Origin of the sequence: Nostoc sp. (assembly GCF_036917195.1) — a bacterium.
Taxonomy (GTDB): Bacteria; Cyanobacteriota; Cyanobacteriia; order Cyanobacteriales; family Nostocaceae; genus Nostoc.
Genome location: NZ_JBALDG010000022.1, coordinates 1 through 115,343, shown reverse-complemented (window position 1 = coordinate 115,343; position 115,343 = coordinate 1). Strand labels below are relative to the sequence as shown.

Below are 115,343 nucleotides of genomic sequence, written 5' to 3'. Positions count from 1 at the left end.
TTTTACATAAAGTATATTTAAATCTTCATCACGATATTGTAAAAAGTTCTCTAATTCAAGCTGAAAGGAAGATTTGAGCAACTGATTATTAGTTGGCTTCGATGCAATTTCCTGCTTCGAGAGATATTTGTAAATTGATGGTTGTTGCTTAGAAGAATTATTTATAGAAGATTGTAACTGTTCCAGATAGCACCCTAAACCACCACCATACAGTAATTGTTCTATCCCAAATGAAATTTTCCCAGTCTTCAACTTAATCATCTGGGTTGGCAGAAAGCCAGCCAAAAAAAGGTGATACTCAGATTGTGCTTCACTCACATCTTCTTGAATCAAAATGCAAACTACAACTGCATTTTTTTCAACCTCTTCAGAACTAATTGACCATCTAACTCTGTCAATCCGACCATGACGAGATTTAACCTCGATACCAATAGATGGGTCAGAAGTCAAGGTAAAATCTATATTCCCATCGCCGCCGAATCGCTTTTCATAATCGACTTCGGTAATAAAATCAGCTAAACGTTCTTTGACAACTTCCTCACCCAACTTCCCTTTGAGATAACTAATAAAAACGTCACGAACTGGCGAAACACGCTTATATTTTTCAGCCATCAGCCAGCAAAATTCCCGTAGTGCCTTTAATCTCTCTCCAGAGATTATAGTTAATTCACTATATTGACCTTCTGTTTCACAATGAAGCAGACAACCAGATGTTAACCTTTTAACAAAATCAGACTGTAGCGATCGCAGTAGTGTAATCCAGTCCATTTATGTTTCTGCGAATCTTTTGATGAGATTATTCTATTAAAATATCCATTCGGCGTAAACCTTTTAATTAGCTTGGGTGATATTCCTTCAAAAACTGTTATCTAATTCTTAAAGTGCGTCCATGTCTGATTATGCCATTTTGACTGCTAGGGAGGGGTGTAAGAGTGCGATCGCTGGGAATAATACATGAAATATTAATTATCTAACCACCAATCGCGCAAATGACCCAAGATAAAAACCCCAACCCAAACCTCATCCCCGACTCCAGTCCCCCCTCTCGAAGAGCGGGGAGAGGGTTAGGGGGTGGGGTTCCGGGATACCCTTGGCAAACCCCACACGAACTTTGGAAAAAACTTAAGCCATTGGCGCGACAAATGCGGCGTGAACCAACTCCAGCAGAAAAGTTACTTTGGCAGAAGTTGAGAAACAAGCAACTTTTGGGTTTCAAGTTCCGCCGTCAGCAAACAATTGACCGTTTTATCGTCGATTTTTACTGTAATGAAGCGCGGTTGGTGGTGGAAGTAGATGGCGAAATTCATGACTACACCCAACAGGAAGATGCGATACGTCAAGAATTTTTGGAGAGTTTGGGGTTGCAGGTTGTGCGATTTAGAAATGAGGATGTTCTGGAGAGGATGGAGGGGGTGTTGCAGGATATTGCTACTTGGTTGCAGAGATAGAACCCCACCCCCAACCCCCTCCCCGCAAGCGAGGAGGGGGCTAATTATGTGGTTTTTGGTGGTGTGTGCGATCGCTTTGCGTCATAATTTGACGATTATTTCACAGGATAGTGATTTTGACAGTATCTTCAGTTTACTGCCAAGGCATCTGCCACACTTTAACTGTTTTGTCATAACCTGTATTTGTAGAATCAGTTACAGTCTGCCGATTTTTCACGATCACATCAGGAATGCCAACAAGTAGTGAATTCTCATCAGTGGTTTCATACATCCGCACTTCTACAGCAACTCGATATTTAGGATGCAGTTGGGGAGATAAAAACCTGGCAATTTCACTAATTAGCAAGTGATGTAATCCTGGAAATAATTCAGGATGTTCTAAATAGGGGTTCATTCCTGGAAATGGATAAGCCATAACAAATATCTCAAAACCAAAATTTTAAAAGTAATTCTCATAGCCCCCTCTCGAAGAGTGGGATGGGGTTCTAAGAACAACTCGTAAGGGCTGCACCACATTGATCTTGTTTTGTCAACCAACCTTTAACACCTTGATATTCTACCTGCGCTTTATCTCCCTGACAACCTAACAATTTGACAACTATATTAGCAGGAATTCTTCCCACTTTTTGGCTTTGTTGACTGGTACTAACATATAAATCCACACCATTAGTACCATAGCCCCGCGTTGTTAAGCCTAATTTTGGCACAAATACCCATCCAGTTCCTTGAAAACCATCACTAGCATTAGTAATCTGTACCCAATCTCCAGCAGCATTAATAACCTGAACTGTTTCGTTGATGGGTATTTGCCCTAGAATTGTGTTATATGTACTTGCACCACTCCGCACATTTAAACCTTGTGGATCTGTATCGGTGACATAGGCAAGAATATCGCACTTTTGAGAATTAGTTGATTTTGCTAAACTTATTTGATGAGCTATACCTGTATTGAGCATTACAGTAATACAACTGAATGCCAATCCTATCACTAATTTTGATGCTGGATTTTTTAGTTTTTTTGTCATAATTTATACAATTTTTTGGTATTACTATTTAAAAATGAGTCTTATTTGTATCTTATAACTTACTTAAATAAATTAGGGTTAACTTTGTCACGTAGTTCCCTAAAAGAGATTTTATTACTGTAATAACACTTATAATTTTACAAAATTTAGTACTGCGATGTCTACGACGGGCTACGCCTACGCAGGTGGATGCAACAGAACGATATGATTGAGTATTAAGATGTCAGTATATGGTGTAGTTAACGCCAACAGTAAGTTAAAGTTTTGAAAGAGTTTTATTAAGTTATATGAATATCAAGAAACAGCCCATATCAGATGGCATAGGTCAAGAGATTATTAATCTCGATAATGTCAGTATTTTAGAATTAGACAAACAAGAAATTATTAGCCTGTTTAAATCTAATGGAATTTTACTTTTTAGAGGGTTTGATGTTGATACTGGCATTTTTAAGGAATTTACCAATCTCTTGAGTATCGATTTTATAAATTATGCTGGCGGTGCATTCAGTAGAAGGATAATTAATGGAGATCAGACTCTCTTAAGCGTAAATGATTTTAAGTCTGAAATTAAGTTGCACGGAGAAATGTATTATCAGCAAAATATCCCACTTATGCTATGGTTTTTCTGTGCTAATCCACCATTAGAAGATGGTGAAACTACGGTATGTGATGGCAGACAATTTTTTAATGAAATTAGTAGTTCAACCAAAGAGTTATTCAGCAAAAATAAGTTAAAATTCACTGTTCGGATATCTAAAGAAGACTGGCAGAAAAAATATCAAACCAATAACTTGAATACACTAGAAGAGATGTGTCAGAAGAATAATACACATCTGACAGTAAATGATGATCAATCAATTATACTTGAATACATTTCTTCAGCCATTATTCCCAGCAGATGTGGAAAGTATCAAGTATTTATTAATAGTCTATTGCCCACAAAGCAGTTAAGCCCAAAAATACTTAAGTTTGAGGATGATTCAGAAATTCCTGAAGAGGTTGTCTCTGAACTTAATGAAATTGCTGAAAAAATAACCACGGAAATTTCGTGGCAAAAAGGTGATATTTTAATGATTGATAATACAAGAATACTTCATGGTAGAAGAGGCTTCGCTGATGATCAAAGAGATATTTATATTAGGCTATGTTCTCCAGCTTTTTCATTCTGATATTTTATTACTTTTGGGTAAGTTTGACTGATAAAAATCAGTTAAGTTGATAGCCAGGAGAGATTTTTACCAGTTTCTGTGTAACACGTTACCTCATATCATAGCCAAACAAATTCGGGTCTACTTCTCCTAACTGTAATTCTGCCAAACCATACTCCGCCCATCGCCTCTCTACCATCGCCGCCACATCTGGGTCAGATTCCAAAGGTGCGCCCCATTCATGGTCTATTTCCGGCGGAATCTTTGTAGTCGCATCAATTCCCATGCGTCCACCTAAGCCAATCTTTTCACTGGCAAAATCCAACGTATCAAAAGGTGTATTCGGCAGAATAAATACATCCCGCACTGGGTCAACTTTGGAACTAATTGCCCACACCACTTGACGCGGATCGCGAATATTTATGTCTTTATCCACGACAATTACAAATTTGGTGTAAGTAAATTGTGGCAAAGCACTCCAAAACGCTAAAGCTGCCCGTCGCGCTTGTCCCGGATATGCTTTATCTATGGAAATAATCGCCGCTTTGTAACTCAAAGCTTCCATTGGTAGAAAGAAATCGACAATTTCTGATACTTGTTGCCGCAGAATGGGAGTATAAATGCGATTTAGTGCGATCGCCATCATCGCTTCTTCTTTAGGTGGACGACCGCTAAATGTTGTTAAATAAATCGGATTTTTCCGGTGCGTCATACACTCAAAACGTATCAACGGCGAATCTTCCACGCCGCCGTAATAACCCATATGGTCGCCAAAAGGCCCATCTGGCAAAACTTCCCCTGGTGTAATCGTTCCTTCCAAGACAAATTCAGAATCTGCGGGAACTTCCAAATCTACGGTTTTACATTTTGCCAACTGCACACCCGAACCACCGTACAGTCCTGCAAACAACCATTCTGATAAATCTACAGGAATAGGTGTAGCAGCTGCCATGATAATTAGAGGATCTACACCAAGTGCGATCGCAACTTCTAATTTCTTCCCACGTTCGGCCGCTTTTCGCAAATGCCTCGCCCCACCCCGCACCGATAACCAGTGAACCGTCATCGTAGTCTGAGATTGTAGTTGCAAGCGATACACACCTACATTTGGTGTACCCGTCTCACAATCTTTGGTAATTACTAATCCCAGCGTGATAATCTTGCCAGCATCACCAATATAAGGACGTATCAAGGGCAACTTATGTAAATCTAAATCATTACCTTGAAGCACAACTTGCTGACAAGCAGGGAAAAAGTCCCGTCCTGGTTTCGCTTTCACCACGTCAAACAGTACTTTCCCAAAATCTATTGCTTGGGAAATCTTCTTCGGCGGTTTTGGCTGTTGCAGCATACTTAGTTTTTTCCCCAGAGTTTCCAACTCCTCTGGATGCTGCATATTCATCGCCCAGCAAATCCTTTCCACAGTTCCCATCAAATTCACTGCTACCGGGAAGGAAGCGCCTTTGACGTTTTCAAACAACAACCCTGGGCCACCTTTTTGTAGCATTCGGTTGGAAATCTCAGCAATTTCTAAATCTGGGTCAACTAAAGCTGAAATTCGCCGTAATTGTCCCTTCTCTTCCAAAATTTTAATGAATCCCCGCAAGTCTCTCGCCATTGTTATAATAAAGCTGATTATTTAAGAAGTGTGAAGCGCTTTCTTATATTATGAGACATTGGGCATTGGGAAGAGATAAGGAAGAAACTTATTCAATAATTCTCTCTTGTCCCCCTTGTCCCCTCATCTTCCCATTTGGGAAATTGTTGATTTTAATTGGAAATTAACCTATTTAGTAACTTTTCTTAACCGTGTTTTCCAAAGTATTTAGTTATTGTATCTAGGGATACGCAATTATTTTTACAAATAAGCGTTAACCTGATCAAACATGGCCAGAATATACTATACCTTCCTGGCAGGCGGGCTTGTTATATGTCCCCTGCTGGGTTTATTTGTTACAAGTTTGATCTGTATTTTGCTTTTAAATTTTTCTGAATTTTTGTGAGTTTGCGTTGGCGTAGCCTAACTGTAGGGGCGTACAGTTGTACACCCTTACCAATGTATATGTAACAGGTATTTTGTAAAATGGTATAAGGAATAGTTTTCTAAGTTGAGCAATTAATTTGATGATTTTTCAAGATTATTAATAAAAAATATTTGATAAATAATAAATTTTTTAACATCATTAAAGAAAAAATTATACGCCTAAAATGTGTGATATTTTCAAGTAATAATGTTGACTTTACCAGTGTCAATATCGTAACAAGCACCAACAATTTTTAGTTTATCTTCACGGAGCAATTTTGCTAAAATCGTTGAGCTTTCCTGCAATTTTTCAGTCTGATATTGAATATTAGCTATAACCGCATTTTGCATATTATCACCCGTTCTTAACTTTACTCTTTCTACAGATGGTTTGATGCCCTCAATAATCAAACCAATTCTACCAGGAAGTGGTTCGTTTTTGATTGCTTCTGCTACTGCGCCGCATCTTTTATGACCCAAAACCACAATCAACTGCGAACCCAATACTGCTGTAGAGTATTCCAGACTACCTATAACCGTGTCACTGACGACATTACCAGCAACTCGCACCACAAATAAATCTCCAAGCCCTTGATCGAAGACGATTTCTGCTGGTACTCTGGAATCTGCACAGCCCAATATGGCGGCAAAGGGATACTGAGCTTTAGCAACTAATCGCAGATGTTCTAATGATTGATCGGGGTATTTACGTTTTTGATGGATAAATCTTTGATTACCATCAAGCAAGCGTCTGATAGCTTCATTAGGACTGATTAGATTAGGGTTAACTGGATGAATCTCAGCAACAGCAGTTTGCTCTGTATTCCAAAAACTATCACTAAAAGCAGTAACCGCAATACCTACCACACTTGCGAATTTTAAGAAATCACGTCGCCCTACAAATCCATTAATTCGACTCATCAATCTACCTGACAACAAAGCTGTTCTCAGGAAGATATCAGACTCAAGCAAGATGTAAGAGTACCCTTTTACACGATTTAAGAGTCATTTAATCTTCACCTTGCATCGGAAGTTAGAACTTATACACTATACAGATTGACTATTATGTGTATCAAGTAAATTCGATATCATCTGTCAAATTTAAAGCTAGAGTTAGCCATAACCCAATACGGCTCAGTTAAGGCTTGATCCTTCCGTAACCCTCCTTAAATTAGAGCAAGCCTTTTTAAAGGGAGCCACTACGGTCTTCTCCCAAAGCGAGAGGCTACGCCAACGCGGAGCGTCTTGTAGAGAAGATGGTTTCCCTCTTGAGCAAGTGGCGTGGATTGGGGGATCTTCCTGGGCAAAGTATCACTAACCTAAAATATTGAGTCATAACTAAGATAGTTTTCCAACACATTATCTTCTGGTTACGAAAGAGTATAATTCGTGTCAAAAGCCAAAACGAGCTATTGTTTGTATTTCCTATATTTTTTGGGAATACTTAACATAGTACTGGCTATAGATATGACTTTTTTAAACAAAATAAACTGGAACTTTCTACGTAAAAATTCTCAAAATAGCTCTGGGATAGATCCGTCTGCCCCAAGCCTTCAACCTGTAGTGCAGAAAAAACCTGCAACACCATCAACCCCCAAAAACCTTGCGGAATTAGAGCATGAAATGGAGTTAGAGAGGCGGGTTCTCAAAACATCCCCTCAGCAACTGCATCGCAAAGCCAAGCGGGGTATAGGTATTAGACTTATTTGGATAGCAATACTTATAGGCATTCCCGTTGGTGTAATTTGGGTGGCGAACCAGCCTTACCCGGTAATTCGCCGTCCGGTGATGCTCCATGCGCCTTTTTTGTTGCTACCCAGCTACATCAGCATGGATAATCACTATCGGCAGGCGTTGGTATCAGTCGAGCAAGCTGAACAATTGATTGAAAAAGCTACCAGTCCTGCTGATTTGGCTTTGGGAGAACAGAAGCTACAAGAAACACAAAAACATCTAGATCAGTTGCCAACTTCCTTTGTCAATGATTGGTCAGAATACAGATATTGGTGGTACGACTCGCGCTTTAGCATCTATGGTTTTAATGCATTTCGGAGTAAAGTTGGGCAGCTAGAAGCTAAGGTTTTTCAGGAAAAGAATGCTCAGTCCTTGTTTACCGATAATATGCAGACCCTCTTAAATGCAAAACAGCAATATGAACGGGCTGCAACACCAACTGATAAACAGACTGCAACAGCTGCTTGGCAGACGGCGCTTAATCAATTAGAGCAGATTCCTGGTCAAACCCTAGCAGGAAAAACTGTACAAAATCAACTAGATACTTATAAGCATGAGTTTCAGGAAGTTGTTGGATTGGCAGCTGGGAACGATCGCATCAGTGCCTTAATCACCGCAGCCCGGCAGTTTTCCTGGCAAGCTGCCAAAGCTGGTCAAAATCCGCCGCACACCGTAACTGAATGGCAACAGATAGAAAATTTGTGGATAGAGGCAATTGAGCGGCTTAAAGAGATTCCTTCAAAAGACGTGGCGGGTTATACCGAAGCACAAAAGTTATTAGCAATTTATCAGGCTAATTTAGGTCAAGTTAAAATCAGGCGGCAAGCTGAGGCGGATGCTGTGGAGGCAATGGAATTAGCGCAACGAGAAATCGGAAGGTTGCTGGCTTCAATTCCTGCTGATGCTCATGATGTGGAGCGCAATCAGGTGTTGAGCCAATTGCAGAGTATTATTAATCAATTAAGAAAAGTCCAAAATGGCACAACAACCTATCTAAAAGCTCAAGAGTTACTACTGTCGGCAAATAATAAACTAAGGCAGCTTGAGGCTCAATAAATGGTGGCGATCGCTTTGGTATGATCCGATTGCCTAACTATGTGTTTTCTGTTTGATTTCTAGCCAGTTGTGGTGAAGCGGTGACGTTCGCTCTGCTTGTTTACTGCATCCACCCTAAAAGGGTAGTTCACAGAGCGCAAAAGTCAACAACTGGCCATTGGGTGGGATTTTTGAGACGGGAATCGATCCCTTGTAGAACTTTCTCAATGTCCCAGTAACCCTGCTGATATCTCAATTAAAACTGCAATAGAAAAATTTTGGATGCCAAATTGCCAAAAGCACTCAATCAATTTTGATTAGGGGAAACATAGGCGTTTTTATCCCATGCAAAAACGCCCAAGGTTTCCTCTGGCGCAGCTTTGCAGGAGTTGTTGTGACTCAGCAGTACATCAAAAAGTGATGCAGAGCTTTATCAGGACTTACGCATTGAAAACCTGAAACCTCGTTCGCGTAGCGTGCGCGAAGCGCACTCCTCCCTAACCCATGCCACTTGATGCCAGTCCGCTTAAGTCAAAACACCCGCCCACGCGATCGTCCACTTGAGGAAACCCCTCTGAGTAAGTGGCTCCCGTTAAAAACGGGGGATTTTAAAAGCCAACTTTTTAAGGGGGTTAGGGAATCTCTTTTGCATAAGTCCTATTTATATATAGGAAGCTCACTATGCATTCCTATTTAATTGGGGTTTTGGCAGATCCCGTAATTTACGTTCTGGTCACTTTTTCCTGAATGAATGTCCTGTTTTACCTTTTTACTCGCTGTAGATGTGATTAGAAACGCAAGGATTATTGGGGAGAATTCTTTGAGCATCGAAAACGACGGTCGCGGCAGTGGCAGGAATAATTATAGCTTTTGCATTAACCCAAGTATGCTAGTTATGCTGCCAAGCGATCACTTCAGGTCACTTAAGTAATAAAATCCCCTCCAGTCAGAAAATTAGGAGGGGCATATATTAAATGAAATAATTACTGTCTATGCTATCACTGATGATCTCTTGTTCGCGTAGCGTCTCGTTGGCGTAGCCTCTCGTAGAGAAGAGAAGGCGATGCCTACAGCGGGCTATTCGGCGTCGCTGATCATGAAGATTGTCTTATCGAGATGAGCGATGCAGAAATTATTACAACGGCTCTTTGTGCTGCAATGTTCTTTGATAGTAACCATGATAAGGCTTGCTGCTATCTGAAAGACTACAATTTTAGCCTTCATACGTGAGATAAATCACAATTTCCTCACAGATTACACGGTATATCAATGCTAATTAATAATTCATTACTGGAGTGTTTGATTGAGTTTGATTTGCAGTTGTGCGTAGCGCAACCGGATATCTCGTTGCGTGCGATACCGATAGCGTACCCCTACGGGGAAGCAAGCTACGCGCAGCGTCTCCAAGAGTTGCTCTCTTCGAGTCTTCTCCCTTGGCGTTAGCCTCTCCTTTTGGGAGAAGGGGAGACGCTTTAGCGCAACGAGCGTCACAGCCCGCACTTCTCTAAGAGACGCTCTTGCTAGCAAGATCCCCGTAGGGGTACGGTATGGTTCGACTACTTCGGCTCCTTTACCTCGGCTTACCTCGATTTCGCTACTTCGACGCCGCTCAGTACAAGTCGGTACAAGTCGCTCGGCACAAGTCGGCTTCGGTTCCATCGATCCCAGGCGTGATGCTCAAGGCAAGCCGCTCAGTGACCACCGCAGGCATCGCATTCGACTCCAGGTACTTTGCACCCTAGAGTCCGATAACTAGCAACTTAGGTTATTAGTTGATTGTGATTTAATTGAAGCATAGCAACCTGTCTACCCACTCTCCTAACTGACATTTCTCACTAATTGACCCAGACACTTCAACACACTCAAAACCGTATATAATTCATTCCCCGGATTGAAGATGTAGAACAAGCGAGACAATACATATTTTGGTGTTTCTTGTTTAATCAATTTAACAAAAATAAAACTACTGCCATTGGAGATTAGTCCGTATACTGGTTTATCTGAGTTAGAGACTGCCAGCATATAAGCTAGCAGTTGTGGTTTGCCCACCTCCACGGAAAAAGCTGCTTGTTTAGACTCTATAACTACTACTACTAGCTGTTCAAACAAAACTAAGATATCAATCTGCCCTTTGACTCTTACGCCTTCATCTTCAGCCGAAACTTCTACAGATTTTTCAGATTTGACATGAAATGGGGATAGATAAAAGTCTGCTAAATCCAACAAGGGAGACAACATCACCATCTTGACAGTGTTTTCCAGCAGGGGAGGGTATTTGAGCAAATTGGCATAACTTGCCTTAACTCGGTTGAGCTGTTGTTTTTGGGAGTTGGTAATTTCTGGTAAGTTATCTTGCCACTCTCTAAAAAATTGCTCATCCTCAACTAATTTGAGTCCAAAGCTGGTCTCTAAGTCAAGTAGGGTAATTTCTTTAGCCTGTATTGTTTGAACCATAATCCAGAAATATTTTTGGTAATTGTATAGTGAAAGTAAATGTGAAGAGTGGGTTTATGGTTGCAAATATTTGGCTTTTATAGTCTTCACTGTTTTATCTTGCCCTTTCAGGCTTTTATTAATGATTCTTTGATAGTAAATAGACCCGCACTTTCGGGGCACAGAAAAAGCTCATTGGTGTCAATATGCTTTTTGGTTCCCCATAGCTGACAACTATTTAATCTCTCTTACCTGCTCCCAGATATAGCTCACCCACTTTCGGGTCATTCAACAGTTCTTGACCAAAACCGGAGATCGCATCGCGTCCCGACTCCAGTACATAGCCACGATTAGCCATTTCTAAAGCCTTACGGGCATTTTGTTCCACTAATACGATCGCAGTACCCGCCTGATTAATTTGTTTAATCTGCTCAAAGACTTGTGTCACCAACATAGGAGATAAAGCAGCAGATGGTTCATCCAAAATCAGCAAACTAGGTTCCAACATCAAAGCTTTGCCCATCGCTAGCATCTGGCGTTCTCCTCCAGAGAGAGTACCAGCGCGTTGACGACGGCGATCGCTCAGTCTGGGGAACATGGTAAATATTTTATCTTTGATTGGTTTCAGGGAAACGTTAAGCACAAAAGCACCCATTTCCAAGTTCTCTTCAACACTGAGAGACGGGAAGACATTGGCGATTTGCGGTACGTAGCACATTCCTCGTTGGACGATTTGATTGGACTTTAGCCCCACGATGTTTTCACCTTTAAAGGTAATTGTGCCTGTGTGGGGGATTAAAAGCCCAAAAATTGCTTTTGCTAAAGTAGATTTACCCGCACCATTGGGGCCAATCACTGTTACCAATTCCCCTGGTGCAACCCGGAAATTTACACCTTGCAGGATATCTACATCTTTGATGTATCCAGCGTGGACATTTTGAACATCTAGTAAATAGTCATTTGTCATTGGTCATTCGTCATTGGTCATTTGTCAACAGTCAAGTCAAGCATAACTATTGACTGTTGACTATGGACTATTAAGGGGTTTTTTGCAACTCCGGTCGTTCTTCTGGAAGAATCGCCCCTTCTACAGGGCAAACTTGGAGACAGATGCCACAGTCGATGCAAGTGGCAAAGTCAATCCAGTACCAATCTGTTCCCTTGGCATTTTTGCCTGGGCCATCATGAATGCAAGCTACTGGACAGGCATCTACGCAGTCAGCAACGCCTTCACAGACTTGTGTAACAATTGTGTGCGGCATGTTCTCGATTCCCTCTTTTCTGTATCGGCTATTTCTAGCCTAGCAGGGGAGTGGGGACTGGAGATTGGAGATACCGCTGTCAAGGTGAGTCTGGATGAGACTGCAATTTTTATTCATTACTAGCTCAGAACTCGGAATTTTCAAATTTACCCTTAGTTGTAACAAAATCAAGATTTTTGGCGTAAGGGATTTCCAACAAATAAATTATCCAATCTTGTCGGGTAGGCAGCGTTTGACTGAGCGCTCACGCCGAAGTCTTGCCCGCCTTTGGCTACGGCCTCTCGTGTCACCCACCCCACAAGAAGTAGTTGAGTATTTTTTTAATTGGAAGTCCCTAAGTACAGCATTTCATTAATTTGTAACGAATTAAATTTGGCAATACCTTGCAATGTTAATGCGTCCCTCTGCAATGCCAATGCATCCCAATACAATGTTAATGCGTCCCTCTGCAATGCCAATGCATCCCAATACAATGTTAATGCGTCCCCTTGCAATGCCAATGCATCCCGATACAATGTTAATGGGTTCCCCTGCAATACCAATGCATCCTTCTGTATTAAAAACGCTACCTTTTTATGCAAAACTGTACTAAGCAAGCTGTCTTGGCTATCGCCGTTAGATTCTAAGGAAATTCAGGCAAAATTATCTGAGTCGCATAGCTGGGGAGTGAGGAGTGAGGGAGGCAGGGGGAGATGAGGGGGACGAGGGAGAATTATTGAACAAGTTTCTTCCTTGTCTCCCTTGTCTCTTCCCAATGCCCCCCCATGCCCAATGCTTAACTCACTTAACGCAATGATTCAATTTTTGGTGAACCATCAGCTTTAATCCAAGCAATTTGGGCTATGCTGCGATCGCGTGCATATTGGCGAATAGCGTCTGCATCCCTTCCCCCCAAATCAATTTCTACCCGCACCAAATCAGTAGAATCTCTGAGTTTTTGGGCGTGGGCAAAGGCGGCGGCGTTAGCACTCGGCGTCTCTGGTGCTACCAACCAGTTACTAGCTGGCGTTGCCTGTGGTAATTGCTGAGTAAACAACAGAACTTGGTATAATTCTTCGATATTGAGTCCAAAACCAATTCCGGGAATGTTTTCTCCTTGGGGATGATATAACCCCAAAAGCTGGTCATAGCGACCACCGCGCCCTAAAACTCTGGCTTGCGATTCGGTATTGTTGACAACCTCAAAGACGATACCAGTGTAGTAGTCTATAGTCTGGATGAGGCTAAGGTCAAGGGTTAACGGAAATTTTTTCTCTGATTCCAGTAATTCTACTAAGGATTTGAGGTTATTTACTGCCTCTCGCTGTTCTTCATCTAGATCCAAACTACTAACTTTTTGTAACACGTCTGCACTAGAGCCACGTAGATCCAGGATGATTCGGGCGCGATCACGTAGTTTGTCACTTAGGGGTAAATTATCTATAGTAATGCGGTCGAGATGAGCGATCGCACTGCGAACTTGATCTTGTAGATTATCAGGAAAGGCACTCAAGAGCGATCGGGTAATTCCTGCCTCACCTAAAATTAAATGCCATTCCTGCAAACCCAGTGCTGCCAAAGAATCTGCTACTAATAGTAGTACTTCTGCATTTGCCAGCAATCCGCCAGCACCTAACAACTCCACCCCAGCTTGATAAAACTCCTGTTGGCGATTGTGTCTACTTTCCCAAGTGCGGCGAAACACATTGCCGTTGTAGTACAACCGTTGCGGATAACGCAGACTTGTCATCCGAGTGACAACAGTCCGAGCAATGGATGCTGTTAATTCTGGACGCAGCCCTAATTCATCATCTTCGCCATTTTGTTGTAGTTGAATCACCATCTGACGCTGGATTGCTTCCCCCGCCATCAGAGTATCCATGCGCTCTAAAGTCGAGGTGATAATCCTGTGATATCCCCAACGGTGAAACACCTGCTGTAACCGCTCTTCAATCCAGCGTTTTTTCTCCACATCCAAGGGCAATAAATCCCTGGCTCCCGCTGCTGGTTGATACACCATTATTTTTTCTTCCCACCAAACAAACCACCGAATAAACCGCCACTACCAGATTTATCTGGTTGCTTATCTCTATTATTGGGGGATGAAGTCACCTTATGATCACTAGGTTGTTGTCCTAAAGCCTTATCTATTTTAGGTTTCCATTGCAGAGCTATTTCGTCATTGGGGTCTAATTTTAGAGCATTGTCAAAGTGGATTTTTGCCATTTTTAGCTGATTTTGCCTCAAATACACCATTGCAATTAAGCTATGGCAGCGACTATTTTTAGGTTCTAGCTTTAGGGCATCCTGTAACTCTACTTTGGCTTGGGCAAATTGGTTTTTGTCAATTAAAGATTGAGCGCGACGAACATACTGTTCTACAATCGAGTCTTCTTTTGCTGGCGCTGGTGGTGTGTTTTTTGGTGTATTTGGCTCAGACGTTCCTGATTGGACTTTGGGTTGAGCAGATGGTGGCGGCGGTGCCGATGCTTTGCTCCCACTCCGCATTAAATAGACTAAATTCAACTCACTAACTTGGGCAATGACTTGCAGCGCTTGCTCTAAAGAATCATATTGGGTTTGGGCTAGTTTAGCGATCGCACTTTTATAGAAATGATCGATATTGGCGGTATCAGCTAACTGTCTCCCCAAGTCAGTGTTTAGAATTACCGAAGTAGACTCTTGTACCAGACGCTTGCCAATTTGCGACAAAATTAGAATATATTCAGCGCGAGTGCGATCGCCAGAAAGTTTTTCGTAAGCTGGGTTAACTAACTTCGATAACAATTCGTTTCCTAGCTGTTTTTGTGCATCATTTTCAGTAAAACTACTATCCGGGTGTAAGCGGCGGGCAATTTTGAGATAGCGTTTGCGAATCTCTTTGACATCCGCATCAACTGGAACGCATAATACTGCGTGATGATCTATGAAATCATATTTAAATAATCCACAATCTATTTTGAAAGACATATACAGGTTTTGCACCAAAGGAGCAGTTAGATTCTTTTTAGTTTACCCAAAGTCGGGGGGAAAGCCCCCATCTGCTACACCCATGCTGACAGTGGTGGAACTTGTAAAAGTTCGCTACTAAGAGAGTCGTGAATATAACTATTTGTTGCAATAATTCTACCTGACTCAATTTTGACGGGAGTACCATCGTAGGCGGTGACTTTGCCCCCGGCTTCTTGTACCAAAATTATCCCGGCGGCAATATCCCAAGGAGAAAGTCCCCGTTCCCAGTAACCATCGACACGTCCACAGGCAACATACGCCAAATCTAGTGATGCAGAACCACTACGTCTGACTCCTTGGGTAAGATGGGTGAGGTGACTAAATTCTGCGTAGTTGTTATCAGAGGTTTCGCGGCGATCATAGGCAAATCCAGTTACCAGAAGGCTCTTACTCAGTTTCGAGGTTGCCGAAACCTTGATGGGATGACGGTTACGCGTTGCTCCCAAGCCAGCAGCAGCACAGAATACCTCATTGTGAAAGGGGTCATAAATTACACCAACTTGCGGAACACCATTAATTAACAGCCCGATGGAAACGGCAAAAAATGGGTATTGATGAGCATAGTTGGTTGTGCCATCTAGAGGATCTATTGCCCAAAGGTATTCATTCTCTTGATTACCTAATTTCCCTGATTCTTCCGCGAGGATAGAATGTTGGGGAAAGTGGCGACGCAAAATTTCTAAAATCAACTCTTCTGAGGCTTTATCAGCAGCAGTGACTAAATCACCAGGGCGTCCTTTTTCAACAATTGCGTCTTCTAACTTACCCAAGTAACCTTGCAAAATGGCACCAGCAGCTAAGGCCGCTTCTGTAGCAATATCTAGAAAAATTTGTAGATTTGTCATTTGTCATTTGTCATTGGGTTTAATAGTCTCCTTTGTGCCCTCGTGCCCACTCTTTAAAGATTTTGGCGGCGAAACTCGGCAGGAGTAAGGCGCATGGGTTTTTCAGGGTTCCAGATTCCTTGGCCCATAAGTCTAGCCCATTGTTGGGCACGTTCTAAACGCTGATCATATTTGTGGTTAGGCGATCGCCCAATAAACATTGCATTCCCTTGTTTCACTAATTCTTCATTTAACAACACCTTATTTTTCCACACATAAGCTAGAGTTCGCCCGATTTTGTCTTTCGCTTCTAAATCAAACTCCAAGGTTACCGATTGTTCTGCACCACCAATTAGATTTTCTAACTGTTCTTTTGCTTCTTCCCCCCAAGGTCGCTGTCGCAAATCTGGTGCATCAATACCAACTAACCGCACTTGGGAAATCAAATTTGGTTGTTCAGCCATGCCTAACACTTCCAAACTTTGCCCACTAACTACCCGCGCTACTTTCACCTCAGCCTGATTGTTTGGCAGCTGGTTTTTACCTTGACAACTCACCAAAAGCAATAAGCAAGCCAAAATGGCTATTTTTCCCACCCAGTTACCAAAGCGCATAGGCATCAGAACTTCTCCTCTGGTCGCAGGTCTTGCTAGTTGGTTGAGTAGGGGTACGGTGATTTTAAATTGTTTATTCCTCATCTAAGGGTAAACCCGCTTTAACTCTCCCCCTAGCAAAATAGCGTCCAAACTGGAGTTCGTAGACTTCATCTTCGTCTTGTGTCTCCACCTCCAAGTCAGAACGGGGGTAACTCACACACAACAAGGCATAACCTTGCCGACGTAAATTTGGCGACAATCCGATCGCTTCTGGTTGGTAAATTTCTCCTGACAATACCCTCACCGCACAAGTGGTGCAAGCCCCGTTGCGGCAGGAAAACGGCAGTTCCACCCCTTGTTTTTCGGCAGTGTGCAGGATGTAGCGGTCTTCTGGCACTTGTAGGGTGTATGTTTTGCCAGTGGCGCGATCGCGAACTCTAATTGTGTATGTACGGGACATCTGGATTTGCGTTTTGGGATTGGGACTTTCAGATTCAACCTAAAAATATCTTTCTTTATCTTTGCATTTTCTGGGATTCTATAGTAGAATCGTAACTTGTGGCACCTGGAGAGGTGGCCGAGCGGTTTAAGGCGCAGACCTGGAAAGTCTGTTTAGGGAAACTTAACGAGGGTTCGAATCCCTCCCTCTCCGTTCTCAAACCTAGTATAAATATATAGATTTGAACAGATTTGAACTAGACTTTTACAAATCGTCGGGTTCAGTAATAGCACGATATTGCTAAATATATTCTTAAAATTGCTTTGGAAGGGCGATTAAGTGTTAAATCTGACTGCTAAATTCAAACAATTTAGCGTGAAGTAACATTTGTTTATTTTTAACTCATAATCGAGGCATTTTGTAAAGTCGCCAAACTCCTACTTCACTATGGTGACAGCCTGATGAACAGATCAGGTAAATTAAGATAAGTAAAGAAAACGTTTTGAACTAAATGGCAGATATAAGCTTACAAGAAATTTCTACTCAGTTAGAAAGTCCGAATTTGCGCGATCGCATGGTAGCCCTTGCCAATCTGCGTCATGTTCCCGCTGAGGATGCAGTCCCTTTGATTAAAAAGGTACTAGATGACGAATCTTTGCAACTGCGCTCAATGGCAATATTTGCTCTGGGAATCAAGCCGACGCCAGAATGTTATTCAATTTTGGTAAGAATTCTCGAAAATGACCCAGATTATGGTATACGCGCTGATGCCGCTGGTGCCTTAGGATATTTGGGTGATGCCAGAGCCTTTGAGGTGCTTTCACGGGCGTTTTATGAAGATACTGATTGGCTAGTACGCTTTAGTGCAGCCGTTTCTCTAGGTAACATTAAAGACCCTCGGGCCCATCAGGTTCTTCTTCAGGCATTGGATAGCAAAGAAGTCGTGTTGCAACAAGCTGCAATTTCTGCACTGGGAGAAATTAAAGATATTGAGTCTGTTGATAATATCCTGCGCTTCGCCCAATCAGATGATTGGCTAGTAAGGCAGCGTTTGGCAGAAGCCTTGGGAAATCTTCCCACTCCCAAGAGTGTCTCAGCTTTAAAATACCTGGAAAAAGACAATCATTTCAACGTTGCTGAGGCAGCCAGAATTGGCCTCAAGAAGCTTGAGGAAATAGACAATCAAGCTTAATATTAAAGCCTCCTGCTACCTTTTAATAATAATTAAGTGGGAATTTTAGCATTTTGATGCAGGGTAATTTCATTCATGAATATTGAAGAATTTTTTCAGTTAAGCGCTGGTAAATGGTTTTCTCATCGGACTAGTCAACATTTGGCTTTTAACCAATCTGAAAATAGCAAGTCAGACATCATTATTGAGACGCTGGCAGTAGATCATCCAGAAGTGATCAAACTATGTCAACAGGACAAAATTAATCCTAGTTCTGCCTCTTGTGCGATCAAAATTACCTGGAATGGCACAATGGAAAAGGATCAAGCAAAACACAGTGGTTCAACTGTGTTAGTTTCGATACCTGATACAGATAATCCGGGCCAAGGTAAGTTACTGCGGGAAATACTTGATGCTGATAAAAGCCCAGTAGCTGGAGACTATAAATTTGACAGTGATGGTGCCTTGATCCTAACTACAGAAGATGAAACCATGTGGTTAGAGGAGCGCGTGTGGTTTGCTAGTCCCAATTTGCGAATGCGGGTAAATGTCCTCAAGAGTTTTGGTGGATTTAGTATCACTTCTTTCACTTCTGAGATTCGCATGGGTGGCTTTCCACCAGCTGCAAACGCTGACAAAGCGGCTAATTCAGTATCAAGTTAGTTGTAATACGATATTAATCCCCTTTTCCCTAGCTACGGTGTACACATAAGTTATCTGATTACCCAAAAGTCCTTTTCTATAAGATTAAGGTAAATAAAACCTCACCCTGTCCTAACTGACATCTCTCTTTGAACTGACGGAGAGGGACATGTTTTGCCTAGCACAACCGGGGTGAGGTTTGATTGGGCTATTTGATAAACCATAAATTGCTAATGAGACTTGTGTGTACCTAGTGTCGCGTTTTATAGAATTAATAAAAGCCTGAAACGACCTATTTGTGAAATGCATACCATGACTAATTTGTACAGTGCATAAGCCCTAGTATTGAGCAATGGGGCAGGGGATATATTTGTTATTTACCCTCTGCTGACAAAACTGCAAAAAGCACTTTTAAAAGAGAGCTATTATTTAATATTGGATATAATTTTAATCACCAAATATCAAACTGTGGTTAGTACCATAGTTTGGAAAAAATTCAGATATATTTCTCTTTTTGGGTTCATCCTTTTTAAATATGCAAAAAGCTAGCGATCGCCTGCGGTAGTGGCAAGACAATTATAATCAACAAAGCCATTGCCAGTAATCCCCAAATATCACGTCCATTATCCAATTCAGTAACATCATTCAGTGCAGGTTCATCAATTAACGGCATAAATAATAAGATAATCGCCCACAGCAATAATTCTTCCCGAACTAAAGAAAGTAATAGCAATAGCAGGCGAGCAATTTGACCAATTAGGATCGCAGTTCGTTGGCCAAACATCGCATGGACAATGTGACCTCCATCTAATTGTCCCACAGGCATTAAATTTAAGGCTGTGACAATTAGTCCCAGAAGACCAGCTACTGCAACTGGATGCAGGTCAAGAGCGGATTTTTCTGTTAACTGACTACCCAAGGCTAACTTCGAGAGTAGCGCTAGTAAGATGGAATACTTGGGATTAAGGGCATCAAAATTAAAAAGTTGGGTTTTTTCATTCAGGGAAACCACGTCAGAATGAGCCAAGCCCCATATTAGTAATGGTAAAGTCGCGACAAAGCCTGCAATTGGGCCAGCGATACTAATGTCAAATAAAGCTTTGCGGTTGGGAATGGGACTACGCATCTGGATAAATGCACCAAAAGTTCCCAAGAAGTAAGGCATGGGAATAAAGTAAGGCAACGTCGAGCGAATCTTGTAGAATTTAGCTGTCAAATAATGCCCAAGTTCGTGAACACCCAAAATAGTCATTAACGCTAAAGCATAGGGTAATCCTTTGAATAGGACATCTGGGTTAAATAGAACTTTGAACAAAGAGCTAATTTCCCATAGAGGCGGAAGAGAAACACCAGCATTTTTGATTCCCACCAAGGTAGTAGTTAGGAAAGTAGCTACTAGTAGTAAAAGTGCTAATCCTGGTCGAGTTAACCGTTCCTGGTCGCGTCGTGGTGTATTTCTTTCTTTAGCAGCTTGAGTGTTGGGAACCAGCACAAAGAAAGGTTTGCCATTGACACCTTCTTGAAAAATCAGCAGGAAGCGATCGCCAAATTGTGCTTCAATATTAGTTTTAATCTGCTGGTAGGCGTTGCTGGCTTGAGTTCGCAACTGACCCCGGCAAATCACCGCTTGTGGTCGATACTCAATATTTTGAACGTAGTATACAGACCAAGGAAAACAATTTCGCAGTTGGGTTTCTTCCTTTAGCTCAATAGGACGCACTAGTGGTTCTGCGGTAGGTTGAATAGTCGGCTGTGATTCTGAGGCTTGGGCTTGGGTTTGGGTTTGTGTATCTCTTGGCACTCCACGCCCCCATTGAAACAACATCCAGTACAACAATGTGCAGACAAATAACGACGAGATGATCAGCGCCGGTGGCGGAGATTGTTTCGCCCCATACACCAGCGTCCATCCACTCAACAGAAATGCTGGTGTCATTAAAACCAGCCACAACAACCATACTGGCGTCCGGGTGATGTGAGCGACACTGTGCTGCACCATTAAATAAGTAGCTAGCCCTAGTAAGAGGATAAACAGAAACCAAAATGCCATGTTATCTTCAGTAATTTTGATAAAACGCCCCACCAGTAGCTTCAGCACCATAGCATTAACTACAAGGCAGACCTCAAATCCCAATTTTATTTACGAACGGTTAACAGTGTTAGTACACTGTAGCGTCAGTTTGCCTACCTTTAACAAGGGTTTGCCTCAAATCTAGTTAATCTGAGATGGTAGCTGAATTTACGTTGTGCTGTACTAGTTAAACGCTTAAGTTTCAATTCTTGAGAATTTCCACACTGTAAGCAGATTGTCTACAACTCCTCAGTTTCGGCTCTTTTATCATGTGCCCTTCACCTCAAGTGCCAAGTCATACAACTAAGCCACCACGGCCTGTGTTCCCTGACAAAGTTCCTAGCGGAAGTTCTCTACAATCGGACTTCGCACAGGAGAGTATTTTTGCTTTTGCACCCAATCGGGACACATTAGGGGGAACGTCTTATTTTATTGTAAGAAATGAAGGCAATATCCTCATAGACTGTCCTGCTTTAGATCAAACAAATCAAGATTTTTTGCGATCGCATGGAGGCATACGTTGGTTATTTCTCACCCATCGAGGTGCTATTGGCAAGACGGCTGAAATTCAGCAAACCTTTGGCTGCGAAGTCCTGATTCAAGAACAAGAAGCCTATTTATTACCAGGCTTAACCGTAACTACCTTTAGGCAGGAATTTACTCTTGATGCAGTAGTCAAAGTTATTTGGACACCAGGTCATTCTCCCGGCTCATCTTGCCTATACTACAGTGAGCTTGGAGGTATATTGTTTTCAGGGCGTCATTTAGTTCCTAATCAGAAGGGTGAACCAGTACCATTACGGACAGCAAAAACCTTTCATTGGCCCCGACAAATTAACAGTCTTCGGTTATTATTAGAAGATTTTACACCAGAAACTCTCAGGTACATTTGTCCCGGAGCTAATACAGGCTTTCTCAGAGGCAAGCGTGTCATCAATCAAGCTTATCAACACCTCGCCTCTCTAGATTTACCAGATTTGCTGCGGATACAGCCCTTAATTTAACATTTATCTAGCTTAAAGACTCGTTAACGGAGTTCAAAGACTCGTTCACGGAGTTCAAAGACTCGTTAACGAGTATCAAAGACTCGTTCACGGAGTTCAAAGACTCGTTCACGAGTATCAAAGACTGATTAACGGAGTTCAAAGACTCGTTAACGGAGTTCAAAGACTCGTTCACGAGTATCAAAGACTCGTTCACGGAGTTCAAAGACTCGTTCACGAGTATCAAAGACTCGTTCACGAGTATCAAAGACTCGTTCACGGAGTTCAAAGACTTATCCTAAGTTCTCAATCCCCAATGCAAATTTTCCAACGTTTGTTAACTTATAGGACTTATACCAATTCTTTGTGAAACTGGACAAAATCAGGCTTGGTAAGACTTGGGCAAAATCCCCTTGTTCTATGCAACCTCATACATAATTGGTTAGGACTAGTACCGCAAAGCCGAAGTCACGTATTCAAAAGTCAAAAGTCAAAATGAATACAGCGTAAGCGTTTCGTTGATTTGGAATGGGTGACTTATTTATGCTGTGCTGTACTAGCCCTTTCAAGGTGAGTAAAAATTTTGGTCAAAAAATTTCTCTTTAATCTCTTTACTCTGTATTTCGTGTAATTTTGTATTTGAATAAATTACTTTTAAGGTGCACTAAATACAGAGATATTAGAGAAAGAAAATAGATTTTAGGAGTCACCTTGAAAAGATAATTCTATAGAGGAATGCAATATTAGCTATAGGTTTTTAAACTATGACGGTTGTTGATACTGGTGTAAAATTAAAGTTAAAAAAGATGTTCTCTGGGGAATTCTAACCTTAGTCCAGGGAATTCTCGTAAAAATTTATGAGCGCAAAACTTGATGGAAGTATAAGGATCGCTGGTTACCAAATCAGAGAGCTACTTTATTCAAGTTCTCGCACTCAAGTGTATCGGGCAGTACGAGAATGCGATCGCCAATTAGTCATCATCAAGCTCTTAAAACGAGAATACCCCAGTTTTAGCGAATTAGTACAGTTTAGTAACCAATATGCGATCGCCAAAAACCTAGATATTCCTAGCATCATTAAACCCTACAGCTTGGAACTCTATCAAAACGGCTACGCCCTAGTCATGGAAGACTTTGGTGGCATTTCCTTACGGGAATTTAGCCAAGGACGATCACTGACTTTAAAGCAATTCCTCCCCATTGCGCTGCAACTGATAGACACTTTACACCAGTTACATCAACAGCACGTCATTCACAAAGACATCAAGCCAGCCCACATCCTGATTCATCCTGATACCAGAGAAATTAAGCTGATTGACTTCAGTATTGCCTCACTTTTACCACGAGAAACCCAAGAGATCCAAAGTCCCAACGGACTGGAGGGAACACTGGCGTATTTGTCGCCAGAGCAAACTGGACGGATGAACCGGAGCATTGACTACCGCAGCGACTTCTATTCATTAGGTGTGACTTTCTTTGAACTACTGAGTGGACAACTGCCCTTTGAGTCCCACGAGCCGATGGAGTTAGTGCATTGCCATATCGCCAAACAGCCTGACTCTATCTGTAATCTCAACTCCGAAATACCCTTGATGCTGGGAGAGATCATCTGCAAGTTGATGGCGAAGAACGCCGAAGACCGCTACCAGAGTGCGCTGGGACTAAAATATGACTTAGTGACCTGTTTAAAACAATGGTGGAAAACAGGCAAACATACTTGGTTTGATTTAGGACAGCACGATAATAGCGATCGCTTTCTAATCAGAGAAAAACTCTACGGACGGGAACCGGAAGTAGAAACCTTGCTGGAGGTATTTGGGCGGGTTGCCAATGGTGCATCAGAATTGATGCTGGTAGCAGGTTTCTCCGGCATTGGCAAAACTGCCGTGGTAAATGAAGTGCATAAGCCCATCGTCCGGTGGAATGGATACTTCATTAAAGGGAAATATGACCAGTTCAATCGCAACATTCCCCTGTCTGCCTTTGTGCAAGCTTTCCGCGACTTGATGGTACAGTTGCTAAGTCAAAGTGATGCTCAACTGGAGCAGTGGCGAAACAAGATTCTGTCTGCAATGTCTGAGAGTGGACAGGTGATGATTGAAGTGATTCCAGAATTAGAACAGATTATTGGCAAGCAACCGCCCGCACCAGAATTATTAGGTAATGCTGCACAGAACCGCTTCAATTTGCTGTTTGTCAAGTTTATTCAGGTATTCACCACAAGAGAGCATCCGTTAGTGTTGTTCCTCGACGATTTACAGTGGGCAGATTCAGCATCCCTGAATTTGATCAGGCTGTTGATGGATGAAACCTTGAGGGGTTATCTGTTAATTATTGGCGCATACCGTGATAACGAAGTATTTGCGGCTCATCCGTTGATGCTTACCCTGGAAGAGATTGAGAAGGGAGCCACAGTCAGCACCATTACATTAGCTCCTTTGAGTCAGACTGATGTGAATGGTTTGATTGCCGATACATTGAGTTGTTCAACAGAAGTTGCCCTGCCGTTAACTGGATTAGTTTATCAAAAAGCCAAAGGGAATCCCTTTTTTACAACCCAGTTTCTCAAGGTATTACATGAGGAAGGAGGAATTACCTTTGATTGGCATACAGGTTTGTGGCAATTTGATCTGGCACTTGTGCCCAGAGGTGCAGCGACGAGTCAAGAGACATCGCTTGCCCTAACGGATAATGTCGTAGAGTTCATGGCAATTCAACTGCAAAAGTTGCCCACCCAAACGCAAGCGATACTTAAACTGGCAGCCTGTATTGGCAATCAGTTTGATTTAGCAACGCTGGCGATCGTTTATCAGAAGTCGCAGACAGAAACCGCTTCGGACTTGTGGAAAGCATTGCAAGAAGGATTTATCATTCCAACCAATCAGGTTTACAAGTTTTATCAAACCGAGTCATCAGTTCCCATCCAAACATCAGTACAGAAGGTTGACACCTGTGTTTACAAATTCTTGCACGATCGCGTCCAGCAAGCGGCATACTCCCTGATTACCACCGAAGAAAAACAACCCGTTCACCTAAAGATTGGACAGTTACTTCTGAGTAACACCCCTGAAAGCAACCGGGAAGAACGCATTTTTGAAATCGTCAGTCAACTCAACATTGCGGCTGAATTGCTCCAATCCGCAGAACGTCTAACGCTCGCCCAGTTCAACCTGATGGCAAGCCGCAAGGCAAAAGCAGCGATCGCCTATACTGCCGCCTGCAAATATGCCCAGATGGGTATTGGGTTACTCACTCAAAATAGTTGGCAGCATCAGTATGAGTTGACCCTAGCACTCCATCAAGTCGCCACAGAAGCCGCCTATCTGGGCGGTGACTTAGAGCAGATGGCAGGCTTCGCTAGCCTTGTCCTAAACCACGCCAAAACTCCATTAGATCAAATCAGCATTTATGAGGTGAAGATTGAGGCATTAACTGCTCAGGGTCAGTTTGCCCAAGCGATCGCCGCAGCACTTGCCATCTTAAAGCAATTGGGAATAGAACTGCCCGCAGCGCCTACCCAGGACGACGTGGCGAATGCCTTTAGTAACGTCTCAGATGTGATTGGAGAGCGGTTACCTGCCGAGTTACTCAACCTCAGCGAAGCAATGGATGCGAACATCCTGGCGGCGGCTCGAATTTTGACATCGGTAGCACCCTCTGCTTATGTGTATCAGCCACTGCTGTATTTACTGGTGATTTTAAAAAAGGTTTATCTGTCCGTCGTGTATGGCAATGAATCAACCTCGACCTTTAGCTATGCCTCTTATGCGATATTGATGTGTGGTGTGTTGGGAAACGTTGAATTAGGTTATGAATTTGGTCAGTTAGCCCTCGACTTGCTATCACGTTATCAAAATTCAGAATTGAAGGGGAAAACTTTATTAATAGTCTGTGTGTACACAAAGCATTGCAAAATGCACCTGCGTGAAACATTACACCCTTTACAGATTGCCTATTATAGTTGTTTAGACGTGGGCGATCTGGCTTTCGCGGGTTACTCTGCGTATAACTACGGTTTTTACTCCTATTTTACAGGGCAGAACTTAAGGCAACTAGAGTCGGAAATTGTCGAATACTGTGAAGCGCTCAAGTATCTCAAGCAAAATCTAACTCTGACCTATTCCCAGTTGATTCGACAAATTCTGCTGAATTTAATGGGGGATGCGGATGACGTTGTGGTGTTGAGCGGTGCAGCCTACGATGAACAGCATCAACTTCCATTACATCAAGCAACGGGCGATCGCACCGGATTAGCATTGCTGTGGATTAACAAACTGGTTGTGTCCTATCTGTTTTCAGAGTTTGAACAAGCCGTAGAACAGGCTGGGCAGGCAAGACAGTATTTGGATGCTATCCTTGCTTTTTTATATGTACCCATCTTTCATTTCTATGAGTCTTTAGCCCAACTAGCATGGTTTGGGCAACTCTCAGCCCCAGAACAGCAGCAGATAAAGGAATGCATCGCTGCTAACCAAGAAAAACTCAACTACTGGGCAGCCCATGCACCGATGAATTTTCAACACAAATTTGATTTGGTGGAAGCCGAGCGGTATCGGGTCTTAGGCAATCGGGCAGAAGCAATAAACTATTATGATCGCGCCATCAAAGGAGCCAAAGAACAAGGCTACATCCAAGAAGAAGCACTTGCCAATGAACTAGCCGCCAAATTTTACTTCAACTGGGGCAAAGAACGGATTGCTCAAGACTATATGACCCAAGCCTACTATGGCTATGCTCGCTGGGGTGCTAAAGCCAAAGTCGCCGACCTAGAAAAACGCTATCCCCAATTACTCGCCCCCATCCTCCAGCAAACCCGTTCTCCCCTCTCAACCAACGAAACTATCTTTACATTAAAAAGTGTCACCTCTACCAGTTCTGCCACTTCTAGTAGTAGCAGCGCCTCTGTTGCTTTGGATTTAGCTACCATTCTCAAAGTTTCCCAAACCCTTTCTGGCGAAATCGAACTCGAAAAACTGCTCTCAGTATTGCTGCATATTGTCATTGAAAATGCGGGAGCTGATAAGTGTGTGTTCATGCTTTTGGAGTCAGGTCGTTTACTGATTCAGGCGTCAGCACAGCTTTCCTTTCTACAGAACAAGGGAATTACCCACATCAATTTTTACCCAATGTTGCTCAATCCAGAGCCTGTTGAAGACTCTGTTGATCTGCCAGTTAGCTTAATTAATACTGTCAAACGCAGCTTACAACCAGCAGTGATTATTGATGCCACGGTGCATCCACAATTAATCAATGACCCCTACATTCAGCAACAGCAGCCCAAGAGTGTCTTGTGTAGCCCGATTTTGCATCAAGGTAAGTTGCTGGGCATGTTGTACTTAGAAAATAATTTAGCAACTGGAGCATTTACCAGCGATCGCGTCGAACTGCTCAACTTACTTTGCGCTCAAGTCGCAATTTCTTTAGAAAACACCTGACTGTATACCTAAGAACAGGAAAAATCCCAGTCATTACAAGCATCACTAGCACAATTAAAACAGGCTGAAGCATCTCTAGCCAAAAAACAAGAGTTTTTGTCTGCACTCCAATCAGGTAGGTGTGATTCAAAGTCAAGTTTTTCCAGGATTGTGGTTAGATCAATCTGCCTTGCTGGCGGGTGATATGCAACAGGTGTTAAGCGTATTGCAAGCAAGGGTGAATTCTGTCGAACACCAAGCCTTTGTGCAGCAGTTAGCTTAGGGAGTTCAATCGGATGGATAATTATCAAAGGCTGAAAAGAAAGGCTGGATAGTACCTTGATGACCTTAGGACTTACGCACTGTACAAATTAACCATAATATGCAAGACGATATTCGGTTGTTTTAGGCGCTTCGTATAACCCTGATTTACTCGCATATTTGCGACCCATAAGTGCTTAATATGACTGAAACACCCAAATTTCGTGTAGTACTTATGTACGATGCGTAAGTTCTAGACCTTAAAAAAATGGACAACCTGACAGCAGAAACCCATAATTTGGCGTATCTTCATACATAATTGGCATTAGGTATGTCTCTAGCCTGCTCAACGAAAGTTACCAACTTTACAAGAAGCATTTTGAAATTGCAGTAGGGGTGAAATTGCTAGGCTCTGTACTCGCTGATCAATACCATCTCCCTGAATAATCACCTGGGAACGTGACTGAATTAATTCCCGTATCTGCGGACAACGTAGAACAGGAGTCAGTTCTGTTAAGGCAAAGACAAATTCTGTGTTTAATTTATCTAACGATGGTCGCAATGTCTGGTTTAAGTCTGGCACGTTAGGAAAAGATTTAATGCCTTGCTTTTGCCAGTTTTGAAAATCAACTCTTTGGATGAGTTTTCCTGCTTCTATTTGTGCTTGAAAAAATGCTGCAACTGTATCGGGTTCTAAATTATGGGTTGTTGCTTGTTGTCTAACCTTTAATAGTAACTCTTGTTCGCGCTTTAGATCCTCAATAGGACGTTTGTGATTCCATTTCCACCGGGCTACATCATGTGCAATTAGCAATCGCTGCTGGATCAATTTTAGTAATTTATCTACAGGTACTTGTTGATCTGCGAGCGTAATAGCTTGAGGATTTGCTAATTGTACTGACCCAGAGTTTTGAGCAGCGAAATATAATTTTAAGTTGGCAGCAATTACTGTACTACTGAAAAAAAGCTCAAAGAAAATTATGATAAAAAACAACAGTCGATGCTTTCTGAAAAAACTAAAATTCATGTCAAAAAGTTTGTACACCCTGCTACCTAGCAGTAATTTACAGTAATTCAATAGTAATACAGTGTTTTCAATCTCAGACAAAATATCTCATAGTTACTGAGAAAAAGCAAGTTCAGCACAAAAAGCTGTTGCATGTACTGGGAAGACTCTGGTTTTGAGGGTGATTTTTCAGAATGGGTAGAGGAGAAGTTAACAAGTGAAGGGTAAAATTCTTGATGGGAGGAGCAAAGCGATCGCAGAAATAAAATATTTTCAAGGTAATTTCCTAAGTAACTCCTAATTCCTAACTCCTAACTTTTTACGCTTCCCAATTATAACTAGGAATAAGGCAACCTCCTAAGGGACTTCCAAAAATTAAATTACTCAATTCCTATAACCCAATACGACTATCCGATTTCTTCTCCCCCTGCTTCCCCTGCTTACCAAAACGATTGATTATTTTTTATTTGGAAATCCCTAAGTAACTCCTAACTCCTAACTTTTTATGCCTTTTTGGCCATCACCGAGTTTTTAACCAAAAGTTCCACCGCTGCTTGATATTGCAAATCCTCTGGGGTGCCAATCTGTTCGCGGTTAATTGGGTCTTGAAAAATCACTTTATCTGGCTTAATACCTAGTTTATTAATATCCCGGTGTTGAGGAGTTTCGTACTTAGCAATTGTGACTGCCAAGCCTGAGCCATCTGACAATTCAAATAAGGATTGAATTAGTCCCTTGCCAAAGGTGGTTTCACCTACCAACTGAGCACGACCGTTATCTTGCAGTGCGCCGGCGAGAATCTCACTAGCACTGGCACTTCCTTGATTTACCAAAATAACGAGAGGAGCGTTTGTCAGGGCTGATCCAGACGCTTCAAAACTACCTTGAATCCCTTGTCGGTTAACAGTGTAGACAATAGTGCCAGAGTCTAACCACAGACGAGCGATTTCAATTCCTGATTGCAATAGTCCCCCAGGATTATTTCGCAAATCGAGAATGTAGGCAGCAGCGCCTTTTTTTTCTAGACTAGAAATAGCGTGTGCCAATTCCGTTGAGGCGTTGGCATTGAATTGAGTGAGGCGAAGGTAGCCAATGGGTGTACCCTCAGTGGAAACACGCAATTCGGAAACCACAGGGTTAAGAGCAATGCGATCGCGTGTTAGCCTAATTTCTGTTTCTGCCTCTCCATCCCGTTCGATCAGGAGAGTGACAAGGCTGCCACTCGGCCCACGCATCTTAGTTGCTGCTTCATCAAGGGTGAGATTTTCTGTGGAGGTGCCTTCAATTTTGAGAATGCGATCGTGTGGTCTAATCCCCGCTTTATCTGCTGGTGAACCTGCTATAGGAGCCACTACTTCTAACTTCCCAGTCTTAGCATTTAGGGCAATTTGTAATCCTACCCCAGTCAGTTCCCCAGAAGTATTGACCTGTAAGCTGCGGTACTGTTTTGGATCTAAAAAGCGGGTAAAAGGATCATCGAGGCTCTGGAGCATCCTCCCAATTGCCGCATAACTGGCATTTGAGTCTGACAGCGGCTTCTCTAGAGCCTTTTGCCGGACTGCCGCCCAGTTTTGATGATTAAACGTCTCATCTAGATAAGTGCGATTAACAATTCGCCAAACTTCGGAAACCAGCTTTTGTTCCGTCGTCAAAGCCATCACTGGCTGGGTGAGCGTAGCAAACGCCAGCCAAAACGCCATTAACAATGAAAATCCAACCCGAAAAACTTGTTTGTTCATGAACCCCATTATCAATTCCACCTCAACCCAAATTGCCTAGAAATGCTCACTTGCCCTGTTGTTGATGAAATCTATCTCTCGATTATGTTACTTTTTTTATAGAAGTGGTGCATTTCTCTCATCAAGTTGTTCACTCAACTGATGCGTTGTATTCACTCACCAAAGGATAAAATCTACTTTGTGTCCACCTTTTTCTGTGCAGGGGCGTAAAGAGATCGCAATATATTCCTTCTTTACAGAGTGTAAAGTTTCTGAAGACTCTTAGCACGCTGAAAGCTGACAAGCAAACAAAAAAACTCTCCTTTACTAAAATCCCAAAATTGCTAATTGGGAGAGAAGTCTGAGCGGCGGCTTCTGAGAAGTCCGTAGACAATTCTGCTGCTACCCTACTCCTCGGTAACGACAACTCCAGCAAAGACGCTATCGCCAATGGGGAACAGGAAAGCCTAAAGGCGAATCCGCAGGATGCCGAGGCTTGGGTCTATCGGAACTTTGGTCGCCGATTTAGAACTTCGGGATTTATCAACCGCAACCGATTCTTAGGGACTTGAGATTGTATGGCCAATGTTTACGACTGGTTTGAGGAACGCCTGGAAATTCAGGCACTCGCCGAAGACGTCACTAGCAAGTACGTCCCTCCCCACGTCAATATCTTTTACTGCTTTGGTGGAATTACCTTGGTTTGCTTTCTCATCCAGTTTGCCACTGGATTTGCCATGACGTTCTACTACAGGCCAACAGTTGCTGAAGCTTTTTCTTCAGTAGAGTACATCATGAATGAAGTGAACTTCGGTTGGCTAATTCGCTCCATCCATCGCTGGTCTGCCAGCATGATGGTATTGATGATGATTTTGCACACCTTCCGGGTTTACCTAACAGGTGGTTTCAAAAAGCCCCGCGAATTGACCTGGATAAGTGGCGTCATCCTGGCCGTGATTACAGTTTCCTTTGGAGTAACAGGCTACTCCTTACCTTGGGACCAAATTGGCTACTGGGCTGTGAAAATCGTTAGCGGCGTACCAGAAGCAATTCCTGTGGTTGGCGTTCTGATCTCCGACCTGCTGCGCGGCGGTTCGAGTGTTGGTCAAGCAACACTAACTCGTTACTACAGCGCTCACACCTTTGTGCTGCCTTGGTTGATTGCAGTCTTCATGCTGTTTCACTTCTTGATGATCCGCAAGCAAGGCATTTCCGGTCCTTTGTAATCTCAGCTATTAGCGAAAGGCAACATTTATCAGTTTTCAGATTAAGTTGTTTGTTCTAAACTTATGAAACATAAGAAATTAATTGCACATAAGTTCCAAAAACAAACATTTGTATCTGAAGCCTAAAGCTGTAGAAACCCTCCAGGCGGCTGACCGGAGATAGACAAACAGAAACGCTGTTTACCGCCTGTTAGGGTTGCCTAGTAGCTGATAGCTTTCACAAATGCTTTAATTTAACTTAAGCAGGAGAGCACATTTTAAAATGTCAACACAAAAAAAACCTGACCTGAGCGATCCTCAGTTAAGAGCCAAACTCGCTAGAGGCATGGGTCACAACTACTATGGTGAACCCGCTTGGCCTAATGACCTACTTTACGTCTTTCCAATCGTGATCATGGGTTCGTTCGCTGCAATCGTGGCTCTAGCTGTGCTAGATCCTGCCATGAACGGTGAACCAGCAAATCCTTTCGCCACACCATTGGAAATTTTGCCAGAGTGGTACTTGTACCCAGTCTTCCAAATTTTGCGATCGCTTCCTAACAAACTTTTAGGAGTGTTAGCAATGGGTTCGGTACCAGTGGGGCTAATCCTCGTTCCCTTTATTGAGAACGTCAATAAGTTCCAAAACCCTTTCCGCCGTCCAGTTGCAACCACAGTATTCCTCTTTGGTACCCTTGTCACCCTGTGGCTGGGTATTGGTGCTGCCTTGCCATTGGATAAATCTTTGACCTTGGGACTATTCTAAATTAGTCACCACAAAGTGCTTTGACGCCTGTGAGTTTCAAGAGCATATGCAGATGTGCTTTTGAAATAAATTTACAGGCGTTAATTTTAACAATAAACAATTCATCAGCCCAACCTCAACTCTTGGGGAGGCTGCGCCAACGAGTCATCACCCAAGCGGAACCACTGCTTTGCTTATATCACTAAAGTTGTAGCAAGTAGTGTGGGGGATAGCGCAGCCTCTTCGAGTCTTTCAGCGTCAACCGTACCCCTACGGGGATCTTGCTACGCTTAGTGAAGGACTCCTGAATAAACGGTGAAACACCACGCCAAATTGAAAATTTGGTGCAAAAGAATTTAGTGGCGGTTCTAAATTCTTCACGAAAAGATTCCTGAGTTCTGGATTCTTTTTTAAGAGTCCAACTTGCATTTGGGATTTTCAGTTTTGGATTGAAAAGCTATGCCAAAATCTCAAATCACCAAAAGTCACCAAATACAAACATTTTTCACTTACTTAACGTAAGTTGCTAGTTATAATCCTGGAAGCGCCAAAATAGTTAATGTTTTGTATTTTGGTACACAGAATATCTATATCTCAATTGAGATTTTCCTATATCAGAGAAATTTTGCGCTATTGGCAAAATTTAATAACTAGCAACTTGGGTTTACTTGTACTTAAGTCACAGTTAATGCTTAGTATAGTGCAGCAAGACCATCTGACGGTTAAGAGCGAACTAAGTCTCCTAAACCAGGTGCAAGAATGGTTCGAGCAATTTTGTCTGCAACATTTGTCTCAACTTGGCTGGTCAAAAACCCAACTTGATCGCCTCAATTTAGCATTAGCAGAAGGCTTTACCAACGCTGTTCGTCACGCTCATCATGCTTTACCCCCGGAAACAACGATTGAGATTAAGGTTTATCTGTGGATTGACCGATTAGAGATTAGAATTTGGGATTATGGAAAACCTTTCAATCCTGATGCGATCGCAGAGCCAGCCCCAGGGACTCTGCAAGTAGGCGGATATGGATGGTTTCTCCTGCGGCGGTTGGCTGACCGTGTTGTATACGAACGTGGTGCAGATGGTAGAAATTGCCTCCTGATCGTCAAATACTCTGTAGAAGTACAAAAGTAAAAGTGAAGCAGTCAAGGCTAAAGAAAGGTAGAATACTTCCGATGCCAATTTTTGGTTTTGGGGAAGGAGTACCAGGATCGGGCGCGTTAATCAACCTACCATCTCAATTGACAAGACTTGGGGCAAAATCCCTTGTTCAAGGTAGGCAAACTGACGCCGACCTGTATTAGTCAACTCTTGGAAATGCTGCGCGTAGCTTGATTATACTTAGGAGTAAGACAAACAGAACTTCTCCTCTGGTCATCGTTGTGCGTAGAAATATCTACGTAGAGGTACGGAGATTTTGCCCAAAGTTGAGCCACTCACTTCAAAACAAAAGCATCAGCAGAAGGAGTCTCTGCTCAAATATATGGTTATTTGATTGATAAAGGTGTACTTCTTTTTCAATAATATGTGATGTAAATTAGGGTAATATGTTTTTTACGTGAAATTGCTTAGTGATTATAATTTTTTTGTAAAGCCTCAAAGAATATTGTTGTATAAAAAGAATTAATGAATACAGTAAAGATAGCATTCGAGTTACACTAGCTCTCTTGTTAAGATTTGTCAGCAGTGTTGAGAGTCTTAATTTTTGTTCTCTAACAAGTGCAATTTAGTGCTTCATAGAGGGAGATAGGGGACATATGACTAAGACTGCCCTAATTACAGGAATAACTGGTCAAGATGGCTACTATCTCAGCCATTTGCTCCTCAACCGAGGTTACCGAGTTGTAGGATTAGTACCCCCGCATCGACAACCTAATTTGACAAAACTGGGAATACTGGCAAATCAGGTAGAAATTTTTACGGTTGACTTGAGAGATAATGCGGCGCTGTTGACCGCAGTTGAACAGCTGCGTCCCCAAGAAATTTACAATTTGGCGGCTCCCAGTTTTGTACCCGACTCTTGGAACGACCCGTTGGCAACCCTGGATCTGATAACTAGTACGGCTACCAGGCTTTTGGAAGCAGTACGACAGGTTGGTTGTCTACCAGGTTTTATCAAGCCAGCAGTTCGGAAATGTTTGGCGATGTATTTAGTTCGCCTCAAGATGAGGAAACTCCTTTTCGTCCTAAAAATCCTTATGCCGCGGCCAAGATGCACGCCCACTGGACGATGGTGCATCATAGACAGCGCTATGGACTATTTGCTTGTAGTGGAATTTTATATAACCATGAGTCCCCTCTACGGCCACCTCAGTTTGTCACCCGCAAAGTTTCTTTGGCAGTTGCATCGATTAAATTGGGTTTAATTGACACTTTAGAAATGGGTAATCTAGATGCCAAACGCGATTGGGGATTTGCGGTAGATTACGTAAAAATAATGTGGCTAATGTTGCAAATTGACCAACCAGAAGAATATGTGATTGGTACTGGTAAACTACACAGTGTTAGAGATTTAGTTGCCACAGCCTTTGAGTCTGTCGGATTGGATTGGACACATTATGTAGTCCAAAATACTAGTTTATTGCGAAAAGACGAGCATTTTAACTTAGTAGCTAATTGCAGTAAAGCTAAAAGAAACCTTGGCTGGGAACCCCAAATGAGCTTTGAAGAACTTTTAGAAAAAATGGTAAAAACAGATTTAGAGCGGTTACAAAGCGGTATGATCGCGCCCTTCCCGCGAGTGTAAATAATCTAACATGCGTATCACTACAGTGACAGAAAACCTAAAGTCAGGTGATAAAGTTAACAAAAAGACTAACCATGTCTTTGTGTTTTTAGAAATTTTTGCCCACGAAGGTGGTATTCAATCATATATAAAAGATATTTTTCGCGCCTATCTGAGATTTAGCCAAGTCTACAAGGCAGAAGTCTTTTTGCTGCGAGATAGTCCTGATAGCTTAAATCCGTTTGAAGACGAGAACTTAAAATTTCATTACTTTAAAAATCAGTCTCCTTATTTGGGGAGACTGCAAATGGCAGCAGCTTTACTTAAGTGTCTGTTGCAAAGCCGACCGCAGCAAGTTTTCTGCGGTCATATTAACTTAGCAGTATTAGTACAAACTCTTTGCCAGCCCTTGGGGATTCCTTACACCGTACTAACTTACGGCAAAGAAGTCTGGGAACCGCTGAAAAATCAAGAACGTCACGCCCTGATATCAGCAAATAGAATTTGGACAATTAGTCGCTACAGCCGCGATCGCGCTTGTCTTGCTAATGCTCTAAACCCCAAAATCGTAGAGATGATGCCTTGTGCAATTGATGGGGATAAATTTACTCCTGGTTGCAAGCAGCCAGAATTAGTCCAGAAGTATGGCTTAACTGGTGCTAAGGTATTAATGACAGTCGCGCGGTTATGGTCAGGGGATATTTACAAAGGTGTAGATGTAACGATTCGGGCATTACCACAAATCGCTCAGGTTTTCCCAAAAGTGAAATATTTGGTAATTGGTCGCGGTGATGACCAACCGCGATTAGCTAAACTTGCAAAAAATTTAGGTGTGAGCGATCGCGTCGTGTTTGCTGGTTTCGTTGCTACAGAAGAATTAATGGAACATTACCGCCTTGCTGATGCCTACATTATGCCTTCGCAAGAAGGCTTTGGCATTGTTTATCTGGAGGCAATGGCTTGTGGAGTTCCTGTATTATCCGGTGACGACGATGGCTCCGCTGACCCCTTACAAGATGGTAAACTGGGATGGCGAGTACCACACCGCAGTCCTGATGCTGTAGTAGCGGCTTGTATAGAAATGCTTCAAGGGGATGACCAGCGCTGTGATCGAGAGTGGCTGCGAGAACAAGCGATCGCTCTGTTTGGTATAAATGCCTTCCAACAGCACTTGCAAAAAATACTTCTATCCTCAGTAATAAATCCATTTAAGTCCAAATGACTCATGACTAAAATCGCTATCCTAGAGGGAGGGAAAATAAAACTAAGCTGAAAATAATGGATGAACAATGGCTAAAAGCTTCAATAAAATACTCGTTAAAATAAGATAAAGGTAGGGTGGGCTACACCCGAATTTACGCTTGTGGACAAGAAGGAGCTAACTCCCTTGGTTGAAACAAGAAGCAGACCCTCTAAAGTTTTCTTTAGTTGAATGACTAGCTCTAAAAAAGTTTGGTCAAGTTTTGTATAGCAGGACGACATTTAAAAAATGAGCTTTAAGTCATTTCAATTGAATCTTTTAAATCTCCGCCCTTGGCTCACCCTACTGGCAGTTATTTGGTTGCTGGCATCAGTGGGCTTGGGTTGGTTGGTTAATTCGTTACTAATTATTTTCGGGTTGCTGTTGTTGGCACCCACTGTGGCTTTTTTTGGCTTTCGTTGGTGGCTGCAACGCAACTTGGTTGCTGACCAGTGTCCCGTCTGTGGATATGAATTTACAGGTTTAAATAACAGTCAGTTGCAATGTCCTAACTGTGGAGAGTCGCTGTTAGTACAAAATAGTCATTTCCAGCGCTTCGCACCAGAAGGCACAATTGATGTCACTGCTGTCGAAGTTCCAGCCCAATCACTGGAAGATTAGTCAAGGGTTGTTGCTCACTGGTCAAATGACTATTTATTTTGTTTGTTGCGAGATCGAGAGGGTGTAGCTATACTGTTGCTTGGATAATTCGCCCACATACAGCGAGTATTTTCCTGCCTGCCAGTAACCCGAAACTTCTGACTTGCCTCCAGAGTAGCTATCTGCCATTACACAAAAGCGCCCCCCAGGCCCGTTGAGCAACAGCGTTGGCTTGCCTTGACTCTCTACTGTTAATCGCAAATAAGGTAGTGACTCTGTAACCTGGATCACTTGACTAGGTTCAGTAGTAATATTGCCACAATTACTTTTGACTGTTCCCCCAGACTTTCCCTTCAAAATCAGTGGATCTGATTGGAGATTTCGATTAATTTGGATTGTTGGTGTCTGTGCCAAATTAGCTTCAGTGAAAACTAAACTCATCGCCAAAGCTGTGGGAACAATATTTGTAAGTAGCCTAAGCGTTTTCATTTTAATTAATGCTCCAGATTTTTTCTAGAGCAATGTTATATAGTCTGATTTAATAGACGACAGCAATCCGTCTTGGTTCCAAAAGCTGTCGTATAAAGCAATACCATTCATTTAAGGATTGTTTGTGAAGATTGATGGGTGTAGAGACCATCAATCGTGCAAATTATCTATGTTCCGTGGCGCTTTTGCACCAAAAGATTTCACCGGACATTTCGCACTTCAATCCGTAACACGTTAATCTTCCATAAATCATCATAATTTTTACCCGTCAGAAAGGCATTGCACACACAGACATTAGCTAAAATCACTAAGACAAGCACCAAAAATAGAATTTGATTGGTTTGCTGTCGAATAAGTGATTTAGCTGAGGTAGAAAAAATTGATGAATCCTCAAAGAGAAGAAGACTTGCAGCGTCGCCTCGATAAGCTAGAGGCAGAGATTAATTCTTCGCCTAAAGTGGTTCCCCAACCACAAGAACAAAAACAGATACGTCAGTCTGTTTTTGCCAACTTGAACTTGCAACTGGAGCGATTTCAGATTTGGTTCAACAGCTTATCTGGGGCGAAAAAGCTGGTAGTTTCGGGTGTGACGGTGCTAGTAGGTTTGGCGATGCTGCAAGCAGTGTTTAAACTAGTTGCATCTGTAATTAGTCTGGCATTTTTGGCAATGTTAGTGTATGTTGGATACAAATTTTTTGCGTCTAGTAGCTTTCAAGGTAAGCAATAATTGATGTTGATATGCATTTACTTTGCACTCTGGCTAGAGTTATGAGAGTCAGGAGCCAGAATACAAAAGGCTTCTGACTTATGACTCCTAAATTCTATTTCAATATGCTTTTGTTTTTGCTGATTAGCTTAGTCTATTTTAATTGTGCCGATCGCGGCGTAGAAATAATGTCAAAGGGAATTATGCGATGACGACACCAATTGTCAACAGAAGTAATCAATCTGGTCAGTCAAAAAAACCGGAAAGAGCCAATTCGCTGTTACTAGCAAGTAGGCGTTTTGCTGCTTGGGCGGCTGAAATCACACTAGTAGTTACCAGTGGGTTGATTCCCTTCGGCATTGGTGTCTATGCCAATTCTAGAAGCGATTTTAATCGAGTGCCACTTAACCCCATACTGGTAGTCACCGAAAGAGCGATCGCTAGACCCCTGGCTCTGCCTATGAGCTATGGCATCCGTAACGTAGCATGGCCGACTAATATTTTGTGGACAATCGCCCTGTTAGCGCCTGTAACTCTCTCGTGGTGGCAATTGTATTTACTGGCTAAGACTGGTAGCACAATTCCTAAACGTTGGTTAAAAGTACGGGTTGTCAACGAGCAAGGCAAGCCACCCGGATTGGGGGCAGTTGTAATTAGAGAAGGAGTTGGGCGTTGGACTGTACCCATTTCTATCGCCTATCTGCTGTGGCGCTACAGCTTTGCTTTTCCTAATTTAGGATTATTCACATTTTTGTCTTTGTTAATGATTGTGGGTGAAGGGATCGGCTTACCATCGCGCCGGGGGCGTCGCGCACTACATGATCAACTTGCAGGCACTTATACAATAGATGCGGCTCGCCCCTTGCCATCCTCACTCTTAGCTAACAACAGACAAGCTCAGTCTGCTGGCAGTAATGATCAAGCAGAAGAATGGCAGGAGGGAAATGAAGAATTAGCAGTAGCCCAAACCAACCAGTCACCTAATCTATGGCGGCAGATACAGCAAAATCCTAATCTGACTTTGTTTGGGGTAGGGCTTACAAGCATGACTGCTGTGTTGGCAACTTTAATCGGCACTCAAGTCTATATCCAAATTCAACAATCCCAGCGAGCAACTAAGCAAATCAACAGCCAACAGTTCCTCGAACTCGTCAAACAATTAAGTCCCAACTCTGGGGCGACTAACGAGCAACGCCAAAGTGCAATTCTGGCTATGGGTGGTCTTAATGACCCACAGTCCATTAAATTTCTGGCGGATCTCTTAGTTAGCGAAACCAACCCCAGCCTGCTGGATACGATTCAACAAGCTTTGACAACTGTCGGGCCCAAAGCCATCCCAGAACTAAAAAATAAGAATCTGTTTTTGGTGGGGAAACTGGAGTCTGTGGGTAGTACTGCAAGCCAAGAGCGGGAATTGCGGCAAGGGCGGCTACAAAGAAACCAGCGGACGATCAATAAGATTCTCTCTGTTTACAGCGGTAAAATCGAGGGCGTTGACCTTAGTAGCACCCAATTAGGTCAAAGCGGTACTCCGGGAAGTTCCTTCTTCAACTTGGTATTAGACAATGTTGATTTATCAGGAGTTAAGTTAAAATCTGCAAATCTTAACCAAGCCAGTTTGAAGGGTAGCCGCTTCCGGAGTGCGGGTGAGGATGGACGCTGGGATACCTACGACGATGTGATGGCTGATTTAAGCCAAGCTCAGTTGCAGCAAGCCAATCTTACTGATGCTAACCTCAGTCGCGTCTTGATGAACCGGATCGATTTGAGCCGCGCCACTCTCAACAGAGCCAACTTATCCAACGCGCGTCTATTTGACGCTAAACTCAACAGCACCCAACTAGTAGGAGCCGATCTGCGAAACGCAGTTTTGGAAAAAGCCAGCTTGACTGGAGCAGATTTAGGCGACGCTAAATTGAACGAAGCCAATCTGTACGCTGCGCGTTTAGGTCGCGTTACTGCCATTGGAACACAATTATCCTTTGCCAACTTAACTAACACTGATTGGCAAGGGGCAGATTTATCAGGAGCCTATTTAGATCGTGCTAATCTCAGTAATGCTAACCTGAGCGCCACACGTCTGGCTGGTGCTGTTTTACGCTCTGCCCAGATGGAAAACGTCAACTTGCAAAATGCCGATCTGAGTCTTGCAGATTTACGAGGGGCAAATGTGGCAGGAGCAGATTTTAAGGGGGCAATTCTCGCCCCTAGCAAACAAGATCCAGCAGATCAATTTGTCCAAACTCCAGATTTAGGCTCAGTATCTGCCGTAGTCCAAGGCGTTGATTTTTCTCAAGCCAAAAATTTAGATGCTAAGCAATTAGCGTACATTTGTACTCAAGGAGGTATTCATCCCCGTTGCCCGTAGAATGGAGGGGGGCAGGGGAGCAGAGGGGCAGCACTTCGGCTACGCTCAGTGACCGGGGAGCAGGGGAGGATGAGGGAGAAGAAGAGTTATTCCCAATGCCCAATGCCCAATAACAAAATGGTGTGAGGAGTTCGGTTATGAAGTATATTCCATATTTGGTTTCAGTTTTAGGGGCTGGCTTGGTCTTGAGTCTGGCGAGTACTAAACCAGCACAAGCTCAGGTAGCCTATGGCAGTTATATCGGTATAGGCCCCAGTATTGGTTTTACTGATGGTATCCAATTCGGGGGGGTTATAGCGGGACGCTACAAGCTTTTGGAAGCGCCAATTTCACTCCGTGCCCAAGTGTTAATTGGTAATAATACGGCAGTTGTACCAACGGTTTCTTACGATTTCCCCCTTAACTGGCAGGCTGATGCCTACCTGGGTGCTGGATTAGTATTGGCTGGTGGTGGTGGTTCTTCTCCTGTGGGGGACAAAATTAGCTTTGCTTTACAACCGGGCATTGATTATATGATCCCAAATAGCAATACTGTCCTTTTTGGCAACGCCATCATTGCTTTTGATGCCTACCGTGACAGCGGTGGTACAGCGATCGCCGTACAAGGTGGTGTTGGTTTGAGATTTTAATGGGCAGATGAAAACCCTAGAGCGATCGCTATCCCTAAAAAGCGTTAAACTTCATTGCAAATTCAGAAGTTAGCCCAAACAACGTGATAATTTTTGGTGATGAAGAGAGACAGCACAGGATTAACACAGGAGAATACAGTGGCAATGGAATCAAATTTATTAACGGATGCGGGCGCAGATGAAGTGAATCAAGATTTCAGTGAATATGTCGCCAACCTGCAACTTCATATGACTCTGCAAGCTCGCAATCTTGTTCCAACCCTGAAGCAAACACTGGTAGATAGTCGCCAGCAATTACTCCATCAAACCCAAGCCCACTTTGAAAAGCTAGTTTCTCGACAAGGGCTGTAAATACATACAAATTTTAATCAAAATTCAAATAAAATAAAGGCAGATGTTGTTGGGTCAATGCCAATGGTGTTCTCACAAGGTCTGCTTTTTCTGATTTTTTTAAGTATTGAGTTACTAAAATCACCCTTTTGGCGCAATAGTAAGGGGCAGAAACTAGTTAATATTATTGCAGCAGTTCCTTTGAAGAGCAGTTAGTAGGCTGAATGGCGGCTCGAATTAAAATGACTTCATTACTTCCCCGAAACCTCAGCGTTATTATCCGACCAGTCCAATACCGGGATCTGGACGGGATTGAGCGCATAACTCAAGAGTCATTCGCAGCCCATACTCCCCAAAAAGGAGGTTTTGCTATAAGCCAGATGCAAAGGCTGCGTCGCTGGTATGGATTACTCAAATTTTTGAGTTGGTTTCCTAACCCGCTACAGTATCGCCTCTGTGCCTATGTAGCAGAGCAAGGGCGGATGCTTGTAGGAATGATTCAAGTGTCACCGTTTAACCGGACACACAGCACTTGGCGCATTGATCAAGTCTTGTTGGAGCGTGGTGTCGATAAACAAGGAATTGGTTCGCAACTTTTGCGTCATTGCTTTGAATCGATTTTGGAAGCTCGCACTTGGCTACTGGAAGTTAACATCAACGATATTGAGGCGCTAGCACTATATCGACAAAATGGATTCCAGCGTCTGGCAGAAATGACGTACTGGGAAATTAGGCCAGAATTATTGGTTGAATTGGCACAAGCAGAGCCAGATTTGCCCAATCTCTTGCCAGTGAGTAATGCTGATGCCCAGTTGCTGTATCAGCTTGATACGGCATCTATGCCACCTCTGGTACGTCAGGTTTTTGACCGCAATACCCGCGATTTTAAAACCAGTTTGTTTGGTGCTTTAACTGATGCAGTCAAGCAATGGCTGACCAAAATAGAAGTAGTAAGTGGTTACGTATTTGAACCCCAACGCAAAGCTGCGATCGGCTATTTTCAGGTGCAACTTGACCGTAAGGGTGAAGTTCCCCACGTGGCAACGCTGACGGTTCATCCTGCTTACACCTGGCTGTATCCAGAGTTACTATCTCAACTGGCTCGGATTGCTCAAGATTTTCCCCAGCAAGGGTTACAATTAGCTTCTTCAGACTATCAGGCAGAGCGAGAAGAGTATTTGGAACGAATTGGAGCAAAACGCATAGAACACACATTAGTTATGTCTCGCTCTGTGTGGCACAAGCTACGGGAGTCTAAATTTGTCTCCTTAGAAGGAATTCAGTGGACTGATATGCTGCAAGGTTTACAACCGACCCGTAAACCGATACCAGGCGGGATGTCATGGATACAACCAGGAAAGCTGCCATCGTCAGAGAAACCACTGCCAAGCAAGTCAGAAACGATTAACTTTTCGGTAAAAAACCCTAGCATGGAAGCATCGCCGATTCCTGAATCAGTAGATGCACAGCAGGAGAATTAGTGTGATATCCCAAGAGCAACCAAAACCGTTTATTTCAGCGTTGGGACTAGATTTCGGTCGCAAGCGGATTGGAGTAGCAGGGTGCGATCGCACGGGTTTAATTGCCACGGGGATCACCACAATTGATCGTACATCTTTTGAGCAAGATGTTGAGAAAATCCGACAAATAGTTAATGAACGTGAGGTGCAAATCCTAGTTATGGGCTTACCTTATTCAATGGATGGCTCAATAGGATTTCAGGCACGTCAAGTTCAGAAATTTACTACAAGACTTGCTAAAGCACTAAAACTGCCTGTGGAATATGTGGATGAGCGATTAACTTCATTTCAAGCAGAGCAACTGCTGATAGCTGAGAACCGCTCCCCATCACGCCATAAAGGTTTGATTGACCGCAAGGCAGCCGCTTTGATTTTACAACAATGGCTAGATGTTAAGCGTGCTAGTTCCCGCAGTACAGTGGCGGCTATTGAGTATTGATACCTTTTAACATGATATTCTGAAAACGATTAGCCAGCAGTTGTATCTACGTATAAAGCTATTTGATTGACATATTATATGTCATTAAATAGTTAAGCGATTTCCAAACTTGCTGGTATTTATTAAATTTCTACATTTCGGCTATGTTTTCCTCTCCATTCCCTGAAGAAAATGATAACGCTCATGCGGGTTCCATCACTTTAACCGATGACAAAGGGCGATCGCTCGAATGTTACATAGAGCATTCCCTGGAGGTAGATGGACAAGAATACGTTTTGCTTCTTCCTGTAGACTCACCTGTAGAAATTTTTTCTTGGGAAGGTGACGGTGAGGAAGAAGAAGCGGTTCTGGTAGAAGATGACACCACCATTGATCAAATTTTTGCTAATGCCCAAGCTGTACTATCTGAGCAGAACCTGATACTGAAGAACACAGCCTACGCTTTGACAGTTGCAGGTGATTTACCGCCAGTTGAAGAATCAGAACTCTTCACCTTAGAAATCGAAGACGAAGATGCAGATTTAGAGCCAGAGCAATTACAGCTACTCGCTAGCTTCTATGATGAAGATCAGGAGTATGCAATTTATACACCCCTTGATCCACTGTTGTTTTTTGCACGGATAGCAAAAACAGGTGAACCTGAATTACTTTCTCCAGAGGAGTTTCGCCAAGTGCAACCTTTGTTAGAGGAACATCTTTTTAATGAAGTGGAATAAGATAAAAATTCAAAATGTTACATTTTCATTTTGAATTTTTTACTTGAGAATTTTCATTGTGCTCAAAATCTACTTAAACCTTTTGTTATGTCTCATTAAATGTGGAAGTAATGAAACATTGACACTAAATTGGGATAGTTTGTATTATTTAAGATTTTGAAAAAGCATTTTGGTAAGGATTTTCAATCTAAAATTCAAGTTGCGCTGGAAGCGCACCTTTGGTGCGACCCAAAATCCAAAATTGGTATGAGGTGCTGAAAATGGCTTATAGCGACTTTACATTAAGTAAATTTAAAAAGTCATTTAGCATCTGTATTGATGAAGAAACTGATTTATCTGCCGACATAGAACCTTTACAACGAAGCGAGAAACTCACAAATTCCTTAGAAGAAACTACAGAACTCGCTTTAGCGATTAATACTGAAAAAGCGCGTTCAGAAATGAGTATCACTCCGATATTGTTGGAGCTAAGACGCAAGGCTAATTATCCAATTAGTTTATTTTCAGGAACAGATTTTTATGTAGATGTAGAAAAAGGTCTGAATGGCTATTGTGACTTTATCATTAGTCGTTCTCAAGAGCAACTAACAATTAATGTGCTTGTGGTAATTATTATTGAAGCAAAAAATGAAAATATTAAAGGTGGATTAGGTGAATGTGCGGCTGGAATGTTGGCAGCACAATTGTTTAATCAACAAGAAGGAAATGAAATCAGAAAAATTTATGGTGCGGTAACAACAGGGGATATTTGGAAGTTTTTAAAGTTAGAAGAAAACGATATATTTATTGATTTGAGTAATTATTACATTAAAGAGATAGATAAGATTTTAGGGATTTTATCTCAAAGTGTTCAGGGAGATATTCCAGGATGGAGTTCGATTAACTAAACTATATTGGGTTATGCTCATTTGTCTGAGCTATCTACATTTGACTGTTGACTATGATCTGGAACAATCTTTTACAGCCTGACTTGATTTTAGAGGGTTCAGTGTTGAACCTAACACCAGATATTATCCAAAAATACGGTCTGAAGGGGCTGGTATTGGATGTAGATGAAACCTTAGTACCCTTTAAAGTAGGGGTGGCTTCGCCAGAACTACAACGCTGGGTAGAGCAAATTCGTGCCTGTACTGCATTGTGCTTGGTGAGTAACAACCTCAGTGAAGCGCGAATTGGTGGAATTGCGCGATCGCTCAACCTACCTTACTACTTAGGTGCAGCCAAGCCTTCCCGACGCAAAATTAGGTCAGCACTTAGGGCAATGGATCTACCAGTGCATCAAGTGGGGATGGTAGGCGATCGCTTATTTACCGATGTTTTAGCAGGTAATCGCTTGGGGATGTTTACCATTCTAGTGGAACCGATTGTTCATGCCGATGCGGCTCTCCGCTCTCATCCCGTCCGCAACTTTGAAGTTTGGATATCTGAAATTCTGGGAGCCTCTATTACTCCCAAGAAAACCAAGATTCACAAAAGTTGAGAAATCGTCAGGAAAGTAAATCTAAAGAAATGATTAAGGAATCTTACTGGAACCAAAAAATCGGGGATCATAAGTATTAATAACATGGGGTCAGCCAAAAAAGACTCTAAATCATACTAAGTAAATATACACTCGTAAAGCGTCAGCCTTCACTATAGAAGGATTGGCGCTTTACAATTTTGGATTTTAGATTGAATCTAAAATAGACTTCTCTGTAGGTGGATTTAAAGCCTAAAAGGCTGTTTCCATAGGCTTTAGTTTGTTCGCGTAGCGTGTGACTTAGGGTAAGTCTAAAAAAACTTATGCAAGATGTCTAATCTAAAATCTAAAATCTAAAATCTGAAATCTGAAATCTGAAATTGTAAAGATGTCACTAACAATTGTTGTCAAAATCGGCACTTCTAGCCTAACTCAACCAGAAACAGGACAATTAGCACTTTCTACCATCGCCACCTTAGCAGAGACACTTTGTCATTTAAGACGACAGGGACATCAAGTAATTTTGGTTTCTTCTGGTGCTGTGGGGGTGGGATGTGCGCGGTTGGGCTTAACCGAACGTCCCAAGGCGATCGCTCTAAAACAGGCTGTAGCAGCAGTTGGACAAGGCAGGTTAATCCGGGTATACGATGATTTATTTACTACTTTACAACAGCCAATTGCTCAAGTATTACTGACTCGTACTGACTTGGTACAGCGCAGCCGCTATCTCAATGTATACAATACTTTTAAGGAATTACTGGGACTGGGAGTGATTCCTATAGTCAATGAAAATGATACCGTAGCAATAGAGGAACTAAAATTTGGCGACAATGACACCCTTTCGGCATTGGTTGCCAGCCTAGTAAAAGCAGATTGGCTATTTTTGCTCACCGATGTCGATAGGCTGTACTCAGCCGATCCGCGTTCCGTGCCAGATGCTCAACCGATCGCTTTAGTTAGTAGCATTAAAGAATTGGCTCAATTACAGATACAAACAAGTTCCCAAGGTTCTCAGTGGGGTACTGGCGGTATGGTGACAAAAATTTCGGCTGCAAGGATTGCCATTGCTGCTGGAGTGCGGACTGTAATTACCCAAGGGCGATTTCCCCGAAATATAGAAAAAATTATCCAAGGTGAACTTATTGGGACGCATTTTGAACCGCAACCTGAACCAACTTCTGCGCGTAAACGTTGGATAGCTTACGGTCTTGTACCTGCGGGTAAATTGTATTTAGATGAAGGTGCGATCGCGGCGATTTCTCTAGCGGGAAAATCGTTATTAGCAGCTGGAATTAAGGCAGTAGAAGGAAAGTTTGACGCACAAGACGCCGTGCAATTGTGTGACACTAACGGTAACGAAATTGGTAGAGGACTTGTGAATTACAACAGCAATGAACTGCAAAAGATTTGTGGACATCATTCACGGGAAATTTCGACAATTTTAGGTTATGCCGGTGTAGAAACTGTGATTCACCGGGATAATTTGGTTTTGACTTAAGATGTAAATAAGATAAATTTCGTGACTACTAACTGGGAGAGGAAAAAATATTATGACTCAAACGTTAGAAAATGCTATTAACTTACCAGAAGAACAACGCTTCTTCCGACATGGGTTAAGTTGGGAACAGTTCAAAGCGATTCAAGCCAGCTTTGAAAATGTAGCAGGGGTACGATTGTTTTATTGTGATGGAATCTTAGAAATTGTGAGTATTGGTAAGCCTCATGAGGCGATTAAGTGTTTAATTGCTGCACTGCTGATTACTTATTTTGAAGTCAAGGGTATTGAATTTTTCCCCAGTGGGAGTTTTAGCCAGATTATTTCCAAGATAGTAGAATATCAAGCTGACTTATCTTATTGCTTTGGAACGGACAAACCTATACCAGACTTGTGCATTGAAGTAGTGATTACTAGCGGTAGTCCCATAAAGTTACAGAAGTACAAATTAATGCAAGTCCCAGAAGTTTGGTTTTGGGAAGATGGCACATTTGAGGTTTATCGGTTACGAAAACAAGAATATGAGAAAGTTGTTAAAAGTGAGTTACTAGCAGAATTAGATTTATCCTTGCTCAATCGTTGTCTTTTGTTATCCTCTCCCTTAGAAGCAATTAGAGAATTTCGCCAGGGTATTCAGCAGTAATAGTCAGGTAAAACGATTAGTGATTTTTCAATTTCACAACATTCTTAACTAGTTTTTCACAGACGAGCTTGTTTCGTGAAGACTCCATAAACTGTTCTGACCGTGCGGTAATATAAGTATGTTTAGAATTTAATTTTGCTAATCAATACACATCCGCATCTGCCAACTATATGGATCTGAGTAATATACCGAAACCTATTTGGTACGCTCTTACTGGATTTCTCTTGTTGACTATAGGCTATGGGGCCGCAACTCACGTTCCAGGGCTGAATGGCTCAAATAAAGAAAGCGCTGAAAATAAACCTTCTACAGTATTAGACTCAAGCAGTGTAAAAGTTAGCGTTTTTGATGAAGCGACTCAAGTTCCTATAGTTGGAGCAAAAGTAATAATGGAATCTGAAGGTGGGTCTGATACAGATACAACTGATAATTTAGGCGCTTTCCGAGTTCAAATACCAACTACAGACTACGTTAAAGTTCGCATATATAAAAATTATTGTGAGCCTTATAAGCAAGACTTAAATTTGAAAAGTAACCCTGATAGACCTAAACCTATTTTCTTGAAATGCTCAGTGCCTCAAAAGAAATTTACGCCTAATAGTTAACTTTTTCAGCATCCTTAAATGTTATCACTGCGCCAGCATTTTCAGCGGATTAAAGAAATAGTTGACTGGAGTTGGACACTAGCCATATTATGTATGGTCGGTTATATAACTCTGGGACAACTCGCTCAATTATACTGGGCTATGGTGGTGTTTGGAGGATTAGCCGGTAGCTTTGGTCTATTTTATGAATTTTCTTGTGAAAAACTAGCAGATATAAATGCTATTGAGGATACATACAAACTTCAAAAGGTAATTGCGACCTCAGCTTTGGCTCAAGATTTACTTGGGAAATTCGCTCACAGAAACCCTAAGATTAAAAATCAGTTTCCTGCTTTTGATCAACTAAGATATCAAGTCAGCAAGGTCAGAGCTACCTCTGCCGCTAAATTCAAACAACGGGTTAATCAACAAACTAAGACACCTTTTCAAAGCTCAACTCAGCCGCAGTCTCAAAAACCAGTAAAACCAACTCCCCCATACGCGCCGCCGAAAAGGGAAGCACAACCTCCTATAAAAAAGGCAACTTAACCACCCTATCAAAAACCAGCACAACCAACTTCCTCATACGCGCCGCCGAAAAGGGAAGCACAACCTCCTATAAAAAAGGCAACTCAGCGAAAGATTACTCTAGAAGAGTATGGGAGAATTTTAAATCAAAGCGATTATGAATATGTCAAAGCTCATCCGAGAAACGGTCATTGGGTCAGGGGATATTACAGACGGAAACGAAAAAGGTAATTCGTTGCTCCAAATTGCTTACTATGTGTCTTATTTACAAAAGCTTGATCTAATAGCTTTTAATTAAAGAATCTAATAATTAACTTAAAAAACACAGAAAAGCGATCGCCTTTCAAGCCATCCCCGTTTCTGCTAAAGCCACAGCCCCCCACAAAGGCGCATCATCACCTAGTACCGCCGGCACAATTTCAAAATTAACTTCTGGCAAAGCTGTCTCCCGCGCCACTTGACGCATCACCTGCCAGAAATCCTCCCCCGCCTTGGTTACACCGCCTCCCAACACAAAGCGCTGTGGATTCATCAAATTCGCTACATTACCAATACCCACACCTAGCGCCCAAGCAGCCTTGTGCAAAACTTCCCTAGCCAAATCATCCCCAGCCGCCGCAGCTTCACTTACCAATTGCCCTGTCAATAACGTTAAATTATCCCCCACCAAACCCCTCAAAACTTCTCCATCTCTGAGTCCTTTGCGCCTCTGCGGTACCCTCCGGGAAACCGCTGGTGCGTCTACGTTCTCCAAAATTTCCCTAGCATTTTGCGCCATATAAGGCCCAGAAGCCAAACGTTCCACACATCCCCGCTTCCCACATAAACAAACTGGCCCAGTAGGATCTACAACCATGTGTCCAATTTCACCAGCCATCCCACCAGCACCCCGCCAAGGTTTACCGTTGAATATCCAACCACCACCCACGCCAGTGCTGACAGTGATGTAAAACAAACTATCGTATCCCTGTCCCGCACCAAAACGATGTTCTCCCAAAGCAGCAACGTTAGCATCGTTGTCTACACCAACAGGAACACCAAACTCATCCTCCAACAACCCTTTGAGGGGAATGTTTTCCCATCCAGCGACATGATGAGATAGTCGCACCGTCCCCGTGGAAGCGTCAACTGGCCCACCAAAGCTGACACCGATCGCAGCAGGTTTTGTGTCTTGCAGCAAAGAGTAAATGAGCGATCGCATAATTTCCAAGTCAGTACTAGCATTTGCATTCGCTGGCGAGAGACGACGTTCATAACGCAACCACTTTCTAGAACCGATATTTACCAATGCTGCCGCCAGCTTAGTTCCGCCAAAATCGAGAGCTAAAATTAATGTCATAGTTTTTTATACCTCTTTTGAATTATTACAATAGGTGGTTTCTTTCTCAAGAAAGATGTTTGCAAGCAAAATAAATTCAACACTAAAGAAAACAGCATAATAATTTAGCAACTTATGACTCCCAATCAACCCAATCCACTTATAGATTTCTCTCACGCCAAAGAACCTCCTCGCTCTCTTGATATAGATAAAGCTCAAGAGGCAAATATCATTGAACCAGACGAAGTTAGTGGACAGAGTAAGCAAAACCCCACTCCTGATGATTTGAATCGCCAAGATGAAGATCCAAGAATCGGCGGTAGTCAAATAATTAGTGGCAATATTTCAGCTGGATAAATAATTATCATCACTAAATTACTCACCACTTTGTGAGTTAACTACTCCATCAATAAACTGTTGTAATCGTTTATAATGCGAACCTTTCCAATAAATGCGATCGCAGTCTTGACAACGCTGGAATTGATCAATCTGCGATCGGACATTTTCTGGCACTTGGTTAATGATCGATTGCTTATCTACAGATTCTAATAACCCATTGCAACGTAAACACCGTTTAAATGGTGAGATTAATTTAAACAAGTCAAAGCGTTGCAGTACTTCTAAGATTTGTTGTTCAGGGTTAGTGTTTCTAACGTAATACCCATGCGTTACTAAACTACGCATCAATAGACCTTTATCACGAGTCAAGAGAATCCGCCCTTGGCTGGAGGATATTTGGGCTAATTTTTCATCCTCATAGTCATTGCGGTATAAAGTATCAAAGCCTAAAAGTCGTAGAGATGTCGCTAGTTTACCTAAATGAATATCTAAAACAAAATGGATAATACTGAGCGGTTTTGGTAGAACCGAAACGCTTGGTATAATAACATCCCTAGCTGAAATTGGATAAACATTAATCGTATCTCCATCCGAAACTATGTAAGAAAAATTTACATATTCACCATTAACATTTATAAAATCAACTTCTGGATGAGGGACACCCAAAGACTCAATCATGTCCTTAATTGAGGCTTTCTCCTCAAAAAAATGGGAGATTCTCACTTGCTTGTGATGCCGTGGTAAAAAATGATTCAATTCTGCATGAAAATAGAAATATGCGATCGCCATAGCCACAGATATTTGGATTAGTAGGGTAGCACAGGTGTGTACCCCTACTGGCAACAATTTGTCACAATTGCTAAACTTTATCTATTGTATTGAAAGAATCAATGCTTACTCAAGTGAGCTATCTCCAGGATAAAATCCCTGTTAACCTTGATTTAACCAACCTTCTAGAGGTGACAAAGTATAAAGAAATTATAAAGATTTTCAAATACTTGCATTTATTATTGAGTTCAGTTACAGTCAAAGCAGATGGATATAATCAAACCCTGACATGAGCTTCAGGAAGTTAGATTAGGTAAAAGGGTAAATAACAGGTTTGTTAATGTTGATGTCAGTGACGCTGCTAATAATTAGTCACTAGTTTTGAACATTAACTTATCGGGCATGAAGTACGGGGTACTAAAGCATTTACCCCTAACTTAATAGTTTTTATTTTTTCTCAGGCAATTGATAATTATTAGCAATATGAATATATGGATAAATGCATTAAAAGCAGATAGTAGGGAAAAAGTTTTAAAGCAGTATTGGACTACCGAAGCATCGTGTTTTTGTCATGTGTTATCGCATCTATCTTTAGGAATATATTTTTTAGAAGAACAATATAAAATTATATCTTTATGTGTAAAAAGAGTTAGTGTAACTAGCTATGTAGATAATTTCAGCAAAACTTCAGATAACTATATTGCTATAGGAATATTTTTGATTGTAATATCAGCTACATCGATATTATAAGCGAGTTTATTGCCTATTACTCTCCAAGCAATTGCACAAAATTGAACATATTTGATTTTGGGAAAGAAACTAAGATCAGAAAAGCCGAGTTTCAACAAGTGAAAATTTATAAAATACCAAATAGCAATAAAACTACATACAAAATTAACACCGCTCATACGGAAAAATCTATCTTGACGCTGTTTATCTCTATTATGGATAATTTATTAACCGGAAAAACCTTGATCAATAATGATGTTATTAAGTGGCTACCTAGTTTGAAATGGGAAATGAATATTGTTCTTTTTTATCTTCTTTAGCCAAGGGTATTGTAGCTAAGAACACAATTGTATTTTGTAATACCTTTTGTCCATAAAATATGCTAATGAGTACAGCGAGATGAATACTTTTTTTTGTTCTGACGATTCACAGCAAGCGGGAGAAGATGTTATTGGTAGCGCCACCAATTATCAAACTTATATTTTAGTTGAATGTCCTTTACCTTGGACATCAGAAGCCTTTAATTCCAAATGGGTGCCTGAGAATTTGAGGATTTTGGTAAAGGAAGTGAAGCGTGCTAAACTACCGATTAGATTCCTCTTAATTGCTAATGATGTATCACACAAAGTAAACCACACTACGCTTTTGATTTATCAAAAAGAAGAGGGGCTAAGTAATGGATACCATAAGCAAGATTTTAAGCTAGCAAATATTGAGCAAGTAGCAGCAGTTGTTCAAAAATGGTTATGGGGTATCAGTTCTAATTCTGAGGTAGAGACCAGTGCAACTAAAGATATTTTAGTGTGTACCCACGGTAGCCATGATAAGTGCTGTGCCAGATATGGCGCACCCTTTTATTTCAATGTTACAGGGAGTAATGCTGATTTGTGCTTAGACAATGTGCGAGTTTGGAAATCATCGCACTTTGGTGGACATCGGTTTGCACCAACAATCATAGACTTGCCAGAAGGAAGATACTATGGTCGTATCGAGCAAGATTCATTTAGATCAATTTTGACTCGGACTGGCGATATTCAATGCTTAAATAAAGTCTATCGAGGCTGGGGAATTCTGCCTGCTGCACTTCAGATTTTGGAAAGAGAACTAATCCTTTGCAATGGATGGGATTGGTTTAACTACAAAGTTGCAGGCAAAATTTTGGAGCAAAGTTTAGACAATAATACTATTTTGGGTGAGCTAAGTTTTGAACAACCTTCTGGTTCTCTCTACACTTATCAGGCTAAACTTGTAAAAGATGAAACTAAGACTCAACAACTGAAAAGTTCATGCAATGCTACACAAGAGTTGGTCGTCACTAAATATGCTGTAGCTAGTCTTTGGCTTAGTTCTAGTAAGGTGATGAGTTATAGTGCATAAAAAGCTAGGGGTATGCATCTACCTAATTTGTAATTTGTAATTCGTAATGACGCTCTCTATGAGACGCTGCGTGTAGCTTACTTCCCCGTAGGGGTAGGCAGACTCGCTAACGTAATTAAGAAAGTCAGTCAGATTTCATCTGGGTTTCCAGGCTTGTATCTGTAGTCTGATTTTGGAAAATTAGTATAACTCCTCACTTAAAACCCAAATTCCAAATCCAAAATCAAGATTGAGCCATATTTAGCACTTTTCGTAATAGTACTTGGTCTTCTAATTTGGCTTTTAAACGACCATTTTCGATATCTCGAATCCAGCTTTGGCTTTTACCTGTAAGCTTTGCCAACTCCCTCTGGGAGAGATTGAGACTTTTTCGCGCCTGCAAAATCTGTTCACCCAGCAAATCGCTTGTAGTTTTGGGCTTCCTTTTGACTTTAGCAGTTCTTGTTTTCTTTTTTTCTGATTCTGAGATTTGCTGTTCCCACTCTGGTGGGAGTTCAAAAGCCAAAATCCGCGCATTCATTAGCAGATTCCACTTCCCACGGGGACCTGTGTCTGTGAGGCGAGTCTCAGCACCACCGTCATTAGTCCAAAATTCTAATGCTTCATCTGGATCTTCAGGAAGATCAACTAACTTTGCCCACAAAGGTTGAATTTCTGGTGGGTAAGTTACTGGGTCGAAAAGTGGTTTCATTCCATAATGATTGAGAATTTCCAAATCGCTTTCAAAAGTTCGCAGTAGACGTTTGCGTTCTTCCCGTTGTCTGGATGCAAGGGCGACTTTTTCTTCACCGTAAGCAATACGCAACAAGGTAGGAATAGTAATGCGTTGTTCTTTGCCCATTTTGGTTTTAAACAGCAACCACAGCATTAGTCGGACTGCACCTTCATGTTGCTGCCAAATGCTCATGACTGTGGTTAGCAGCGTTTTGGGGAGAGTACCGTATTGATAGAATGCAGTTCGCTCTTTACATGCTTGTTTGTTTAAGAAATATTGTGCCCATACGCCTGCTCTGATTTTAAAAGTTAGCCCAACAAGATATTTGCATCCAAGATTGTCTTCTTGAAAGTGGTGCTGAATGTCCACCAAGTGCCATAAGCGGCTGCCTGTAACAGAGAATCCGTTAATTCGACCTTGTTGAGGCCAATCAATCGAGATAATTAGTGAGCAAGCTTGCTGAACGATATTTTTCATTAAAGCCAGCTTGGCAGCTTTGCTCAAGTCTTTGCGTTTCTCCATCCCCAAATATTTCTCAATTTGTCGCTCGTCGATCGCAAATTCTTGCTCCCAAGGTTGCTCTAAGGCTGTGGCATAAGCTGCAAAAATCAGATGTATGCAAGCGGCTCTAATGTCAAGTCCCTCAATTGCTGCTAAATCTGTGGCCTTGTCGCTAACTTTAAATGGATCTTGGATGTGAAAGGCGATCGCACCTCGGCCTTGGTTAACTTGTCGCCCATAAGATAGGTAGCCTTCTTCATCAGTTTCCCAATGTAGCGATGTGCGTTGCGCCAATACATTACAAGCTTCCCAAATAGCGATCGCCGAAGCAAATGGGTTATTCTTGCCGTTAGAAAACAAGTCTAAGCTGGTAGCATCTCTAGGTTCAACTTTGCATCTCCCCTTTTTCGCCTGCCAGGGAATTGGAGAATTAGTTGGACAAGCTATCACACATTGGGGTTCTGAATAATAGCCCTCACAATTATTACAAAGACCAGGATCAACCCAGTATTCATTGTTCTCTATTTTGATTGCACCCGTAGGACATTGGGGGCGGCAGTTGTCACATCCAACGCAACTGTTGTTAGGAATTGTATAAGGCATATGGCTCTTTTCCCACTCTAATCGTTGAGATGTCTGGCTCAGGTTTCCCCTAGATGAGTCCTGTTTATTCATGACTCGCTACCACATTATTTTTCTGGCGAGAATAATATTTTCTCACCACACTCACTCCCCACATCCATATTTTTACTTTGTATCCAATTAAAAGCTATTTAAGGATTGAAAACTTAGCCTAATAAAACTTCTTTATTAACTATACATTTCATAAAAGAAATGATGAATTTGTTCGTCCTGAGCTTAGAAAAAAAACTTAACATTTATTTAATTACGTACTTAATGAACATTTTATTTTTGACTAAAAACTGTTTATAGAAAATATTTAAGTCTATTTTAATTAGATTTTCTCTGACTTATTAATAATTTTAATATTTAATAACTGATAATATTCTGCCATAAAAATTACAGTTAATTTATAAATTGATTTTGTTCATTTATGGCAAAAAGGAATATTTGTTTTGTCAGCATTTATCTAAATATTTAAATCAAACTAAATTGATGATTATTGTTGCTTTATAAAATACATATTGCATATATGAAATTGTAACTAATGAACATATGCATTTGTATACAAGTATACTGTTTATTTAGATTTATTTGCCTAAAAATAAATTTAGTTGAAAAAGAATATCATTACTTTTATAGATATAGTTACATTTGCTAGAAATAATAGTTAAATCGGCGGTTAGAAACTGCATCTACATAAGGCTTTACCCACGGAGGTAGGTTGTAAACCCTCAATTTTTCCTTCTCTCGTTCCTATGCTCTGCATAGGAACGCTTGATTAGGGGCTGCTCCAGTCAAACATTGAGTCAGAGACTCTATGAATGCGTTCCCATACGGAGCATAGGAACGAGGAAAACTTAAACATTCGTAATTATTATTGTGAATAAATTTCATCTATTATTTGAAATAAAAAAGAATGTAAATTTGTGTTCAAGGTTATCGAAATTTGATGAGACAAAAGTAAAATTTGAATATAAATAAAGAAAAAATTAGGATAATATGATTAAAGTCCAAACAGATTGACAGGCAAAATTGCCGAGGATTTCTTCATGGCACAACTCACTGGTTTGACATTTGGCGGTAAGACTTGGACACCAAAATTTGCTCATGAAATTGACAAAGAAAAATGTATCGGCTGTGGCAGATGCATTAAAGTATGCGGGTACAATGTGCTAGGTTTGAAGGCACTCAATGAAGAAGGGGAATTTGTGGAAGATGAAGATGATGAAGAAATTGAACGGAAAGTAATGGCAGTTACTTCTCCAGATAACTGTATTGGTTGTGAAGCGTGTTCACGGATTTGTCCCAAGAACTGCTACACCCATGTTGAATTAAACAATTAAGGTTTTTGGAGTTAGTCGAAATTGTTGTTCATTCAAGGAGGCACTGTTTGTATAAAGCGCAAATGCGCTAGGCAAGGTAACTTGAGGGGAATACTCAATATTTACTGGAGCTAGATAAAAAGTTCACAGTAAACAAATCCGTAAATCGCAAATTGTTAGCTATTAACAAATTTAAACTTGCTGCTAATATAGCCTAATCAATATTAGGACTAACAGTGCCCTCTTGGAACAACTAGCTTTTCTGGAAGCAGGGGGCTACCTTTGTCATAGGAGTGGAAATATAATTTGTAATTTACTGGGGGAAAGATATGGAAAAAATCTGGAAGTTTCCCCCCTTTTTTCTAGCTGCACGTTAGAAAGTTAATAAGTGAAAACAAAAAAACGCTGCCCTGTGAAAATGTAAAACCTAGTAGTTACAAACAGGGAATGGGAAATGGGGAATAGGGAATAGATAACAATGCCCAATGCCCAAAACCCAGAAAATCACACCTTAAAAGACGGTTTACAAAGCAGGTAGCATGTATGCAACAAGTTCCTGTTTCACTATGGACTCTGGTTGCTGGGATAGTAGTTACAGCAATCAGCATTTGGATTGGTCAAAACCACACTCTCATGCCGGTGCAAGCATCGCTACAAGCGCCTATGGTAGACGGTTTTTTCAACGTCATGTTTACCATTGCGATCGCACTCTTCTTGGTGGTAGAAGGAACAATTGTACTTTTTTTGATTCAGTTTCGTCACCGTCGGGGTGACGATGGCGATGGCGTGTGGGTGGAAGGCAACGTTCCCTTAGAAATCTTTTGGACAGCAGTTCCAACAGTGATTGTCCTCGGCTTGGGCATCTACAGTGTAGATGTTTTTAACCGAATGGGAGGCTTTGAGCCTGCGGGTCATCCTCATTCAGCAGCTCATGTTGCTCATATGCCGGGAACCGCTCTGGCTGCTACATTAAGCGATACCTCCCAAGCAACAACTGCCCCCTCAATTGCCCCAACAATTGGTATTGGTGCGTCTCCCAAAACCCTAGACAAACCAGCCGACTTAGTTGTTGATGTCAAAGGGATACAGTACGCCTGGTTATTTAACTACCCCGATAGTGGCATTACCTCTGGGGAATTGCACATTCCTGTCGGTGCTGATGTGCAACTCAACCTTTCAGCACAAGATGTAATTCACTCATTTTGGGTGCCAAACTTCCGCTTGAAACAAGATGCACTTCCCGGTATCCCTACTGAACTACGATTTGTTGCCACCAAACCAGGTACATATCCCGTAGTTTGTGCTGAGTTGTGCGGTGGTTATCACGGTTCAATGCGGACACAGGTAATTGTCCACACACCAGAAGAATATAAAAGCTGGCGGACAGAAAACCAGATTGCTCAAAAGGAAAACCTAAATCAAGTCGTTGCTGTTAATCTAGCCGACTTATCAACATCAGAGTTTCTCGCACCCCACACCCATAATATGGGAATTAGTGCAGCAACTCTAGAGTCAGTAGTCATGAGTCATTAGTCAAACGATTTTGGATTTTAGATTTACGATCGCGCAGCGTAAAGCCTTCTCTACGAGAGGCTGCGCCAACGGCATGGCAACTCTTAGAGACGCTACGCGAACGCTTAGAGCGACGTAGGAGAGTCTTTTAGATTGGTTCCACCCAGAAGGGACGGGACATAAACCAAAAAATTCTTTTAATCCAAAATCCAAAATCTAAAATTGCAGGTCAAGAGTCACATTTAATTGCTTTGGACGTTTGACCCTGGACTTTGCATAGTGGTAAAAAATATGACGCAGGTAGAATTTCCCCGGAATACTCCACCAGAAGAAAATAAACCGAAAATGGCAGTTGGCCACACCTCCCATCCGCAGGCGTGGAAATGGCAAGACTATTTTACATTTAATGTTGACCACAAGGTTATTGGTATCCAATACCTAGTAACGGCGTTCGTGTTCTATCTGATCGGCGGACTGATGGCTGTTGCTCTCCGTGTCGAATTAGCAACACCAGAAGCAGACTTCCTCGACCCCAATCTGTATAACGCTTTCATGACCAATCACGGGACGATTATGATCTTCCTGTGGATTGTCCCCAGTGCCATTGGGGGATTTGGTAACTTTTTGGTGCCCTTGATGGTTGGTGCTAGGGATATGGCTTTCCCGAAGCTGAATGCGATCGCCTTTTGGTTAAATCCACCAGCAGGGGCGCTCATATTAGGTAGTTTCATTTTTGGCGGTTCGCAATCGGGTTGGACAGCTTATCCACCCTTGAGCTTGGTGACAGCACCAATTGCTCAAACTATGTGGATACTTGCGATCGTTTTAGTGGGAACTTCCTCAATTTTGGGTTCGCTAAACTTTGTGATCACCATTTTGTTGATGAAGGTTCCTAGCATGAAATGGGATCAAGTGCCCTTGTTTTGCTGGGCAATCTTGGCAACCTCCCTGCTGGCGCTTCTCTCCACACCTGTATTAGCAGCGGGTTTAATTCTGCTGTTGTTTGACCTTAACTTTGGTACTTCCTTCTTTAAACCAGATGCAGGCGGTAACGTTGTAATTTATCAACACTTATTCTGGTTTTATTCCCACCCGGCAGTATATTTAATGATTCTGCCCATCTTCGGCATCATGTCGGAGGTAATTCCAGTTCACTCCCGCAAGCCAATCTTTGGCTATAAAGCGATCGCTTATTCTAGTGTAGCAATCTGCGTTGTGGGTTTGTTCGTCTGGGTACACCACATGTTTACCAGTGGCACACCCGGTTGGATGCGGATGTTCTTCACCATCTCGACGCTGATAGTTGCAGTTCCCACTGGCGTTAAGATTTTTGCCTGGGTTGCTACCCTTTGGGGTGGTAAAATCCGCTTCACCAGTGCGATGCTTTTCGCCATTGGCTTATTGTCCATGTTTGTCATGGGCGGCTTAAGCGGTGTGACGATGGGAACAGCGCCCTTTGATGTTCATGTCCACGATACATATTATGTTGTAGGACATTTCCATTACGTTCTGTTTGGCGGTTCCGTGTTTGGCATTTACGCCGGTATTTATCACTGGTTCCCCAAAATGACAGGACGAATGCTGAATGAAAACTTGGGACGCATTCACTTTGCCCTCACCTTCATCGGCACTAATCTGACCTTTTTACCCATGCACGAGTTGGGTTTGCAAGGAATGCCGCGACGAGTGGCAATGTATGACCCCCAATTTATCGACCTCAATAAAATTTGTACCTATGGTTCAATTGTTTTGGGGATATCGGTAATTCCCTTTGCCATCAATATTATCTATAGTTGGCTGAAGGGGCCCTTGGCTGGTGATAATCCTTGGCAAGCTTTGACCTTAGAATGGACAACTAGCTCGCCACCTGCAATTGAAAACTGGGAAGTGTTGCCGGTTGTGACTCATGGGCCTTATGACTACGGTCATGATAATAGGCTTGAAATACAGCCATCTGCAACGCCGGAAGCTAGTGCTTAGTTAGTAGAGTGAGTACTGCGATCGCACTCAAGGTGACTGCAATTTCTAGTCATTTGATTTGAGAACTCGAAACTCCAAGCTTGGAACTCGGAACTTGAGCATTATTACTCGAAACTCCAAGCTTGGAACTTGGAACTCCGAGATTAGAACTCGAAACTCCGAGCTTGGAACTCGCAACTCCGAGATTAGAACTCGAAACTCCGAGCTTGGAACTCGAAACTTCGAGCTTGGAACTCGGAACTTGAGCATTATTACTCGGAACTCCGAGATAAGAACTCGAAACTCCGAGCTTGGAACTTAAAACTCGGAATTTTGAGAATTCCTGAACAAGTGAAGAGTTTGGTTAAATAAGGATTTTGGATGAGGAATGAAAATTTGCCGCTTCACACTTCATTCTTTATTCAAGCTTCCACAACAGACACAGTGGATAATATTGTCAATAAATCTATGACTATAGCTACAACAACGAGCGAAGATCACAGTGTAGGACACGAAGAACATCCAGATTTAAGAGTTTGGGGACTATTGACGTTCCTCGCCTCTGAATCCCTGATGTTTGGAGGATTTTTTGCCACTTATTTGTTTTTCCGAGGTAGTACAGCAGTTTGGCCTCCAGAAGGAAGTGAAGTAGAATTACTTGTGCCGACGATTAACACCATTATTCTGGTGTCCAGTAGTTTCGTCATTCACTTTGGTGATACGGCGATTAAAAAGAATAATCTCAAGGCAATGCAACTGTGGTATGGAATTACTGCAATCATGGGCGCAATTTTCTTGGGTGGTCAGGTTTATGAGTACTCGACTTTAGGATACGGCCTGACTACTAACGTCTTTGCCAACTGTTTTTATATCATGACCGGGTTCCACGGTTTGCACGTTTTTGTGGGACTGTTATTGATATTACGTGTATTGTGGCGATCGCGTCGTTCTGGTGAGTATTCTGCGACTAATCATACTTTCATCGAAATGACAGAAATTTACTGGCACTTCGTAGACATTATCTGGATTGTGTTATTCACCTTGGTGTACGTTCTCACTTTGTTTTAACAAAAGTTAGGAGTGAGGAGTTAAGAATTAATAACTCCTAACTCCTAACTTTCCATCTCCAGGAGTTTATTATGCAAGTTGATCCCAATAGATTCTCATGGTTCCAGGTTTCAGAGGACATCAAAAATTTATTAATTTTAGCTGCACAAAACTGGGAAAATACATCAGAATCAGAAAAGTATATTCAACAAGCTTTAGCCGAAACTGGTGGAAATACAGATGTATTGGTAGCAGCCTATAGATATTTCTATTATAAAAATAATTATTCTCTTGCTTTGCAAACAACAGTTAAATTATTAGATAAAATTAAAGAACGAGAGAAATTTCCTGATGACTGGGAGCAACTTAAGCCTATATTAGTCAATCGCAAAGAAGACCCACAAATCCGATTGTACTTAAATGCTTATGCTGCTTCTGGATTAGTCCTAGCAAATTTAGGAGAACTTGAGCAAGCAAAAGAAATCAGCACCAAAGTCAAAGAAATAGACGAAAAGAATGATTTTGGAGCCGGAATTCTCCTGGATATTTTGACACGTCCAGCAGAAGAAGATGATTAATTAGTTAAGAATCAAGGTGAACAATCATGAACAATTGGTTATCTACTACATCGTATTCCTCTTACTCCCTCTTGGGAGCGGGTACTAATAGTAACTCTATCATTCCTCCTATTAACGTACCTACTAAACTGGATGTAGGCAGTGTTCCTAATGTCTCTCCAATCCTTGTCCTCCAGTCTTATAAGCTATCATTTTAAAAGTTATGAAAGGTAAGGATTGGCTGCTAACGGGGGACGGTCAGTATCAAGCCTGTAAATCTGTGAGAGCATGGGATTTATTGAGAGAAAATTACCGCCTTTATCGGTTTTTAACCGAGGTGGAAGATGTTCTCAATAGCGTTGACGATGAAGCCAGTCGTCTACCAGAACTTCAGATGCTCGTAAGGCGCTTGATAGTAAATTCTTACTGGGTGCGAAGTCAATATTTAGAGCCTTCGCCCAAAACGGGAACCTCTGTTTCACTCCTATACGATGAATTGGGTTTTCCGTTGACAGTGCAAACAGTAACATTTGCACCAGGTACCCGATCAACCATTCATAATCATGGGACATGGGGAATAGTGGCGGTGTTAAAAGGTCAAGAAAAAAATACTTTTTGGCGACGCACCCATAGCCCAGAATTTCAGGACAAAATTGAACCTACGGGAGAGATAACTCTATTTCCAGGGGATATTGTCAGCTTCGTTCCCGATGCAATTCACAGTGTAGAAGCAGTCGGTGATGAACCAACTGTGACTTTTAATGTTTATGGCGAAACTGATCCGAAAGAGAGATTTGAGTTTGACTCAGTTACCGATAAGGCTAGGAATTTTTAATTAGGAATCGTCAGGATTAATTTCATCGGTTCGTAGTTGGCGCTTTAGTGAAGACAGCGCCAACTACAAATAATTGAGTAATTAGGAGGTAGTTAAATGGCAAGAGTAATTTTCTATAGTAAACCAGGCTGTCAAGGTGGTACTAAGCAAAAAGTTTTGCTAACAGCTGCTGGTCATGAGGTGGTAGCATACAACCTGCTAACAGAACCTTGGACAGTTGAGCGTTTGCGTTCATTTTTTGGCGATCGCCCCGTAGCGGAATGGTTTAATCCTTCCTCCCCAAAGGTAAAATCTGGTGAAATAGTTCCTGAAAAAACTGATGCAGAAACCGCTTTGCAGTTGATGTTGAGAGAGCCACTATTAATTCGCCGTCCTTTGTTAGAAATAGGCGATCGCCGCGAGGTAGGATTCGATGTACAAAAGATTGATGCTTGGATTGGCTTAAAGCCTGCGGACGAATCCTTGCAGGAAATGAGCGAAAACCTGATGAAGCAAGATTTGCAAAACTGCTCCCACGGTAACGATGGTGGTCATAAACACCATAAGGAAGGTGGCTGTAACCATCATGGTCAGCAACATCAAAAGCAAGGCAGCTGCAACCATTAGTACAGGATTTTTGCAGTGATGTAATCTGTTAAGGGACTGACAAAAAATAAATTATCCAAAATTATTTGTACATTTGTAGGGGATCTTGACCTTACGCCCCTACGATGGGATGTTTTTTTAACTGGAAGTCCCTAAAACCTGATATCATATCCGCCAAATTACCCATAAGAACCCACCCCCAACCCCTCCCCGCAAGCGGGGAGGTTAGCTCAAGCGCAGCTTTGGCAGGTGGTAGTAGCGTTTTGGCGTCAACTAGTGTTGAGGTTTAACTAGCGATCGCCCAAAAACACCGTTAAGGTATATAGCTAACTGAACAGTAGAGTTAGGTAGTCGAAAGTATATGTAAATATTATTTAGGAGCCAGAATTCACGAGTCTTCTGGCTCCTAACTTGTTGGATCTGTTCAAGTTTCCTTAGCGGACGCTAGCAGTTTCTAAGGACAAGTCTTGAAACATGGGTGTGCTGAGGTAACGTTCTCCAAAGGAAGGCTGAATCATCACGATTAAACGTCCGGCATTTTCTTTTCGTTTACCTACTTGGATTGCAGCACACAAAGCTGCACCAGATGATATCCCAGACAATAAGCCTTCTTCTTTTGCTAAACGTCGCCCATAGGCGATCGCTTGTTCATCGCTGACTCTAATTACTTCATCAACCAATTCTAGACGCAGAACATCTGGGATAAATCCGGCACCAATACCTTGAATTTTATGTGGCCCGGCTTCACCACCAGAGAGGACTGGGCTGTTGCTGGGTTCAATTGCGATCGCCTGAAAAGTCTGCTTACGCTGTTTGATTACTTCTGCAATACCAGTAATTGTCCCACCAGTACCTACCCCAGCAATAACGATATCCACTTCCCCGTCTGTATCTGCCCAAATTTCTTCTGCGGTGGTTTCTTGGTGAACTTTGGGATTAGCAGGGTTGCGGAACTGTTGCAGCATAAAAGCATTGGGAGTATTAGCCACAATTTCTTCGGCTTTGCGAATAGCTCCCCGCATCCCCTCAACACCTGGTGTCAATTCTAAAGACGCACCATAAGCTCTGAGCATAGCTCGTCGTTCTTGGCTCATCGTCTCTGGCATTGTCAAAATCAAACGGTAGCCACGCGCCGCTGCTACCATTGCTAGAGCAATTCCTGTATTACCTGAGGTAGGCTCTACTAAAATGGTTTTTCCAGGGAAAATTGAGCCTGCTGCTTCTGCTGAGAGTACCATACTTAACCCAATGCGGTCTTTCACCGAAGCCGCTGGGTTCATACCTTCTAATTTGACAACTATTCTTGCTACTACTCCCTCAGCTTGAGGAATCTTGTTCAGTTGAACTAAAGGAGTTCGTCCGATAAGTTCTGTTACATCTTGAGCAATTCGCATTATTTAACTCCTAAAATCCTAAATCTAAGTACAGAGTATTTACTTGTAACAATAAGCTTTTGTGTATTTAATTTTTAGTTTAGTGTCCATGAGTGCATATACTATATATTCTAACTCAACCACAAAAAATGAAAGTTTAGCAAGAACTTTTATCCGATGTTCCCATTGATTCTCACTTCAGCAGAGGTCTAGCAAGCCATACTTCTATTTTACCATTTGGAATTGCTAACTATTGCCTCTTGGGCTGAAATTCAATTTATTTAATTCTGTATATATAATTTTTACGGTTTTTTCCATATTTTCTATTTGTTATGGAAATATAATTTACTTTCAAAACATTTAATTGTTTTTCCTAATTTATTAGTATATCTTTATCAAGAGACATTGATATTTGATTTTGAGTGCAGGTTTTGTTTGCTCAAAATTGCATCAAAAATAGTCCTTAACCGTTGCTTATATTGCTTTGAGGTTGAGTGCAGAAATACCAGAACCCCACCTCGTAAATACTAGAACCCCGTCCTAAAAACACTAGCACCCATACCCCAATAAATTTTTGTAAGACTTATCAGATGGGAATTACAAGCTTTGAGTACTATTCTAATAAATTTAATAATCTTAACAGGGCTAGAGTAAACTGTTTTGTGGAGAGCGGCTGATATAAATCGTATAGGATTTACGCAGAGATTCCCCTCTACCCCCCAACATTCCTGAGCGAAAGCTTAGTGAACTAGGGGGGACTTCTTAATCTCTCTTTTTAGAGTAGGATGAAACCATATTCTTTGAATCTGAGTGCGTTATTTATGACTGAATAATCCTACATTTTGTGATAAGCTTGGTAACTTTTCAGTGGTCAGTGGTCAGTGGTAATTAGAAAAATAACTGACCACTAATGATTGTGAAAATTACCTATTACATATATTTTAATATCAAAACTGTTTGAGAGGTAGAAATATATAACTACTTTGGATAAACAGCAAAAGATATTTTCTTACTGGGTGCATACTACCTAGCAAGGGAGAGCCAAGATGAAAGCCAAACTTTTAAATGTTCTTATAGTTTGCGTAGTTACCTTAGCAGTGCTTTCTCCAGAACTAATAGTATTTGGTATAGTTTGGGAGCGACATCTGGAGTTAGTAAAATCCCAGAATTTAGCCTGCGAAGTTAACAATACTAGTACAGATGCTCCCACCTTGGCTCTCCAGACAGAAGGTACACATTCCCCTCAGACTAGCATCCAATTCTCTGACCGTAATGTAGTTCATCAAATGCTGACTGTTGCTGAACAATATAAATTTACCACTATCCTGCAATGGTTCTTCTTGTTAACCCCTATTTGTATTGGGTTAGGGATTCTCTTTTACGACAGATATCTTGTTCATCGTGCGGCTGTTTTAAAAGAACAAGTTGAAATGTTGGAAAGACTGTGGCAGCAAAGTATCGAACAGTAACCAATTCGCAATTTACTCACTCAAATCAACAAAAATACCATGACAGAACAACGCGAACAGCTGTATTTTAATCTGATTGATGAATTACTTAAATGCCCGAATGGTCAGGAACCAGAAGTTTTGGAATCTCACCCAGAATTGATTGATTCTGGCTTAGTAGAAACAATCCTACAAGTAGCAACTATGTTTGCCCATGAAGGCAATCAAGATGGTGCACAATTTTTATTTTTTGTGGGGCGTGAGCTAGCTAAAGAACTCGGTTTATACCCGGAAGTTCCCAATACTGAAGTTGCAAATCCTGAAGCTGCAAATAAGGAGTAAAAATGCTGTTGACTTCAACTGATGCGGGACAAATAGCTTTAGAACTGCTCATGGCAGATTGGAACATTTCAGAAGAGAATAGGGAGTGGTTCACAATTTTTAACTCTCGTCTAATTGGCGAGAGTTGGTACACTGTGGAACTAGGTGTACAAGGATTTCCAGATAGATGGTTTCTTCAAGTATATGACAATGGAGTGTGTGATCCAAACTATACATTTATATCACCTATCGGTGGTTCTGAAGGATTCACAGATGTCAAAAATGTGCCAGATATCGTAGCAGAAGTCTTAGTTTGTGAACGGAATACTCGATAAGAAAACTTAATAACTAAATCTGAGGAATTCAAAATTTAAATGTGTTATTTCAATGCAATTTGTTTGAATTCATAATTTTCAATTGAATGTAATTTGTGTTTGGGAATTAGGTAATTTCAGGATAACTGTTTTCAGCCTTAACCTCAATACTTTTATATTTAATCACTAATAAAAGTGTTTAACGCAAATATGAGGTGTAACTTATTTGATTACACCTCTTTTTTATGTAGTACAAAATAGAATATTTAATATTTTATTCAAAGTATATAAGCTATTTTGTCATATTTAATTGACACAATTATGTTATATTAAATAGCGTGATGGACGCTACAGAAATCTCATTTCAAATGATTGCTGAAGACATCTTAGCCAAAGAGTTTACAAGAGTCCTCAACCATTACTACCCGCAAGTTGGGGAATTACTAAATGGGTGTTATGTAAAAGTGATCACCTGTTTTTGGGGACTGCCTGCCAGACGCTTGCAATATATAGGAATTTATTGCTCTGATGAAATGATTTCCTATGTGCAGGCTCACAAAGAAATACTCAGAGAAGTAGCAGACAACATGGGTCTAATGCAAGTAGTCTGCATGAATGCCAAGCGATTGTTGCGCGATCCGATGTCGAAGCTCAAAGAAAACAACCCACGCCTATGGTTGGAGTTGCAGTGGGTTGCCACCTAAAATAGCGATCACAAATAAGTAATGAAAACTGGAATTTTCTGCAATTACGATAATCATCACCAAGATGCTCGTCGTGCCATCTTTGAGCAAGTCGCGCTGGTAAAACAGGCAGAAAGCTTAGGTTTTGAGGAAGCCTGGGTGAGTGAACACCATTTTAGTGAATCCAATCTCAGCCCGTCGATGTTGGTTTTAATGGCACACCTAGCAGGATTGACTTCAACTATCCAGTTAGGGACTGCGGCGGTGTTACTGCCATTCCATAACCCGATTAGGGTAGCGGAAGATATTGCCACTTTGGATAACCTTTGCAATGGACGATTATTATTTGGAGTTGCCAAAGGCGGCCCCTTCCCCCAACAAAACAAGCATTTTGCGACACTCCCAAGTGAATCCCGTCCCAAGATGCTAGAAGCGATCGCATTGATTCAGAAGCTGTTATATGAAACTGATGTATCATTTAATGGGCAACATTATCAATGCGATCGCCTGACAATTTATCCAAAACCATTGCAGAGTCAAATACCAGTGTATGTTGCCACTGGCGGTGATGACGGGATCGAGTTTGCCGCGAAACATTCCTTCAGCTTGATGGGTGGGCCGCCGTTTTCTCTGGAGAGATTGAAGAATACTCTTGCCAAATATCGAGCCTTAAATTCTGGTGGTGCAGAAAACTTCGTGCTGGCACGCTTTTTTTATGTTGGCAAAACATCTGATGAGGCAGTGAGTGAGGCATTACCTTTCATCCGCCAATTTAGCCAGAAAATGAAAGCTAATTCGGCTCAATTATTGCAGAATAGTGCTAATCCCAACCAAAAACCATTTGATCGCACAAACATTTGTTTCGACGAAGATTATTTGATTGAGAACTCAATTATCGGTGATGTGGAGACTTGTCGAGACAAAATCAAGAAATTTCAAGACGAATTAAATTTAGGTACACTAGCACTCAAACCCTCGTCTTCAGATATGCAAAAAAACCTGGAGAGTATGACGCGCTACAACCAAGAGGTGCGAAATTATGTCTTCTAAACTATACCTGCTTCCTCCCGATGATTTACCTCCCGCTGAGGTGACAAAACAGGATGGAATGTTGCAGATGGAACTAGAACAGTCTACTGGCAGATGCTTTTATCAAGCCTGCGATCGCATTACGCGAGTACTGTTATCTAATTGTCAGTGGTATCTTACAACAAATGCTAGCATCCTAACACTAATAATTGACTGCCCTGACATCTTATCTTACTGGCATATAGTCAGCAATATTCCCCAGTTGGGTAATAGGTTAGAGCGGTTTGCTACAAATGGCAAAATCCGCGTTTATCCCCCATTTGGCAAAGGGATGCCGTTTGAAATCAGCATAAATGAAATATCAGCTTATCGAGATTGGCTTTGAGGTAAATAACTACGAACTGGGAATCACACAAAATATAGCTTATTCATCCTTATCGCTGTCTTCCACCCTGTACTCCTAAAGTGCAGGGTGTTGCAATTTTAGAAGAGTTACATTGTTGTCTGTATTTTCTTGTTATTTCAGATAACTCAGAGTCTATGTACTAGCAACCTATAGATAATTTACTGCAAGATTGATAAAAATTGGCTAGCTCAGAGCTACCACCATTTACATAGGTTTTTAAGATTATCTATCTCTTTATTTGCGTCCAACTCTTGAAGACGCTGCACGAATGCAGTACCCTACGGGTAGCTGCTTTGCGTCTACGTTAAAAAAAATTTAGGTATTCGTCAACTGGGAAGAGATTAGTGTTGACAAGTTTGTTACCTTTTCAGTTAGCCACGTATACCAATTCTCTAAGCCAGCACCAGTAGTTGCAGAAACTTGAAAAATCTGAATTTTAGGATTTACTTTTTTAGCATATTCTATGCACTTTTGAACATCAAAATCTACGTAAGGTAGCAAATCAATTTTAGTGAGAATCATTATGTCACTAGCACGGAACATATGCGGGTATTTTATCGGCTTATCTTCTCCTTCCGTGACGGAGAGAATCACGACTTTTGCATTTTCTCCTAAATCAAATAAGGCTGGACAAACCAAATTTCCCACATTTTCAATCATCACAACTGAGTTCAGAGGCGGATTCAGTTGTTGTAAACCCCTGTCTATCATTGATGCATCTAAATGACAGCCTGTTCCAGTGTTAATTTGGATGACTTTAGAACCTGTTTCTTTAATTTTTTTGGCATCGTTAGCAGTTTCTTGGTCGCCTTCAATAACACTAATAGATAATTGATGCTTTAAATCATTGATAGTGCGAGTTAAAAGAGTTGTTTTCCCTGCACCGGGAGAACTCATTAAATTTAAGGCGAGAATATTTCGACCCTTAAACCATCCCCGATTTTGGGCAGCTAGGAGGTTATTTTTTGCTAATATATCCTGTTCTAAGGATATCGTTGTGTTGTGTATTTTGGCATGAACTTGAGATGCTTCTCTATCAGTGTCGTGACTGTGGGAATGAGTGATGACACTACCATCTGGTAAAGTGTGAGTATGATGATGGTGATTATGTTCAGCTTCACCTGTTTCTAGATTGGTAATTTTAGTTTCGCCATCATCAGAACAACCGCAAGTTACACACATAATTCCTCTATTTCTATTTCTTTAATTTTCAGTTCTTCACCAGTAATTAAATCTAATTGCACGCTACCACAGTTACAAATACCAAATGGTTTATCTAAATAAATTTCTGCACCGCATTGGCGACATCGCCCTAAGCCAGGAATTTCTAAAATTTCTAATGTCGCCCCTTCTAAAACTGTACCTTGAGTGCAAATATCAAAACAAAATCGGATAGCGTCGGGCATAATAGCTGAAAGTTTACCAATTTCTAATAAAACTCGTTGCACTTTTTCGCCTTTGGCGTGTTCAGCTACAATTGCTACAATATTTTGAGTAATTCCAAGTTCGTGCATACTATAAAATCTATTAAAAGATTAACAAATTCGTGGCAATTGGTCGCCTACCAACATATCAACAATCCTTTCAGCACCAAAAACTGTTTGTAACAATACGATACCTGGAGGTGAGGTAATAACTTCGCCAATAATACAAGCATCTTTACCTGCTGGATGGGATTTCATAGCTGATAAAATTTTGTCAGCATTCTCTTTTGAAACCACCACAACTAACTTACCTTCATTAGCTAAATACAATGGGTCTAAACCAAGAATTTCACAAACTCCGTTGACTTCTTCACGCACTGGGATAGATTCTTCGTAGAGACGAATTCCTACATCGGAACTGAGAGCAAATTCATTTAAGACTGTAGCTAAACCACCACGTGTAGCATCTCGCATAGCATGAACTTGGGGACATGCATGGAGAATAGTTTCTACTAAACTATGCAACGACTGACAGTCACTTTCAATATTAGTTTCTAAGGCTAATTCCCCACGAGCAATTAAAATTGCTGCCCCATGATTACCTAATTCACCATTAACAATTATGGCATCTCCAGGTTGAATATTGTGGGCGGAAATATTAACTCCTCGCGGGATAATACCAATACCAGCAGTATTAATAAAGAGTTTATCGGCAGCACCGTGATGTACAACTTTTGTGTCACCAGTAACAATTTGAATACCAGCTTTTTTCGCGGCTGCTTTCATACTGGCTGCTACACGTCGTAAGGTTTCTACAGGTAATCCTTCTTCTAAAATGACGCTACAAGTTAAATATAAAGGTTTAGCACCGCTGACAGCTAAATCATTAACTGTGCCGTTGATAGCTAATTCTCCTATATCACTACCGGGAAAAAATAACGGGTCTACAACATAGGAATCTGTAGTAAATGCAAGTCTGTCTCCTTGTTGCAAGAGACTAACTAAGTTGAAGCTGGCTTGGTCTTCTAATTGTGAGAGAATCGGGTTATCAAAATTGCTGACAAAGATATCATCTATTAAATCACGCATGGCTTTACCACCGCTACCATGTGCGAGAGTTATATGAGTATCTCGCACTTTTCCTTGGCGACGGCGGACTTGTTCCATTTTTTTAAACAAAGAATTTTGTGCTGGATTGGTGGGAGAAATATTCATATTAAAATTGATTTTTTAAACGCAAAGGAACGCGAAGGGAAGCGCAGAGGTACGCAGAGTATTTATAAGATGTATTAGTCGGAAGAGAAGCCGCAGGCGGGGAGAGGTTCTTGAGTTATAGTTAGTTTTGGTTTTTGGGTGATTGTTCTTTTGGCAATCGTAGAGAGTCGCCCATATTTGTAATAAGCTGCACAAGCACCTTCAGAAGATACCATGCAAGTACCAATGGGTGTTTCTGGTGTGCAAGCTGTACCGAATACTTTGCACTCCCAAGGCTTTAAGACTCCTTTGAGGATTTCTCCACATTTACAAGCTTTATGGTCGGCTACTTTGAGATTAGGAATGGTAAATTTAAGTTCGGCATCAAATTGGGCATATTCAGGTTGAATTTGTAATCCTGAATAGGGAATATCACCTAAGCCGCGCCAATCAAAACTATCTCGCATGGCGAAAACTTTGTTTATTGCTTGTAGCGCTACTGTGTTTCCGCTTTTTTGGACAATTCGGTTATATTGGTTCTCGACCTTACAACGATTTTCTACTAACTGTTGCAATAGCATCCAAATCGATTGAAGAATATCTAAGGGTTCAAATCCTGAGACGACTATTGGCTTATTATATTGTTGGGAAATAAATTCATAAGGGTCAGTGCCAATTACCATGCTGACATGGCCAGGGCCAACAAATCCATCCAGTTGCAAGTCAGGATTATCTAATAGTGCTTTCAGGGCGGGAACCACGAGGACGTGATTGCAAAACATACTAAAGTTATGAATTCCTTCGGCTGCGGCTTGCAGGATAGTGAAGGCGGTGCTGGGGGCTGTGGTTTCAAAGCCTAAGGCAAAGAAGACTACTTCTTTATCGGGGTTATCTCTGGCAATTTGCAGGCTGTCTAGGGGAGAATAGACCATACGGATGTCTGCGCCTTGTGCCCTAGCTTGCAGTAAAGTGGTATTAGAACCCGGAACTCGCATTGCGTCACCAAAGGTAGCAAAGATGACGTTATGATTTTGGGAGATTGCGATCGCATCATCTAATCTCCCTTTTGGCATAACACATACTGGACAACCAGGCCCATGAATTAGTTCAATGGCTTCGGGTAATATTTCTTCGATACCATATTTAAATATTGAATGGGTATGTCCGCCGCATACTTCCATGATTTTGATGGGTTTTTCTAGCTGGTGGCATAATTTGGCGATTTCGCGGCGGATGGCTTCAGCTTTTTCAGGTTCGCGGAATTCATCAACATATTTCATAGGTAGTGAGGAGTAGTGAGTTTTATCTATCAGTTAATTTCGCTTTTATGGTAATGAGTTTTTTTAACGTAGACGCAAAGCGGCTTTCCGCAGGTACCGCAAAGGACGCAAAGGGCACGAAGAAAAGAAAAGAAAAGAAAAGAAAGGCATGAGTTTTAAACTTTTTCTCTGTGCCTTTGCGTGAGACCAAAAAAGTCTATTATTTAAGTACTAATCCCTGTTTGTACTGCTGCTAATTCTTGCAAGAGTTGTAATGTTTCTGCGGCTTCTTGTTCGTTAATTCGATTCATGGCAAAGCCAACATGTACTAGTACCCAATCCCCAATACAAGCTTCGGGGAGATGTTGTTCATCTACGATACAAGCAATATTTACTTCGCGCTTAATACCAGCAATGTTAACTATGGCTAATTTATGGTTAACATTGGTAATTTCTATAATTTGTCCGGGGATTCCTAAGCACATTTTTCTTTTTTAAGATAAACGAACCACTGAGGCGCAGAGAACGCAGAGGAAATTATTTCTAAGGAAACAGTTTGTCAAATATCAATACTTATGTATTAATTGTGCGGCTGCAATAACTGCTTGTCCCAAAGATAACCCGCCGTCATTAGCTGGAACTAAGCTGTGAGTAAGTACTTTTATTCCCAAGGTTTGTAATTGTTTGGTAACTTGCTCTAACAATATACAATTTTGAAATACTCCTCCTGTTAGGACAACCTGATTAATCAGATTTTCTTGACAAAGATGCTTAACCATCTCCACAATCGCATTAGCTAAACCTTTGTGAAACTTTGCAGCTATAACTTGTTCGGTAATTTGCTGCTGTAAGTCATTGAGCAAGGCTTGCCACATTTGACGCGGGTCTATACAATAAATACTATCTGAAAATATAAAATTAAAAGGATATTTTGGCGTTTCTTTATGATTATTTAAGCTGCTTACATCTACTATAGCTTCCATTGCAATCGCAGCTTGTCCTTCATAGCTACATTCATCTCTATAAATACCGATAGCCGCTGCCACAGCATCGAACAACCGCCCCACTGAGGAAGCTGGAGGAGAGTTAATCCCTTTCTCCATAAGTTGATTGAGTAGCTTTAGTGGTTTTTTATTCAGAAATTTTACGATTTCTAAATCACTATATTGTTGTTGGCAATCATTCCAAAGGTTAGCAGATATTAATTGAGCATAGGTATTACGCCAAGGCTGATAAATTGCTTGTTCACCACCAATCATTGCTACTGGTTTAAATGTTGCTAGTCGCTGAAATTTTCGGTAATCAGCTAAAATAAATTCTCCGCCCCAGAGTGTACCATCATCACCGTAACCTAAACCATCTAAAGCGATGCCTAATACCGGAGGTGAATCTAGAGGAATACCATTTTCTACCATGCAAGCAGCGATATGCGCGTGATGATGTTGAATTTGATGAATTTTGATTTGATTTGTATCTGCGAGTTCTTTTCCAAGTTTGCTGGAGAGATATTCCGGGTGTTTATCGATGGCAATTATTTCTGGTTTATGTTCAAATAAATTTAAGTATAAATTCAAAGTGTCTTGGTAAGCATTGAAAGTCAAACCATTTTCTAAATCTCCCAGATGTTGAGAAAGAATTGCTTCTCCTTCACGCAATAGGCAAAAGGTATTTTTTAACTCACTACCCATTGCTAAAATTTGCGGCACATTCTGAAATCCTAATGGTAAAATAATCGGTGCTGGTGCATATCCTCTGGCACGGCGAATTGTTTGAGCTTTATTGCCGATAATCCGCACAACTGAATCATCTACCCGATTAATAATCTCTCGATTGTGAAAGAGAAAATAATCAGCGATTGTCCCTAATTTTTCTCTTGCTTCGTCATTATCAATACATTGTGGTTCATCAGCAAGATTGCCACTTGTTAAAACAATTGGGCGATTCATCCGCCGCAAAATTAAATGATGTAAGGGCGTATAAGGTAGCATAAATCCGAGGGTATTTTGCCCGGATGCTATCGATGGTGCTACTACTTTTTTACCTGTCGCTTGTAGTAAAACAATTGGTGCAGCAGGACTTGTCAATAATTCTTTTTCTTTGGCGTTGATAGTGCAATACTCTTCAATTATCTCAATATCTCGCGCCATTAAAGCAAAGGGTTTGTGATAACGCCTTTTGCGCTGACGCAGTTTTTGTACAACAGTTTCCTGAGTTGCATCGCAAGCCAGATGAATACCACCTAACCCTTTAATTCCCACAATCTCACCCTTTTGCAACAGGGTACAAACGGCATCAACATCATCCATCATGGAAAACATGGAAGCAGTAATCGATTTCCCATCGGCGCGTTCTAACCAAGCTGTGGGGCCGCAAGCATAACAAGCAACGGGTTGGGCGTGAAAACGGCGGTTTTCGACATCGTGGTATTCCTTTGCACATTCTGAACAGATGGCAAACGCAGACATACTGGTATTGCATCTGTCGTAAGGAATTGCACGAATAATACTCAGGCGGGGGCCGCAATGAGTACAGTTAGTAAAGGGGTAACGATAAAAGCGGCTAAAGGGGTCGAATATTTCTTGTTGACATTGCGGACAAGTAGCTGCATCAGGGGTAATTTCTGTTTTGATGGCACTACTGACGCTAGTAGAAATCACAAAATTATCAAATTTTAATTCACGTTCATAAATAATTCTTGTTAGTTGATTAATTCTTGCCAACGGTGGACATTCTGTTTGCAATCTGGCAACAAATTTGGTTATTGCTTCCTCACTACCAGATACCCTAATTAAAACACCTTGACCATCATTACAAACATCTCCCTGCAAACCAGAGGCTTTAGCAAGACGATATACAGTAGGGCGAAATCCTACTCCTTGAACAGTACCACGAACTCTAATTTCTTCAGTTGGCATAGTTAAACTGCCACAGCAATATTCGGTTATTTCCAGAATCAGCTATTATCGTTGTATTGCCACAAATTTTTATTCCGTAACACCAATTTAAGCTATCTCGTTTAGGTAGTCCGAAATTACGATTTTCACCTTTACTTTGAAAATTTGTTTGTCCTGCCAACCCATTTGCTACTGCACCTTGCAGTGATAAAATTGATTCTGGTTTTCTCCATCCTAACAAACGGGAATTAGCAGTATCTGCAACTACTAACCAATCCTCAGTTACCCCTACACCATAAGGCATACTCAAGCTACTAGCACTAGGATAATAAACTCCTTGATTCATTTCCACAAAATCAAAGTTTTTTTGTCCTAAAACCACTGCACAAGGGGTATTATTTTCTGTTGGTATTCCCTGCCAAATCATTACCCGGTGATTACCTGCATCGCTGATAACCAGATTTTCTCCCCAAAAGGTGATATCGTGACACCAACGCATACTCGCTGCGGTTGGAGAAGCACCGCCGTTTTCATTGCGAGATATCATATTTGGTTGTCCCAAAACTAAATCAGCGGGTTGACCATTTTCTGTTGGTAATTGATGCCAAATTAATACCCTTCGATTACCAGTATCAGCAATGAATAATCGTCCTTGATGATAGAAAACACCATAGGGCCAGTGCATTGTATTGGCTGATGCTGCTTGATTTCCTCGATTTGGTTCATTCTCAGTAAAATTAACTTGCCCTAACACCAAATCCGCTGGAACATTGTTATCTTCAGGTAAGTTTTTCCAAATCAAAACCCGATGATTCCAACCATCTGCTACAGCTAATCCTTCGTCGCAAGCACAAATCCCTGTTGGCACACTTAAGGTTGCACTTCCCGGTGTACTTTTAGCATTTTGTCCTTCATGATAAAAGTCAGGTTGTCCAATTACCCAATCAGCAGGTTGACTATCTCTCGTGGGTAAATTCTGCCATCCCAATAATCGATGATGTCCCGTATCTGATACCCATAAGGGGCCAGTTTCTGATAACAAACAAGCAGCACGAGGCCCGAACATTGTTGTGGGACTGGGTGCTACAGGTATCACTAATTGTTGTGGTTCAATAATGTTGCCTAAAATTACCTCTGCACCTTGAGGTGATAGAGGTAAATATTGAGAAATTTCTGTTGCTTCTGGCGGTAATTGTGATATAGGATTAATTTTGATTGGGATATCCATGAACCGCAGATAGACGCTGATAATTATTTAAAATCATTAATGTTTAGAAACATGTAACAACAGTAACAATTTTGCCTGATATTTTTATTTTAAATCAAGTAAAAATATTAAAAAAACTTCCGTATTAATCAAGATTAAAAGATTTCTGCAAATCTTCAGTGGCTTTTGCTACATAGCGATATTTGTCATGAGTGCGGGATGTACTGAAATGAGAAAGCAATCAAGCATTTTGAGAAAGCAATATGCCTTTTTGCTTGCTAAATCTACTGAAATGAGAAAGCAATCAGGCATTTTGAGAAAGCAATATGTCTTTTTGCTTGCGGAAAACACCAAAATGAGAAAGCAATCAGGCATTTTGAGAAAGCATTTAGCCATTTTGCTTTCTCAAAACACTAAAATGAATAACTAAATTACACAAATGAGAAACAATTCAGATATATTGAGAAAGAAATCTATCTTTTTACTTGCACAAAACACTAAAATGAATGCGCGAAGTACTGAAATTAAAAAGCAATATAGCCGTGATTTCCTAATCGTCAAGTATATTTGCTGAGATGTTAGCTTCGCATGATGATTTTTAGATTTTTACAAAAACCTTATCCTCCTTAATCTGTACTGGATACGACTGAAGCGAAACATCAGGTGCAGTTAAGCATTCACCTGTCTCTAACTTGTACTGGAATCCGTGGGAAGGACAGGTAATAATACCATTTTCAACCTTACCCTTTTCTAAGGGAGATCCTAAATGAGTGCAAGCATTACGGTAACATGTTACCGTAACACCTTGACGATGTAAAATTAGTGAATTACCAGCAAGTTGTACTGCCAATACACTAAATTCAGGAACTTGATCAATAGTTGCCACTTTGATCCAAGTAGAAGTTATTTTTGAAGAAAAGGGACTGATTAAACCAGAATTTGCGTTATTAACAGTAGGGTTGTTATTGACTGCAACTACTTTAGTAATTTCGGGACAATGGTTTTTGATTGCCTGTTCTACTCCCTGAGATAAAGTCAAAGTAGAAGCCGGACAACTGCTGCAAGTTCCTATTAATCTAACTTCTACTGTATCTGGTGGCTTAATTGCTATTAGTTCTACATCTCCATTATGGCTTTTTAAATCTGGGCGAATTTCTTCAAGGGCTATCTGAATGCGTTGTGCTAATGGTGGTTTTGGTGGTTTCACTAGTTCGTGATACAGTAGCACTGCATACACTACTTCATCAGCAACAGCATGACGTAAAGCTGACATTGATTCTTGTTTTAGACTTTTAATCAAACTAGTCAATGCAGTTTTGTGCAAAGCTTCAATTGCTCTTTTTAGACCCACTGCTACACACCGTTGGCTTTCATCCCACTCGGATATAATTGCTTCAAAGCGGTTAATTTCCTGAACTAATTCTTCAAGGTTGGTCATTGGTCATTCGGCATGGAGCATTATTATTCACAAAGGACAATTCACTTCATTTTGAAATCCTTGAGGAGATATGGCATAATCATGCCTGTCACTAAGCTAGATAATATTATTGGGAAGTAGAAGGGAATTGGGGCTTGTGCGAGTAACACTAATAGTAAGAAACCTACAGCAACACCAATAGTAGTTTGTTTGATAAAAAATATTGGGTCGCGTAGTAGCTTTCCTTTTAAAAATAACTTGACAGAAAACCACCCTATTTCTAACATTTTTTCTCCTAATAATTTGTCAAAAAATTTAAGGCAGCAAGCCCTAAGATAATGGCGGGAATTACACCGGCAGGAGCAAATAATGCACCAAGCATTGCTGAAAACTGATAGCCTATATCTTTTCCAGCTAACAGCATTCCACCAATTGCACCGCCGACCATAGACAAGGCTGTTGCTATGATTAGCCACACAAATTCTGTTGCTATATTCAGGTCACCATCTGCTAAACTTGTGAGAAAATTTATCACATTTGAATAGGTAAAAATATCTCTCATGCTGTTTTGTCCTCTTGATTAAAGTGAAGAGTGAATTAGGAATTAAATTAGAGCCATAACTTATAATTCCTAACCCTTCATTTCTGCTTCCACATCTTGTAGGGCTTGGGCTACTACCTCTGCTTGTTCCATTTGTTGATATTTTGTAAATATTTCTAAAGCGTCTTGATAGTAGATACGCGCTTGCAAAAGATTTTTAGGATTACCAGCTTCTGGTTTCTCCTGGTCATCTGGTAAGTTGAAGAGGGCGTTAGCTTTGTTAGAAATTGTGTTAGCGTACTCTAGAGGTGTATCTTTGGGATTACGCACTTTTAGCGCTTCGTCATAAGCTGCGATCGCCTTTAAATTATTCTCCACAGGATGGGAACTCACTAAATATTGCAAGGCGTTACCCAAATTGTTTTGCAACATCGCATATTCTCTGGGATGGTCAATCAAATTAATATGCTTCAGCGCCACCTCAAATGATTGCACTGCTAACCCTTGACGCAAGTATTCCCGTTCCGATGCTAAGGGCATGGAAAGGTAAGCAATCGCAATATTGTTATATAAAATCGCGTATTCTTGGGGGTAATCGTCCCAAGTAAATACCCGCAACGCTTCATGATAAGCTTGGATGCTGTCGGTTATCCGTGCCAAATTGAACGGTACAAGTGACTGCAACACCAGCCCAAAATTCATCTGCGTCTCTGCCACTTCCTCTGGCGTTGCTAATTGTTGTAAAATCGGTAGCGCTTCTTCATAACCTGCTTTCGCTTGCAGCAGCAGTTGGTACTCAGCATCCGGTATTGCCTGTAATGTCCCTGCCATGCCCACTTGGGCCCTGGCTTTCAGCAGGGGATATTCCTCACCACACATTTCATAGGCTCGGTAATATAACCCAACTGCATTTCGCAAGTCTTGGGCAGCTTTGGGCTTTTTTTGAAAGCCCTGTGCTATCTCGATCAGCATCTGGATTTTTTCCTCTGTTGAGGCTGACTCCGATGCAACAGCTGCGATCGCAGCCTTCACCGCTGAATCTGTAATGCTAGGGGTCATAACTCTGCCGTACTCTAGCCAATTGGGAATTGAGTCTGTCAACGCCCACGAATGATCAAGACACGCTTTCGCATCTGATCACGGGCGATACTGATTTACGCAGGCTTCGAGTCCTTTAGGCGGAATTCCCCTTTTTTGTCTGAGGCTAGGATTAGGGACTAGGAACTAGGGAAGAAACTTAATCCCCTATAGCCAGTGTCCTATACCATGCTCAATAAAATACTATAAAACACCCTATTTCTAAAATTCTAGGGGGAAATTGCTAATATTAATGTCAGCTTTAAACACCTAATATTTTTAAAATATTTTTTGTATCATCACCTAACACAATTCAAATATTATTTATTGAATTGTTGACATATATATATTTTGTGTACTCCAAAGAGTCGCTACGGGATCGTCGAAGTGTAAAATATGTTCATCAACTGTAAAACTAGCTCCTTTGAAAACAGACAGTATCTTCTATCGCATCTTCCAAAGTATTCCCAGCACTTTCTTTGAACTGATTAACCAACCGCCGCAACTAGCTAGTGCTTACCAATTTTCTTCAGTAGAAGTCAAACAACTGGCGTTTAGAATCGATGGCGTCTTCCTGCCAAATGCAGCAGAACTACCCATCTATTTTGTCTAAGTCCAATTTCAACCAGACAAAAAACTCTACTCACGTTTGTTCACTGAAATCTTTAACTATCTCGACAAAACTGAATTAACCAACAATTGGCGTGGTGTTATTATCTTCTCTAACCACAGCGTTGATACTGGAGATACCGAAAGATATACAGAATTACTCAACTCACAACGATTGACTCGCGTCTATCTTGACGAATTAAGCTCAATTGAGGCATCATCAATCGGCATCGAGACAGTTAAACTGATCATCGAACCTGAATCAACAGCGACAACAAAAGCTCTAGAAATAGTCAACACTGCCCGACAGGAAATTCCAGATGTCGCTACTATTAGGGAAATTATACAATTGATAGAGACGATATTAATCTACAAGTTGCCGCAATTGAGCCAGGAGGAGATCGGAAAAATGTTTGGATCAAATGAGTTAAAGCAGACTAGATTTTACCAAGATGTTTTTGCAGAAGGTAGACAAGAAGGTAAACAAGAGGGTAAGTTAGAAACGATACCTCAGTTATTAGCGCTGGGGTTGAGTATTGAGCAGATAGCTCAAGCGTTAGGTTTGGACGAACAAGTTGTTAGACAAGCTGCACAACCAAAATCCTAAAACAATAAACTGCTAGGTCGGGGTACAAAACCTTGCGCCTCGATATTTTACTGTATTTGACTCAGTTATTGCATTAAAATCTGACGGCTTAAAATACTTATGACCTTACCCAGATTAGCAGTTAGGAATAATTTTTATTAATAACTCGAGAGTTTTAACTGCAATAAATTAATACCGTTTATTTGTGAAGCTTTTTTATTTGTTAAATGTGTTACATATCTAACATACATAAGACTTTAAAATAATCTTGATAGGATTTTAGTTATTGTTAATGATTAAATTTTTTAAGGAAAGTAAATTAAATAAAAAAATATCTTAGAATTGAAAAATAAATATTGATAACCAGGTGAGGTTTTACAAGCATTATCACCTACATCATGCATGTTAAACAATAGAAAAACACCTAGCTGATGACTAACGTACTATGGCTACAGGGTGGTGCTTGTTCAGGCAACACCATGTCATTTCTCAACGCCGAAGAACCGACAGTCTGCGATTTAATTGCCGACTTTGGCATCAACTTACTTTGGCATCCATCCTTGGGATTGGAAATAGGTAACAACTTGCAAACAATGCTGCGAGATTGCATTTCTGGCACAATTCCCCTAGATATCTTGGTATTTGAAGGCAGTGTTGTTAACGCCCCCAATGGCACAGGCGAATGGAATCGGTTTGCTGATCGCGCCATGAAAGATTGGTTAGCAGACCTCGCCAAAGTTGCTCATTTTATCGTCGCCGTGGGAGACTGTGCCACATGGGGAGGAATTCCCGCCATGTCACCCAACCCCACCGAGTCGGAAGGTTTGCAATTTCTCAAGCGTCAAGAAGGCGGCTTTTTAGGTAAAGACTTCTTGTCTAAAGCCGGATTACCTGTAATTAATATACCTGGATGTCCCTCCCATCCCGACTGGATTACGCAGATATTAGTTGCGATCGCTACTGGACGCATAGCAGACATTGCTTTCGACGAACTAAATCGTCCCCAAACCTTCTTCAACAGTTATACCCAAACAGGTTGTACCCGCAACGTCCACTTTGCCTACAAAGCATCAACCGCCGAATTTGGTCAGCGTAAAGGATGCCTATTTTATGACTTGGGTTGTCGCGGCCCCATGACCCATTCTTCCTGCAACCGCATCTTATGGAACCGCGTCTCTTCCAAAACTCGCGCCGGAATGCCTTGTTTAGGTTGCACAGAACCAGAATTTCCTTTCTTTGACCTCAAACCCGGAACCGTATTTAAAACCCAAACAGTGATGGGAGTTCCTAAAGAATTACCGCCAGGGGTGAACAAAAAAGACTACGCCTTACTCACAATGATTGCCAAAGATGCCGCACCACCTTGGGCAGAAGAAGACTTTTTTACAGTTTAGGGAATGGGGAATAGGGAATAGGTGAATTTTCCCCACTCCCCTTAACAATTAAAGGAGAAGCGAATGGGAATTCAATCATTAGACATTTCGCCCGTCGGTAGAGTTGAAGGCGATTTAGATGTCCGAGTTGACATTGAGAATGGGCGAGTAGTGAACGCCTGGACACATGCCGAACTTTTCCGAGGATTTGAAGTTATCCTCCGCGGTAAAGACCCCCAAGCCGGATTAATTGTCACACCTCGCATTTGCGGCATTTGCGGCGGTTCTCACCTGACTTGTGCATCTTGGGCATTAGATACAGCTTGGGAAACAGAAGTTCCTCGCAATGCAATTTTGGCGAGAAATCTCGGTCAAATTGTCGAAACAATCCAAAGCATCCCTCGCTATTTTTATGGTCTATTTGCCATTGACTTGACCAATAAAAAATACCGAAATAGCCGTTTCTATCAAGAAGCTGTGAGACGCTTTGCCGCCTTCACTGGCAAATCTTACGAACTAGGCATAACAATTTCTGCTAAACCCGTAGAAATTTATGCACTATTAGGCGGACAATGGCCCCATTCTAGCTACATGGTTCCCGGTGGGGTGATGTGCGCCCCCACTTTAACAGACATCACCCGCGCTTGGGCGATTCTAGAATATTTCCGCACCAATTGGTTAGAACCAGTATGGTTGGGTTGTTCTTTAGAACGCTATGAACAAATCGAGACATATGATGACTTCAGGGATTGGCTGGATGAAAACCGAAATCATCGAGATTCCGACTTAGGTTTTTATTGGCGCATGGGTTTAGATATCGGTCTAGATAGATATGGCGCTGGTGTTGGTAAATATGTTACTTGGGGATATTTAGCCCATGAAGATAAATACCAAAAGCCGACTATCGAAGGACGAAATGCGGCGATGATCATGAAAAGTGGAGTGTATGACAGCTTCACACACACTCACACCTTAATGGATCAATCATTTACCCGCGAGAATACAACTCACTCCTGGTACGATGAAGGGACAGCAGATATTCACCCTAGCGATCGCACCACTAAACCCACTGCAAATAATACAAAAGACTTCGATAACGCCTACTCTTGGTCGAGTGCAGTCCTGCACAAAGACTTCGGACGTTTGGAAGTTGGCCCCTTAGCGCGGCAATTAGTTGCAGGTGGCAAACATGGTGAATCTTGGCAGCACTACGACGGCTTTATCCTCGATGTATTCAAACGGATGGGTGGCGCTAGTATTCATGTGCGTCAGCTTGCACGACTTCACGAAATTGTCAAGTTATATCGCCAAGCCGAACACTGTTTACGCGAATTCAAATTAAACGACCCCTGGTATATCAAACCCAAAGAAAAAGATGGTCGCGGTTGGGGTGCAACAGAAGCAGCACGCGGTTCCTTGTCTCACTGGGTAGAAGTGGAGGGCGGTAAGATTAAGAATTACCAAGTCATTGCCCCAGGTACTTGGAATATTGGCCCTCGTGACGGTGAAGGAATCCGCGGCCCCATTGAAGAAGCTTTAATTGGCACACCCATTTACGATTCTAGCGACCCAGTGGAAGTTGGTCATGTGGCGCGATCGTTTGATTCTTGTTTAGTGTGTACAGTCCACGCCCATGATGCTAAGACTGGTGAAGAGTTGGCGCGTTTTCGGACTGCTTAGAAGATACTAATAGCTAATGGTTAATTATCATTTAGTTAGTCATTAGCTCATTATTATTAGATTTGCTGACATTACAGCAGATTGCAACTTGGTGAGGTACAGATGATTTTAAGAGCATAGCAGTGCTGTGCCCCTACCTGTGTACTTCATTTACCTGCAATCTGCTGTAACTTTCCTATTAGGCTGCGACTATATATACTGTTGAGCAAATCGATAAGCAGAATCTTGTGTAAATTACACTTATTTACTATACTTGCTAATACCCAGGAATTTGAAATTCCTCCTCCTCATTTATTGTGATTAAATCACGAGCTTTCTTGAACAAACTACCTCCTATATTTGTTTCAGTATTATTGGCTAAGTGAACAATATCTTCTTTATGAGAGTGTCGTAGAATTATCTTAACATCTCCTTTTTGCAATATTGAACTCTCTGAAAGCCTTATCTCTAAAGGTTCAGTTACTAAATTCGTATTAAGACTATGTTTACTTAGAGCTTGAGAAAAAAGTGGTAACATAACTTCTTTGTAAAGAAGATCATACTTAATGAATCCAAATGAGTTATTTTTTTCGATAAATATATTTGGCATTAGATCGCGCTCAGGATATACAAATCGGAATGCCTCAAAAATATCTAATGCAATAATTGAAGCTTGAACAACGTCTACCTGATTAGCTAGATAAGGTATAGAAGAAAAACTTGTCTTGTCAAATTGAACTTCTGAATTAAAGAATCTATCGTGAAAAACCTCATTTCTGAAAGTTTCAAATTCTTGTAATTTTTGGAATATTCCTGAGCGATAAAAAACTTGATTCTCAATTTCCAGTAGTTCAAAAACTGCTGTGAGACGACCGTTGATTTGTTTTCCTTTAAAGTTTTTGAAATCCTTATCTTTAAGAAAACAAGCAATTTTTAGCAATGTGCTTATAAACGCTTCAATAGCAAGAAACCAAAAACCAACTGCACTTATGGAAACATTTCCCTGATTAATTATACCTTTTGATTGCTCCAGTTGCTCAAGATTCTGACATGAAAAGTAGAAAGCTTTAATTGAATAGTAAGGATAGGTGATTAGGAGCATAGAAGATTCATCATTTCCCTTTTTAGGGAACCAAGCATAAATCTGACCGATGTTATCTTTTCTGAGGTCTTCCAATTTCATATTAGTGATGAGATTCCATATAAGCTCGAAGCAGACTATTAATTTGGCTTTGATAGCCGTGCCCTTGAGATTTGAACCATTCTAAAACATCATTATCAATACGTAAGGTAACTTGAGATTTGCTTTTAGCAGAGGGTAATCCCCGGCGAACCACCGCCTTGGTAAACAGTTCTGGTGTAATTTCTGGGCAGTCAGATAGGTCAATGTCTTCATCAGTCATGGCATCTAGGCGTTGCCAATCAGTCTGAGATTTGTTGGAAGTAGGTTCGTTGTTCATATTTGGTTGCTTTTCTTGCGGAAATAATGCGAATGCGATTCTCTCGTTCTGTGTGGACAATGGCAATAACTCGTCCTTGTAACAAGCCAAGGGTGATGAAGCGCTGCTCTTGGTAACTAAAGCGATCGTCTTCAACACTCACGATGTCTCCATCAAAAACCATCGGAACATTAACAAAATCAATTCCATGCTTACGAAGATTAGCAAGACGCTTGGTTTCATCCCACTCGAATTCCATTGCTAAATTGTAACTACAATTTGTCGTTATAGTTAGTCCCTAATACTTGATAATTGAGTGTAGACGCGTAGCGGCTAGACACACTTACAGCTTACTGGATTGGTCATCCACTGAGTGTCAACCCAAATCCTCATCCTCTAGAAGCATCTCAATAACTTCACGTAAATTTTCCTGCAATTCATCCAAGGTTTCACCTTGAGAATGCGCTCCAGGAAAGCCAGGGACATAGCCAACATAGAACTTAGTATCAGGATCTCTTTCAACGATCGCATTTGCTACTTCGGCGACTACATTTGCTATTTCAGCGACTACATTTGCTATTTCAGCGACTACATTTGCTATATCGGTGATCGCATTTGCTACTTCGGCGACTACATTTGCTATATCGGCGATCGCTCCATCAACTCTTTTAACCTAGTAAAAATGTCGCAATAAACTTTTTAACCGCTTTGGGGTCTTGCATCAATTGCTCATTGCCTCATGCCTAATTCCCAATGCCCAATGCCCTTTTATTCAAAACTCGTAGCGTAACACACTAAAACTTATAGAAACAGTGCGTTAGGCTTGCCTTAATTCACTTCAACAAAATAGAAATTTACAGGGTAAGCTTGTGTCTGATTTAGCGCTACACGAATATCTCCCTCGCGTTCCCGATGCAGGATTGCAAGAATACATAGAATGGTGTGTTTTAGAGCAAGCGAAAGCCGCAGAATGTAACTTTACTCCAGATAGAAGTAAGTTAGATAATTTGCCGCCAGCAGAGTACATCCCTAAACTTGTCGATCAGTTCATGAAAGTTAAACCAGACCCAATTAGAGCAGGTTTAGTAGCTGCGATCGCTGGTAAGGAAGCTGACAAACATGCTTTATCCGGTTTAGCGATCGCTGCCGATTTTGTATCCCTTTATGTCAAGTACTTAATCCCTAAAGAGGGAAGTACTAGAGAACAGGCTGATGAACTCTTGACTAAAGCATCGCAACATCAGTCTGAAAAACTTACTGAAATTGCCAAGAAACATGGTGTAGAGTTCTAGTTTACTGCTGATAACTTCTTCTTTTAAGAGGCTTTGTTCGTATCATGAATCAAAGCCTCTATATTAGTCTAATAGGTTAATCTAGCTAAATACCTCTATTTTTGCATTCTCGATCTATTTGCCAAGCTTTCTTACCTTTTAAGAAGTTTGCAGCAGATTCCACAGATAACCCCTCAAACAAAAATTGGTATGCTGCTAAAAGCTTAATTCGTTTTCCTATTCTAGGATAATTAGTTGTTTCAGCATATCGATCAGATTTTCTTTCTTCTGCAATCAGGCAAGCGGCGTAAGCGTGAAAAAAAACTTCCTCTACAAAAAGTTTCAATTTTAGTCTTGGTTCATTGGAAAGATGGGCAGATGACATTTTTGTGTCTGGAGATTTAGGAGATTTAAATGATGATAAATCTTCTGTTTGTCTATCTATTTGCTGAACCACATCTTTAATTGCTTGCCAGATTGTCTGTTTGTCTCTATAAGCTGAGAAGAATCTGATAAAATCTGTATCTTTAGGTGGGCGGTTATTTATAGTAATTATGTAATTATTTTGTTTACCGATTTTAAATTAAATCGTCGCTCTTCCGTCAAAATTATTTAAAACAATATTAATCATGAGTTTTTTTATAGTTAATTTGTTGAATTATTTATTTTTGGAATACCAAATATATCATAAGTATAAAAATTATTTTATTTAGAGAGGGAAATCGTATTTTAAAAGTAGTAAATTTACACTGGACAGGTCTTTTTATGATTTAAGTAAAGTAATACTAGCTTTCCAAGCAGAAGCATGAAGTACTAAGCTACTTGCTGACTTAGCGGCTGAGAGAACACTTGCAACGTAGCGTAACGCACCAAAACCTTGGGATGGTGCGTTATGCCTCTGGCTAACGCACTCTAGGTGTATTTCAAAAATTAAATATAAGTCCTATATCACGTTAAGTCTTAAAGTCTGCTTCACTACATTTATAGATGCAGCGCGACTTATTATTTTATAATTTAGGAAACATCTTATTAGTTTATAGTTATATGGACAGAATTGTAGTTAACTCTCACATTCATTTTGGTAAACCTTGCGTCGCAGGGACACGCATCACTGTACAAAGCATTCTTGAACTACTCAATGACGGGCTTTCATTTGAAGAAATTATCCGAGACTACTATCCAGACCTACAAATTGAAGATATTCGTGCCTGCCTACAATATGCGATCGCATTAGTGGCAGCTGAAGACATTCGCCTAGTATCTATTTGAGCATGAGATTCTTACTGGATCAAGATGTATATGCTGTGACAGCAAGATTTATAGTTGATGCTGGACATGACGTAGTTCTTGTTGCTCAGATTGGTCTTTCACAAGCAAGTGATGAAGAAATACTTAAGACAGCACAAGGACAAAATCGTATTCTCGTCACGCGAGATAGAGATTACGGAAATCTTGTTTTTGTTCAAGCAATGGGATCTGGAGTCATCTATCTCCGAATTCTTCCTACCACTGTTAATATAATTCACAATCAACTGGTAAAAGTTCTAGAAACTTACTCTGAAGCGGAATTAGTTCGAGCGTTTGTGGTTGTAGAACCGGATGGACACAGATTTAGGAAACCATCTTAGTAAGGGTTTTGCTACATGGATAAACTAAGTCACTACAGAAACATCATTAAAAATATTCTCATACAATACGATCGCCTCTGCAATAGCTCGCCTGATGACGATGTAGAGAGCCTTTTAGCACTCGATGATCAACGCGATCAATATCTATGGTTTCAGATTGGCTGGCAAAAAAATCGCCGAATTAAAGGCATTACTGTACATATTCGGATTAAAAATAACAAAATTTGGATTGAAGAAGATTGGACTGAAGAAGGTATCGCCACAGAATTATTAAACGCAGGGGTTCCTCAAAGTGATATTGTGTTAGCTTTTCATCCTCCAAGTAAACGCGCTTTAACTGAGTTTGCAACTGCTTAAACAATTAAATTTTATCCCATGCTAACTATTATCGGTTGCGGAAATCTAAATCGCAGTGACGACGCAGTAGGCGTAATCATTGCCCAACGCTTACAAAAATAATTTTTCAGAGGCTTTGTCTATATTATTAGTCATAGCCTCTGTTTTAGTCATTTCTCATTGCCTGAATTAGAGCCTACTCGGTACCAGTATTCATAAATTGGTTTATAGCCGAGTTTTTCATACAGGTTCCGAGCTGGAATATTCGCTTTGACTACCTGTATATAAGAAAAGTAAGCTCCTTTATCAATACCCCATTGAAGCAAACCCTGAATAATTGCTGTTGCATAGCCACGCCGCCTTTGTATTGGACTAGTAACAAGGTCAAAAATGCCTAAACAACCACATTCTAAAACACCTATTCCACAAGCAACAATTTCCTCATTTTGCTTGAATGACACAAACAGTATTTCTGACTGTATTCCTGCCAATATCATATGATGAATACTTGATGGTTGCTCTGCCAAAACTTTCAATTTATGGTAAGCAACTAACCAATCCTTCAAAGTTTCCTGATTTATAATAGGTACAAGATTAAGTGATCGCTCTGATAATGTCATGCCCATTACTAGGGATGGCTCAATTAGTTGATATCCCCTTGTGGCTAGCCGTTCATCTAATACCTCTGGGTTAGTGAATGAGAGCAAGCGGAAAATAGGGTTTTGTTTACGCGCTCGATATTGAGACTCGCAATAAGTAATTTTTTCTTCAATGTCTAAATCAATTTGATCCAGAACGCTCACTGAATTTGCTCGCTTGGTATAACCATCAGCAAAACGCATTAGCCAACCACGATGGTTGATAGTTTCAAAAGCAGGCCATGCTTTCAATGAAATTTCTTCAACTACTCTCTGCATTTAGAACTGGCAAGAAATGTCTACCTATTTATTCAACCACTCTTAGTGGAATCGCACTAAGAAAAGCCTAAAAGCTTGTGTAGCCTTAATCTGATTCTATGCTAACTATTATTGGTTGCGGAAATCTCAATCGCAGTGATGATGCAGTAGGCGTAATCATTGCCCAACGCTTACAAAAATATCTCGCTGAAAACCCTAATCCTCATGTGCGTGTTTATGACTGTGGCACCGCAGGGATGGAAGTAATGTTTCAAGCTAGAGGTAGTAAACAATTAGTAATTATTGATGCAAGTTCAACTGGTTCTGAACCGGGTGCTGTATTTAAAGTTCCAGGAAAAGAACTGGAAGCTTTGCCAGAACCTAGTTATAACTTGCACGATTTTCGCTGGGATAATGCTTTAGCCGCCGGACGGAAAATATTTCAGAATGACTTTCCCGAAGACGTGACAGTTTATTTAATTGAAGCAGCAAATCTGGCTTTCGGACTAGAGTTAAGTCCTGCTATCAAACATTCTGCTGATTTGGTTTTTGAAGAGGTAGCTGCACTTATCAAACAGAATATCAACTTTTAGTTAACAATCCAAAATCCAAAATCTAAAATTGAATCACGCCCAATCCCGATAAACAGAAAGTTCATCTACCCTCATTTCAAAAGGTACGCCTTGAATCTCTGGCGGACAAACACGGATTTTAGCACTGCTGACAACTCCGTAGAGTAATGTCCCCATTGGGACTATTTTTTGCAAAATACGCCAATTAGTAACTTGATCGGGACATTCAATTACCAATGTCAGAGCATTTGCATGGGTTGTGACATACCACCGACAAGTAGATAGAAGATTTTGAATCGTGCGATCGCAAGCCTCATAAAAGTATCTACTAATAGAATCCTCTAGTTGCTGTCGCAGGATAATATCTGCTGATGTCGGTTGCATAGGATGTGAGTCATCACCATTACAGTAATACATCTTTCTTTAGCTTCCTACTTATATTCCAATTACCATTCCATAAAGTACATCTTTATTTGTTTCTAATAATTCCTGGGTTTCCTGATCATAATAAGCACCTATTCCACTACACTGAATTCCCAAATAATTACTAGTTAAATAAAGTCTCTGTCCGATAAAACCAGCTATTTGCATAGCAGTTTGATAATTTAAATAATCTGACACAAAAAATAAAGTTACAGCGCCATCTTTAGCAATAGCTTGATTAATACATAAGTAACCTGTCTTTTCACTAAAATTACCTGTCTTAATCAGATACGTACCTTTATATAACCCAGGTGTCATTCCCTCTACTCGATGCACAACTGAGTAAATTTCTATTTCCTCATAATTTTCTGTCGGTATTGACTGCTCAAGTTGCTGTACTATATATAAATAATCTTCTTGAGAAATAGACTCTTTCCGGAAACGTCTAATAGAACGTCTATTCCAAACTGTTTGAAAAAATTTATCCTTGTCAAAGTCAAATTGAGGATACTCTAATTTCTGCTGGCGACTATTTTGTAGAGTAGTTGCTTGGTAGGTATCTTCAATAAATTGATTGGATTCAAAATAATCAGTACCGCAGACAAAAGGAACTTTCAGCCTTAAGTGTCTGATTTTCTTGTCTTGTAGTTCTCCTGACACCGCACAAGCAGTGATAAACTCTTTATTCTCAAATCCCAAATCTGAATTGAGAGTGAGTTTGTCAAAGTCAAAAATTAGTTGTATATCTCGGTTGTGGAGAAAAGCTGAAGCAGCGATTGCACCTAAATGATGTCCGCTATCTAACAAGCAATATCTCATGCTCCTGTTTTGATATTTCCAGCTAGACCTATAATAAACACAACTAATTAAAAAGATGAATCCGTTGATACTTTTGCCCGGTATAATATAACTCTCTAAGCCATCATCAATTAATTCATAGATGAGTGTTAGATAATTATTCTCAACTTCTAGATGATATATACCATCTATTATTCCCTCAATACCGCGAAGCTGTACGTAAACTTCCGTGGGGTACAAAGCGCCTGCTGATGGATTCACTCGCAGTTTATATGGGCCATCTTTATACACTTTTTCCAGAGTTATCGCACTGGTTAACCAGATGAAAGAATGAACAGGATTATTGAGATTTAATTTCACTCTCCGATAAAATTTGGGATAAACTTTAAATGAAGATGGCTGTGTTGAGGCATCTACATAATTTGGATTAATTTGTACTGATAAGTAAGAATGCTTGGTAGCGTCATGATAGCCTTCGCCAGATATCTTACTTTGTGGCATTTTTGAGTATCCTTAAAACTTCTACATTGCTGGCAAAATCGATAGCTTTATAGTCGTCTAAGTTTTTCAAATCTAAGTTAGGATGATGCGGTAAAAGTAACTTAACGACTTCTGTCTTTCCGGCTGATGCTGCATACATTAAAACAGTTGCACCATTATCATTTTGATTGTCAATGTTAATGTTGACAGCCAGCAGCAAATTAATTAAATCGTAGTGGTTTCCAAAACAAGCAAACCACAAAGCATTATTGCGATCGCTATTTCGAGCATTAATATCCACACCTGCATTAATCAGTTCTTTGACGACTGCATAAACTCCCTCTCTTGTAGCTTTCATCAAAGCGGTATCGCCATTTTCACCTAACTGATTTAAATTTCCAGGATTATAGCCTTTTGCTATTAGCCATTGGGTTGTTGATCCACTCAAATCTTGCCTGCTAACTTGACTCATAATTGTTCTTTAAATGTCAAAAATGTAAGTAATTACCTAGCATAAAGTTGCTTGGAAAACTTAATGGTGGGCAATACCCACCATTATTTTAAAATCCTATACGAGTAGCTGAAGTCTAGTAGTTTACCTAAGCAACTTTCTCAGGTATTCAAAAGTTTGGTAAAATGAAAAAAATATTTTACCACTCCCTACTCCCCGCCCTCATCCAGCAATTTTGGATTGGTCGAGTACTAAGTTGATTAGCAACAATTTAGCTTAGTTATATATTATCACTATGATAATTTTGAATTATGAATCATTTATAAAGATGCCTAGATATATCTCAGGAAAATATTAAAATACAATTTAAATGCAGTATTTTTTACAATATTATTTCATCATCTAGAGTAATAGCAGATATAACTTTTGCGTAAATACTTACTAGTCCGCTATAGCGTCAGTGTGCCTAGCTTTAATAATGGGATTTTGCCCATTGTCTTATCTTGCTCAAATTTGATGTAATGTTTCCATTGAATCTTGTGTCTAATAAAACAGAGATATAAATATAACGCTGAGATTTCCTTTATATCCCTAACAGTTATTAAGAAATATCAAAATTTTTCCTCTTTTCAAAAAAAAATGTTAGTTTGTTTAAGTACGAAGTCAAACACACACATAAAATGGAAATTAGCGCTCGTAACTCTATCCAAGGCACTGTCAAAAAAATTGTACATGGTTCAGTTAATACTGAGATAACTTTAGAAGTGGCATCAGGTGTAGAGTTAGTGTCAATAATCACAAAATCATCAGCTGAAAATCTCGGACTTGTAGAAGGTAAGCAGGCTTATGCCGTGATTAAATCATCAGATGTGATGCTTGCTGTTGAATAAAAAATAGGTAAGTTGCCTTTTTTTTGCAAGCGGTATCTTTAATACGAAATTGCATTCATATCGATAAATTGAGTGACCTCACTCGTGGAATTAATTAGGAAAGGAGTGAGGTCAAGAAGATATTCTATAGATGTTAATTAATTAAATTATCAATATTGTGGATATAAATAGCGCGAATGCTTTCTATATCTACTGCTAAAGATGTGTTTTCTACTTGAATAATTAATCAAAAAAAGTTTTGTTATAAAATGATAGTAGTTCCTGGTGTTACACCCATTGATATAAGTTTTTTCAAGATAGTTTCATCCTGAGTTTTATAGAAAGTAACGATTCCTCGCTCTCGCGTTATCAATAATTTTAATAATTATAAATTAGGAATTGTGAAGGGAAGAAGGAAGTATATTTTCATCCTTCATCCTTCATCTTTTATTTGGTTCCCAAAAGTAGCAACCAAAGTAATAGTTTAGACAAGATAGGGTTCTTGATGTGTCTTAATTGTGCAATTAGAACGAGGATAAGTGACACAAAGTAGAGCGAATCCTTTAGAAATCTGTTCGTCATCTAGGAAGTTTTGATCTTCTTGATCAATTTCACCTTCAACGACCTTGCCAACACAACTAGAGCAAGAACCTGCTTGACAAGAAGCTGGCAAGTCAATATCATTGTCGTGCGCTGCATCCAAGATAGTGGTCTCTTCGTCAACTTCAATTGTGGTGTCGAGGTTTTCTTTTTTGCTGATTAATCTAACTTGGTAGGAAGCCATTTCCCGATTCTCCTCAAATGTTATACAGTTGGTCTAATTTACGAAGTTTTTGAGCAACCTATCCTACTTTTTGCTTCCCTTCTTCTTACGGAGATACTACGCTTAGTTGGCTTCTCTATATCGGTAAAGGATGCAACACGAACTAGAAGCTACCTCAAGGCAAGGCAACGCATCTATGGGAAGCCTCTACAATTGACTGTGCCAATTTTAGATTTTAAATTTTAGATTTTAGATTAAAGAATTGAAGAATTAAAAATTATTTCGGTTCATGCCCCGACATTGTGTGGGTGGAACAAATCCTTTTATCCAAAATTTCAAATCCTCAAGCCACAACTCTTGTGGAGTGGTTTCTTTCAATCCAAAATCGGCAATCCAAAATCCAAAATTCCTTGACTTGGCGCTAACGGAATAATGTTAGCTGCAAGGTACACCAGTAGGCTTACTGTCACCTGCTTTGAGGGACTTTCCACAACCACCGCATTTATCAGTTGCATTGGGGTTGGTGAACTTAAAACCGCTTTCCATCACTCCCTCAACGAAGTCAACCACAATTCCTTCTAATAACGACGCACTTTTGGCATCAACGTAAACCAGCACTTTGCCTTGCTGGCTTACCAAATCATCTGGTTGGGGCTTGCTGATGATATCCATTGCATATTCATGGCCACTGCAACCACCATCTTTTACTGAGATGCGGATACCTTTAGTTGCGCCATTAGCGTTGGGTGCGGAACCTCGGAGCAATGCCTGCAGATGTAATTCTGCTTTTTCTGATAAAATAACGGCCATTAGGTCTCCTGATTTATAGCGATTAGTTGTTCTGATTTCAGGTGGGGACGAAAATCAACTATTTTGTGCAATACCCGTGGCTTCCATCGAATTGGATTGCGCGTGTCTCCAAGGGGCACTATTACCGCATACTGGACAAGAGCGATCGCGGTGAGAACGGCGTTTAGCAAATTCCATCCGATTCAGGTCGATTGTCAGCAATTGTGACAATAGAGGCTGACTAAACCCGGTGATCAGCTTGATCGCCTCCAGCGCTGCTAGACAAGCCAGTGTCCCAGAAACAGCGCCTATAACTGAAAAGCCGCGCCGATCCCAATCTGGCTTTTCTGGAAACAAACAAGACAAACAAGGAGTCACACCAGGAATAATCGTTGTCAGGTAAGCCTCCATCCCGTCCATCGCGGCTTCTACCATTGGCTTACGCCAGCGCACGCAGGCTTCATTCAACAAATTGCGCTCTGTAAAGTTGTGGGCGCAATCAAGAGCCATATCAGCGGACTGCACTAATGAATCTACATTTTCCGGAGTGATGTAATCATGAACAGTTTCCACTTGGACATCAGGATTAATTGCGTCCAGAGTTTCTTTAGCTTTGAATACCCTTGGCTTACCTACCCAATCATCGGTCATCAGAACCTGACGATTCATATCATCCAGCCGCAAGTCACCACCCCGGACTAGGATTAGCCGCCCAACGCCCGCTACTGTTAAGTAAAGCGCCGCTGTACCGCCTAATCCCCCCACACCTGTAACCAGAACTGTCGCTGACTTCAAGCGCTTCTGTGCTGTTTCGCCAAAATTCGGAAGCATCATTTGGCGACGATAGCGTTCTAATTCGGTAGGCGTTAGGTTAACCAATTTATACCTCTTAATCAGAAGTGATTTCTGTCAGTGTGACTACATTTTTCGGCTTGTCGTTAAACACTTTGAACAGCTTTTGTTCGTGAGGTGTTGATTCAATAAATACCTGATAGGCTTTTTGTAAAGCCAAAGAATATTGATTTAATTTCTCTTCTTGACTCAAGTCAGGAGACTGCTCATCAATTTCCTTCATATATTGAGAAAACTTTTTCAGAATATGTAGACGATTTACATTTACAACTTCTAAGTCGTAAGACATTTTAAAGAATTGAAAAAATTCTTCTGCATCTACGAGCTTATTGAATTCATCAATTGTTCCAGTCATTTAGCATTCTCCAATTGTTTCAGATGTTGCTTTAACTCATCTAACTTGCGATAGATTTCATAAGTTGCGGCTGCAACATCCATAAGTTGTTTGTAATCTGTTGGCAGACCTTCAGCTAAATCATGCAGATCCATTTTCATTTGACCTGCTTTGCTGTTAAGCCGTTTGATTTGTCCTTGTAGTTCCTCAATACTGGTTTCTTCTGCTTGCACAATCAGCCACTCCACATTGGATTTTGGATTGTAGATTTTAAATTTTGGATTGGATGATATTGTTTTAATCAAATAGTGATGAGACTAGTACAGCACGGCAGAAATCTAGCTACCATCTCAATTAACCCGACAAAGAGATTAAGCCCTTTGTTTAAAGGTAGGCAAACTTCTGTCACAGTGTACTAGTGATTAAAACTTGAATCCAAAATCCAAAATCCAAAATCTAAAATTGTTACAGGTTGCCAACTTCCGGAAAGCGTTTCGCCAAATCAATACCTTTTTTGACGTAGTTTTCTCCCTCTTGGGCTAATTTATCAAGCGAGTCAAAGCCAAAGCGATGAGCATCTCGCAAGGTTTTCACAGTTAGCAAAAGACGACCAGAAAAAACTAACGCCCAGCCAAATCCTTCATGGCTTAAATCAACCACAACCTGGGATATCAAACCTGTTTCCTGTTCAATCCCAGCAGCTACAGCTCGAAAGAATGCCATAATTCGTGCTTGAGTTATCGGATCAACTTCGCCCTCAATGGAGATTTCCCGTTTCTTTTGTTTGGTGACAAGAAAGGGTTTGAGAATCAATTCATCCGACCAACTACGATAAACTCCATAACTGTCTTGACCCCGAATTTGTTTAATTAATACCTTAAGGAAAGGCGAGTTCAAGACTTCAGTTGTAGCGGTTCCATTAACACTATTATTTGTGGTCATACTGTTGCTTCATTTTCAACTTCATCGGCAAAATTTGTAGTTTTTTGCTGTAAAGCTTTACGTAACCAAGGTGGGGGATTACCTTTGAGGGTTTTCACTAGCTTAGTTAGCACTTGACTAATTTCGTCTTCTTCCGATCGCGCCTTCACGGGGGTGACACCTTTCTTGATTAACCGAGCCGCAGCGCTCCCACCAATTGCTAAAACGTAAATAATTGTGCAATCACCTAATGCTTCAATTTTTGGTGCGAGTTTGCTCTCATTATTCTCTTCTTTGATTTCATAATTAAATTTGATAGTTTCTAAAAAGTGATATCCGTCATCTGAAATTTCATAAACATCAATTTGTTCTGACCCTCCAAAGTGAGTATTAATATGAACTCCGTCACTTGTCGTAAAGGCAATTTTCATCGTGCTTTGTCCTTTGTCAATTGTTAGTTGTCAGTTGCTAATGACTAGTGACTACTGACGAATGATTATTGTACAGACGCGATTAATCGCGTCTCTACTAATGACTCTTCTTGTTCTAAAAACAAGTTGCCGATGCCAAACAAAAGTTCCATCGTGCCTCGATAGCCAACTTTGGTAAACTGACCATTACCTAAACGGTCATAAATTGGCAGTCCGAGACGATAAAGAGGAACCGAAAGCCGTTTAGCGATCGCACTTACATTTGAGTTACCAATCAGCAAATCAGAACCGTCTGCTAGACTCTCAAAATCTTCCAAATCACCGATAGTGATGCTTTTAACCGAGAGTTTTTCTAGTAAGTGCGATCGCGTGGTAGTCACCGCAGCGTGAATCTGCGCTCCCATAGATTGCAGGAAATGCACTGTTGACCACAGCAAATCTGGTTCTAGCGCTAGGGAAACTCGTTTTGCACCGAAGTAAAAGTGAGTGTCCAACATCGCATCTTGCAACTGACGGCGTTGGCGGCAGTATTTTTCGGGTACGCTGTTACCACTCAGAATCGCTAATGCTTGGATAAACTCATCTACCGATTCTAATCCAGTCAGTTCGCTAAACACCTCATAAGGTGTGCCAAAGCGTTCTTCTAGAATCTTTGCAGCATCCCGCATACTTTCACCCAATGCTAGGGTAAAAGCAGAACTACCTACTTCTCGTAGCTGTTTTAAGGTAGTTCCACTGACTGTAACCGCACTATAACCATCCTCTAAGTGTCCATCTAAGGAAGCCCCAAGGTCAGGTACAAAGATAGGCACCAGTCCAAAGGCTGTGACTATCTCTTTGATTTCTTGTACATCCCCTGGTGTGAAGGCAGAACCCGCCAAAATCGTGACTTGTTCAGTTCTGAGTTCACCTGGTTGAGGAATTTCCTTAACTATGCTTTCCACAGCAACAGCAAAGCCATCTTGCAACGCACCTTTAAAATCTGGGGTAGGTGCAAAAACGATCACTAAATCATTCAATTCTGGATGGCGATCGCGGATTTCCTTCAGAAAACCCTCGATGTCATCGCCTCTGGTTTCAGTCAACCCAGTACTACATAAACCAATAATTTCTGGGTTAGCTTTTTCTACCAGAGTCAGAATTGCTTGCTCCACATTCTCTTCACCACCCAAAATGGTCGTGACTTCTGTCATCGCTGTGGTAGCTAAAGGAATCGCTTCCCGGAAATGCCGCACCAGGACAACTTTGGCGAAAGCAGTACAACCTTGGGAACCGTGGAATAAGGGCATCGTCCCTTTCAACCCCAAAAAGGCTAAGGTTGCGCCCAAAGCTTGACTTTGCTTGAGGGGATTAACTGTCAGTGATTTATTGGAAACAGTAACGATCGCCATTAAACTTCCTCCTCTGACGCTCGTTCGCTCTTAGCGTCTCCCCTTGGGAGAAGACTCGCTAACGCTTCTCTACGAGAGGCTTCGCCAACGCTATCCCAAGGAGCAGGCTTACGTATTTGCTCCCAAATTGGGCTATACAGAGCTTCATACAGTTCCCGCGCCATCTCAATCATCCCCACATAACCTGCATAAGGATGGTGACGTTCTTGGTTGATATCAAGGAAAGGAATTCGAGCTTTCAAAGCGGTGTATTGGTTACGACCACCAGCAATCAGCATATCTGCTTTGGTGTCTTTAACCACTTGTAGCAATTCTTTAGCGTTACCCTTCTCCAACATGATGCCATCATTGCCGAGCAACTTCTTGATTTTGGCTTTATCTTCCTCAGTACTTTTTCTAGTACTGGTAGCAACAACTTCAATACCTAAATCTTTAGCAGCGGATATAATCGACCAACTCTTAACACCACCTGTATATAAAATAACCCGCTTACCTTTGAGTCGAGCGCGATAGGGAGCCAATGCCAAATCTAAAGCAGCCGTTTCTTCTACAATCAGCTTTTCTGTGCGTTCCTGTAAATCAGCGTCGCCTAATTTAGCAGCGATATTTCGCAGACAACGATTCATATCATCGATGCCGTAGAAAGACTCTTCAATGTAGGGGATGTTGTAACGCTCCTCCATCTTTCTCGCCATGTTGAGCAACGCTCGTGAGCAGATCATGACGTTGAGCTTGGCACGGTGGGCGTAGCGAATTTCATTGTAGCGAGCATCGCCCGTAATTTTAGACAAAATACGGATGCCTAATTTTTCTAACAGTGGTGTTACTCCCCACATTTCTCCGGCGATATTGTATTCACCGATTAAGTTAATATCATAGGGCGTTGTCTGTTCCGGTTCTGCTGTGCCGACAACATATTCCAACAAAGATTCACCACCAAAACGGTTGCCGAGATTTTTACTGCCAATGAATCCTGGTGCAATGACGGGAATAACAGGAGTACCGATTTTTTCAGCTGCGGCTTTGCAGACAGCATCAATATCATCACCAATTAGGGCAGTAACACAGGTAGCGTAGACGAATACTGCTGCTGGTTGGTAGCGCTCTTTGAGTTCCAGAATCGCTTTATAGAGCTTCTTTTCGCCACCGAAGATGACATCATTTTCACCCAAGTCAGTGGTAAAGCCCATTTTGTAGAGTTGAGGGCCAGAAGAAAGACTACCACGACTGCCCCAGGAATTACCAGCACAGGCGATCGGCCCGTGGACTAAATGAGCAGCATCTGCGATCGGCACTAGGGCAATCATTGCACCATCAAAGGCGCAGCCCCCTTGAGCTGCGCCAGGTTGTGCCTGTTGGGCGCAAGACTTGTTTTTCTTTTCGGATTGTTTGTGCTGATTATGCTCGCATCCTGACTCAGTGAGCAGCTCGTTGATTTTGCCTTGGGTGATTTTCATCTCTCTTTTCGTGCTGGATGGCAGTTGTTCTTTGTCATTTGCCCTTTGTTATTTGAATAACTCATGACTAATGACTAATGACTAATGACTAATGACTAACAAATGTATTTTTTGACATCCTCTCCACATTCATCAGCGAGGTAAGATAAAGCACGGAAACGCAATCCTACAAATTCCTCATATAAAGGATTGAGTTTACACAATGCTGGGATATCAATAGACCGCCCAAATAATTTAATTTGTCGCTCAAAGGGACAGCAACAAGGAATTGTTTGGCAAATTAGATGAGCGAAGCGATTATTTTTAACCTGAATTTCATTCACCACACGACGCAAGGGATTAAGAAGATTGTTGAACTTCCCTGGTTTTTTATAGTTAGGTGGATGGTAATTCGGATGAGTGTGAGTGTGTTCGTGAGTGTGATTGATGGTTTCCATCTATAGATACCTTGGGTAAATGCTAGAAAGAAAAAGGCGGAAATAATTCATAATTACGAATTACGTTAGCGAATCCGCAAGCGTCATTACGAATTACGAATTACGAATTATTTCCGCTCTTAATTAACGCGTTGTGTTTCTACGCAATTCCTAACGAATCAAGTCGTAAGAAATATCTGTCTTAGAAGGAATGTTGGTGTTGCGATCGATTTCTTCAAACAGGGTATTTACAGTCCAGTTGAGGAGGTTGATTATACCTTGGTAACCAATGGTGGCGTAGCGGTGTAAGTGGTGACGATCCATGATCGGGTAGCCGATTCTCACAAGGGGAATCTTGGTGTCGCGCCACAGGTACTTACCGTAGGTGTTACCGACAAGGAAGTCTACAGGTTCGGTGAACATTAGAGAACGCATGTGCCACAAGTCTTTACCAGGCCAAACAGTTGCATTCCTACCGAAGGGGCTAGAAGCGAGCAGTTCTTTCATTTCTGCTTCAAATACTTCGTTGCTGTTGTGAACCAAGATATGCACAGGTTCAGCTCCCATTTCCAGCATAAAGCCAACTACGCTGTATACTAAATCTGGTTCGCCGTAGATAGCGAAGCGCTTGCCATGAATCCATGAGTGGGAGTCAGTCATCGCATCAACTGCGCGACCGCGTTCATTTTCCAATTCTTCGGGAATGGGTAGACCACTCAGTTCGCTGAGTTTCATCAAGAACTCATCAGTACCCTTAATACCCCAAGGACGGCAAACTGCGGTTGGTTGCTTCCACTCTTTTTCAATGTACTCGCGGGTTTTGACGGTGGAGTGTGCTTGCAGAGCGATCGTAGCTTTAGCATTAATTGAATCTGCTGCATCTTCTAGCTTTGTAGCAGTTGGATACATGTCGAACTCACCTGTGTTTGGTGAATCCAGGTAGTCGCTGTTGTCAGCTAGAAGGGTGTAGTCTAAACCGAACAGGGAAGCAATCCGCTTGATTTCGCGGTTGTTGCCTACATAAGTGTCAAAACCTGGGATGAAGTTGATCTTACCATTGCTGGTTTCTTTCTTATGACCTGCTGTCAGGTTAGAAAGAATTCCCTTCATCATGTTGTCGTAACCAGTGATGTGGGAGCCAACAAAGCTAGGGGTGTGAGCGTAAGGTACTGGGAAATCTTGAGGAACTGAACCTGCACTCTTAGCGTTGTTGATGAAAGCTTGCAAGTCATCACCAATTACTTCTGCCATACAGGTGGTGCAGACAGCAATCATCTTCGGCTTGTAGAGTTGGTAAGAGTTCGCCAACCCGTCAATCATGTTTTGCAGACCACCAAACACGGCTGCATCTTCAGTCATTGAAGAAGACACACCAGAGAATGGTTCTTTGTAGTGACGAGTTAAGTGGGTGCGGAAGTAAGCAACGCAACCTTGAGAACCTTGAACAAAAGGTAGAGTACCTTCAAAACCAACAGCAGCAAAGATTGCTCCCAATGGTTGGCAGCCTTTAGCAGGGTTAACGGTTAAAGCTTCACGAGCGAAGTTCTTTTCACGATAATCCCAACTTTTCGTCCATTCTGCAACCCGTTCTACTTCTTCGGCTTCGTGACCATTTTCAAACTGCTTTTTGTTTTCAAATAGCTGTTTGTACTCCGGTTGGTGGAATAACTCTACGTGGTCTTGAATTTTTTCTGGATTCTGAGGCATTTCTGGATCTCCAAGCTTACTGAATTCTTTACTTATCGAGGAATGAGAATTTGAGACGGTAGAGACGCGATTAATCGCGTCTCTAATAGGAAGTGGGAATATGATTCAAAATTCAAAATGCAAAAACCAAAATTAATTTTTATTTTTAATTTTGAATTTTGGATTCCCAACTCCCCACTGGGGTTTTAGCCCCAGATTATCCCTACTTATCTCTCTCTTCCATTTCCCTAAACGGCAGCTGTAGCCTTAGCTGTAGCTGTAGCCTTAGCTTCAGCCTTCTTAGCCTGAGCTTTTTCATTCCAAGGAGCGCCAATTAATCCCCAGGTTGGGCTGTTGAGTGCCAAGTCCATGTCGCGTGCGAAGATGGCGAAGCCGTCATAACCGTGATAAGGACCGGAGTAATCCTTTTTGTGGTTCAATAGCTCTAAACAGCCTAATGTTTGCAGTAAGCAATGTCTGTGCTAAACATTGTTCGCTGATAACACATTTATTTTTAGGCTAAATATAGGCTAAAAATACAGCGATGCATAATCAGGTTCAGGACTCATGCATCATCTAAATGTTGTCCTGAGCCAGGGCGATTAGAAATCGCCCGTTTTTTTGCTCATCTCTGCAAGCACAGCAGCAAAAAGAACACATGAGAACGAAAGTACTACTGGAATTACAGAAAGTTAATCTGCGTTTGAAGTCTGCAAAAACAAAGGTGACAATTAGGGAATCGAATGGAAGTTTGCAGTTACGGGCGACGTTACCAATTAAACCTGGAGACAAAGATAGTAATGGTACTGGAAGAAAGCAATACAATCTCAGCTTAAATATTCCTGCTAACTTGGATGGACTCAAGACGTCTGAGGAAGAAGCTTATGAATTAGGGAAGTTAATCGCTCGTAAAACTTTTGAATGGAATGATAAATATTTAGTAAATGAGGCAATTAGAAAAGATTTTACAACTATAGGAGAATTACTCGAACAATTTGATGAAGAGTATTTTAAAACTCATCAACGGACTACCAAAAGCGAGCATACTTTTTTTTATTACTTTTCCCGCACTAAACGATTCACTAATGCTAAAGATTTAGCAACTGCTGAAAATCTGATAAATTCAATTGAACAAATCGATAAAGAATGGGCTAAATATAATGCAGCTAGGGCCATATCAGCATTTTGCTTGACATTCAAAATCGAAATCGATTTATCTAAATATTCCAAAATGCCGGAGAATAATTCACGAAATATACCGAGCGATGCGGAAATATCTGAGGGAATTATCAAGTTTGAAGATTACCAGAATAGCAGAGGTAATCAAGTTAATCAAAATGTTCAAGATAGCTGGCAGCTTTGGCGCTGGACTTATGGAATGTTAGCAGTTTTTGGTCTACGTCCACGGGAGCTTTTTATTAATCCTGACATTGATTGGTGGTTAAGCAAAGAAAATGCAGATTTGACATGGAAAGTTCATAAGGATTGTAAGACTGGGGAAAGAGAAGCATTACCGCTATATAGACAATGGATTTCCGACTTTGATTTGAGAAATTCTAAATATTTAGAGATGTTGGGGAGTGCGATCGCTAAAAAAGATAACACTAATCATGCGGAGATAACCGCATTAACACAGCGAGTTAGTTGGTGGTTCCGTAAAATAGGATTAGATTTTAAACCATACGATTTACGCCACGCTTGGGCAATTCGGGCGCATATTTTGGGGATACCAATCAAAGCGGCAGCGGATAATTTGGGGCATAGTGTGCAAGTTCACACGCAAACTTATCAGCGTTGGTTTTCACTAGATATGCGGAAGTTGGCAATTAATCAGGCTTTGAGTAAGAGGAATGAAGTTGAGTTGATTAGAGAGGAGAATGCTAAGTTGACAATGGACAATGAGAGGTTGAAGATGGAGATTGAAAAGTTGAAAATGGAGTTAGTTTATAAACGGAGTTAAATTTGTTGAGAAAATTTATGTGGTGCGTTGCACTGCATGACAACTCACCCTATTAGCTACGTATATTTAACTAAGTTTGATATAATTACTGATGCTAGTCAGCTATCTTAAGTTTAAGCTTTAATAGATTGCAACAAAATTATAAACTATGCAAGAAGATGATTTAGAAGAGTTACGTAAAAGATTTCTTGAAGCTATTGCTGCTCAGAAGTTCATAGAATTAAAGCTTGGGAGTGACCGAAGTAATGAAATTAATAAGTTGAAACAACAGTGGAGAAAAATCAAACAAATCTTTACTGTTATTCCAGATTTGAATATGGAATCAAATCTCATCAGCTCTAAATACCAATATTTTGAATCGCAATTACTCAAACTTCAACGGGAATTGGAATCTACAAAAACCCAACTTATGGAACAGCAGAGAATAACAAACAATCTTATTAAGCAAAATGCTATGACTTTAAAAAAAATTAAATAATTAAGTAATTTTATTAATATACCTCCTAATTTAGAGCATATAGATTATTCAGATTTAGACACTTTAAAAAACCTGATTAATGAATTATAATAATTATTAATATAAAGATGAGTGATGATGAACTGATCAAAGCACTGGAAGCTGCGAATGATGGAAGAGAGCCTTCACCATTTGGCTCACTTGAATTTAAAATTTCAGGATCTCCGGTGTCTATTCAAGCAAAAAAAGCGGCAAGGGATGAGTACGTTTCTCGCATAAAGTCTTCATTTGGAAAAATTGATTACTTATTGATTGGTGATATTTATTTAGAGTTTTGCTGGTACATATCAGCCAAGAGTCGTTACGAGACAGATGCAAACTCTGATCTTGATAATGCTTTGAAGCCAACGATAGATGCATTAACTGGGACTGACGGATTATTCATCGATGATTGCCAAGTTAAAAGTCTTCATGTCGCTTGGTCACACTCCATGTTTGGTACTGAGTATATTAATGTCAGAATAGATTTTACGCCAGATGAGTGGTCTTGTGGTGATGATATAATATTCATCGATATCGGACAAGGGCTGTGTGTATTAGCACCTAAACTTTTGCCACCAGAAGGAAAAAAGCTATGGACAAGTATGTTGAAGACTAATGTTATTTCAAAAGACGCATTGCTTTCTTTTGGAGCATCTTATCCAAGCGTTGCAGGCTTGCTTGGAGCACCAAGACCTTTTCATAGAACTAGAGTTAGAGGGTTTGAGGTCGTAACTTTAAATGAGTATGCAAATAACAGCTAATAAACAAGTACGATCGCATCCCTCCCAAATCATACATTGTCATAAAGCACAACATATTCAACCCAGGCTGATTTACTCAAAAACAACGCCGCGATAAATTTCTGCCATCGATAATGCGAGCGCAACTGAATCTAAAGAAATAGATAACTCTAAGCCACTAAAATCACTGAGTAACCAACCTTCTGCTTGTTTACTGTAGCGTTCCACAAAAGGTTCATCCTGCTCAACTAATAAATATTCGCTAAAACTCGCAATTGAGCGATACATCCGAAATTTACTTTGTCGGTCGTAATCTGCGGTGGAAGGAGATAGAACTTCAACAATCACAATGGGATTCAAAACTTCATCTAAGCGATTAGCATTTAGTTGCGGTTCGCCGTCAAAAATCATTACATCTGGATATACTCCGCGTCGATATTCGGGAATCCACAGCCGCAAATCGCTGTTAATTGGCTCGAATTGAGTATCACGCAGCAAAGAGCTAAAATAGGTCAAAATGTTCCGACCGATGCGGCTGTGTTTGAGCGTTCCTCCAGGCATGGGTACAATTTCTCCATCTCGATATTCGCTGCGTCCTTCGGCTTTTTCTTCGATCGCACGATATTCATCCAAGCTGTAGCGGCGCGAGATGGTAGAAATCATAGGTCGTAGGCGATCGCATTGGCCATAAGACAACAATATTATTTTGTCACAGATTTAGTTGTGAGGTGATATCGTGCTGCGATGATTGATTTGGTGCATTGCGCTGCGCGACAACTGACCCTAAAAGCTGGTTTTGAACTTCTAAATCGAGTTTTGAACTTCTAAATCGAGTTTTGAACTTCTAAATCGAGTTTTGAACTTCTAAATCAAGTTTTGAACTTCTAAATCGAGTTTTGAACTTCTAAATTAAGTTTTGAACTTCTAAATCGAGTTTTGAACTTCTAAATCGAGTTTTGAACTTCTAAACCTATTAATCTCAACAAATTTCAGCAAATATACTTGCATTTATCTTGTGTACCATGCTCTAAAAGTTCTGTACCTTCACTCAGGCTGATGCATCCGCTTATTGCGTATTTTATTGTATATAAAGAATTCAGTGTAAAACACTACCAGAGTTCTCTATATTAAATTAATCCAAAAAGGAAAACTTTATGGCGCAACGGAGACGAAACTCGATCGCACTGACCAAAGCTGAACGACGCATTGAAGGATTGCAGACGATTAACGCTGACTTAGACTTTGGCAATGGATTGTCAATAGCTACTTATAATACCATGATTCATGAGTTACGAGAGAAGCTAGCTGCCCATAATCAAACACGAACAATGATGGATAAGACGCAGAATGCATTAGAAGAAGCAGAACGTGCGTTGAATACTTATTCTGAGCAGATGCTGCTGAGTGTTGCATCTCGCTATGGCAAAAATAGTGATGAGTACGGGATGGCTGGTGGAACACGCAAGTCAGATTATCGACGAAAAGCACGCCTGGTGCTTAACCAAACGGTGAAGTCTGCGGAGTTATAAGTTAGGAGTTAGAAATAGAGACGCGATTAATTGCGTCTCTACAGGAGTTAAGAGTTAAAATTTATCTACACAAAAGCGATAATTCTGTCGAATATGCTCAAAGACAGTGTAAAGAACAGTGCGATCACTTACGACGAGCTACGGTTACGCATCGATCTGTGGAGTGCGTTATACCTTGCGACAAAACACCCTAAAAACTGTTGAAGTGTTACAGGTTATTTACTTACAATCTGCCCTTGAACAGTTTGGGCGACGCCGATAGCGTAGCGTTAACGACGCAGGAGCGTCATAGCCCGTCGTAGACATCGCTATTTTTTACATTTAGGACTTACGCAAGCGTCAAGAAAAACCAAGCCTTTACGATTACTTCGCTTCTCTACGAGAGGCTGCGCCAACGCTCGTAATGACGTAAAATCGTAGCCCGTGCGTAAGTCCTAACATTAATGGTTGTGAATCAGTAAACCTATTATATAGAGAGCCTGTTTGTGATCATTACTCACAAACAGACTTGACTTTTTATAGCCCTCTAATTAAGCCTGTTCCCAAAGCTGACGTACATAGTCAGGTAGCCAGCTAGCAATTTCCTGAATCCGCTCTTCGGAGAGTTCGTCTTTGGTAGCAGAAAACACCGCTTTAACTGCTTGCTCTCGCTCGACTGAGCGTGGCATTCCGCTTTCATTAGCAACTCGGAACAAGAAGCGATCAGAATCGATATTGAAGATACCTGGGCCTTTGAAGGGTGGACGAACCCGGCTCAAAAATCCCACAATTGGATTGGTGTCTTTCCAGAGGTCAGCTACTTCAAACTGGAGTGCTTTTTCATCCGTAGGCACAGCCTCTGTATGCAGTTCTGCCTCGACGCGATCGCTGGTTTCTGTGGTCATCACGTCACGCATAACGCGAAACACAACTTCGGTAAAGTCTCTTGCATCATAGGGGTCTGCAAATCCGGCTTTGACCTGGACTTTTTCTAGAAACGAGCGATGTTCGTCTGCGATCGCAGCTCGAGAATCTTCAATCTCTGTTGGGTCAATTTCTGGAACGTTTGTCCTAAATGATTCATCAGGCATTGTTTTTTCTTGTGCTTTTTAATTTTAAGTGTTTATGCTTATCTTAAGGTCGCATAAATCAAAAACCCTTAGTATCATCCAGAAGTTTGAGATGTCATCCATTCAAAAGTTAGAAATTCAACGGATAAACTGAGATATTTTGCATCAACACCCACAAGTTAGTTGTGTAGCAATGGCGATCGCTGGTGTTTTTGCCCGTTGCAGACATTGCCCATCTGTGTGCGAAAAACAGTCAGAATAGATGAGTTGGTATAAAATCAGCCGAAACAAAGATGGTAGAAACGACAAACATCGAAATTAACACCACAGAAGTCAAAGTACCTAACAATGGCTTAGAAATCGATGCTTACTTGGCTCGATAAGTATAAAAGGAAACCTTTGGTGCGGTTATAGTTTTTCGAGAAATTTTTGGAATCAACAGTAATATTCGAGATATCACCGAACTAATAGCTAAATAAGGTTATGTAGCAATAGCACCTGCGTTGTATCAACGTATTGCTCCTGATTTTGAGGCTGACTTTAGCCCAGAAGATGTTGGCTTTAGCCCAGAAAGCTATTGGCTTGGCTTGCAATACTATCAACAAGTAAAGTATCAGGAAATACTCAGCGATATTCAAGCTGCGTGGGCGTAGCCCGTCGTAGACATCGCTTACCTAAAAACTTTACCCAACGTCAAAGATGATGCGATCGCGGCTATTGGTTGCTATTTTGGGGGGCATGTTTTACATAGCTGCAATACCCGATATCAAAGCAACAGCTTCCTTTTACGGTGGTGGGATTACCACTGCTAGTTATGGTGAAGACACTCCAACCATTAATCGCACCTCGGAAATTCAAGGTACTATTTATGCATTTTTTGGAACAAGAGATGCGTTAGTTTCGCAAGAGGAAAACAAGCAAATTGAGGCAGAATTAAAGAAACATAACATAAATCATCGTGTATTCCGATACGACGCCGGACACGGATTCTTCGCCGGATTCTTTAAAGACAAGTACCCATTCTTAGAGCAGAACCCAAGTTACAATCCTGAAGCTGCTCCTGATGCTTGGAAGCATGTTCTAGAACTGTTTCAAAATAACTTGTGATCTGATTTCAGGCTAATCAACCTTCCTTCAAAAATGTTCGTAGTCAGGACTTCAGTGCTGATTTTGTTCGCGTAGCGGATCGTAGTGAGGATTAAAGTCCTCACTACAAAACAAAATTACAAGACTGCGATACTGTTAACTTTAACCTTTTGAGTTTTTAAGGAGTAATTGACAACCACATAAAAACGGATTTGGGCTTTCTATGCGATCGTCCATAAGCACTTCAATGGTCAGCTTACTGTTGTAAATCAATTCGTCATAATCCATTAATGCATCCCATTTGATTTTGCCAGTCGGGAAGCCTAGCTGTGAAGCTGCATCAAATATTAACTCTTGCCATTTCTGAATTTCTGGATCTTGCGATTTGCAGTAATCGAGAATGGCAATAAATGCACCAGGCTTGGTAACTCGTAACATTTCCTTAAGAGCAATAACTGGATCGTCAACAACACAGAGGGTGAATCCCGACGCTGCTGCATCAAAGCTATTATCAGGAAAATCAAGATTGCAAATATTCGATACCTTAAAGGTGATGTCTGCGGATACACGCTTTTTACGTGCTTCATCCAGCATCTTATGAGAAAGATCAACACCGACGACATGCACCCCTTCAGGGTAGGCTGAAAGATTAAGACCTGTTCCTACCGCAGCATCTAGTACGGTTTGTCCTGGCTTGAGCTGCAAAGAAGCAATTAGGGGTTCGCGCTCAATGTGCCAGTAACGCCTCATAATTGCGTCATAATCCACTGCTCCCTGATTGTAGGTTTCAATCACCTGATTTATCTGCATAGGTTTCTTAACAAATAGAACTACTGAGTTTAACTCTCTGTTTAACGGTATAATCTGTTATCGCTCAAACTTTGTATGTACTACTACTTAGAAAACTTGACAATTCAAAATCAGTATCAAGTTAAACCACTCCATCAACTTTTAACTCCAGAGGAACCTGAATGATAAATTCGGTTCCTTCTCCAAAGGTTGAGAAGCACTCCAGTTTACCGCCATGTTTTTCTGTAACGATTTTGTAGCTGATTGACATACCCATTCCGGTTCCTTTGCCAACGGGTTTGGTGGTGAAAAAGGGATCGAATATTCGTTGCTGAAATTCTTTGGAAATACCGACTCCGTTATCAGCGATCGCCACTTCTAACCACGTTGAATTAACCACCGATGTGCGAATCTTAATTCGACTGGGATTGTCCTGGATCTCCTGATAGCTACGCTTGGCATTATTTTCTTCTAACGCATCAATGGCATTTACTAAAATATTCATAAACACCTGGTTGAGTTGTCCGGCATAGCATTCTATTAAAGGTACAGTGCCGTAGTCTTTGATCACCTCAATTTCCGGTTGTTCTGATTTAGCTTTGAGGCGATGTTGCAAAATCATCAAGGTACTGTCAATGCCTTCATGAATATCAACGCTTTTAAATTCTGCTTCGTCGATGCGGGAGAAGTTTCGCAGCGACAGGACAATTTGGCGAATGCGATCAGTGCCCATTTTCATGGAAGACAACATTTTTGGTAAGTCTGACTGCAAAAACTCAAAATCCATGTCTTCAGCAGCAGTTTGAATTTCAGGGGCAGGGTTGGAATCATACTGCTGATACAACTGCACAAATGCTAATAAATCCTGGGTATATTCCTGCACATGGACAAGGTTGCCATGAATAAAGTTGACTGGATTATTAATTTCGTGTGCGACTCCAGCAACTAATTGTCCCAGACTAGACATTTTTTCACTTTGAATAACTTGAGCTTGAGTGCGCTGTAATTCCCCTAATGCATTTTTGAGTTCAGTAGTGCGATCTTCTACCCGGTCTTCTAGTTCTTCCTTACTTTTCTCTAAGGCAGCAAACGATTCGTGCAGTTGTCCTGCCATGTGGTTGAAAGAGTTGGAAAGGGTATTAAGTTCTCGAACAATGCTAGTTTCTACTCTCTGATTTAAATTGCCAGATGCCATTGCCTCACTTGCCCAATTTAGGCGCAGAATCGGGCGTACAATCCAATGGGAGGTAAACACGCCCATCACCGAGGCAACGACCAATGCACCAAAACAAAGTGCGAGTGTGGTGCGCGTGTTGGCGTTAATTTGCTCCATAAATATGTTTTCTGGCACAGTCACTACCATCAGCCAATTCAAGCCATACTTGTCACGCCAAGGTAGGACATCAACAAAATGCCGTTTTCCTTGCACCTCAAGTTCAAAATCTGTGTCTTGGGTGATAGACCCAAACCCGAAGGTTTGGAGGTGTTTGGCAATGTTCTGTATGATTGGGTCAGAACTGTTGATCGCCCGCAATCGCCGGATCTTTTGATTAACGAGGACAAAAGGCTTCTCTGTACTAGAACTGGCGATTAATGTGCCATCCCGCTCTAAAAGGAACACTTGCCCAGATTTACTAATATTTAAACTGCGTAAAAAATCGCTGAGTTTCAGCAGGTGAATATCCGTTGCAATCATTCCTAGTAAGCGATTTTGCGAATCATAGATCGGACGACTGGCAGAAGCGCTGATGTAAGGGCCCGTTGGAAGATTTGCAGTTACAATCTTTCCCCAAATAGGTTTACCAGCAGCGATGGGTTGGGTATACCAAGATTCATTGAAATTGTTCCAATTCCATCGAGCATTGACTTGAGTTCGATTACCTTGATTGTCTGTGGCATAGGTGGAAGTATTATTGGGAAGCTTGGCAGTCCAATCATCAATCGTGATTGTCTTGCCATCATAACGAGCGGCTCCCAGCCCCTCACCCGTTGTTAGTCCAATACCAATATAAGTCAGGTCATAAGCCTGCATCTGATCCCAGAAATACTTGCCAAGGGTTTTGCGATCGCGCACATCTAAAATTCCCCTGCGGATGGCATCTGCGTTGATTTGATTCAGGGTTTGCGGTATGGAAAGATAAGACTTCAGGTGTTCATTCACTACATCGGTGGTGCGATCTATCAACTGTTCTGCTAGGTCGTTAACTGCTCTTTGTCCATTTTTAAAGGACAAATAACCCACTAAACTGACTGCTGCAAAAATTTGGATAACGAAGGGAATAATAAGAACAATCTGTAATGGGAACGCTTTATCTTTGCTGAGATAGTGAGTCTTCATTGCTGGAAACTGGAAGTTGTGCTAATTTGATTTACTTTTATAGTTCCCAAGATGCCTACATACTCACCTTTGTTTAAATTTTTTTGTCAGTACCTTATGCAAATTTAGTGCGATCGCATTTACTTAAGAGATTCCACAAACTGGTTTCTTCGCCGCTAATTTTGCCTTAACTTGTAGGGTGCGTTGTCGCAAAGCACGATAATATCACTTTGCATCTATGCAATCATTTGGGCTTGACAAAATTTTGAGGAATAGACATCTCCAGAAATTAGGTTTTCACCTTGACAGGATAAGGGTTTGAGATTCTTTTTCAAAGATGTCTAGTATAGTACTTCTCAATTGAGTCGAATACAGACCTAACCCCCAATCCCTTCCCTACTAGGGGAGTAAGATTCAAAGCCTCTCTCCTTTTAGGAGAGAGGAATGGAAGTGAGGTGAAAGTGTATTGCATACAAAGGAAAAGCGCTATAGGGCACATCCTAAGTTGTCGCTGCTGCTTTATTTCCATTCTTGCTCTCCACACTGGCAAGGAATGACGGTTGCTGATCACTGGGAGTTGGCGACTCCCCTCGCAGTCCCTTGCGGCGCTGGTTCTTAGGAACTCCTCCCGCCATGCCGTACTCTACACTGCTTTTGCCATATCGAGTCCCAACTGCCATTAGCATATGCTCTGTCATATCTCCCAACTCGTCTTCTGTTTCCAGCATTTCACGATACAATTTATCTAAGCTGGAAAGGGCACTGTTATATGCATTTTCTTTAGTTCGCATCCTTTCGATCATGGTTGAGAAAGCAGGTAAGGTAAGTCCATTGCCTAAATCTAAACTCGGATCAATAGAGTTTATGCTAGCCGCACGACGCACTGCTCTTTCTAACACTAGGGAAGTTCTTTTTCTACGAGCCATGAGCTACACCTTGTAATATAGTACGGTTAATATTCTTTACCTTATAAAATATCGGTATAGATCAGCCTGAGAGAATTCCGGCAAATCTGCAATGGTTTTTGCTACAAACGCGATCGCCGTCATAAATGCGCGAAATACTGAAATGAGAAAGCAAACTGGGGTTTGAGAAAGTAAAAGCTGCTTTTGCTTGCGGAAAACACCAAAATGAGAAAGTAAAAGCTGCTTTTGCTTGCGGAAAACACCAAAATGAGAAAGCAAAAGCTGCTTTTGAGTAAGTAAAAGCTCATTTTACTTGCGGAAAACACCAAAATGAGTAAGTCAAAAGGTATTTTGAGTAAGTCAAATGCCATTTTGCTAATTAAATTCGATTTTATTTATTTTATTGATGCAGTGAGCAATTATAGTCATTGTAAAAATCTCAAATCAAAAATGGGTATAACAGAATACAGAAATAGATTGTATAACTAGTTAGGGGATACTGCCATCTTCTTTCGCCTTGTATATTGTCTATAATTACAAAAGTCTAAATGGTAACACGCCGTGACCTTCGATTTGACTATTCCTCGCTCTGCTGGCGAACCACTCAATCTCACTGTCAGCGTGGGAGAAAACCTATTTATTCTTGGTGCTAACGGTACTGGCAAGTCCAGTTTGATGCAACAGTTATATACTCCTCATCACGCTAATGCGCGACGAATATCGGCACATCGCCAAAATTGGTTTTCTTCCAATGCAATGGATTTATCACCCAAGCAAAAGCAAGACTATGAATCCCATATGCGAAGCGTAGACACTAGTCTACAGTCGCGCTGGAGAGACGATTTCGCTACACAACGCACGAGCGTTGCGATCTATGACCTGATTGACGCCGAAAACGTACGTGCTCGAGCAATTGCCGATGCAGTCGATGGCAACAACATTCAGCTTGCAAAGACTCTTTCAAAGAAAGATGCTCCTATAAAGGTTATCAATGAGCTTCTACGTCTTTCAAATATTCCTATTGAGATATCTGTCAGTGAAAGTGATCAGGTAGTTGCAAGCAAATGTAGCGGCACTCCCTACAGCATTGCGGAGCTTTCGGACGGCGAACGTAATGCCTTATTAATTGCGGCAAACGTACTGACTGTTAAGAGCGGTACATTGGTACTAATTGATGAGCCGGAGCGCCACCTTCATCGCTCCATTATCTCACCGCTCCTGACACTTTTGTTCTCCATACGGCATGATTGTGCATTCATTGTGTCTACGCACGACGTGATGCTGCCCCTCGATAATCCGGGTGCACGTACGTTGCTTATCCGAGGCTGCAACTATGCTGGATCTTCCGTCAGTGGTTGGGACGTGGATCTTGTTCCTCCCGAAACTGAGATCGATGATGACCTCAAAAAGGACATTCTTGGCGCGCGCAGAAAGCTCCTATTCATTGAAGGCACTGAGCGAAGCCTTGATAAACCACTTTACAGTTTAGTGTTTCCAAACGTCTCCGTGGTTCCTAAATCGAGTTGCCGTGATGTTGAACATGCCGTTTCCAGCATCCGGGACGCTGGCAATCTTCACTGGCTTCATGCTTTTGGTATCGTTGATAACGACCGACGTACGGAAGCAGACATTAATCGGCTTAAAGAGAAGGGTGTATATGCCCTTTCAGTCTTCTCTGTCGAGTCGATCTATTACCATCCATGCGTTCAATCCCTTGTTGCACAGCGCTATGCAGTTGTTACAGGAGATGACGCCCCTACTTGCCTCACTAATGCCAAAACTGCTGTGATTGCGGCAGTCCAGCCACATATTCAACGTTTGAGTGTGCGAACAGCTGAAAAGGCGATTCGTGAAGAGTTTTTTCGGCATTTGCCTCGAAGAGAACAAATTGCTAATGGTGAACCCATAAGTGTTTATATTGATGTGGTTAGTGTTGTCACAGCAGAACGTGAAAGGTTACAAGATGCACTTGATGCTGGCAATTTGGCAGAAATTATCTCACAATATCCGGTTCGCGAAACGCCTGCCCTAGAAAAGATTGCAAAAGAACTTGGGTTTCAAAACCGTGAACAGTATGAGAAGGCTGTGCGGAAACTACTAATGGATGACAATGATGCACTAACTTTTGTAAAATCTCTCTTCGGCACGTTGGAATCTGACATTGAGGCAGCATAATTGCATGTTGTGCGATCACATCCCTCTTGTCAGCTTCGTTGCGCTGCGCGACAACACACCCTATCAATACTAGGAATTTGATAATATTAACAAAGTAGGCGCTCGCCCACGATTTAACTCAAGTGATCTACTGTGTAACAGCTACTAGTTGGGGGAGATTTTCAAATCTTTTGCGCTGGCCGTTTGGTTAGAGAATAGCTCTAGCTGAATCCTTTCGCTGCCGAGTTGGGGTCAAACTATGATCTGGCAATAATTGCTCTTTATGAAGTAAAAAATAAATCTCTATAGTTGTCTAGTATTTATATGGCAGCAAAAGTACTATATCAAAACTTAAAAAATAATCTCTTGTAGATTAGACTTGTCGCTAAATAAGAATAAAAAATTATGAAATGCTATTGTGGATTTCACTCTGGCAATTTATGCAGCCATCAAGTAGAAATTCCATA

Annotated in this window: 114 protein-coding genes, 1 tRNA gene and 6 pseudogenes (1 of these 121 running past the window's edge); 60 read left to right on the top strand and 61 right to left on the bottom strand. The window is 41.2% G+C overall.

Features of this window, described 5'->3' with window-relative positions; genetic code table 11:
- Window positions 1-768: the 5' portion of a tetratricopeptide repeat protein gene (locus tag V7K40_RS08045; protein ID WP_334958370.1), read on the bottom strand. 870 nt of this gene lie to the left of the window's left edge; 768 of the gene's 1,638 nt are visible here — the first part of the coding sequence; its start codon is at window positions 766-768; its stop codon lies beyond the left edge, outside the window.
- A gap of 221 nt (window positions 769-989) precedes the next feature.
- On the opposite strand from V7K40_RS08045, the gene V7K40_RS08040 reads away from it, so the two are divergent.
- Window positions 990-1,448, top strand: coding sequence for an endonuclease domain-containing protein (locus V7K40_RS08040; protein ID WP_334958368.1), 459 nt, complete (start codon window positions 990-992; stop codon window positions 1,446-1,448).
- A gap of 178 nt (window positions 1,449-1,626) precedes the next feature.
- On the opposite strand, the pseudogene V7K40_RS08035 reads toward V7K40_RS08040, so the two are convergent.
- Together V7K40_RS08035 and V7K40_RS08030 are read right to left on the bottom strand one after the other, a co-directional pair.
- Window positions 1,627-1,863: pseudogene (locus V7K40_RS08035) on the bottom strand (DUF4058 family protein); the annotation flags it as partial.
- 70 nt (window positions 1,864-1,933) lie between these two features.
- Window positions 1,934-2,473 carry an SH3 domain-containing protein gene (locus V7K40_RS08030; protein ID WP_334958366.1) on the bottom strand — a complete coding sequence of 180 codons (540 nt, stop codon included), beginning with the start codon at window positions 2,471-2,473 and terminating at the stop codon, window positions 1,934-1,936.
- Between the two features lie 287 nt (window positions 2,474-2,760).
- Between V7K40_RS08030 and V7K40_RS08025 the strand changes: the two genes are divergently transcribed.
- The gene (locus V7K40_RS08025) at window positions 2,761-3,642 is read left to right on the top strand and encodes a TauD/TfdA family dioxygenase (RefSeq protein ID WP_334958364.1); all 882 of its coding nucleotides are present in this window, start codon (window positions 2,761-2,763) and stop codon (window positions 3,640-3,642) included.
- Between the two features lie 88 nt (window positions 3,643-3,730).
- On the opposite strand, the gene V7K40_RS08020 is transcribed toward V7K40_RS08025, so the two are convergent.
- Both V7K40_RS08020 and V7K40_RS08015 read right to left on the bottom strand, forming a co-directional pair.
- On the bottom strand, window positions 3,731-5,239 hold the full coding sequence (locus V7K40_RS08020) for a UbiD family decarboxylase (RefSeq protein ID WP_334958362.1): 1,509 nt from the start codon (window positions 5,237-5,239) through the stop codon (window positions 3,731-3,733).
- Window positions 5,240-5,842: 603 nt separating this feature from the next.
- Window positions 5,843-6,565 (bottom strand): carbonic anhydrase, encoded by a 723-nt coding sequence (locus V7K40_RS08015; protein ID WP_334958360.1) that lies wholly within the window; start codon window positions 6,563-6,565, stop codon window positions 5,843-5,845.
- A gap of 546 nt (window positions 6,566-7,111) precedes the next feature.
- Here V7K40_RS08015 and V7K40_RS08010 point away from each other — a divergent pair.
- Window positions 7,112-8,434 carry a hypothetical protein gene (locus V7K40_RS08010; protein ID WP_334958358.1) on the top strand — a complete coding sequence of 441 codons (1,323 nt, stop codon included), beginning with the start codon at window positions 7,112-7,114 and terminating at the stop codon, window positions 8,432-8,434.
- A 1,266-nt stretch (window positions 8,435-9,700) separates the two neighbouring features.
- On the opposite strand, the gene V7K40_RS08005 is transcribed toward V7K40_RS08010, so the two are convergent.
- From V7K40_RS08005 to V7K40_RS07965, 9 genes are all read right to left on the bottom strand, one after another.
- A complete protein-coding gene (locus V7K40_RS08005) occupies window positions 9,701-10,072 on the bottom strand; it encodes a hypothetical protein (RefSeq protein WP_334958356.1) in 372 nt (123 codons plus the stop codon).
- Window positions 10,073-10,231: 159 nt separating this feature from the next.
- On the bottom strand, window positions 10,232-10,867 hold the full coding sequence (locus tag V7K40_RS08000; protein ID WP_334958354.1) for a restriction endonuclease subunit R: 636 nt from the start codon (window positions 10,865-10,867) through the stop codon (window positions 10,232-10,234).
- Between the two features lie 217 nt (window positions 10,868-11,084).
- Window positions 11,085-11,813 (bottom strand): ABC transporter ATP-binding protein, encoded by a 729-nt coding sequence (locus V7K40_RS07995; RefSeq protein WP_334958352.1) that lies wholly within the window; start codon window positions 11,811-11,813, stop codon window positions 11,085-11,087.
- 70 nt (window positions 11,814-11,883) lie between these two features.
- Window positions 11,884-12,108 carry a ferredoxin family protein gene (locus tag V7K40_RS07990; RefSeq protein WP_334958350.1) on the bottom strand — a complete coding sequence of 75 codons (225 nt, stop codon included), beginning with the start codon at window positions 12,106-12,108 and terminating at the stop codon, window positions 11,884-11,886.
- Between the two features lie 784 nt (window positions 12,109-12,892).
- Complete coding sequence (locus V7K40_RS07985) at window positions 12,893-14,107, bottom strand: ATP phosphoribosyltransferase regulatory subunit (RefSeq protein WP_334958348.1); 1,215 nt, start codon at window positions 14,105-14,107, stop codon at window positions 12,893-12,895.
- Window positions 14,107-15,057 carry a J domain-containing protein gene (locus V7K40_RS07980; RefSeq protein WP_334958346.1) on the bottom strand — a complete coding sequence of 317 codons (951 nt, stop codon included), beginning with the start codon at window positions 15,055-15,057 and terminating at the stop codon, window positions 14,107-14,109. The genes V7K40_RS07985 and V7K40_RS07980 overlap by 1 nt, the downstream gene beginning before the upstream one ends.
- Before the next feature lie 74 nt (window positions 15,058-15,131).
- The gene (locus tag V7K40_RS07975) at window positions 15,132-15,944 is read right to left on the bottom strand and encodes an inositol monophosphatase family protein (RefSeq protein ID WP_334958344.1); all 813 of its coding nucleotides are present in this window, start codon (window positions 15,942-15,944) and stop codon (window positions 15,132-15,134) included.
- Between the two features lie 53 nt (window positions 15,945-15,997).
- On the bottom strand, window positions 15,998-16,537 hold the full coding sequence (locus tag V7K40_RS07970) for a thermonuclease family protein (RefSeq protein ID WP_334958492.1): 540 nt from the start codon (window positions 16,535-16,537) through the stop codon (window positions 15,998-16,000).
- 73 nt (window positions 16,538-16,610) lie between these two features.
- Window positions 16,611-16,979, bottom strand: a complete 369-nt coding sequence (locus V7K40_RS07965; protein WP_298918949.1) for a 2Fe-2S iron-sulfur cluster-binding protein — start codon at window positions 16,977-16,979, stop codon at window positions 16,611-16,613.
- 107 nt (window positions 16,980-17,086) lie between these two features.
- Between V7K40_RS07965 and V7K40_RS07960 the strand changes: the two genes are divergently transcribed.
- From V7K40_RS07960 to V7K40_RS07950, 3 genes are all read left to right on the top strand, one after another.
- Window positions 17,087-17,171 (top strand) — tRNA-Ser (locus V7K40_RS07960).
- A 298-nt stretch (window positions 17,172-17,469) separates the two neighbouring features.
- Window positions 17,470-18,150: a HEAT repeat domain-containing protein gene (locus V7K40_RS07955; RefSeq protein ID WP_334958341.1), complete on the top strand. Its 681-nt coding sequence runs from the start codon at window positions 17,470-17,472 to the stop codon at window positions 18,148-18,150.
- Between the two features lie 75 nt (window positions 18,151-18,225).
- A complete protein-coding gene (locus V7K40_RS07950) occupies window positions 18,226-18,792 on the top strand; it encodes a phycobiliprotein lyase (protein WP_334958339.1) in 567 nt (188 codons plus the stop codon).
- 508 nt (window positions 18,793-19,300) lie between these two features.
- On the opposite strand, the gene V7K40_RS07945 is transcribed toward V7K40_RS07950, so the two are convergent.
- A complete protein-coding gene (locus V7K40_RS07945) occupies window positions 19,301-20,821 on the bottom strand; it encodes a site-2 protease family protein (protein WP_334958490.1) in 1,521 nt (506 codons plus the stop codon).
- 290 nt (window positions 20,822-21,111) lie between these two features.
- Here V7K40_RS07945 and V7K40_RS07940 point away from each other — a divergent pair, with 290 nt between their 5' ends.
- Window positions 21,112-21,846 (top strand): MBL fold metallo-hydrolase, encoded by a 735-nt coding sequence (locus V7K40_RS07940; protein ID WP_334958337.1) that lies wholly within the window; start codon window positions 21,112-21,114, stop codon window positions 21,844-21,846.
- 7 nt (window positions 21,847-21,853) lie between these two features.
- Here the strand turns inward: V7K40_RS07940 and V7K40_RS07935 are convergent, their stop codons facing one another.
- A complete protein-coding gene (locus tag V7K40_RS07935; RefSeq protein WP_334958488.1) occupies window positions 21,854-22,105 on the bottom strand; it encodes a hypothetical protein in 252 nt (83 codons plus the stop codon).
- A gap of 577 nt (window positions 22,106-22,682) precedes the next feature.
- Here V7K40_RS07935 and V7K40_RS07930 point away from each other — a divergent pair.
- Complete coding sequence (locus tag V7K40_RS07930; protein WP_334958335.1) at window positions 22,683-27,260, top strand: AAA family ATPase; 4,578 nt, start codon at window positions 22,683-22,685, stop codon at window positions 27,258-27,260.
- Window positions 27,261-27,381: 121 nt separating this feature from the next.
- On the top strand, window positions 27,382-27,522 hold the full coding sequence (locus tag V7K40_RS07925) for a hypothetical protein (protein ID WP_334958333.1): 141 nt from the start codon (window positions 27,382-27,384) through the stop codon (window positions 27,520-27,522).
- Between the two features lie 324 nt (window positions 27,523-27,846).
- Here the strand turns inward: V7K40_RS07925 and aroQ are convergent, their stop codons facing one another.
- Window positions 27,847-28,494 carry a gamma subclass chorismate mutase AroQ gene (gene aroQ / locus V7K40_RS07920; protein WP_334958331.1) on the bottom strand — a complete coding sequence of 216 codons (648 nt, stop codon included), beginning with the start codon at window positions 28,492-28,494 and terminating at the stop codon, window positions 27,847-27,849.
- A 515-nt stretch (window positions 28,495-29,009) separates the two neighbouring features.
- The gene (ctpA, locus tag V7K40_RS07915) at window positions 29,010-30,254 is read right to left on the bottom strand and encodes a carboxyl-terminal processing protease CtpA (protein ID WP_334958329.1); all 1,245 of its coding nucleotides are present in this window, start codon (window positions 30,252-30,254) and stop codon (window positions 29,010-29,012) included.
- A gap of 548 nt (window positions 30,255-30,802) precedes the next feature.
- Here ctpA and V7K40_RS07910 point away from each other — a divergent pair.
- The 6 genes and pseudogenes from V7K40_RS07910 to V7K40_RS07885 all read left to right on the top strand — a co-directional run bounded on the left by V7K40_RS07910 (window position 30,803) and on the right by V7K40_RS07885 (window position 36,758).
- Window positions 30,803-31,450 carry a cytochrome b6 gene (locus V7K40_RS07910; protein ID WP_298918390.1) on the top strand — a complete coding sequence of 216 codons (648 nt, stop codon included), beginning with the start codon at window positions 30,803-30,805 and terminating at the stop codon, window positions 31,448-31,450.
- Window positions 31,451-31,712: 262 nt separating this feature from the next.
- Window positions 31,713-32,195 (top strand): cytochrome b6-f complex subunit IV, encoded by a 483-nt coding sequence (petD, locus tag V7K40_RS07905; RefSeq protein WP_298918393.1) that lies wholly within the window; start codon window positions 31,713-31,715, stop codon window positions 32,193-32,195.
- A gap of 667 nt (window positions 32,196-32,862) precedes the next feature.
- Window positions 32,863-33,306: an anti-sigma regulatory factor gene (locus tag V7K40_RS07900; protein WP_334958326.1), complete on the top strand. Its 444-nt coding sequence runs from the start codon at window positions 32,863-32,865 to the stop codon at window positions 33,304-33,306.
- A 623-nt stretch (window positions 33,307-33,929) separates the two neighbouring features.
- Window positions 33,930-34,918, top strand: a pseudogene (locus V7K40_RS07895) (GDP-mannose 4,6-dehydratase).
- Window positions 34,919-34,928: 10 nt separating this feature from the next.
- On the top strand, window positions 34,929-36,119 hold the full coding sequence (locus tag V7K40_RS07890; protein ID WP_334958324.1) for a glycosyltransferase: 1,191 nt from the start codon (window positions 34,929-34,931) through the stop codon (window positions 36,117-36,119).
- A gap of 267 nt (window positions 36,120-36,386) precedes the next feature.
- Window positions 36,387-36,758, top strand: a complete 372-nt coding sequence (locus tag V7K40_RS07885; RefSeq protein ID WP_334958322.1) for a hypothetical protein — start codon at window positions 36,387-36,389, stop codon at window positions 36,756-36,758.
- Window positions 36,759-36,791: 33 nt separating this feature from the next.
- Here the strand turns inward: V7K40_RS07885 and V7K40_RS07880 are convergent, their stop codons facing one another.
- Complete coding sequence (locus tag V7K40_RS07880) at window positions 36,792-37,226, bottom strand: hypothetical protein (protein WP_334958320.1); 435 nt, start codon at window positions 37,224-37,226, stop codon at window positions 36,792-36,794.
- Between the two features lie 382 nt (window positions 37,227-37,608).
- Between V7K40_RS07880 and V7K40_RS07875 the strand changes: the two genes are divergently transcribed.
- From V7K40_RS07875 to V7K40_RS07815, 13 genes are all read left to right on the top strand, one after another.
- Window positions 37,609-37,953, top strand: coding sequence for a hypothetical protein (locus tag V7K40_RS07875; protein WP_334958318.1), 345 nt, complete (start codon window positions 37,609-37,611; stop codon window positions 37,951-37,953).
- Between the two features lie 187 nt (window positions 37,954-38,140).
- Complete coding sequence (locus V7K40_RS07870; protein WP_334958315.1) at window positions 38,141-40,300, top strand: pentapeptide repeat-containing protein; 2,160 nt, start codon at window positions 38,141-38,143, stop codon at window positions 40,298-40,300.
- A 137-nt stretch (window positions 40,301-40,437) separates the two neighbouring features.
- Window positions 40,438-40,929: a hypothetical protein gene (locus V7K40_RS07865; RefSeq protein ID WP_334722779.1), complete on the top strand. Its 492-nt coding sequence runs from the start codon at window positions 40,438-40,440 to the stop codon at window positions 40,927-40,929.
- A 144-nt stretch (window positions 40,930-41,073) separates the two neighbouring features.
- Complete coding sequence (locus V7K40_RS07860; protein WP_273769525.1) at window positions 41,074-41,280, top strand: hypothetical protein; 207 nt, start codon at window positions 41,074-41,076, stop codon at window positions 41,278-41,280.
- Window positions 41,281-41,483: 203 nt separating this feature from the next.
- Window positions 41,484-42,740 (top strand): GNAT family N-acetyltransferase, encoded by a 1,257-nt coding sequence (locus tag V7K40_RS07855; RefSeq protein ID WP_334958312.1) that lies wholly within the window; start codon window positions 41,484-41,486, stop codon window positions 42,738-42,740.
- Between the two features lies 1 nt (window position 42,741).
- Window positions 42,742-43,218: a Holliday junction resolvase RuvX gene (gene ruvX / locus V7K40_RS07850; RefSeq protein ID WP_334958310.1), complete on the top strand. Its 477-nt coding sequence runs from the start codon at window positions 42,742-42,744 to the stop codon at window positions 43,216-43,218.
- Window positions 43,219-43,361: 143 nt separating this feature from the next.
- The gene (locus V7K40_RS07845) at window positions 43,362-43,934 is read left to right on the top strand and encodes a DUF3727 domain-containing protein (RefSeq protein WP_334958308.1); all 573 of its coding nucleotides are present in this window, start codon (window positions 43,362-43,364) and stop codon (window positions 43,932-43,934) included.
- 260 nt (window positions 43,935-44,194) lie between these two features.
- Window positions 44,195-44,821: a hypothetical protein gene (locus tag V7K40_RS07840; RefSeq protein ID WP_334958305.1), complete on the top strand. Its 627-nt coding sequence runs from the start codon at window positions 44,195-44,197 to the stop codon at window positions 44,819-44,821.
- A gap of 53 nt (window positions 44,822-44,874) precedes the next feature.
- Entirely contained in the window at window positions 44,875-45,414 is a 540-nt protein-coding gene (locus V7K40_RS07835) for a YqeG family HAD IIIA-type phosphatase (protein ID WP_334958303.1), read from the top strand.
- A gap of 367 nt (window positions 45,415-45,781) precedes the next feature.
- Window positions 45,782-46,891 (top strand): glutamate 5-kinase, encoded by a 1,110-nt coding sequence (gene proB, locus V7K40_RS07830; protein ID WP_334958301.1) that lies wholly within the window; start codon window positions 45,782-45,784, stop codon window positions 46,889-46,891.
- A 52-nt stretch (window positions 46,892-46,943) separates the two neighbouring features.
- Window positions 46,944-47,531 carry a Uma2 family endonuclease gene (locus tag V7K40_RS07825; protein WP_334958299.1) on the top strand — a complete coding sequence of 196 codons (588 nt, stop codon included), beginning with the start codon at window positions 46,944-46,946 and terminating at the stop codon, window positions 47,529-47,531.
- A gap of 170 nt (window positions 47,532-47,701) precedes the next feature.
- Entirely contained in the window at window positions 47,702-48,136 is a 435-nt protein-coding gene (locus V7K40_RS07820; protein WP_334958297.1) for a hypothetical protein, read from the top strand.
- 18 nt (window positions 48,137-48,154) lie between these two features.
- On the top strand, window positions 48,155-48,664 hold the full coding sequence (locus tag V7K40_RS07815) for a hypothetical protein (RefSeq protein ID WP_334958295.1): 510 nt from the start codon (window positions 48,155-48,157) through the stop codon (window positions 48,662-48,664).
- Window positions 48,665-48,986: 322 nt separating this feature from the next.
- On the opposite strand, the gene V7K40_RS07810 is transcribed toward V7K40_RS07815, so the two are convergent.
- Window positions 48,987-49,982, bottom strand: a complete 996-nt coding sequence (locus V7K40_RS07810; RefSeq protein WP_334958293.1) for an ROK family protein — start codon at window positions 49,980-49,982, stop codon at window positions 48,987-48,989.
- A gap of 114 nt (window positions 49,983-50,096) precedes the next feature.
- Between V7K40_RS07810 and V7K40_RS07805 the strand changes: the two genes are divergently transcribed.
- Window positions 50,097-50,318, top strand: a complete 222-nt coding sequence (locus V7K40_RS07805; protein ID WP_334958291.1) for a hypothetical protein — start codon at window positions 50,097-50,099, stop codon at window positions 50,316-50,318.
- A gap of 18 nt (window positions 50,319-50,336) precedes the next feature.
- Here the strand turns inward: V7K40_RS07805 and V7K40_RS07800 are convergent, their stop codons facing one another.
- The gene (locus V7K40_RS07800) at window positions 50,337-51,089 is read right to left on the bottom strand and encodes a Mut7-C RNAse domain-containing protein (RefSeq protein WP_334958486.1); all 753 of its coding nucleotides are present in this window, start codon (window positions 51,087-51,089) and stop codon (window positions 50,337-50,339) included.
- Window positions 51,090-52,196: 1,107 nt separating this feature from the next.
- On the opposite strand from V7K40_RS07800, the gene V7K40_RS07795 reads away from it, so the two are divergent.
- Window positions 52,197-53,174, top strand: coding sequence for a sucrase ferredoxin (locus V7K40_RS07795; RefSeq protein WP_334958288.1), 978 nt, complete (start codon window positions 52,197-52,199; stop codon window positions 53,172-53,174).
- A 223-nt stretch (window positions 53,175-53,397) separates the two neighbouring features.
- On the opposite strand, the gene V7K40_RS07790 is transcribed toward V7K40_RS07795, so the two are convergent.
- Entirely contained in the window at window positions 53,398-54,993 is a 1,596-nt protein-coding gene (locus V7K40_RS07790; protein WP_334958484.1) for a helix-turn-helix domain-containing protein, read from the bottom strand.
- Window positions 54,994-56,063: 1,070 nt separating this feature from the next.
- Between V7K40_RS07790 and fdxB the strand changes: the two genes are divergently transcribed.
- The 7 genes from fdxB to V7K40_RS07755 all read left to right on the top strand — a co-directional run bounded on the left by fdxB (window position 56,064) and on the right by V7K40_RS07755 (window position 62,852).
- A complete protein-coding gene (fdxB, locus tag V7K40_RS07785) occupies window positions 56,064-56,357 on the top strand; it encodes a ferredoxin III, nif-specific (RefSeq protein WP_334958286.1) in 294 nt (97 codons plus the stop codon).
- Window positions 56,358-56,879: 522 nt separating this feature from the next.
- Complete coding sequence (locus V7K40_RS07780) at window positions 56,880-57,869, top strand: cytochrome c oxidase subunit II (RefSeq protein WP_334958284.1); 990 nt, start codon at window positions 56,880-56,882, stop codon at window positions 57,867-57,869.
- Between the two features lie 270 nt (window positions 57,870-58,139).
- The gene (gene ctaD / locus V7K40_RS07775) at window positions 58,140-59,828 is read left to right on the top strand and encodes a cytochrome c oxidase subunit I (RefSeq protein WP_334958282.1); all 1,689 of its coding nucleotides are present in this window, start codon (window positions 58,140-58,142) and stop codon (window positions 59,826-59,828) included.
- 447 nt (window positions 59,829-60,275) lie between these two features.
- A complete protein-coding gene (locus tag V7K40_RS07770; RefSeq protein WP_334958482.1) occupies window positions 60,276-60,875 on the top strand; it encodes a heme-copper oxidase subunit III in 600 nt (199 codons plus the stop codon).
- Window positions 60,876-60,946: 71 nt separating this feature from the next.
- On the top strand, window positions 60,947-61,432 hold the full coding sequence (locus V7K40_RS07765; protein WP_334958280.1) for a hypothetical protein: 486 nt from the start codon (window positions 60,947-60,949) through the stop codon (window positions 61,430-61,432).
- A gap of 202 nt (window positions 61,433-61,634) precedes the next feature.
- Complete coding sequence (locus tag V7K40_RS07760; protein WP_334958278.1) at window positions 61,635-62,246, top strand: cupin; 612 nt, start codon at window positions 61,635-61,637, stop codon at window positions 62,244-62,246.
- A gap of 96 nt (window positions 62,247-62,342) precedes the next feature.
- Entirely contained in the window at window positions 62,343-62,852 is a 510-nt protein-coding gene (locus tag V7K40_RS07755; protein ID WP_334958276.1) for an ArsC/Spx/MgsR family protein, read from the top strand.
- A 413-nt stretch (window positions 62,853-63,265) separates the two neighbouring features.
- Here the strand turns inward: V7K40_RS07755 and cysK are convergent, their stop codons facing one another.
- The gene (gene cysK / locus V7K40_RS07750; protein WP_334958273.1) at window positions 63,266-64,225 is read right to left on the bottom strand and encodes a cysteine synthase A; all 960 of its coding nucleotides are present in this window, start codon (window positions 64,223-64,225) and stop codon (window positions 63,266-63,268) included.
- A 1,025-nt stretch (window positions 64,226-65,250) separates the two neighbouring features.
- Here cysK and V7K40_RS07745 point away from each other — a divergent pair.
- From V7K40_RS07745 to V7K40_RS07720, 6 genes are all read left to right on the top strand, one after another.
- Window positions 65,251-65,673 (top strand): hypothetical protein, encoded by a 423-nt coding sequence (locus V7K40_RS07745; protein WP_334958271.1) that lies wholly within the window; start codon window positions 65,251-65,253, stop codon window positions 65,671-65,673.
- 39 nt (window positions 65,674-65,712) lie between these two features.
- Window positions 65,713-65,994 carry a hypothetical protein gene (locus V7K40_RS07740; RefSeq protein WP_334958269.1) on the top strand — a complete coding sequence of 94 codons (282 nt, stop codon included), beginning with the start codon at window positions 65,713-65,715 and terminating at the stop codon, window positions 65,992-65,994.
- Window positions 65,995-65,996: 2 nt separating this feature from the next.
- On the top strand, window positions 65,997-66,308 hold the full coding sequence (locus tag V7K40_RS07735; RefSeq protein WP_334793021.1) for a hypothetical protein: 312 nt from the start codon (window positions 65,997-65,999) through the stop codon (window positions 66,306-66,308).
- A 320-nt stretch (window positions 66,309-66,628) separates the two neighbouring features.
- Window positions 66,629-66,991 (top strand): hypothetical protein, encoded by a 363-nt coding sequence (locus V7K40_RS07730; RefSeq protein WP_334958267.1) that lies wholly within the window; start codon window positions 66,629-66,631, stop codon window positions 66,989-66,991.
- A gap of 21 nt (window positions 66,992-67,012) precedes the next feature.
- Window positions 67,013-68,020 (top strand): LLM class flavin-dependent oxidoreductase, encoded by a 1,008-nt coding sequence (locus tag V7K40_RS07725; protein ID WP_334958265.1) that lies wholly within the window; start codon window positions 67,013-67,015, stop codon window positions 68,018-68,020.
- Window positions 68,010-68,384 (top strand): hypothetical protein, encoded by a 375-nt coding sequence (locus V7K40_RS07720; RefSeq protein WP_273768407.1) that lies wholly within the window; start codon window positions 68,010-68,012, stop codon window positions 68,382-68,384. The genes V7K40_RS07725 and V7K40_RS07720 overlap by 11 nt, the downstream gene beginning before the upstream one ends.
- A gap of 336 nt (window positions 68,385-68,720) precedes the next feature.
- Here V7K40_RS07720 and hypB read toward each other — a convergent pair whose 3' ends face one another.
- The 7 genes from hypB to V7K40_RS07685 form a co-directional block, all read right to left on the bottom strand.
- Window positions 68,721-69,587: a hydrogenase nickel incorporation protein HypB gene (gene hypB / locus V7K40_RS07715; protein WP_334958263.1), complete on the bottom strand. Its 867-nt coding sequence runs from the start codon at window positions 69,585-69,587 to the stop codon at window positions 68,721-68,723.
- Window positions 69,578-69,919, bottom strand: coding sequence for a hydrogenase maturation nickel metallochaperone HypA (gene hypA / locus V7K40_RS07710; protein WP_334958261.1), 342 nt, complete (start codon window positions 69,917-69,919; stop codon window positions 69,578-69,580). The genes hypB and hypA overlap by 10 nt, the downstream gene beginning before the upstream one ends.
- A 21-nt stretch (window positions 69,920-69,940) precedes the next feature.
- Window positions 69,941-71,044: a hydrogenase expression/formation protein HypE gene (gene hypE / locus V7K40_RS07705; protein WP_334958259.1), complete on the bottom strand. Its 1,104-nt coding sequence runs from the start codon at window positions 71,042-71,044 to the stop codon at window positions 69,941-69,943.
- Between the two features lie 74 nt (window positions 71,045-71,118).
- Window positions 71,119-72,303, bottom strand: coding sequence for a hydrogenase formation protein HypD (gene hypD / locus V7K40_RS07700; protein WP_334958257.1), 1,185 nt, complete (start codon window positions 72,301-72,303; stop codon window positions 71,119-71,121).
- Between the two features lie 203 nt (window positions 72,304-72,506).
- A complete protein-coding gene (locus V7K40_RS07695) occupies window positions 72,507-72,767 on the bottom strand; it encodes a HypC/HybG/HupF family hydrogenase formation chaperone (RefSeq protein WP_334958255.1) in 261 nt (86 codons plus the stop codon).
- 81 nt (window positions 72,768-72,848) lie between these two features.
- Entirely contained in the window at window positions 72,849-75,197 is a 2,349-nt protein-coding gene (gene hypF / locus V7K40_RS07690; RefSeq protein WP_334958253.1) for a carbamoyltransferase HypF, read from the bottom strand.
- On the bottom strand, window positions 75,187-76,404 hold the full coding sequence (locus V7K40_RS07685; protein WP_334958251.1) for a hypothetical protein: 1,218 nt from the start codon (window positions 76,402-76,404) through the stop codon (window positions 75,187-75,189). The genes hypF and V7K40_RS07685 overlap by 11 nt, the downstream gene beginning before the upstream one ends.
- 208 nt (window positions 76,405-76,612) lie before the next feature.
- Here V7K40_RS07685 and V7K40_RS07680 point away from each other — a divergent pair, with 208 nt between their 5' ends.
- Window positions 76,613-76,813: a hypothetical protein gene (locus tag V7K40_RS07680; RefSeq protein WP_334958249.1), complete on the top strand. Its 201-nt coding sequence runs from the start codon at window positions 76,613-76,615 to the stop codon at window positions 76,811-76,813.
- Between the two features lie 168 nt (window positions 76,814-76,981).
- Here V7K40_RS07680 and V7K40_RS07675 read toward each other — a convergent pair whose 3' ends face one another.
- The 4 genes from V7K40_RS07675 to V7K40_RS07660 form a co-directional block, all read right to left on the bottom strand.
- On the bottom strand, window positions 76,982-77,821 hold the full coding sequence (locus V7K40_RS07675) for a NifU family protein (protein ID WP_334958247.1): 840 nt from the start codon (window positions 77,819-77,821) through the stop codon (window positions 76,982-76,984).
- Between the two features lie 41 nt (window positions 77,822-77,862).
- Window positions 77,863-78,087, bottom strand: coding sequence for a hypothetical protein (locus tag V7K40_RS07670; RefSeq protein WP_334958245.1), 225 nt, complete (start codon window positions 78,085-78,087; stop codon window positions 77,863-77,865).
- Window positions 78,088-78,095: 8 nt separating this feature from the next.
- Entirely contained in the window at window positions 78,096-78,362 is a 267-nt protein-coding gene (locus V7K40_RS07665) for a hypothetical protein (RefSeq protein ID WP_334958243.1), read from the bottom strand.
- Window positions 78,363-78,431: 69 nt separating this feature from the next.
- Window positions 78,432-79,400 carry a hypothetical protein gene (locus V7K40_RS07660; protein ID WP_334958241.1) on the bottom strand — a complete coding sequence of 323 codons (969 nt, stop codon included), beginning with the start codon at window positions 79,398-79,400 and terminating at the stop codon, window positions 78,432-78,434.
- Between the two features lie 442 nt (window positions 79,401-79,842).
- Between V7K40_RS07660 and V7K40_RS07655 the strand changes: the two are divergent.
- The 3 genes and pseudogenes from V7K40_RS07655 to V7K40_RS07645 all read left to right on the top strand — a co-directional run bounded on the left by V7K40_RS07655 (window position 79,843) and on the right by V7K40_RS07645 (window position 83,666).
- Window positions 79,843-80,634 (top strand): annotated as a pseudogene (locus tag V7K40_RS07655) (Rpn family recombination-promoting nuclease/putative transposase).
- A gap of 410 nt (window positions 80,635-81,044) precedes the next feature.
- Window positions 81,045-82,007, top strand: a complete 963-nt coding sequence (locus V7K40_RS07650) for a hydrogenase small subunit (protein WP_334958238.1) — start codon at window positions 81,045-81,047, stop codon at window positions 82,005-82,007.
- 63 nt (window positions 82,008-82,070) lie between these two features.
- Complete coding sequence (locus tag V7K40_RS07645; RefSeq protein WP_334958236.1) at window positions 82,071-83,666, top strand: nickel-dependent hydrogenase large subunit; 1,596 nt, start codon at window positions 82,071-82,073, stop codon at window positions 83,664-83,666.
- 256 nt (window positions 83,667-83,922) lie between these two features.
- Here V7K40_RS07645 and V7K40_RS07640 read toward each other — a convergent pair whose 3' ends face one another.
- From V7K40_RS07640 to V7K40_RS07625, 4 genes are all read right to left on the bottom strand, one after another.
- Window positions 83,923-84,828, bottom strand: coding sequence for a hypothetical protein (locus V7K40_RS07640; RefSeq protein WP_334958234.1), 906 nt, complete (start codon window positions 84,826-84,828; stop codon window positions 83,923-83,925).
- Window position 84,829: 1 nt separating this feature from the next.
- On the bottom strand, window positions 84,830-85,105 hold the full coding sequence (locus tag V7K40_RS07635; RefSeq protein WP_334958232.1) for a BrnA antitoxin family protein: 276 nt from the start codon (window positions 85,103-85,105) through the stop codon (window positions 84,830-84,832).
- On the bottom strand, window positions 85,068-85,343 hold the full coding sequence (locus tag V7K40_RS07630; RefSeq protein WP_334958230.1) for a BrnT family toxin: 276 nt from the start codon (window positions 85,341-85,343) through the stop codon (window positions 85,068-85,070). The genes V7K40_RS07635 and V7K40_RS07630 overlap by 38 nt, the downstream gene beginning before the upstream one ends.
- Before the next feature lie 117 nt (window positions 85,344-85,460).
- Window positions 85,461-85,643 carry a type II toxin-antitoxin system HicB family antitoxin gene (locus tag V7K40_RS07625; RefSeq protein ID WP_334958480.1) on the bottom strand — a complete coding sequence of 61 codons (183 nt, stop codon included), beginning with the start codon at window positions 85,641-85,643 and terminating at the stop codon, window positions 85,461-85,463.
- 310 nt (window positions 85,644-85,953) lie between these two features.
- On the opposite strand from V7K40_RS07625, the gene V7K40_RS07620 reads away from it, so the two are divergent.
- On the top strand, window positions 85,954-86,376 hold the full coding sequence (locus tag V7K40_RS07620; RefSeq protein ID WP_334958228.1) for a hypothetical protein: 423 nt from the start codon (window positions 85,954-85,956) through the stop codon (window positions 86,374-86,376).
- Window positions 86,377-86,461: 85 nt separating this feature from the next.
- On the opposite strand, the gene V7K40_RS07615 is transcribed toward V7K40_RS07620, so the two are convergent.
- Complete coding sequence (locus V7K40_RS07615) at window positions 86,462-86,812, bottom strand: hypothetical protein (protein WP_334958226.1); 351 nt, start codon at window positions 86,810-86,812, stop codon at window positions 86,462-86,464.
- A 587-nt stretch (window positions 86,813-87,399) separates the two neighbouring features.
- Here V7K40_RS07615 and V7K40_RS07610 point away from each other — a divergent pair.
- The 4 genes and pseudogenes from V7K40_RS07610 to V7K40_RS07595 all read left to right on the top strand — a co-directional run.
- The gene (locus V7K40_RS07610) at window positions 87,400-87,624 is read left to right on the top strand and encodes a DUF433 domain-containing protein (RefSeq protein WP_334826785.1); all 225 of its coding nucleotides are present in this window, start codon (window positions 87,400-87,402) and stop codon (window positions 87,622-87,624) included.
- Between the two features lie 2 nt (window positions 87,625-87,626).
- Window positions 87,627-87,983, top strand: coding sequence for a DUF5615 family PIN-like protein (locus V7K40_RS07605; RefSeq protein WP_334958224.1), 357 nt, complete (start codon window positions 87,627-87,629; stop codon window positions 87,981-87,983).
- Between the two features lie 15 nt (window positions 87,984-87,998).
- A complete protein-coding gene (locus tag V7K40_RS07600; protein ID WP_334958222.1) occupies window positions 87,999-88,340 on the top strand; it encodes a XisI protein in 342 nt (113 codons plus the stop codon).
- An 18-nt stretch (window positions 88,341-88,358) separates the two neighbouring features.
- Window positions 88,359-88,439: pseudogene (locus tag V7K40_RS07595) on the top strand (hydrogenase maturation protease); the annotation flags it as partial.
- A gap of 50 nt (window positions 88,440-88,489) precedes the next feature.
- Here the strand turns inward: V7K40_RS07595 and V7K40_RS07590 are convergent.
- Entirely contained in the window at window positions 88,490-89,209 is a 720-nt protein-coding gene (locus tag V7K40_RS07590) for a GNAT family N-acetyltransferase (RefSeq protein WP_334958220.1), read from the bottom strand.
- A 125-nt stretch (window positions 89,210-89,334) separates the two neighbouring features.
- On the opposite strand from V7K40_RS07590, the gene V7K40_RS07585 reads away from it, so the two are divergent.
- Window positions 89,335-89,808 carry a hydrogenase maturation protease gene (locus V7K40_RS07585; protein ID WP_334958218.1) on the top strand — a complete coding sequence of 158 codons (474 nt, stop codon included), beginning with the start codon at window positions 89,335-89,337 and terminating at the stop codon, window positions 89,806-89,808.
- Between the two features lie 33 nt (window positions 89,809-89,841).
- On the opposite strand, the gene V7K40_RS07580 is transcribed toward V7K40_RS07585, so the two are convergent.
- From V7K40_RS07580 to V7K40_RS07570, 3 genes are read right to left on the bottom strand one after another with little or no spacing between them, the layout of a single operon-like run.
- On the bottom strand, window positions 89,842-90,204 hold the full coding sequence (locus V7K40_RS07580) for a hypothetical protein (protein WP_334958216.1): 363 nt from the start codon (window positions 90,202-90,204) through the stop codon (window positions 89,842-89,844).
- An 18-nt stretch (window positions 90,205-90,222) separates the two neighbouring features.
- Entirely contained in the window at window positions 90,223-91,509 is a 1,287-nt protein-coding gene (locus V7K40_RS07575; RefSeq protein ID WP_334958214.1) for a SagB/ThcOx family dehydrogenase, read from the bottom strand.
- On the bottom strand, window positions 91,496-91,960 hold the full coding sequence (locus V7K40_RS07570; protein ID WP_334958212.1) for an ankyrin repeat domain-containing protein: 465 nt from the start codon (window positions 91,958-91,960) through the stop codon (window positions 91,496-91,498). The genes V7K40_RS07575 and V7K40_RS07570 overlap by 14 nt, the downstream gene beginning before the upstream one ends.
- Before the next feature lie 659 nt (window positions 91,961-92,619).
- On the opposite strand from V7K40_RS07570, the gene V7K40_RS07565 reads away from it, so the two are divergent.
- Entirely contained in the window at window positions 92,620-92,829 is a 210-nt protein-coding gene (locus V7K40_RS07565) for a molybdopterin-binding protein (RefSeq protein ID WP_298918576.1), read from the top strand.
- A gap of 241 nt (window positions 92,830-93,070) precedes the next feature.
- On the opposite strand, the gene V7K40_RS07560 is transcribed toward V7K40_RS07565, so the two are convergent.
- The 13 genes from V7K40_RS07560 to V7K40_RS07500 all read right to left on the bottom strand — a co-directional run bounded on the left by V7K40_RS07560 (window position 93,071) and on the right by V7K40_RS07500 (window position 102,288).
- Window positions 93,071-93,181 (bottom strand): FeoA domain-containing protein, encoded by a 111-nt coding sequence (locus V7K40_RS07560; protein WP_334958210.1) that lies wholly within the window; start codon window positions 93,179-93,181, stop codon window positions 93,071-93,073.
- 111 nt (window positions 93,182-93,292) lie between these two features.
- The gene (locus V7K40_RS07555; protein ID WP_273768381.1) at window positions 93,293-93,592 is read right to left on the bottom strand and encodes a 2Fe-2S iron-sulfur cluster-binding protein; all 300 of its coding nucleotides are present in this window, start codon (window positions 93,590-93,592) and stop codon (window positions 93,293-93,295) included.
- A gap of 414 nt (window positions 93,593-94,006) precedes the next feature.
- A complete protein-coding gene (locus V7K40_RS07550) occupies window positions 94,007-94,381 on the bottom strand; it encodes an iron-sulfur cluster assembly accessory protein (RefSeq protein WP_334958207.1) in 375 nt (124 codons plus the stop codon).
- A 54-nt stretch (window positions 94,382-94,435) separates the two neighbouring features.
- Entirely contained in the window at window positions 94,436-95,239 is an 804-nt protein-coding gene (locus V7K40_RS07545; protein ID WP_334958205.1) for a HesA/MoeB/ThiF family protein, read from the bottom strand.
- Between the two features lie 10 nt (window positions 95,240-95,249).
- On the bottom strand, window positions 95,250-95,567 hold the full coding sequence (nifW, locus tag V7K40_RS07540) for a nitrogenase-stabilizing/protective protein NifW (protein ID WP_334958202.1): 318 nt from the start codon (window positions 95,565-95,567) through the stop codon (window positions 95,250-95,252).
- Window positions 95,564-95,779, bottom strand: coding sequence for a CCE_0567 family metalloprotein (locus V7K40_RS07535; RefSeq protein WP_334958477.1), 216 nt, complete (start codon window positions 95,777-95,779; stop codon window positions 95,564-95,566). Before V7K40_RS07535 ends, nifW begins: the two co-directional genes overlap by 4 nt.
- Window positions 95,780-96,011: 232 nt before the next feature.
- Window positions 96,012-96,488: a NifX-associated nitrogen fixation protein gene (locus V7K40_RS07530; protein WP_334958200.1), complete on the bottom strand. Its 477-nt coding sequence runs from the start codon at window positions 96,486-96,488 to the stop codon at window positions 96,012-96,014.
- Window positions 96,485-96,898 carry a nitrogen fixation protein NifX gene (gene nifX, locus V7K40_RS07525; protein ID WP_334958198.1) on the bottom strand — a complete coding sequence of 138 codons (414 nt, stop codon included), beginning with the start codon at window positions 96,896-96,898 and terminating at the stop codon, window positions 96,485-96,487. Before nifX ends, V7K40_RS07530 begins: the two co-directional genes overlap by 4 nt.
- A gap of 65 nt (window positions 96,899-96,963) precedes the next feature.
- A complete protein-coding gene (gene nifN, locus V7K40_RS07520; protein ID WP_334958196.1) occupies window positions 96,964-98,289 on the bottom strand; it encodes a nitrogenase iron-molybdenum cofactor biosynthesis protein NifN in 1,326 nt (441 codons plus the stop codon).
- A complete protein-coding gene (gene nifE, locus V7K40_RS07515; protein WP_334958194.1) occupies window positions 98,289-99,746 on the bottom strand; it encodes a nitrogenase iron-molybdenum cofactor biosynthesis protein NifE in 1,458 nt (485 codons plus the stop codon). Before nifE ends, nifN begins: the two co-directional genes overlap by 1 nt.
- 95 nt (window positions 99,747-99,841) lie before the next feature.
- The gene (locus V7K40_RS07510) at window positions 99,842-100,183 is read right to left on the bottom strand and encodes a Mo-dependent nitrogenase C-terminal domain-containing protein (RefSeq protein WP_334958192.1); all 342 of its coding nucleotides are present in this window, start codon (window positions 100,181-100,183) and stop codon (window positions 99,842-99,844) included.
- Window positions 100,184-100,333: 150 nt separating this feature from the next.
- Entirely contained in the window at window positions 100,334-101,869 is a 1,536-nt protein-coding gene (nifK, locus tag V7K40_RS07505) for a nitrogenase molybdenum-iron protein subunit beta (RefSeq protein ID WP_334958190.1), read from the bottom strand.
- Between the two features lie 227 nt (window positions 101,870-102,096).
- Window positions 102,097-102,288 (bottom strand): nitrogenase molybdenum-iron protein subunit alpha, encoded by a 192-nt coding sequence (locus V7K40_RS07500; protein ID WP_334958502.1) that lies wholly within the window; start codon window positions 102,286-102,288, stop codon window positions 102,097-102,099.
- Window positions 102,289-102,473: 185 nt separating this feature from the next.
- Between V7K40_RS07500 and V7K40_RS07495 the strand changes: the two are divergent.
- The 3 genes and pseudogenes from V7K40_RS07495 to V7K40_RS07485 all read left to right on the top strand — a co-directional run.
- Window positions 102,474-103,808, top strand: a pseudogene (locus tag V7K40_RS07495) (site-specific integrase); the annotation flags it as partial.
- A gap of 148 nt (window positions 103,809-103,956) precedes the next feature.
- Window positions 103,957-104,286, top strand: a complete 330-nt coding sequence (locus V7K40_RS07490) for a hypothetical protein (RefSeq protein ID WP_334958188.1) — start codon at window positions 103,957-103,959, stop codon at window positions 104,284-104,286.
- Between the two features lie 107 nt (window positions 104,287-104,393).
- Window positions 104,394-105,068 (top strand): RusA family crossover junction endodeoxyribonuclease, encoded by a 675-nt coding sequence (locus tag V7K40_RS07485; protein ID WP_334958186.1) that lies wholly within the window; start codon window positions 104,394-104,396, stop codon window positions 105,066-105,068.
- A gap of 72 nt (window positions 105,069-105,140) precedes the next feature.
- Here the strand turns inward: V7K40_RS07485 and V7K40_RS07480 are convergent, their stop codons facing one another.
- Window positions 105,141-105,710, bottom strand: a complete 570-nt coding sequence (locus V7K40_RS07480; protein ID WP_334958475.1) for a Uma2 family endonuclease — start codon at window positions 105,708-105,710, stop codon at window positions 105,141-105,143.
- A gap of 491 nt (window positions 105,711-106,201) precedes the next feature.
- Here V7K40_RS07480 and V7K40_RS07475 point away from each other — a divergent pair, with 491 nt between their 5' ends.
- The gene (locus V7K40_RS07475) at window positions 106,202-106,576 is read left to right on the top strand and encodes a hypothetical protein (protein WP_334958184.1); all 375 of its coding nucleotides are present in this window, start codon (window positions 106,202-106,204) and stop codon (window positions 106,574-106,576) included.
- A 530-nt stretch (window positions 106,577-107,106) separates the two neighbouring features.
- Here V7K40_RS07475 and V7K40_RS07470 read toward each other — a convergent pair.
- On the bottom strand, window positions 107,107-107,646 hold the full coding sequence (locus tag V7K40_RS07470) for a DUF2267 domain-containing protein (protein ID WP_334958182.1): 540 nt from the start codon (window positions 107,644-107,646) through the stop codon (window positions 107,107-107,109).
- Between the two features lie 272 nt (window positions 107,647-107,918).
- Between V7K40_RS07470 and V7K40_RS07465 the strand changes: the two are divergent.
- Window positions 107,919-108,732, top strand: a pseudogene (locus V7K40_RS07465) (dienelactone hydrolase family protein).
- A 141-nt stretch (window positions 108,733-108,873) separates the two neighbouring features.
- Here the strand turns inward: V7K40_RS07465 and V7K40_RS07460 are convergent.
- From V7K40_RS07460 to V7K40_RS07450, 3 genes are all read right to left on the bottom strand, one after another.
- Window positions 108,874-109,521: a methyltransferase domain-containing protein gene (locus tag V7K40_RS07460; protein ID WP_334958180.1), complete on the bottom strand. Its 648-nt coding sequence runs from the start codon at window positions 109,519-109,521 to the stop codon at window positions 108,874-108,876.
- Window positions 109,522-109,642: 121 nt separating this feature from the next.
- Window positions 109,643-111,838, bottom strand: a complete 2,196-nt coding sequence (locus V7K40_RS07455) for an ATP-binding protein (protein ID WP_334958178.1) — start codon at window positions 111,836-111,838, stop codon at window positions 109,643-109,645.
- Window positions 111,839-112,317: 479 nt separating this feature from the next.
- Window positions 112,318-112,743, bottom strand: a complete 426-nt coding sequence (locus V7K40_RS07450) for a hypothetical protein (protein WP_334958176.1) — start codon at window positions 112,741-112,743, stop codon at window positions 112,318-112,320.
- Between the two features lie 540 nt (window positions 112,744-113,283).
- Between V7K40_RS07450 and V7K40_RS07445 the strand changes: the two genes are divergently transcribed.
- Entirely contained in the window at window positions 113,284-114,897 is a 1,614-nt protein-coding gene (locus tag V7K40_RS07445; RefSeq protein WP_334958174.1) for an AAA family ATPase, read from the top strand.
- Window positions 114,898-115,343: the final 446 nt, after the last annotated feature.

Coding starts and splice junctions, on each gene's coding strand:
- V7K40_RS08040 (WP_334958368.1), top strand. CDS start 990: ATGACCCAAGATAAAAACCCCAACCCAAACCTCATCCCCGACTCCAGT.
- V7K40_RS08030 (WP_334958366.1), bottom strand. CDS start 2,473: ATGACAAAAAAACTAAAAAATCCAGCATCAAAATTAGTGATAGGATTG.
- V7K40_RS08025 (WP_334958364.1), top strand. CDS start 2,761: ATGAATATCAAGAAACAGCCCATATCAGATGGCATAGGTCAAGAGATT.
- V7K40_RS08020 (WP_334958362.1), bottom strand. CDS start 5,239: ATGGCGAGAGACTTGCGGGGATTCATTAAAATTTTGGAAGAGAAGGGA.
- V7K40_RS08015 (WP_334958360.1), bottom strand. CDS start 6,565: ATGAGTCGAATTAATGGATTTGTAGGGCGACGTGATTTCTTAAAATTC.
- V7K40_RS08010 (WP_334958358.1), top strand. CDS start 7,112: ATGACTTTTTTAAACAAAATAAACTGGAACTTTCTACGTAAAAATTCT.
- V7K40_RS08005 (WP_334958356.1), bottom strand. CDS start 10,072: ATGGAACCGAAGCCGACTTGTGCCGAGCGACTTGTACCGACTTGTACT.
- V7K40_RS08000 (WP_334958354.1), bottom strand. CDS start 10,867: ATGGTTCAAACAATACAGGCTAAAGAAATTACCCTACTTGACTTAGAG.
- V7K40_RS07995 (WP_334958352.1), bottom strand. CDS start 11,813: ATGACAAATGACTATTTACTAGATGTTCAAAATGTCCACGCTGGATAC.
- V7K40_RS07990 (WP_334958350.1), bottom strand. CDS start 12,108: ATGCCGCACACAATTGTTACACAAGTCTGTGAAGGCGTTGCTGACTGC.
- V7K40_RS07985 (WP_334958348.1), bottom strand. CDS start 14,107: ATGGTGTATCAACCAGCAGCGGGAGCCAGGGATTTATTGCCCTTGGAT.
- V7K40_RS07980 (WP_334958346.1), bottom strand. CDS start 15,057: ATGTCTTTCAAAATAGATTGTGGATTATTTAAATATGATTTCATAGAT.
- V7K40_RS07975 (WP_334958344.1), bottom strand. CDS start 15,944: ATGACAAATCTACAAATTTTTCTAGATATTGCTACAGAAGCGGCCTTA.
- V7K40_RS07970 (WP_334958492.1), bottom strand. CDS start 16,537: ATGCGCTTTGGTAACTGGGTGGGAAAAATAGCCATTTTGGCTTGCTTA.
- V7K40_RS07965 (WP_298918949.1), bottom strand. CDS start 16,979: ATGTCCCGTACATACACAATTAGAGTTCGCGATCGCGCCACTGGCAAA.
- V7K40_RS07955 (WP_334958341.1), top strand. CDS start 17,470: ATGGCAGATATAAGCTTACAAGAAATTTCTACTCAGTTAGAAAGTCCG.
- V7K40_RS07950 (WP_334958339.1), top strand. CDS start 18,226: ATGAATATTGAAGAATTTTTTCAGTTAAGCGCTGGTAAATGGTTTTCT.
- V7K40_RS07945 (WP_334958490.1), bottom strand. CDS start 20,821: ATGGCATTTTGGTTTCTGTTTATCCTCTTACTAGGGCTAGCTACTTAT.
- V7K40_RS07940 (WP_334958337.1), top strand. CDS start 21,112: ATGTGCCCTTCACCTCAAGTGCCAAGTCATACAACTAAGCCACCACGG.
- V7K40_RS07930 (WP_334958335.1), top strand. CDS start 22,683: ATGAGCGCAAAACTTGATGGAAGTATAAGGATCGCTGGTTACCAAATC.
- ctpA (WP_334958329.1), bottom strand. CDS start 30,254: ATGGGGTTCATGAACAAACAAGTTTTTCGGGTTGGATTTTCATTGTTA.
- V7K40_RS07910 (WP_298918390.1), top strand. CDS start 30,803: ATGGCCAATGTTTACGACTGGTTTGAGGAACGCCTGGAAATTCAGGCA.
- petD (WP_298918393.1), top strand. CDS start 31,713: ATGTCAACACAAAAAAAACCTGACCTGAGCGATCCTCAGTTAAGAGCC.
- V7K40_RS07900 (WP_334958326.1), top strand. CDS start 32,863: ATGCTTAGTATAGTGCAGCAAGACCATCTGACGGTTAAGAGCGAACTA.
- V7K40_RS07890 (WP_334958324.1), top strand. CDS start 34,929: ATGCGTATCACTACAGTGACAGAAAACCTAAAGTCAGGTGATAAAGTT.
- V7K40_RS07885 (WP_334958322.1), top strand. CDS start 36,387: ATGAGCTTTAAGTCATTTCAATTGAATCTTTTAAATCTCCGCCCTTGG.
- V7K40_RS07880 (WP_334958320.1), bottom strand. CDS start 37,226: ATGAAAACGCTTAGGCTACTTACAAATATTGTTCCCACAGCTTTGGCG.
- V7K40_RS07875 (WP_334958318.1), top strand. CDS start 37,609: ATGAATCCTCAAAGAGAAGAAGACTTGCAGCGTCGCCTCGATAAGCTA.
- V7K40_RS07870 (WP_334958315.1), top strand. CDS start 38,141: ATGACGACACCAATTGTCAACAGAAGTAATCAATCTGGTCAGTCAAAA.
- V7K40_RS07865 (WP_334722779.1), top strand. CDS start 40,438: ATGAAGTATATTCCATATTTGGTTTCAGTTTTAGGGGCTGGCTTGGTC.
- V7K40_RS07860 (WP_273769525.1), top strand. CDS start 41,074: ATGGAATCAAATTTATTAACGGATGCGGGCGCAGATGAAGTGAATCAA.
- V7K40_RS07855 (WP_334958312.1), top strand. CDS start 41,484: ATGGCGGCTCGAATTAAAATGACTTCATTACTTCCCCGAAACCTCAGC.
- V7K40_RS07845 (WP_334958308.1), top strand. CDS start 43,362: ATGTTTTCCTCTCCATTCCCTGAAGAAAATGATAACGCTCATGCGGGT.
- V7K40_RS07840 (WP_334958305.1), top strand. CDS start 44,195: ATGGCTTATAGCGACTTTACATTAAGTAAATTTAAAAAGTCATTTAGC.
- V7K40_RS07835 (WP_334958303.1), top strand. CDS start 44,875: ATGATCTGGAACAATCTTTTACAGCCTGACTTGATTTTAGAGGGTTCA.
- proB (WP_334958301.1), top strand. CDS start 45,782: ATGTCACTAACAATTGTTGTCAAAATCGGCACTTCTAGCCTAACTCAA.
- V7K40_RS07825 (WP_334958299.1), top strand. CDS start 46,944: ATGACTCAAACGTTAGAAAATGCTATTAACTTACCAGAAGAACAACGC.
- V7K40_RS07820 (WP_334958297.1), top strand. CDS start 47,702: ATGGATCTGAGTAATATACCGAAACCTATTTGGTACGCTCTTACTGGA.
- V7K40_RS07815 (WP_334958295.1), top strand. CDS start 48,155: ATGTTATCACTGCGCCAGCATTTTCAGCGGATTAAAGAAATAGTTGAC.
- V7K40_RS07810 (WP_334958293.1), bottom strand. CDS start 49,982: ATGACATTAATTTTAGCTCTCGATTTTGGCGGAACTAAGCTGGCGGCA.
- V7K40_RS07805 (WP_334958291.1), top strand. CDS start 50,097: ATGACTCCCAATCAACCCAATCCACTTATAGATTTCTCTCACGCCAAA.
- V7K40_RS07800 (WP_334958486.1), bottom strand. CDS start 51,089: ATGGCGATCGCATATTTCTATTTTCATGCAGAATTGAATCATTTTTTA.
- V7K40_RS07795 (WP_334958288.1), top strand. CDS start 52,197: ATGAATACTTTTTTTTGTTCTGACGATTCACAGCAAGCGGGAGAAGAT.
- V7K40_RS07790 (WP_334958484.1), bottom strand. CDS start 54,993: ATGCCTTATACAATTCCTAACAACAGTTGCGTTGGATGTGACAACTGC.
- fdxB (WP_334958286.1), top strand. CDS start 56,064: ATGGCACAACTCACTGGTTTGACATTTGGCGGTAAGACTTGGACACCA.
- V7K40_RS07780 (WP_334958284.1), top strand. CDS start 56,880: ATGCAACAAGTTCCTGTTTCACTATGGACTCTGGTTGCTGGGATAGTA.
- ctaD (WP_334958282.1), top strand. CDS start 58,140: ATGACGCAGGTAGAATTTCCCCGGAATACTCCACCAGAAGAAAATAAA.
- V7K40_RS07770 (WP_334958482.1), top strand. CDS start 60,276: ATGACTATAGCTACAACAACGAGCGAAGATCACAGTGTAGGACACGAA.
- V7K40_RS07765 (WP_334958280.1), top strand. CDS start 60,947: ATGCAAGTTGATCCCAATAGATTCTCATGGTTCCAGGTTTCAGAGGAC.
- V7K40_RS07760 (WP_334958278.1), top strand. CDS start 61,635: ATGAAAGGTAAGGATTGGCTGCTAACGGGGGACGGTCAGTATCAAGCC.
- V7K40_RS07755 (WP_334958276.1), top strand. CDS start 62,343: ATGGCAAGAGTAATTTTCTATAGTAAACCAGGCTGTCAAGGTGGTACT.
- cysK (WP_334958273.1), bottom strand. CDS start 64,225: ATGCGAATTGCTCAAGATGTAACAGAACTTATCGGACGAACTCCTTTA.
- V7K40_RS07745 (WP_334958271.1), top strand. CDS start 65,251: ATGAAAGCCAAACTTTTAAATGTTCTTATAGTTTGCGTAGTTACCTTA.
- V7K40_RS07740 (WP_334958269.1), top strand. CDS start 65,713: ATGACAGAACAACGCGAACAGCTGTATTTTAATCTGATTGATGAATTA.
- V7K40_RS07735 (WP_334793021.1), top strand. CDS start 65,997: ATGCTGTTGACTTCAACTGATGCGGGACAAATAGCTTTAGAACTGCTC.
- V7K40_RS07730 (WP_334958267.1), top strand. CDS start 66,629: ATGGACGCTACAGAAATCTCATTTCAAATGATTGCTGAAGACATCTTA.
- V7K40_RS07725 (WP_334958265.1), top strand. CDS start 67,013: ATGAAAACTGGAATTTTCTGCAATTACGATAATCATCACCAAGATGCT.
- V7K40_RS07720 (WP_273768407.1), top strand. CDS start 68,010: ATGTCTTCTAAACTATACCTGCTTCCTCCCGATGATTTACCTCCCGCT.
- hypB (WP_334958263.1), bottom strand. CDS start 69,587: ATGTGTGTAACTTGCGGTTGTTCTGATGATGGCGAAACTAAAATTACC.
- hypA (WP_334958261.1), bottom strand. CDS start 69,919: ATGCACGAACTTGGAATTACTCAAAATATTGTAGCAATTGTAGCTGAA.
- hypE (WP_334958259.1), bottom strand. CDS start 71,044: ATGAATATTTCTCCCACCAATCCAGCACAAAATTCTTTGTTTAAAAAA.
- hypD (WP_334958257.1), bottom strand. CDS start 72,303: ATGAAATATGTTGATGAATTCCGCGAACCTGAAAAAGCTGAAGCCATC.
- V7K40_RS07695 (WP_334958255.1), bottom strand. CDS start 72,767: ATGTGCTTAGGAATCCCCGGACAAATTATAGAAATTACCAATGTTAAC.
- hypF (WP_334958253.1), bottom strand. CDS start 75,197: ATGCCAACTGAAGAAATTAGAGTTCGTGGTACTGTTCAAGGAGTAGGA.
- V7K40_RS07685 (WP_334958251.1), bottom strand. CDS start 76,404: ATGGATATCCCAATCAAAATTAATCCTATATCACAATTACCGCCAGAA.
- V7K40_RS07680 (WP_334958249.1), top strand. CDS start 76,613: ATGAGAAAGCAATCAAGCATTTTGAGAAAGCAATATGCCTTTTTGCTT.
- V7K40_RS07675 (WP_334958247.1), bottom strand. CDS start 77,821: ATGACCAACCTTGAAGAATTAGTTCAGGAAATTAACCGCTTTGAAGCA.
- V7K40_RS07670 (WP_334958245.1), bottom strand. CDS start 78,087: ATGTTAGAAATAGGGTGGTTTTCTGTCAAGTTATTTTTAAAAGGAAAG.
- V7K40_RS07665 (WP_334958243.1), bottom strand. CDS start 78,362: ATGAGAGATATTTTTACCTATTCAAATGTGATAAATTTTCTCACAAGT.
- V7K40_RS07660 (WP_334958241.1), bottom strand. CDS start 79,400: ATGACCCCTAGCATTACAGATTCAGCGGTGAAGGCTGCGATCGCAGCT.
- V7K40_RS07650 (WP_334958238.1), top strand. CDS start 81,045: ATGACTAACGTACTATGGCTACAGGGTGGTGCTTGTTCAGGCAACACC.
- V7K40_RS07645 (WP_334958236.1), top strand. CDS start 82,071: ATGGGAATTCAATCATTAGACATTTCGCCCGTCGGTAGAGTTGAAGGC.
- V7K40_RS07640 (WP_334958234.1), bottom strand. CDS start 84,828: ATGAAATTGGAAGACCTCAGAAAAGATAACATCGGTCAGATTTATGCT.
- V7K40_RS07635 (WP_334958232.1), bottom strand. CDS start 85,105: ATGAACAACGAACCTACTTCCAACAAATCTCAGACTGATTGGCAACGC.
- V7K40_RS07630 (WP_334958230.1), bottom strand. CDS start 85,343: ATGGAATTCGAGTGGGATGAAACCAAGCGTCTTGCTAATCTTCGTAAG.
- V7K40_RS07610 (WP_334826785.1), top strand. CDS start 87,400: ATGGACAGAATTGTAGTTAACTCTCACATTCATTTTGGTAAACCTTGC.
- V7K40_RS07605 (WP_334958224.1), top strand. CDS start 87,627: ATGAGATTCTTACTGGATCAAGATGTATATGCTGTGACAGCAAGATTT.
- V7K40_RS07600 (WP_334958222.1), top strand. CDS start 87,999: ATGGATAAACTAAGTCACTACAGAAACATCATTAAAAATATTCTCATA.
- V7K40_RS07585 (WP_334958218.1), top strand. CDS start 89,335: ATGCTAACTATTATTGGTTGCGGAAATCTCAATCGCAGTGATGATGCA.
- V7K40_RS07580 (WP_334958216.1), bottom strand. CDS start 90,204: ATGTATTACTGTAATGGTGATGACTCACATCCTATGCAACCGACATCA.
- V7K40_RS07575 (WP_334958214.1), bottom strand. CDS start 91,509: ATGCCACAAAGTAAGATATCTGGCGAAGGCTATCATGACGCTACCAAG.
- V7K40_RS07570 (WP_334958212.1), bottom strand. CDS start 91,960: ATGAGTCAAGTTAGCAGGCAAGATTTGAGTGGATCAACAACCCAATGG.
- V7K40_RS07565 (WP_298918576.1), top strand. CDS start 92,620: ATGGAAATTAGCGCTCGTAACTCTATCCAAGGCACTGTCAAAAAAATT.
- V7K40_RS07555 (WP_273768381.1), bottom strand. CDS start 93,592: ATGGCTTCCTACCAAGTTAGATTAATCAGCAAAAAAGAAAACCTCGAC.
- V7K40_RS07550 (WP_334958207.1), bottom strand. CDS start 94,381: ATGGCCGTTATTTTATCAGAAAAAGCAGAATTACATCTGCAGGCATTG.
- nifW (WP_334958202.1), bottom strand. CDS start 95,567: ATGACTGGAACAATTGATGAATTCAATAAGCTCGTAGATGCAGAAGAA.
- V7K40_RS07530 (WP_334958200.1), bottom strand. CDS start 96,488: ATGACCACAAATAATAGTGTTAATGGAACCGCTACAACTGAAGTCTTG.
- nifX (WP_334958198.1), bottom strand. CDS start 96,898: ATGAAAATTGCCTTTACGACAAGTGACGGAGTTCATATTAATACTCAC.
- nifN (WP_334958196.1), bottom strand. CDS start 98,289: ATGGCGATCGTTACTGTTTCCAATAAATCACTGACAGTTAATCCCCTC.
- nifE (WP_334958194.1), bottom strand. CDS start 99,746: ATGAAAATCACCCAAGGCAAAATCAACGAGCTGCTCACTGAGTCAGGA.
- V7K40_RS07510 (WP_334958192.1), bottom strand. CDS start 100,183: ATGGAAACCATCAATCACACTCACGAACACACTCACACTCATCCGAAT.
- nifK (WP_334958190.1), bottom strand. CDS start 101,869: ATGCCTCAGAATCCAGAAAAAATTCAAGACCACGTAGAGTTATTCCAC.
- V7K40_RS07490 (WP_334958188.1), top strand. CDS start 103,957: ATGCAAGAAGATGATTTAGAAGAGTTACGTAAAAGATTTCTTGAAGCT.
- V7K40_RS07485 (WP_334958186.1), top strand. CDS start 104,394: ATGAGTGATGATGAACTGATCAAAGCACTGGAAGCTGCGAATGATGGA.
- V7K40_RS07480 (WP_334958475.1), bottom strand. CDS start 105,710: ATGATTTCTACCATCTCGCGCCGCTACAGCTTGGATGAATATCGTGCG.
- V7K40_RS07475 (WP_334958184.1), top strand. CDS start 106,202: ATGGCGCAACGGAGACGAAACTCGATCGCACTGACCAAAGCTGAACGA.
- V7K40_RS07470 (WP_334958182.1), bottom strand. CDS start 107,646: ATGCCTGATGAATCATTTAGGACAAACGTTCCAGAAATTGACCCAACA.
- V7K40_RS07460 (WP_334958180.1), bottom strand. CDS start 109,521: ATGCAGATAAATCAGGTGATTGAAACCTACAATCAGGGAGCAGTGGAT.
- V7K40_RS07455 (WP_334958178.1), bottom strand. CDS start 111,838: ATGAAGACTCACTATCTCAGCAAAGATAAAGCGTTCCCATTACAGATT.
- V7K40_RS07450 (WP_334958176.1), bottom strand. CDS start 112,743: ATGGCTCGTAGAAAAAGAACTTCCCTAGTGTTAGAAAGAGCAGTGCGT.